The following is a 113,508-nucleotide window of genomic DNA, read 5'->3' as shown; positions in this document are numbered from 1 at the left end:
CACCTGACCTTCTGCGCCGTCGACCGTGATGATCTCACCTTTTTTCACTTCGCGACCACCGACGCGGAAAATACCGCCGGCTTCGTCGATCTGCATGGAACCGGCACCACAGACGCATGGGCGGCCCATGCCGCGCGCAACAACCGCTGCGTGGCTGGTCATACCGCCACGTGCTGTGACAATTGCCTGAGCAGCGTGCATGCCGTGAATGTCTTCCGGGCTCGTTTCAAGACGAACCAGAATGACTTTCTCACCAGCCGCAGCCATTTCAGCCGCTTCATCAGAGCTGAAGACAACCTTACCAACAGCAGCGCCCGGGCTCGCAGGCAGGCCCTGAACGAGCAGATCACGCTCTGCTTCCGGCTTGATGGTCGGGTGGAGCAACTGGTCAAGCTGACCCGGCTCGAGGCGCAGCACCGCTTCTTCTTCGGAAATCAGGCCGTCATGGCACATATCCACTGCGATTTTCAGCGCCGCGGCTGCCGTACGCTTACCGTTACGGGTCTGCAGCATGTAGAGCTTGTTGTTCTCGACCGTGAACTCAATGTCCTGCATGTCACGATAGTGCTTTTCGAGCGTCTGTGCGACGTCGACAAGCTGTTCGTAAACCGCTGGCATCTCGACTTCGAGCGGCGTCAGGTCAGAGTTGATGCGCTCAGCGCGTGCTTTGGAGATTGGCGCTGGCGTACGGATACCCGCCACAACGTCCTCACCTTGCGCGTTGACCAGGAACTCACCATAGAACTGGTTTTCACCGGTGGACGGGTCACGCGTAAAGGCAACACCTGTCGCTGACGAGTCGCCCATATTGCCAAAGACCATCGACTGAACATTGACCGCTGTGCCCCACGCCTGCGGAATGTCGTTCAGTTTGCGATAGAGGATCGCACGGTCGTTCATCCACGAACCGAAAACGGCCGTAATGGCGCCCCAAAGCTGTTCCTTCGGATCTTCCGGGAACGGGTTGGAGCTGAGTTTTTTGACCGCAGCTTTGTACTTCTCAATGACATCCATCCAGTTCTCAGCGCTGAGCTCTGTGTCTTCGTGGAAGTCATTCACTTCTTTGTACTGATCGAGAATGTGCTCGAATTCATGGTGCGGAAGCCCCAGCACAACGTTCGAATACATCTGGATAAAGCGGCGATAGCTGTCGAACGCAAAACGACGGTCGCCTGACAATTTCGCCAGACCTTCCGTGGTCGTGTCGTTCAGACCGAGGTTCAGAACGGTGTCCATCATGCCTGGCATAGAAGCGCGTGCACCGGAACGTACGGAAACGAGGAGTGGGTTCGACGCGTCGCCGAACTTCTTGTCTGTCTTTTCTTCCAGCGCCGTCAGCGCTGCTTCGACCTGGCCGCTCAGCGTGTCCGGGTATTTTTCACCCAGCTCATAATATGCCGTGCAGACCTCTGTCGTGATGGTGAATCCTGGAGGCACTGGCAGACCGAGTGTCGCCATTTCTGCCAGGTTCGCACCTTTACCACCGAGCAGATTGCGCATGCTGGCATCACCATCGGAACTCCCCCCACCGAAAGAGTAAACCCAGCGCACATCTGTTCCCGCTGACATGGTCATCCGTTTATCCCCTAACCTTCAATTTTTGAAAAATCTGCGACGCGGTCGAGCACATCTTTGATGCTCGAAAGCAGGTACAATCTGTTTTGACGCACTGCATCATCGTCTGCATTCACTGTTACGCGGTCGAAAAACGCATCGATAGGTCCGCGTAGATTACTCATTGCTGCCATTGCACCCTCGAAATCCTCCGTTTGCAAAGCAGCGGCTGTCTTACTTTCGCCTTCTTTCAGGGCGGCGAACAAGTCCTTTTCTTCTTTTTCTGCGAGAAGAGCTTCATTGACCAGTCCTTGGTAGGATTTGCCGTCTTTTTTCTCTTCTGCTTTGAGAATGTTGGTCGCGCGCTTGTATCCCGCGAGCAGATTGGCGCCATTCTCACTTTCCAGGAAGCCGGACAGTGCCTCAACACGTTTGGTGATGGCAACCAGATCATCTTCGCCCAATGCAAACACGGCATCAATCAGGTCGTGACGCACGCCCTGGTCGCGCATGTGCTGCTTCAGACGATCCGCGAAGAACACAATGAGGCTGGCCCCATAGTCGCTCCAGTCACTTCCGTCGAAACCTACCTTACGGTCTGCAAGCCCCATATCGGCCCGACCACAAACGTCTTCCAAACCGAACCGAACATCGTTCTCCAGCACGATACGCACAACACCCAGGGCAGCGCGGCGGAGTGCGAACGGGTCTTTAGAGCCGGTGGGTTTCTCATCGATCGCCCAGAAGCCCACCAGCGTATCGAGCTTGTCAGCGAGCGCGACGGCGATGCTGACCTGCGCTGTTGGCACGGCATCTGAAGGGCCTTGCGGCTTGTAGTGATCGCGAATGGCGTCGGCGATAGCGACACTCTCCCCCTGTTTCAGAGCGTAATAACGTCCCATGACGCCCTGAAGTTCCGGGAATTCATAAACCATCTCTGAAACGAGATCAGACTTGCACAGACGCGCGGCACGCTCAGCTTCATCCGCATCCGCGCCAACGTTCGGCGCCAGCTCGCGCGCGAGCTTTGCGACGCGCTCCACCTTGTCCGCAATCGTGCCGAGTTCTTTCTTGAAATCGATGGTTGCAAGCTTCTGCCCCATATCTTCAAGAGATGTCGCGAGGTCATTGTCCCAGAAGAAGCGTGCATCGTTCAGACGCGCCGACAGGACCCGCGAATTGCCTTGCGCAATCTTCTGTCCGCCATCCGTCGCAGCAATATTGGCGACCACAACGAAATTCGGCGCCAGGCCGCCGGTTTTCGGATCGCGCACCGCAAAATATTTCTGGTGGACCCGCATGGACAGCTGGATCACCTCTTCGGGCAAATCCAGAAAAGCCGGGTCCATCTCGCCCAGCAAGACGACAGGCCACTCAGCAAGGCCGGTCACCTCTTCCAGCAGACCGATATCCTCAACCAGTTCCAATCCGGCATCTGCGCAGACTTTGCGTGCATTCTGAAGAATCGTCTCGCGACGCTCTTCCCGGTTCAGCATCACATGGCCAACATCTTCCAGCGCCGCGCGATAATCGCGCGCATCAGAAATCGTATATGGGCCGCGACCATGAACACGGTGGCCTTCAATCTCATCACCAGAGGATATGCCATCCACCTCAAACGGGACCACCTTGCCACCGAACAGACAGGTGATGCGCTGCAGCGGGCGAACCCAACGCAGATCGCCCGAGCCCCAGCGCATGCTCTTCGGCCAGTGGAACCCACGGATAATGGCCGGAATGGCTTCGGCGATAATGTCTTCGGCATTGCGGCCAGGCGTTTCGATAATCGCGACGTAGAAATCACCCTTTTTCGGGTCTGACTTGATCTCAGCCTGATCGATCGAGCTAAGACCCGCACCGCGCATGAAGCCCTCTACAGCTTTCTCTGGCGCGCCGACTTTCGGTCCTTTGCGCTCCTCGCGCACATCCTGAGATTTCGGCGCCACGTCTTCAATGATCACGGTCAGTCGACGCGGACCAGAAAGCGTTTCCACCGAACCGAAGGCCAATCCTGCTGACGACAGGGAATCGGTCAGGGCTTTACCGAGATCACTTTCGGCCTTGGCCTGCATACGGGCCGGGATTTCTTCACTAAAGAGTTCAAGCAAAAGCTGAGGCATGACACCGCCGGAAAATTACAGTCTGGATCGGCATAAGCCCTGTGCGCTGTGGGTCAAGTCAGATGTCGCCTGCAAAAGTATACGGGGCAAAAATCTTAGACGATTTTCACCCCGCATACCTATCTCGCTGCAAGCGCCGGTTCAGCTCGCAGAGTCTACCGCTGGCCGGAAAGGCTCAAGGCAGACTTTTTGCCCGAGATATTCGGTCAGACCTCAACATTCCGGATGTCGTCGATCTGATAGGTCAGCGCATCTTCGTCATCCCCATGCGCAATGGTCACATAAGATCCGTGCAGAATCTGGTGGTCCGCAAGCTTGTATAATGGCTCATCTGGACCTTCGCTTTCTTCATCATAATGAAAGTACCAATTGCTGCCGCGATGGGTGAGAAAACCGTCCGCCTTCAGACTGTCATCGGTGTGGAAACGACGAACCGTGCAGTGCTTTTTCACATCCCGCCAGGCTTCCGTGTCCAGCCTGGCATCATTGTCGAGCGGCGCGACAATCACATATCCCTGATCGTGATCACCTTCAGGAAAACCCGGGTTACGCGCCAGCCTCAAAACAATCTGCTTCAGTTGCATTCCTACCTCCAAGCTTGAATTTGCTACGTTAAACGAAGCTATACCCATAATATTGGTAAGGCCATGCAGGGATGAAATGCGACAGATTGGCTGTATCAGGCGGCGCGCAGTTTTTCAGACTGCAGCCAAAGCTGCCCAAGGGTATCTGCGAACTCGAAAGTTTCAGCATGCCGTCGCTGAAATTCGGTCGTGATCCAGCGCGCATGCGCCATCAATCTCGCGGTTGCAGATGGTTCGGCCACCATCAACGCAATGAACGTGAAAAGACTCGATCCTGCGCAAGACATCCATTTCCACATGCTGGCCCTCCACCATCTGCGCGTTTCAGCAATACTGGCAGCACTTGTCTGAACGATGCGCAGGCGATGTTTTCATTTTCCGTTCATTTAAAACCCTGCGTCCGCTTTTCATCCTTGAATGCGTTTGAAAGAATAGATCGAAATGCGGTGTGGGAGCGAACCAATGAAACAGACGATTTACGCGATTTTAGCAGGCCTCGGGCTCGCCGTTGTCGGAACAACAGCATCTGCGAACGAAACCGTACGAACAGCCTGCGAGGCCAATGCATCACTGGACGCGCTCGATTGCGCATGCGTCAGCGATGGCTTTGACGAAAACGCAGCTGATTTGAGCGCCGCGCAGACAGAAACTCTCGCAGATCTGATGGCACAGAGCTTTGGCGACAAAGCCGCCGCCGCCCGCATTGCGTCAGCAGACCCGATGACATTCATGGCGATTTCAGAAGAAATGAGCCTTCTGGGTGACCTCCCCGCCAATTGCGTCTCAAGCGAAAAAGAAGCCGAAATGGAACAGGCGGAAAATGAAGCCACACGTCTGAACGCGGAAGCCGATGCACAGGCCGCTGCCTATGAAGCAGAGATGGCCGCAATTCCCACCGCGCCTGCACCGCCGGAAGTCACCGATCCGGATAACCACCCTGCCCTTGCCGGCTCGGCAGGCGTGGACGCCGCCACCAGGTTTCGCGATGTCGTCATTGCCGAGTGTATGAGCTTTGGAAATTCCGCCGGTTTTTGCGGATGCAGCGCCGACGAAATGGAAAAGCAGCTGAGCCCCAATGTCGCTGAGGCCTATTTCGTCTCACAGAAGGTATGGCGTGAAGCTGAAAGCGGTGAACATGCCTGGGACGACGTGGAAACCGTTCAGGCTCAAAGGCTGGGTGTCTCGGAAAAAGAGCTCAAAGAGCTGATTGGCCGTTACAATCATTTCGTGCAATCAAAGGAACGCGAGCATATCAGCTATGCCTGTCAGGCGTATCGATAGGTAGGCCTTCAGCGCTCAGCGAAACTGCAATTTTGGGTTGATATAGAGTCTTCAACGTGGTCTCAAAGACATGGGTAAATGGAGGACCACGCAATGATGAAAACTGTCATTCCCGCGCTTGTTTGCGCGTTTGCTATTCCGGCATCGGCTCAAGCCGTAAAGGAAGTTGAAAAGACTGAAATTCGAACCGCGCAGAAAATGAAGGTGCACAAACCGGATTGCGACAAACTTGGAAATTTTGAAATTCAGGATTTCAAGAAATGCCAGAAATCCAAGTACAAGAAAGATCCTGTCTGCACCAAACTCGGCAATTTCGAGATTCAGGATTTCAAATCGTGCGAGCGTAAAAAAGCCGATCTTGAACCGAAAGACGATTCGCTTCTTCAGTTCGAAATTCAACGCTAAGCTTATAGCCCCGGCAAGTGGGACGTGCCGGGGCTCTCTGCATGCCTGACGACTACGCTTCACCGGGGTCGACCTTGCCGCGCAGAGACTTGACCTGCCCGCGCTGGGTTTTCTTATCCATACGCTTCCGCTGCGCCGACTTTGACGGCCGGGTTGGAATGCGCCGCTTTGGTGCAATCAAAGCCTTCTCAATCATTTCCGTCAGACGTTCGCGTGCGATCTCCCGATTGCGTGCCTGACTTCGCGTATCCTGTACTTTCAGGATCAGCGCGCCATCGTCGGTCCATTTGCGACCCGCAATGCGTTTGAGACGACGTTTTACGGGATCAGGGAGGCTTGGACTGCGCTCTGCCTCAAACCGCAACTCGACGGCGGTTGCGACCTTATTGACGTTCTGACCGCCAGGCCCGGAGGACGTTGTGAAACTCTCGGTCAGTTCCCAGTCCTGAATTTGGATCGCGTCATTAATGTGCAGCATGTCTGACGCCGCATCTGCTAACCCACACTATTATAGGGGCTAAGCAGCACGCTCCTCTTCCTGCTTTGCCCAGAGTTCCGCGGCACCGCGCGCGAGATCACGCACGCGAGCGATAAAGGCCTGACGCTCAGTCGGGCTGATCGCACCGCGCGCATCAATCAGGTTGAACGTATGTGATGCTTTCAGCGCATAGTCATAGGCTGGCAGAGGTTTGCCCGCTTCACGCAATGAAGTGGACTGGCTTTCACAATCGGCAAACCAGCGCTTCAGCATATCGACATCGGAATGTTCGAAATTGAAGGCAGACTGCTGGCGTTCATTCTCCAGGAACACATCGCCATATGTCAGCGGATATGCACTGTCCGGATCATTGAACGGCAGCTCATACACATTATCAACGCCAAACACATACATGGCGAGGCGTTCCAGGCCATAAGTCAGCTCGCCGGAAACAGGACGCACATCCAGGCCGCCGACCTGTTGGAAATAGGTGTACTGGCTGACTTCCATCCCGTCACACCAGACTTCCCAGCCAAGCCCCCAGGCGCCAACCGTCGGGTTTTCCCAGTCATCTTCAACAAAGCGGATATCGTGCACCATCGGATCAATGCCGATCGCGTAGAGACTTTCCAGATAGAGGTCCTGAAGATTGATCGGATTTGGCTTCAGAATGACCTGAAACTGATAATAATGGCCGAGACGGTTCGGGTTCTCACCATAGCGCGCATCAGCTGGTCGGCGCGATGGTTGAGCGTAAGCGACATTCCACGGCTTTGGGCCAAGTGCGCGCAACACAGTTGCAGGGTGCAGCGTACCAGCGCCGACTTCCATGTCATAAGGCTGCAGGACCGCGCAGCCCTTATCCGCCCAGTAGTTCTGGAGCGTCAGAATGATATCCTGAAAACCTTTGGGTTTGGCAGCTGTCTTGATGGTCATGTCCGGCTTTCCTTAAGTCGCGCGAAACTAGCCAAAGCTGCCCGGCGAAACAAGCGCACATTTCGGCTTCTTTTCTGAACGGATATCTGGCCCGCCACGTCCCCGCACTGATCTGCAATTCTCGCTGCTTGAGAGATTAAGATAACGCCTCAGGAATAAGCACACATGCTGTAAGGATGAACGGTTTTCAGAACTCCGCACGGCGAAAGGTCACTTCCTCTTGCAAAACGCGAGTTTTCGGCAGGCAATACCTCAAGGATGCGGGTTTTCGATTGCACCACCCGCCTGACGCAAGCTGAGGTATACGTGATGTCAGATTCACTTCTTGAGGAACCCCAAAACCTGTCTCGACGCAACTGGCTGAAAATGGCCGGTCTGGGGGCAAGCGCGATGAGCGCTGCCGGTTTTATTTCAGCATGCGCGCAGCAGAGCGCGGAAGCGGCTGATGCGATCGGTGAACCCGACAAAGACGCGCTGGCCATTCTGTCATCCAATGAGAACCCTTTCGGTCCGTCTCCAAAGGCCATTGAGGCAATGAAAGGCGAGCTTGGAAACATTTACCGCTACACCTACCCAAGCCTTGTGAAACTGGGCGAGCAGATTGCGGCGAAGGAAGATGTCTCGCCGGATGAAGTCATCATCGCAAATGGCTCCACTCCTTTGCTGGCGACCTTCTCACTCTGGGCCAAGCAGAATGACAAAACGATCATCACATCGGCGCTGACCTATGAAGGCGTTCCACGCGTCGCTGAGGCCTTTGGCGTTCCGGTTTCCTATACCCCAACCAAGCCTGATCTCGGATATGACCTGGAAGCCATTGCCGCGCAGGTGAAGCCAGGCACTTGTGTTTATCTTTGCAACCCGAACAATCCGACCGGCAAAACCATGGACCCGGCTGAACTCGACGCCTTTATGGACGAATTTTCAGCCAAGGTGCCCGTGTTTGTCGACGAAGCCTATCTCGACATGGCAGACGACTTTCCAGCTGGTGTCATGACGAAATATGTCAGAATGGGACGCCCGGTCATTGTCGCGCGCACCTTCTCAAAAATCTACGCCATGGCGGGGCAACGTGTCGGCTATGCATTACTGCCAACCGACATGCGCAATGAGATGATGGGCTATGGCCACCTTTCAAACGTCAACAAGCTCGGCATTGTTGCAGCGTCAGCAGCGCTAGCTGATACCGCCTATTTTGAAGAAATGCGCCTGAAAACGAAGCTCGGCCGTGAAAAGCTGATTGCGATGGCCAAAGACCTTGGCCGTCCAATCGCGGAAAATCCACAAGGCAGCTTCATCTATATGGATCTGGGCATGAACAACGCCGAATTTGCAGCGAAAATGCTGGAGAAAGGTGTACGCGTCGTGGGGGCGCGTTGGTCGGAGAAACCGGAATGGACACGCATCTGTGTGGGTCTCGATCATGAAATCGAGAAATGCCATGCAGCTGCGAAGGACATTCTGACTTCGATCTAAATAGCCGAAGGGAAGCGGCAAACAGGAAAGGCACGCCTCGGCGTGCCTTTTTCATTGGAAACCCACGAAAGACGCAAATACCTTACCAGTTCAGTGGTCCGCCGTTCAGAATACGCTTGGCTTCATCGGTATATGTCGTCGTTCCGCGGCTGGGATACATGTTCATGCCGTCATGCAAAACAATGTCTCCGCGGCGAAGACCTTTACGCGCGGTGACAATCACCCGTTTTGCGGCTTCTCCCGGTGCAGACCGGATCGGGTAGACTTCAATCTGACCGGTTCGGCTCATCAGATAACTGAGAATATCGCCAAGCGCACCGCCGCGATGTATAATCGTGATCCGCCCCTTGGGTTTAGCAGCATGCAACATGGCCTTCAGCCAGTCTGCGAGCGACACATCCGCCATATAAGCGTGACTGCGTCCTTCATGCGGTGCCTGAATACGTCCCGGTTCAAAATAAGGTGGATTTGAAAACACCTGATCGAAACCGTTCTCCCAGTCCTTCGGCAGCTGGCTGATATCCGCCTCAACCACATTCACCCGGTCCGAGAACCGGTTGGCCTCAATTCCCCGCTTTGCCAGCGCCACCATAAGAGGCACGCGCTCCACCCCGGTAAAACGAGCCTCCAGCAAGCGGTGCGCCGATGGAAACAAAGCGCCGCCTGCCCCGCAGCCCAGTTCGAGGAAATGCTCGCCAGGTCGGCCATCAAGGCTCGCCGCGAGCAAAATGGCATCGAGCCCGGCCCGGTATCCTTTTTTCGGCTGGAAGAGTCGGACCTGTTCGTTCAGCAACCAGTCTTCTGTGACGTCTGAATCACTCAACGGTCGAGCTCCTTGAGGAGGTTACGTGCGCTCATTTCATCAGCTTCATTGATCAGGACCCGCCGCTGGATCGCGCCGATTGAGCCTTCCACAACCGACGTAAACTGGTCGGTGATGACATAGTCGATACCTGCATCGCTCAGGAGTGATTCCAGAAAAGAAAGTTCGATCATATTGTTGGTGCGATACAGCTCAACCATACGGGCCACCTTTAATCAGGATCAATTTTCCTGTGTGAAATGTGGGACAGTCCGTTGCCGACACAAGAAAATTCGCTTCAATTCATCGCATAACCTTGTTTCGGGACTGGACAAATCTCTTTTAAATCTCGAAATGAGGGCAAATGCGGCGCAGTTACGTTGAATGCATGTTCAGCACTTCACTTACGCCCGATTGATCCATATTGAACATATGTGTTTGAAAGGGTGTGACCTTGGAAGCTAATACGAAACCAGCGAAGACCGCCGGTGCATTTCAGACTCTCAGCAATTTGCTGAGTGAAGACGTCGCGGCAGTGGAAGCACTTCTCGAGTCGCGCTCTGCAAGTCCTGTATCTGTCATTCCCAATCTTTCCGGCTACATCGTATCAGCTGGTGGAAAGCGTTTGCGCCCACTCATTACCCTCGCGGTTGCGCGCGCTTGCGGCGCGACTGACATGGAGCCAGTGCATTGTCTGGCGACAGCGGTGGAATTCATCCACACAGCCACGCTGCTCCACGATGACGTTGTCGATGAATCGGATCTGCGCCGCGGCAAGCAGGCCGCAAAGAACATCTGGGGCAACTCCGCCAGCATTCTGGTTGGCGACTTCCTTTTTGCGCGTGCTTTCACGCTGATGGTCGAAACAGGCCGCCTGCCCGTTCTCGATATCCTGTCCAATGCATCCACTGTGATTGCCGAGGGTGAGGTTCACCAACTTGCAGTTCAGGGCCGACTGGATCTGCCAACCGAAGACTATCTCTCCATCATCGAAGCCAAGACCGCCGCACTGTTTGAAGCAGCCGCGCGCTCCGGCGCTGTTTGCGCAGACGCTGACGATGATGCGATTGCCGCCTTCGCAACCTATGGCAAGAACCTCGGCCTCGCCTTTCAGCTGGTCGACGATGCCCTCGACTATGGCGGCACAACAGCCGTAATCGGCAAATCCGTCGGGGACGACTTCCGCGAATGCAAGATCACGCTGCCTGTCGTCATTGCTCGCCGCCGCGGCAATGCCGAAGACAAGGCATTCTGGGATCGCGCGCTGAACCCTGACACGCAAAAAGACGAAGACCTGACACACGCAATCCATCTGATCCGCTCCACAGGCGCCGCTGAGGACACGTTCGCAGAGGCACGCTCCTATATCGCGATCGCCAAGAAAGCGATGAAGGCACTTCCGCCATCAGAATTCATTGATGCGCTGGCTGATCTTGCCGACTTCTGCGTCGAGCGCGCCTACTGATCCTACCGATACTGCTAGGGTACAAGGTAACCGTGCTCGATCGCTGAGCGGCGGATTTTCCGGCTGATAAAATACAAAATTGCCAGCAACAGGAAGAAGCCAACCATCGCCGTCCCACGCGGTAATGCGAAGGAGATGCCCGCGATCAAAATACCGTGCATGGCAATCCAGGCATATATCCAGGCAGTCAGCGCGTGGCTGGTACCCGCTTTTATCATCAGCTGAAAAATATGTTCGCGATGCGGCTGCAGCAGATTGCGCTTGTGCTTATAGCGCCAGATGAGGGTCAGCAGGACATCGCTCAGAAAGCCAATGAAGAGCGCCGGCGCAATCCACACCGATGTTTCAAGTCGGCTAACCCAGATGAGCGTAAGCGCGGCGAGATAGAACCCGACAAAAAGCGCCCCTGTATCTCCTGCGAACAGTTTGCCTCGTCCGTTCCAGAAGAGAAGTCCCAACAGCCCGCCACACAAAATCATGGCCAGTGTTGCCACATCCCAGATGCCTGTCAGACTGGCCAGCAGAGCCAATCCTGCGGAAATCATGGCGCAGGACCCCATCGCCAGGCCGTCAGATCCATCCATGAAATTGACGGCATTCGTGACGACAACGAGCCAGGCGGCCGAGCCAAGCACCCCGGCGATGACGCCAAGCTCGATATAATGCCGACCAAGATCAATAAACTCGACCCGTATTCCGACCATCGTAATGCCGAGGGCAATAATGAGCTGAGCCGCCAGTTTCGGCAGTGCCGGCAGAGTCGCAAGATCGTCCCAAAGCCCCATCACCAGCATGTAAATACAGGATGCAAACAGCGCGATATAGGTGAAGGAAAGCCAATCATCCGAGATCAGCAACATAACCAGACTTAGCGGCAAAACCGCAAAGAAAACAGCCAGTCCGCCCGATGTCGGCATGGCCTGAGCCTGTGATTTGCGCCCGCCATCCGGATGGTCTCTCGGTCCCTTCCAGAGCAAGAACCGGCCAATGAGCGCAGCAACGCAGCATGCAAGAACAGCAAGTCCCAATGCTGGCCACAGTTCACTCATGCTTTGTCTCTCCCGATTAATACAATCGATTAAAGTGAGAACCCTTCAGGGTCAAACCCCGCAGCGCCAAGCTGTGTGATGAAAGCGCGTCCAGCCGGAAAACGCCGCTCCATTTCGAAAGCAGCCGACCGCGCCGACATTTCCGTGTCGTAGATCGCAAAACAGGTCGCACCGGACCCGGAAAGCGCCGTCATGCTCTGGCCTTCAGTTGCTCGGAGCGCTGACAACACATCTGAAATCTCGGGAATGAGCGCACAGGCCGGCGCTTCAAGGTCGTTCTGATAATATGCTGAAAGCTGCGCAGCATAAGTCATTGGATCAAGAAATTCGGGCGGCGCCGTCTCAGCGAAATCCGCACGTGGCCCCATCGCGTCATACTTGCGGAAAACAGGCCCGGTCGGACAGGCAAGCCCCGGCCAGAAAATGAGCGCAGGCAGGACGGGATGCGGTGCCTTTAATGGCTCGACCCGATCGCCATCGCCTCGCATCAGCACCGGCTCACCAGCCACGCAAGCGGGCACATCACCCCCCAACGGAACAGCTATCTCCATCAGCTGCTTGCGATCAAATCCGAGCGACAGACCGGCATTCAACATCAACAGAACAGCGGCTGCATCAGCAGAGCCCCCGCCAATCCCCGCAGCTATCGGGAGGTGCTTTTCCAATGTCAGCGTGCCTGATACCCTCACACCGCTTGCTGCCTCGAGTGCCCGGACAGCGCGGAGAACCAGATTGCTCTCATCCGGCTCAAGCACTTCATTCGACCCGTTCGAAATCTGAAATGTGAGAGAGGGTTCGGAAGACGGCGCAAAAACAATGCGGTCTGCTGCACGTGCGTCGGCAAAAACGACCAGACTATCCAGCGGATGACGCCCGTCATCCCCTGGCGGCCCAACATGGAGATACAGGTTCACCTTCGCCGGTGCATGAATCGCAAACATGTCGACCTCTATGGCGTCTACTGAACACTGGTCTCAGCGTTGACGTCCGTTTCAACGAGCTTCTGTGCTTTATCGCTCAGCGGATCCAGACCATGTTCAAGTTTCAGCCGGATTTTCTCTGCATCTTCATCCGTCGGGTTGAGATTGAGCGCGTGTTCCCATTGGAAACGTGCCTGAAGCTCTTTTCCGGCCCGCCAGTATGCATCGCCCAGGTGATCATTTAGGATCGGATCATTGGCAGCCAGACCGACAGCGCGCTCCAGATACGTCACTGCCTCGTCATATTGGCCCATCTTGTAGTGTGCCCAGCCAAGACTATCGACGATGAAGCCAGATTGCGGGCTAAGCGCGACGGCTTGCTGGATGAGATTGAACGCCTCTTCGAGGTTTTCGCCGCGATCAACCCAGGAATAGCCAAGATAGTTCAGCACTTGCGGCTGATCCGGCTTGATATCGAGCGAACGCCGCAAGTCACGCTCGGCATCCGGCCACCGATCGAGTGCATCATGAGCGAGCCCACGTGCGTAATATGCACGCCAATCTTCTCGTCCGGCCTGCTCGTCCTCGGTTACAACCTTGTTGAACCAGCGATATGCCGCGTCATAGTTTTCCTGTGCCCTATTCAGGTCGCCAATCTGAATTGCGAGGTCACGATCACCGGTTTTGTCGAAGGCCTCCTGCGCGGTTTCGATCGCCTCAGCGTCACGATCAAGGCGCATGAGCACCCAGGCGAGCTGCCCTCTCGATGTCGCATAGAAAGGCGAGCTTGGCTTGATATCGTCCAGCACATAGACCGCTTCTTCGCGGCGACCGGCCTGATCAAGCGTATTGCCAAGCATGGTCCGGGCAAGATCGAGATCCGGATTGATGAAAAGTGCCAGCTCGAAATATGCGCTCGCAATGTCGTCTTCGCGCGTTTCGGCTGCCAGCGCTGCCGCGAGCGCATAGATGGAAAGACTTGCGCCCGTCCGCGCAGATACCGGTTTGGCCTTGATTGTCTTGCCTGCAAGGATGTCCTCACGAAGGCTGTCGATGGCCGGGTTCGGGCCGATTTCATTTCGAAACTGCTCGGTCAGAACAAGCGCCGCTTCGGTGTCGCCATTTGCAGCCAGCGTGCGCGCGAATTGCTCACACGCAATCGCGAGGCGCATCCGTTCATTCCAGACCGTCCAGAAGGTTTCGATCGCGTCCTCTTCCTCTCCCATGGATTGCTGAATAAACGCCAGCATGAAGAGGTTCACGCCGTCCAGAACGTCATCACCGATCAATGCCTCAATGACATGCGTCCGAGCAGCCTCACTCTCATCCATACCGACCGCAGCCCATGCGGACATAGAGCGGGAAACAACGCGGTTATAAAGATCGAAATTGTCGGTGGAGAGGATCTCCCGCGCGTCTTCATATCGTTCGCGACGGAAATAATCGGAGGCGAGAGTCAGCCTCGTGACCGCCTGAAGCTTATCGGCTTTGGACTGGCCTGTTTTGGCCAGACGCACAGCATCATTGGTTTCACCGGCAAGCAGCGAAAACAGAACCGCGCGCTCCAGCAGAAAACCATCCTCAGGATCGCGCTTGGCAGCACGTGATGCGGTCTCGGCTGCAAGCGCTGGATTTTGGTTCAGATAGGCATATCGCCCGATCAGAAAGTCAGAATACTGCTTTGCTTCCGGCGGCGGCGGTAAAAAGACTTCGCCTGGAGCTGTCGCTGACGGTGTCATGCAACCGGCGACAAAGGCACAGGCCGCCCCGGCAATACTGAACGCAAGAAATTTCTTCATCATGGAAGTCTGGAAGTATTGAACCAAAATTACAAACGTATTTTCGTCACGCTTCATCACAAACTGCAGTTTAGTCCGGCGCACGCCGGAAGACTGCAAAGAATATCGCGTTGATTGCGCAACTTATACGTTCAGGATGTCGCCACATTCAGAAAAGGCGGCTCAAACAAGCCGCCTTCCCATTCAGTCTGCGCTGCAGATCAGGTGTTCGGATATGCCGGACCGCCGCCACCTTCCGGTGTTTCCCAGTTGATGTTCTGGTTCGGGTCCTTGATATCGCAGGTCTTGCAGTGAATGCAGTTCTGCGAGTTGATCTGGAATTTCTTCTCACCATTCGTGTCTTCGACCCACTCATACACGCCCGCCGGGCAGTAACGCGCAGATGGACCATCAAAGACACCAAGCTCTGATGCTTTCTGGAGATCCATGTCTTTCACCTTCAGGTGACATGGCTGATCTTCAGCGTGGTAAGTGTTGGTGAACGACACGTTCGTCAGCTTGTCGAAGCTGATCACACCATCGGGCTTTGGATAATCGATCGGCTTGAACTTGGACGCTGGCTTCAGAGATGCAGCGTCGGTCTTGTCGTGAGACATCGTACCGAAAGGCGACCAGCCAATGATCTGGTTGAGCCACATCTCAACACCGCCGAGACCGGTACCGATAATGGTGCCGAATTTCGACAGCAATGGCTTCACGTTTCGAACCAGCTTCAGCTCGTTATAAACGCTCGATTCCTTGTAAGCTTCTTCGTATTCGAAGAGCTGGTCGCCTGAACGACCTTCCTGAAGGGCGTTGAACGCAGCTTCGGCGCCCATCATGCCGGTCAGGATCGCATTGTGAGAGCCTTTGATCCGAGGCACGTTCACAAAACCTGCAGAACAGCCAATCAGCGCGCCGCCCGGGAAAGTGAGCTTCGGCACAGACTGCCAGCCACCTTCGGTGATCGCACGTGCGCCATAAGCAACGCGCTTGCCACCTTCGATATATTTCAGAACTTCCGGGTGGTGCTTCCAGCGCTGGAATTCCTGATAAGGCGCAAGATAAGGGTTCTGATAGTTCAGGTGAACCACGAAACCGAGCGACACGAATGGCTCGCCATTGTCACGGAAGTGATAGAGGAAGCTGCCGCCGCCCGTCTTGTCATCGAGTGGCCAGCCCAGCGTGTGCTGAACATAACCTTCGTCGAAATTCTCTTCCGGAACCGACCAGACTTCCTTGAGACCAATACCGTATTTCTGCGGATCGCTGTCTTTATCAAGTTCGAACTGGCGGATGAGCTGTTTGGTCAGAGAGCCGCGCGTACCTTCTGCGAACAGAACATACTTGCCGAGCAGTTCCATGCCTGGCTCAAAATCCGGCTTTTGATTGCCCTCTGCATCCAGTCCCTGAACACCGGCAACGACGCCTTTGACTTCACCATTCTCGCCGTAAACAAGCTCGGAAGCCGCAAAGCCCGGGAAGATCTCAACGCCCATCTCTTCAGCTTGCGCACCAAGCCAGCGGCAGACATTTGCCAGAGAGCCGGTGAAATTGCCGTGGTTCTTCATGAAGCCAGGCATTGGCAGCCAGGAGATGTCGAACACACCGCTTGGACCAAGATATTTGAACTTGTCGCCCGTAACCTCAGTTTTCAGAGGACGATCATCGCTCGTACGCCAATCTGGAATCAGCGTGTCCAGACCGACCGGGTCCATAACGACACCAGACAGAATGTGAGCGCCGATCTCGCCGCCTTTTTCAATCAGGATTACAGAAAGTTCCTCGCCCTTTTCCTGAGCGAGCTGCATCAAGCGGATCGCAGCCGACAGACCAGCTGGTCCGCCGCCAATGATCAGCACATCGACTTCCATGGATTCGCGTTCGACAGCGTCTGACGCCATGCTTTTATCTCCCCGAGGTGCAAAATTACAGGTACCTGACAGTCACTTAGCGTGACTTGACGAAAGTCTAAAGGACCTTTCGACGCATAAGCACGTGAAAGTAGAGCCAACTACACTATTTTCGGCAAAAAAATGCGCGAATATTCAAAATTCTTGCCTTCAGCGCACAAGTCAGCCCCGAAATCAGAGAAATAGAAAGAATGACGATTTCGGAGATTTTCTTTCTCTGGCGTTGCACTCAGGGACCGCAAAACAGCCCAAGACTGACAACACGTCGTTACTGCCCTCGCCTTCGTGAACAACCACGCGACATTCGCTTTCATATTGCGAACGATCCATATAGGCTCTGCGCGCAATGCCAATGATCACATCTGACCACAAAACAGCGCTCGACGCCCTCACCGACTGGTGGGAAGGCGCAGGCGTGCATGTGGATCGCAAAGAGATCGAAAAGCTGATCCGCAATGCGAATCAGGCTGCACCGGTTACGCAGCTGCACGGTGGCGGCACGACCGCCAGAAAGAAGGCGGAACCCGATCACGTCGCAAAGGCAAAAGCGCTTGCTGGCGCTGCCGATACACTCGAAGCGCTGCAGGATGCTTTGACGCGGTTTGACGGATGCGAATTGAAAATGCTCGCTCAACACACCGTCTTCGCGGATGGCGCTGTTGATGCAGATGTCATGGTCATTGGCGAAGGTCCGGGCCGGGATGAGGACGAGCAAGGCATTCCGTTTGTGGGCAAAGCAGGCCATTTGCTGGATCGCATGCTGGCAAGCATCGGACTGTCTCGTGAGACCAACGCTTACATCACCAATGTGAATTTCTGGCGCCCGCCGGGCAACCGAAACCCAACGGACGATGAGCTGGCCATGTGCCGCCCGTTTGTGGATCGGCATATCGCGCTGAAGAAGCCAAAGCTGATCATTGTGACAGGCGCAGTCCCGGCAAAAGCGCTGCTGGATGTCAATGACGGCATCATGAAGCTACGCGGCAAGAAATACGATTTCATGCTTCCCGATAGCGCACAGAAGGTTCCGCTATTCCCCATCTTTCATCCAGCCTATCTGTTACGCCGCCCCGCAGAGAAAGCGCGGGCCTGGCAGGATTTGCAACAGATTTTGCTTGAGATGAAAAAACTGGGAATCGCGCCAGACAAACGACCATAACGTTTTCTGTATCCCGAGCGATCACACACATGCCTGCGCCGCTATCCATTATCATCCCGACGCTCAACGCCGAGGCCGAAATCCAGGCCTGCATGGCATCACTCGGCGCGGGGCTGACCGCCTCGCTGATCCGGGAAGTCATCATTGCGGATGGAGACTCGACGGATCAGACAATCCTTCCCGCTTTTGAAGCCGGTGCACGTATTCTCAAAAGTCCGGTCGGACGGGGCCGTCAGCTTCGAACCGGTGCGCGAAATGCAAAAGGCGACTGGTTCCTGTTCCTCCATGCGGACACACAGTTAGAGAGCAATTGGCCGGATGTGGTCTGGTCCCACATACAGAGCGCGCCGGATTGCGCGGGCGCTTTCCAGCTGGCCTATCGCAGCGATGCAGCGGAAGCGCGCTGGCTGGAAAAACGCGCCAATAAACGAGCACGCATGCTCGGCCTCCCCTATGGTGATCAGGGACTTCTGATTTCCAGAAAGCTCTATCAAGAACTCGGTGGATATTCGGACCAACCGTTGATGGAGGATGTCGATCTGGTTCGCAGGATCGGCAAGAATCAGCTGAAACACTTATCGGCACGCGCTTTCACATCCGCACACAAATATGAGCGCGATGGCTGGCGTAAGCGCGCTTACAAGAACGCATTCCTGCTTTTGCGTTACTATCTCGGCGCATCGCCGGAGAAACTGGCAAAGGCGTATCGATAGAGTCTTACTGCCACCATCGATTCCCAGCACGAATTCCCTTGTAAATATTTTTCAATCCATTCATCATTCATTTTTAGAAAAGGAAATGGAATGATCTGGTTGCGCCTGGAAGGCCTGTTTGTGCTGGCAATATCGACGCTGTCGTACTGGCAATCAGGCGGAAACTGGATCTGGTTCGCAGCCCTCTTCCTTGTGCCGGACCTGTCATTGCTGGGCTATCTCATGGGCCCACGGACTGGCGCCGTTTTCTACAATCTTGCACATAGTTATGTCGGACCAATATGTGCGCTTATCGGCCTCTGGCTATCAGGACAGACCGCACTTCTGCCCCTTGTACTGATCTGGTTCGCCCATATCGGCTTTGACCGCGCCCTCGGCTATGGGCTGAAGTATATGACGGGCTTTCGCCATACACATCTCGGTGAAATCGGACGCGAGCACGCACGCCAGCCTTGATCTTCCAGGGCAAACCAGCGCAGCTGCATGAATGCCTTCGAACACGCTCTTCATTTTCGCAAAGCCAAATCGCATGGGACAAGCCAAAACGCGCCTTGCCCGCGATATTGGGCGCGTCGAAGCGCAAAGGCTGAACGCCATGGCCACGTCACGCGTGTTGCGAAATGCAAAGTCTCCACGATGGCATACCGTTTTGATGGTTGCTCCAGACCTTGCCGTCTGGAGCCGTCAGCCTGCCTGGCCCAATTCAATAGACCGACTCCCTCAAGGCTCCGGCAATCTCGGCGACCGAATGACCCGTGCATTCGACGCGGCACCCCTGGGAAAGGTGATATTCCTTGGCACCGATCAACCCGACCTGAAGAAGATTGACCTTCTGGAGACGTTGAAAGCCCTTCAGACGCATCACGCAGTCTTCGGGCCGGCAGACGATGGTGGTTTCTGGTTATTCGGAATGCGCAAAGGCATTTCGACCTCAGCCCCTTTTCAGAATGTACGCTGGTCAACAGAACACGCGCTTGCCGACGTCAGAGCCAATCTGCACAGACAGTCGATTGCCTATCTTGAGCAACGCATTGATCTGGATGATGCAAAAGCCGTCAAAAACTGGAGATCCCGGACAAAAGCCTGAACTTGCTTGCCTTCCCCAGCGTCGTCTCTGTTTTCGTCGAAAAAAATATATCGGGAGGACACAATGCAATTCTATAATTCGATGGGACCGAACCCACAGGTCGTACGCATGTTCATGGCGGAGCGCGACATTGAAATCCCGACGGTCGAAGTTGACCTTCAGGGCGGCGAGAACCGTCGTGAACCCTATAAGCAAATCAATCCCGCCGGGCAGATGCCTGCCCTGGAACTCGACGACGGGTCGGTCATCACAGAAGTCACGGTCATCTGCGAATTCCTCGATGAGACCACACATGGTCACAGCCTCTTCGGCGACACAGCGAAAGAGCGCGCTCAGGTTCGGCGCTGGACCCGCTGGTGTGATCTCAACATTGTCGAGCCAATGATCAATGGCTTTCGCTATGCTGAGGGCCTGCCATTGTTTGAACCACGCATTCGCGTCATCCCTGAAGCCGCTGACGGGCTGAAAGCGGTTGCTCAGGATAATATTGCCTTTCTGGATAAGCAGCTTGAAGGCAAGGAATATATCGTTGGCAACCAATTCTCTTTCGCTGATCTGTTCGCCTATTGCTTCCTCGCCTTTGGCAGCATGATTGGTCAGCCGCCCAATCCGGAATGCAAGAACATCGCCGCCTTCATGGAACGCATCGGCGCGCGCGAAAGTGCAAAAGCCTAGTCCTTGAAACAGGCGCCAGATGAGAGTCGTGGATAAACCCCGTCTCAAATCCAATTGTTCTTGTTTTGTTCTTTTTCGCGTGCGAAAGTCAGCTCATGGCTTTCTCGCAAAAACTTCCCCGCGCCGGACGCATAACCTCCAATGACCTTTCTCCGCTCACCCCAGAAGCAGTGGAGAAAGGTCTGGGAGCCGTCAGCAATCCTGCCGGGCGGTTCGAGAAATACAACACAGAACGCGTCGATGACGGCTGGTATCAGGATGAAGACGAGCTTGCGCCTGATCTGAATATCGCATGGCACCGCGAAAAAGCCCGCTCCATCATCACGCACAATCAGTCACCAGACATCTCATTTGACCGATCGATCAACCCGTATCGTGGGTGCGAACATGGCTGCATCTATTGTTTCGCGCGGCCCTCTCATGCCTATCTTGGCCACTCAGCCGGCATCGACTTTGAGCGTCAGCTTTATTTCAAGACGAATGCGGTTGAGCGCCTTCGCCAGGAACTTGCGGCTCGGGCTTATACCCCTGCTCCGCTCGCGCTCGGCGTAAACACCGACGCCTACCAGCCAGAAGAGAGACGCCTTCGCCTGACGCGCGCCATTCTGGAGGTTCTGGCCGAGCACAATCACCCGGTCACGATTGTCACGAAATCCGGCCTGATCCGGCGCGATATCGACCTGCTCGCCCCTATGGCAGAAAAGAACATCGCACGCGTCGCCATCTCCCTGACCACGCTCGACAAGGATCTTGCGCGCAAGATGGAGCCAAGAGCCGCCTCCCCTCAATTGCGACTTAAAACGATAAAAGCGCTCTCGGACGCTGGTATTCCTGTGACCGTCATGACGGCACCGATCATCCCGTGCATTAACGAAGCCGAAATCGAAGACCTGCTGCAGGCGGCCTATGACCATGGCGCCAGAAATGCGGGCTATGTGCTGTTGCGCCTGCCATATGAATTGAAGGATATTTTCCACGAATGGCTGGTGGCCCATTTCCCGGATCGGGCCTTACGCGTGATCAACACGATGCGCGCCATGCGAGGTGGGCTCGATTATGATGCCGACTGGTCAAAGCGACAGCGTGGAGAGGGTGTCCAGGCGCGCATGATCGGTTCGCGCTTCCACAAATCCGCCGCACGGATTGGCCTGAACTCGAAACGTCAGCATTTGCGGACCGATCTGTTTCGAAAACCACCTCAGAACAAGGACCAGCTCAGCTTCGACCTCTGATCGCCAGGTTAACCAAAATATGTTAATGCACACCTTGGTAAGACATTTTTCATGAAATCACCGCGGATTGGACGAATCGGATCTATTCAAACGGAAATCGAGTTATGGACGCTCTGGAAAATGTCATCATCGAAGGCGACTGCGTCGATGTCATGAATCGCCTGCCCGAATCGTCAGTCGATCTCATCTTCGCGGACCCACCTTATAATCTGCAGCTGGGCGGCGACCTGACACGGCCGGACAATTCAGAGGTCGATGGCGTTAAGGATGACTGGGATCAGTTTGACAGCTTTGATTCCTATGACCTGTTTACCCATGAATGGCTTGCAGCCTGCCGCCGCGTCCTCAAGGACACAGGCGCAATATGGGTGATTGGCAGCTATCACAACATTTTCCGCGTTGGCGCCATTCTTCAGGATGCCGGCTTCTGGATCATGAATGATGTGATCTGGCGCAAGACGAACCCAATGCCGAACTTCAAGGGTACGCGTTTCCAGAATGCGCATGAGACCCTGATCTGGGCCACCAAGCACCCAAATCAGAAGCCTTACACATTCAATTATGATGCGCTGAAGGCTTTCAATGACGACCTGCAGATGCGGTCTGACTGGACCATCCCGATCTGCACAGGACAGGAGCGCCTGAAAAAGCCGGATGGCAAAAAGGTTCACCCGACACAAAAGCCTGAAGGTCTTCTGCACCGCGTCCTGCTGGCAACCAGCAAGCCGGGCGACATGATCCTTGATCCGTTCAGTGGCACAGGAACGACCGCAGCCGTCTCCAAGGCACTTGGGCGTCGCTTCATTGGTATCGAGCAGGATGCCAGCTATGCGCGCTATTCGCGTGAACGTCTGTCCCGCGTCGAACCTTATGATGATGCCGACCTCAAGACCGTCACCGGCAAGAAAGCCGAGCCACGCGTACCGTTTGGCGCGCTCGTGGAAAGCGGTTATCTGCGCCCGGGCGACCGACTTTTCTCTGCGTCACGTCGTCACGAAGCGCGTGTAAGAATTGACGGGAGCCTTACGAACGGTGATACGGTCGGCTCCATTCACCGCCTGGGTGCTTTTGTGCAGCGTGCACCATCTTGCAATGGCTGGACGTTCTGGCATTTTGAGGATCGGAATGGCCTCATGCCAATCGACATGCTGCGTAGAAAGTTCCGAACCCAGATGGGACTCGGTTGATATTCGCCCTCTCCGTGCTTACCATTTCTTATAGCTGGAAGGGCAATACCGATTCGGGTAGACACGGAGGGCCCATGACACGGCTTATTAATATGTATTCGTTGGACTACTGGTACGAGTCTGACGAGGAAGACCCAGATAGTGCCTATACGCTGATCGGCGACGACAAGGGCGACTATGTTATCGCGGCAGACGGCACGCTGACTTACGAAGAAATCTGGGAACTTGCTGAAACACACAATGAGCAGGTGAAAGCCGAACTTCAGAACGGCTGATCATTTCGCTTTCAGGTTACGAGCAAGTTCGCAGCCTTTGCAAAGACACTCGGCAATCCCGCCTCTCCAAGAGATGATAATGGGGTTGTCAGACCATCGAGTGGCGCCGTTCGCTGTTCTTCATACACATCGAGGAACAGCTTGAAGTGCGTAAAAACATGCTCGACGCGGCCGAGATACTTTCCCTGATCTGTTGAGTCAGGCTCAGGGATCGGCTCGCCCTCTCCAATCACGTTCCAATCAGACGTCGGAAGACCATTCATCCCGGCAAGCAAGCCTTTGTCTGGGCGGCGCTCAATCGCCATATGCTTGCCATTATGGATGAGCTTCACAATCCCATGTCGCACAGGCTTCGGCTTCTTTGGCGCCTTGACGGGAAACGCCTCTTCTCGTCCCGCCGCATGCGCCGCACAGTCATCGGATAATGGACATGTCAGACAGGCAGGCCCGCGCGGCGTACAAATGGTCGCCCCCAAATCCATCAAAGCCTGCGTGAAATCTCCAAACCGGTGATCCGGCAAACGAGGCTCCAGCGCTTCGGCAACAACCTGCTTCGCTTTCGGTAATGGCGTGTCGATGGCCAGAAACCGGGTCATGACCCGTTCCACATTTCCATCCACGGCGGCGACGCGCTCATCAAATGCAATCGAAGCGATTGCGCCAGCGGTATAGGGGCCAATTCCGGGTAGTTTCTTCAGTTCAGACGCGACACGCGGAAAACCACCCTGTGAACTGACGAGTTGCGCGCATGCATAGAGGTTTCGAGCCCGCGCATAATAGCCAAGCCCCGCCCATTCGCGCATCACGTCTTCTCGGTCAGCCCGAGCAAGATCCTCAACCGTTGGCCAGAGTTCCGTAAAGCGAAGAAAATACCGGATACCATGCGGAATGGTGGTCTGCTGAAGCATCACTTCAGATAACCATACGCGGTAAGGGTCCGGCATCACGCCGCGACGGCGCGCCTGCGGTGACACCCGCCAGGGCAATTGGCGCGCATGTGCGTCATACCAGTCCAGAATACGCGTCGAAAATTCACTCATCAGCCCGATATAGACCAAACCACTGTTGAAAATAGCCCTCTCAATATTGCGCAGTTTCAACGCCCGTGAGACTTTCCCTTATGGCAAGCAATCCGGACATCGAAAAACTGGTTCCCCGAAACCCGATCGACGAGGCAGAAGCGCTTGCCCGGCTATCTCGCCATCGCGCCAAACCTGCAACGCCGGGCACGCCGAGCTTTGCCAATCGGCTGCATAAAATAACGCGCCCCATTCTCAAGGATGAAGGTCCGGGGATCGGCCAGATCCGTGCGCGCTGGAAAGACCTTGTGGGTGAGCGGCTCGCCAAAATATCCAAACCGATCAAACTGACAGGCAAACAGGGTGAACTGGTCCTGACGCTTGAAATCCTGCCGGCAGCCGCCCCCATGTTTCAGCACCAGGGCGATGCGTTACGCCAGAAACTATCGGTTCTCACCGGCGGCGGCCTCAAATCCATCAAATATGTGCATTCCAGTCAGGCAAAAACGGCGAGCAAATCGCCCAAATGGACGGCACCCTTGCCAATGAAAGATGAGGAAGCCCTCAAAGCAGGCTTGCAGGGCATTAAAAATCCGCAACTAACGCAAGTCTTGCTGGCCTTCGGAAAGGCCGTCTATACACAGGAAAAAAAATGACGCCATTGGCGAAACCCTCGAATCTGTTGACGGAAATAAGATTATGAAACTTACCACCTGGATGATGTCTGCTTTCGCATGCGCAACGCTCGCAGCTTGCGGCGGTGCGAGCGACGCAAACGATGGCAAGCCGACAACGGGCAGCCTGCCGTCGACCACTTTCGAAATTCAAAGCCTCGGCAATGAAGATGCACCTGTCGTGATGGTTGAGTACGCCTCCGTCACCTGCGTCCACTGTGCACATTTCCACAACGAGATTCTGCCAGACCTGAAGCCACGTATCGAGGCCGGCGAACTGCGTCTTGAGTTCCGTGAGTTCCTGACAGCGCCGGGTGACATCGCCATGGCCGGCTTTCAGATCGCGCGTTGCGCAGGCGACGACAAATATTTTGAGGTTCTTGAGGACCTGTTCTCCAACCAGACTGGCATCATGACCGCTGCGCGCAACCGTGCAGGTCGCGGCGCTCTGCTCGCCGTCGCTCAACGCCATGGCCTGAACGAAGAGCAGTTCAATGTCTGCGTACGTGACCAGAAACTGTTCGACTTCATCGACAGCACGATGAACACCGGTATTGAACTGGGTGTGAACTCGACACCGACGCTGATCATTGACGGTGAATTCGTCGATCGCACAGCCTACACAGCAGAAGGTCTCAACGCACTCATCGATCAAAAGCTGGGTATCGAGCCAGCCGTCGAAGAAGAAGCGGCTGAGGTCGTTGAAGAAACAGAAGCGGAAACACCAACACCCGAAGAGACCGCGACTGAAGAATAAGGGGTCTTGATTGCAGATTACCGAAATCAAAATTGCCGGGTTCAAATCCTTCGTAGATCCAGTCACGTTCTACGTTGAACCCGGCCTTACGGGTATTGTTGGCCCGAATGGTTGCGGTAAATCCAATCTGCTCGAATCCCTGCGCTGGGTCATGGGCGCGAGTTCCGCTCGCGCCATGCGTGGCGGAGAGATGGATGACCTCATCTTCTCCGGCACTGAAAAGCGCCCGGCACGCGAAACGGCTGAAGTGACGCTGGTCCTCGACAATACGGATCGACGCGCACCGCCCGAATTCAATGATATGGAACGCCTTGAGGTCCTGCGAAAGCTGAGACGCGGCGTTGGCTCCACCTACAAGATCAATGGCAAGACCGTTCGCGGCAAGGACATTCAGCTCCTGTTCGCTGATGCCTCAACCGGCGCGAACTCCCCTGCCCTTGTGCGCCAGGGACAGATCAGCGAACTGATCGGCTCCAAGCCACAGAACCGCCGTCGCCTGCTTGAGGAAGCTGCTGGCATTGCCGGTCTGAACACCCGCCGTCATGAAGCAGAACTGAAGCTGCGCGGTGCGGAGAACAATCTCGAACGCCTCTCAGAAGTATCTTCTGAAGTGGAACGTCAGCTCGGCTCGCTCAAACGTCAGGCCAGCAAGGCCCGCAAACACAAGGCCATATCCGAGCGTGTGAATAGCCTTGAAGCGCTGATCGCACACCGCCGCTGGTCCAATGCACAGCGCGTGCTAGAAGACGCAAAAGCCGCGCTCGCCAAATCCCGCGAGGATGTTGAAAAACTCACCCTCGAAGACGCGATCACAGAACGTAAAGCCCTCGAGGCAAGAGAAAAGATCGAACCGCTTCGCGCAGCTGAAGCAGAAGCGGCTGCACGCGTTGGCCAGGCCAAGGTGCGCCTGACCCAGCTTCAGGGCGAAAAGCGAGAAGCTGACAGCGCCGTCACGCGCTATACCAGCGACCTTGAACGTATCGTTTCAGATGTTTCGCGCGAACAAGGGCTGACCGAAGACGCCGAAGCGCGCCTTGAAGAAGCACAATATGCGCTTTCAAATCTGCCGAGCCTCGATCCGGAGGCTTTTGAGCGGGACCAGCAGGAGGCAATGGCGCGCCTGCAAATGATCCAGAAGGATCTGAAAGACGCCGAACAGATCGCACAGTCCCACACCGAAACACTGGCGCGTATCCGCGCGGAACGCGAAGCCACCGAACGCCAGCGTCGTGATCTGGAACAGCGTCTGAACGCTGCGCAAAATCGCCTGAACCAGCTCGACGCGGAGATGGCCCGTTTGCCTGACACCACGGCGCTGGAGGCAGAAGCCGAACAGGCCAAAGCCGCACTGGAGCGCGCCGAAACGAAACTTGAAGAAAGCGCAGCCGCGATAACGGCCCGAGAAGACGAACTGGGTGATCTGCGCAAAGCGGAGGACGCCGCCAATCAGCCCCTGCAGGAAGCAGACAGCAAACTTCGGACGCTGAAAGCAGAAATCACAGGCCTTGAACGTCTCCTTCGCAAAGCCGAATCGTCATCGGCGCCGCCTGTTCTGGATGCCCTGTCGCCAGCCCCCGGATATGAGCGCGCGCTTGCTGCTGCGCTTGGCGATGATCTGAACGCGCCTCTGGACCCATCAGCTCCGGCATTCTGGGGCGGTGCAACGACGCTTTCCGACCCGGCTTTGCCGTCCGGATGCCAGTCGCTCGCCGACGTCTGCGAGGCCCCCGCTGAGCTATCTAGGCGACTGGCACAGTGCGGTGTGGTCGAAACTGATGGCGATGCGGCCGCCCTGGTCAGTGCGCTGCAAGTTGGACAACGCATTATCTCCAAGGCAGGCGGTCTGTGGCGCTGGGACGGCTATGTCCGCAAGAGTGACGCGCCATTGTCTCAGGCCGAACAGCTTGAGCAACGCAATCGTCTGGACGCCGCCCGGAAAGCCGTGCCCGAACTGGAAGCAGAACTGAGCGCGGCCCAGGCTCGCAAGACCGAATGCCAGTCTGCTCGTCAGACCGCTGAAACAGACCTCCGACAGCTTCGCCAACAAGCGCCTCTCCTGCAAAAAGCTCGCAATGAAGCAAACAATCAGGTCTTCCGCACCGAGCAGGCGCTCGAACGTGCAAGCCTGAAGCGCGACTCGCTTTCGGAAACCGTTGAAACAGCTCGCTCGCAACGCGACGAGGCCAAAACTGCTTTTGACGCCCTACCCGGCGCAGACGAGGCGGATGATACTGATCGTATCGCAGGTGAGTTGGCAGAGATTCGAAATCGGATCTCCGGACTGCGAAGCGATGAAACAAATGCCCGCTCCGCCCTGAGCGACCTTCAGCGCAACCGTGAACGGCTGGAAGGTCGTCGTCGCGGCCTGGAACGGGATATTCGCGACTGGTCCAAACGTCTGGAACAATCGCGCCAGCGCATCGGTGAGCTGCACGCCAATCGCACATCGACCCGCGACGCGCTCGAAGCATCAAAGGATCAGCCGGAAAAAATTCAGGACCAGATCGATGCGCTCGCCTTCGATCTGAAATCGCTGGAAGCAAAACGCCAGGAAGCCGCAGACACACATGCAGCAGCAGAAGGCGAATCCCGGGCCGCCGAAGCACAGGCAAGAGCCGCGAAAGATGCCGCCAGCAAAGCGCGCGAAGATGGCGCCATGGCATCGGCGCAACTGGAAACCGCCAAGGAACGCCTGCGCGACGCCGAAGAGCTTGCAAGCTCTCAGTTTCAGCGCCAGCCTCAGGGGCTGCTGACACTGGCAGAAAGTTTTCTGGAAGAAGACTGGCTGGAAGCGAACACCAAAGCCGTTGATCAGGAACTGGCTATCCAGAAAAACGAACTGATGTCTCTCGGCGCTGTAAACCAGGATGCCGAACGGGAAGCAGAAGAACTGGCAGAACGTCTCGGCGCGCAGCACACGGAAAAAGCAGACCTCACGGCAGCCATCGCGAAACTCCGCGAAGGCGTCGATGCCCTGAACGAAGAAGGCAGAGACCGACTTCTCGCGGCCTTCGAAACCGTCAATGAGCATTTCCAGAGCCTGTTCACCGCGCTGTTCAATGGCGGCCAGGCCGAACTCAAGCTGGTGGATGCCGATGACCCGCTTATGGCCGGTCTCGAAATATTCGCTCAGCCGCCTGGCAAGAAAGTGACCTCCCTCAATCTGATGTCCGGCGGCGAGCAGGCGCTGACAGCGACGGCGCTTATTTTTGCGGTCTTTCTTTCCAATCCGGCGCCGATCTGTGTGCTGGATGAGGTCGATGCGCCGCTCGATGATGTCAACGTGGATCGCTTCTGTCGTCTTCTGGATGAAATGCGCCGTCGTACGTCCACTCGATTCGTCGCAATCACACACAATCCAGTGACGATGTCTCGTATGGACCGATTGTTCGGTGTGACCATGCAGGAGCGCGGCGTTTCCCGCATCGTTTCGGTCGATTTGGGCACGGCTGAGCAATTGGTCGCAGCTGAATAGTCAACTTTTCGACACGACTCTAATAAAAACAAGGATGTAGCAAAAACATCCTTGCTTGACTTCATGCACCGGCATGGATAGCTTCCGCGCGACTTCGGTCACAGCAATTAGAAAGCCATGGTGGCTCTATGGGCCCTTCCCCGTCTGACAAAGATGACTTGAGTGCGCGGATCGCCGCGGCTCAGGCTAAGCAGGCGGCGAAAACGCCCAAACGGAAAAACCAGTCCAGCGCGTCAGGCTATGGCGTCGGGATGAAAATGGTGCTCGACCTCGTTGGGGGTGCTGTGGTTGGATTGGTTTTCGGGCTGGCGCTCGACCGGACTTTGGGTACAGAACCCTGGGGGGTATTGATCCTCTTAAGTCTCGGAATGATCGCCGGGTTCAGATTGATGTTGCGGTCGGCGAGCCAGTATGCCAACAGCAGCGCAAAAGTTGATGACGCCGAAGCGGGTGATTCCGGTTCGACGAATAAGGGGCAAGACAACTGATGATGTTTCGTATGGCACTCGACCCCATGCACCAGTTTGTGGTTTCTGAGTGGATTTCACTTCCAGAGATCGCTGGTTTTGACATCTCTTTCACGAACGCCAGCTTTTTCATGCTGCTGGCAGTCGCACTGATCGTAGGTTTCTTCCTGATCGCGACCTCTAAAGCCCAGATCGTTCCAAGCCGTATCCAGTCTGTTGGTGAGCTTGGCTATGAATTCATCGCGAATATGATCCGCGATACCATTGGCGAAGAAGGCTTCAAATTCTTCCCACTCGTTTTCACCATCTTCATGTTCGTCTTCGCGGCCAACATGCTCGGCATGGTACCGTATTTCTTCACGACAACGTCTCAGGTTGTTGTGACTGCAGCTCTCGCGCTGCTCGTTTTCATCACTGTGATTGTTTATGGTGTGATGAAGAACGGCCTGAAATTCTTCAAACTTTTCGCGCCGTCTGGTGTTCCTTGGCCACTACTGATCCTGCTTGTGCCACTGGAAATCATCTCTTTCTTCGTTCGCCCGGTCACACTGTCTCTGCGTCTGTTCGGTAACATTCTCGCAGGACACATCGTTCTCAAGCTTTTCGTCGGATTTGGTGCAGCCATGCTTGGCACGTTCAGTGCCGTATCGCTCCTGGCGCCCTTCCCGGTTCTTCTTGCAATCGCGATTACAGCTCTGGAATTCCTGGTGGCATTCCTGCAGGCGTACATCTTTGCAATTCTAACCTGCATCTATCTCAACGATGCATTCCATCCGGCACACTAAGGGTTCTAAGTAAGAACAAAGTCCAATTGAGACTTGACCAATTGGACTGAGTAGGTTTCACGAGCACAGTTTTCCATTTAGGGGAGTTACTACCATGGAAGAAGGTCTGAAGTACGTTGGCGCGGGTCTCGCAACTCTCGCTATGTTTGGCGCTGCACTCGGCGTTGGCAACATTTTCTCTAGCTACCTGGACGCTGCTATGCGCAACCCATCAGCTGCTCCACAACAACAGGGTAACCTGTTCCTGGGCTTCGCCCTCGTTGAGGCGCTCGGCATCTTCGGGTTCCTGATTGCCCTGATCCTGCTGTTCGTGGTCTAATTTAAACCCACGTCGGAAGCGGGCCTCGCTTGGGGCCCGCAAATACAAGATCAAGGTCACCACCCATGGCATCAGAAACCCTCGGTGCTGATCACCCGGCAGACGCTGCTGCGCACGGAGCGGACCACGCTGGCGCCGCATTCCCGCCGTTTGATTTCAGCACATTCCCATCACAGCTCTTTTGGCTGGCGATCTCGTTTGTTCTTCTTTACGTCCTCCTGTCTCGGCTCGTTCTGCCGAAACTCGGTGGGATTATTGAACAACGTAAGGGCCGCATTGCCGCTGACCTCGACGAAGCCGCACGCATGAAAACCGAAGCCGATGAGGCTCTGGTTGAGATGGACAAGCAACTCTCTGTCGCTCGTTCAGATGCACGCGCCAAAGCTGAGCAGGCTCGTTCTGAAATTGATGCGAAGATCTCCGAGATCACCGCAACAAAGACTGCAGAACTGGATGCAAAGCTTTCAGAAGCTGAATCGCGTATCGATGGAATGAAGAGCGCGGCTATGGCGAATGTTTCAGACATTGCCTCAGCCACCACTGCAGCCATTCTGGCTCAGCTGGGCACTTCAGCATCCGATGCTGAGATTGAAGCGACTGTTCGTAAATCAGTTGATGAGGTGGCAGCATGAAACTCGGTACGGGACTTCTAGCGACTGCTATCGGTACGATGACACTCGCCCCTGCTGCATTTGCAGCACCGGGTGAACCATTCTACCTGAACTCCACGCACTGGGCATTCGCAACGCTGGTCATCTTTCTGATCGCGGTCTGGCGTATGGGCGCGTTCAAAGCTGTCGGCAATATGCTCGACTCTCGTGCAAGCGAGATCGAACGCGAACTGGCTCAGGCTCAGGCGCTCCGTGAAGAGGCTTCCGAGAAGCTGAAAGAAGCAGAGCGTCGCCAGGAAGAGGCTGCTGAACAGGCCGAAGCTATTATGCGCCAGGCTGAAGCAGACGCGAAAGCACTCATGGCTCAGGCCGATAAGGACCTGACAGACATGGTTGCGCGTCGCGAAGCGCAGGTCGAAGTGCGGATTGCACGTGCTGAAGAAGAAGCAACGCTGGCTGTGAAGAAAGTGGCTGCTGATGCAGCGACGCGCGCAGCTGCGGAACTCATTCGCAGCAATGCCGAAAAGTCTTCTGGCTCAGAGGCATTCCAGTCGGCACTGTCTCAGGTCAAATCAGCTCTGTAAGACAGATAAAATTCAAGAAAAAAGGCCGCGATTTTCGCGGCCTTTTTTTATGTCTGTTTTTGCTCTTCGATTTCCGGCTTGTCATGAACCTCGCCAAAAATCAGCCTGAGTAACCAATCGGGTGCAAACCGTTCAAGGCGAGGATACTTTGCCAGAATGGCCTGAAACATCCGACGTCCCCAGCTCGCATTACGTGCGACCAGCACGACACCAAGAATGACAATCGGCAAACCGATTGGCAGGATTGGCGTCATCATAGCAACGACAACGCCCGTTGGCACGAGAACTACACCAATGCCTGCCAATGATGCACGCGTCAGCGCCATGGCGCTGCGCAGGACAAAACTTCCACCTTGCGGTCTTGAAGATGCCCTTTTTGCATTATCGTTTCTTGGAGGATCAGGCTTATGCAACATTTGGTTTGATATGGTCTGTTACCGATTGAAAAACAATCGGCAATTTTGGCTTAACGCACCTAATGTTCGGCAATATACCAGCCGGGTGAAAAGATTGTTTTGGGTTGGGTAGAGTATGCGGCTGGATATCATTCAGGTCTTGAGGGGATTGGCCGCTTATCTGGTCCTCTTCTACCACATACGCTCGATGGAAGTCGCACAGGCCAAAGCGCTTCAGTCAGGTGATCTGCCCCTTTTCGACGGCGTTTTCCGCAACGGTTATGCAGGCGTTGACCTGTTCTTCGTGATCTCCGGATTCATCATGGTCTATGTGACCTTTCACCAGCCGCCCAGCCTTACATCCCTCAAGGATTTCGTGATTGCCCGGGTCTCCCGTATCTATCCGGTCTGGTGGCTGTTTGCGACGCTCATCGCCATCTACTTCTTCGTGGCACATGGTGCCCCCTGGGATGCTGGCGCACTCGCAGAAAAAGGCAATTCGGGCTTTAATCACCTTGTGCGGTCTTACCTGTTGCTACCGCAAGCTAACTTTCCTGTGTTGGGGCCTGGTTGGACCCTTGTGCATGAGATGTATTTCTACGTGGCCTTTGCCGTCATTCTGATGCTGCCCAGAGCACTGATGCTGCCTTCATTGATCCTTTGGGGCGCAGCAGTCCTCATCGGTGCTCTGAACGGTCTCAGCGCGATTTTCGCGGAAGATTTCATCGACCTCTTTTTCTATCCGATGACGCTCGAGTTTATTGCCGGTGCTTTTGTCGGGTGGTTGTTCATGAAGGGCTATGTTTTTCGCCCCGGCCTGTTTCTGATACTTGGCGCGATTGGCTTCATCATATCGCTGACGATCGTTGATCCAAAAAGCGGTGCCTTCCTGTTCTTCGGCCGGGTCGTATTCTTCACCCTGCCCTGCGCAATGATGGTCTATGGCGCAGCCGGGCTCACATCACAGCTCCCTACTGGCCTTCGCTGGCTGACACGGCTCGGCGACTGGTCATTCTCTCTCTATCTCTGCCATATGCTTGTCATCGCGGGCTGGAGAGTGGTCATGCCGAAAGTAGCGGACGCGCTGCAGGCGTCTGAGGCCGCGCCCGATCTCGTGGTCGCAGCCTTTGACTTCGGTGCGCCGGGCGTGCTCGACAACATTGTCTTCACCCTGCTGTGTGTCAGCGCAGCAACTGCGCTTGCTGCCATCACATTCTATGGCTTTGAGCGCCCGCTTCTGAAGAAGGTCAAAGCCTTCAGAACGCGTAAAACGGATCTCGAAAAAGCCTGGTAGCGAACCAGCGTGACATCCGCCCTCATTTGATAAGGAAAAGGCGCAGTCGGCATGCCAACTGCGCCTTGAAGTGGCCCCCGAAAGCGAGGGCATTGGGGAAACGAACGCTACTCTGCCGCGATTTGCTCGGGGCTCGGCGGCGTCCATTTCAAGACAGGTTTACGCGCAGCCTGCGTTTCATCCAGGCGACGCATTGGGGCATGATATGGTGCGCCCTTCAGGCTCTCATCACCGGCAGCGGCCTTGGCCGCAATCGCCTGCAGCGCGTCGCAGAAACGATCCAGCTCGGCTTTGCTCTCGGTCTCGGTCGGCTCGATCAGCAAGGCACCATGAACGACCAGCGGGAAATACATGGTCATCGGGTGATAGCCCTCATCGATCAGCGCCTTGGCGATATCGATGGTCTCAATGCCGTCTGCCGTGAACTTGTCCGAGAACAGCGCCTCGTGCATGCAATAGCCATCAAAGGCCGGCGTCATAACGGATTTCAGACGCGCCTGAATGTAGTTGGCGTTCAGAACGGCGTCCTCTGCCACCTGTTTCAGACCATCAGCGCCATGGCTCAGCATATAGGTCAGAGCGCGCACAAACATGCCCATCTGACCGTGGAATGCCGTCATGCGGCCAAAGCTTTCGCTCGCTTCTTCCTCAGTCTCTTCGACCAGTCGGAAACCGTTTTCATCCTTCAGGATAAAGGGAACGGGCGCGTAAGGTGCCAGCGCATCTGACAGCACCGTTGGGCCAGACCCCGGACCACCACCGCCATGCGGCGTAGAGAAGGTTTTGTGCAGGTTGATGTGCATGGCGTCCACACCAAGGTCACCCGGGCGTACCCGGCCGACAATCGCGTTGAAGTTCGCACCGTCGCAATAGAAATAGCCACCTGCCTCATGGATCAGATCAGCGATTTCCTTGATGTCAGTTTCAAACAATCCGCACGTATTCGGATTGGTCAGCATGATACCGGCGATGTCGTCAGTCTTCTCAAGCTTCTCGCGCAGATGGCTCATATGCACACGCCCGCGCTTGTCAGCATCAATCTCGTCGACGATGAAGCCACACTGCGCCGCTGTTGCCGGGTTGGTCCCGTGCGCAGAGGCGGGCACAAGCACGCGTTTGCGGGTATCGGCCTCGCCACGCGCCAGCAGAGCCTGACGAATGGCCAGCATACCGCATAGCTCGCCATGTGCCCCTGCTTTCGGGCTCATGGACACCGCAGGCATGCCGGTCAGCGTTTTCAGCCAGTCGGCCAGCTCTTCGATCAGCCCCAGAGCGCCCTGCACCGTTGCCTGTGGCTGCATGGGGTGAATGTCCGAGAAGCCCGGCAGACGCGCCATCTTTTCGTTCAGGCGCGGATTGTGCTTCATCGTGCATGAGCCGAGCGGAAACAGCCCCAGATCAATGGCGTAATTGCGCTGCGACAGACGCACATAATGGCGAATGGTTTCAGGTTCAGACAGACCCGGCAGATCAACCTTTGCCTTGCGCTCAACTCCGCCCATACGCGACGCTTTGCGTTTGGCTTTCGGCAGGTCCACACCGGTTTTACCCCAGCGATCTGTTTCAAAGATCAGCGGTTCAAACTGATAAAGCCCCTTGGAACCGGAAACCGTTTCCGCTTCGTGAGGTTGAGTGCCCGATACAGGCGTCGTTGGCCGGCCTTGAGTATTCATGGTCATGGGGTCGTCTCCGATTGGGTGGAGGAAGCTGAAAAACACGATGAACCACGGGGCTGTGCCCAGTATTCATCGAGGAATGTCCAGACAGCCTTTTCATAAAGGCCGTCACGTACCAGCGTTGAATGTTCTGACTGCTCAAAGCTGGCATAGATTTTGGGGTCATTCGCGAGCTCGAAGAGCCGACGAGACTGTTTCTGCGGGATCACGCTGTCACCGGTGCCGTGCACCATCAGTACGGGGCTATGCACATCCTGGATCCATTGATCTGACCTGAACGTCGATTTCAGGATCACTCCAATGGGAAGCATGGGCGCCTTTTTCCCAACCAGATCCAACATTGAAAAATACGGCGCTTCCAGAATCAGCGCGCCGAAATCACCCGTGCTGGCGAGCCGGGTCGCTGGCCCCGTTCCGATGGAATTGCCATGAATAATCGTATCGCCCGGCGCAACACCTTCCGCCTTCAGCCAAACTGCAGACGCATCCGCGGCCGAATAAAAAGGTGCTTCACCCGGCTTTCCGGTTGAACCTGCATAACCTGGCCAGGCAACGGCCAGCACACCTGCGCCAGTCGTCAGGACCCGGTCATAGCGCCAAATATCCTTTGCAATATGACTGGCATTGCCGTGGAAGAAGATGAATGTCGGACATCCCTGTTGAGCCGCGCCATACCAGGCTGCAATATCGTTGCCGTCAGCCGCCGTGAAGGATACCGCCTGCATGCGATCATCCTTCGGATCGCCGGCAGGCGTAGGATCGGGATAATAGATCAGCTTGTCCTGAAGTGCCCATGCGCCCGTCGCAACGGCGATATAGCCGAAAACGAGCGCAAACAGCACCTTGGGAAGCAAACCGGACAGGCTCATCAGCCGAGCACCTCTTTCAGAGCCTTGGCATAGAGCTGGATATCCTCAGGCGAGCAGCATTCTGTCGCCGCTGCGATGATCACCGTGTCCATATCGTCATGTGGATAGAGCCGTGAGGCCCGAACGCCACCGATCACACCGCGCTCATGCAGAGCCTCCAGGACATCGAAAGCAGGCTTTGGCGTCTTGAACGCAAACTCGTTGAAGAAACGCGGCGTCAGAATTTCAACACCGTCAATCGCTTCCAGACCGTCTGCCAGGTCGCTGGCAGCCTCATGGTTCAGAACGGCCAGATCATGCAGCCCCTTGCCACCGAGCAGCGTCATGTGCGCTGTGAACGCCAGTGCGCAAAGCCCTGAATTCGTACAGATATTCGACGTCGCTTTGTCACGGCGAATATGCTGCTCGCGCGTTGAGAGCGTCAGCACATATCCACGCTTGCCGTCTGCGTCGACGGTTTCGCCACACAGCCGACCCGGCATCTGCCGCATCAGTTTGCTGGTTGCCGCGAAAAGACCGACATAAGGCCCGCCGAAATTGAGCGCATTGCCAATCGACTGTCCCTCACCCACGGCAATATCAGCGCCCATCTCGCCCGGAGGTGGCACGAGCCCCATGGACACCACTTCTGTGAAAACAGACACCATCAGCGCTTTTTTCTCATGCGCTGCTTGAGAGACCGGGGAAAGATCCGTCACCGTGCCAAAAACGTTCGGGCTCTGACCTATGACACAGGCTGTCTGATCATCGACCGCGTCAATCAGTGCGAGCTCACCATCGACCGCAGCAGGCAACTGAACCACTTCAATGCCCTGCGCCTCGCAAACGGTTTTCGTCACGGCCGCATAGTGCGGATGCAGACCGCCCGAGAGAACAACCTTTTTGCGACGTGTCGCACGACACGCCATCAGCGCAGCCTCACCACACGCTGTGGACCCGTCATACATGCTGGCATTTGCCACATCCATTGCGAGCAGCTCAGCAACCTGGGTCTGGAATTCAAACAGCGTCTGCAGTGTGCCCTGAGCGATTTCAGGCTGGTAAGGCGTGTAGGTGGTCAGAAATTCAGATCGCTGAATGATGTGATCAACGCTGGCCGGAACGTGGTGCTTATAGGCGCCGCAACCAACGAAAAACGCCGTATCAGACGCAGTCATATTCTGCGCAGCCAGCTTGCTCAGATGACGCTCAACAGCAAATTCACCCTGATGATCCGGCAGGCCGGGAATGGTGCCACCCAAACGGGCGCTCTCCGGCACATCGGTGTAAAACGCATCAATGCCGGGGGCACCGATGGTTTTGAGCATGTCTGCGCGGTCCTCGGCAGTCAGTGGGAGATAACGCATTACGATCTTTCTATCTTTTGCCGGAGCTTACGCTCCGGTCAGGTCGCAAGTGCAGGCCTAGAGCCCTTCGCAAAATGTCTTGTAAGCCGCCTCATCCATCAGAGCGTCGAGCTCTGAAGTGTTTGACAGTTTGAGCTTGGCGAACCAGCCCTCGCCTTCTGGTGCTTCATTCACGGTCTCCGGGGCATCCGCCAGCTTGTCATTGGCTTCCACGCATTCGCCAGACACAGGCGCGTAGACGTCAGAAGCCGCTTTCACGCTCTCGACAACCGCCATGTCATCGCCTTTGCCATAGGCTTTGCCGACTTCAGGAAGCTCGACAAACACCACATCGCCCAGCTGCTCAGCGGCGTATTTTGTGATGCCAACGGTCGCTGTCTCGCCGTCGATTTTCACCCATTCATGTTCTTCTGTATATTTGACGCTCATGTCACTCACCCCGGTTAGCGCTTGTAATTGTGTGGAACGAAAGGAAGCTTGGCGACCTTGGCTGCGCGTGGTTTTCCGCGCACCATCAAGGTCAATTCTGTGCCGGCTTTGGCGTGCTCTCTGGCGACATAGCCCATCGCGACAGGTGTTTCCGTGGTCGGTCCGAAGCCACCTGATGTGATCTCGCCAACCTTTTCATCACCGACAAAAATCTCCGTGCCTTCACGTGCAGGCGCGCGGTCAAGCGGCTGAATGCCGACCCGTTTGACCGGCGCGCCATTGGCGATCTGGTCCAGAATGATCTCAGCGCCTGGAAAATCCGCGCGCTCGCGGCGGTTCTTCTGAATGACCCAGGTCAGCGAAGCCTCGACTGGTGTTCTGCTCGCATCCATGTCATGGCCATAGAGACAAAGCCCTGCTTCCAGGCGCAGACTGTCACGCGCGCCAAGGCCGATTGGCTTTACACGCTCATCAGCGAGCAGCTCCGCAACAAAGGCGACGCCATCGGAAGGCAGCAAAAGCTCATAGCCATCCTCACCCGTATAGCCGCAGCGGGAAACCATGACTGGCGCGTCGTTGAGAAACATACGCTGGCCTTCCATGAAGCCCAGCTCAGCTGCTTTCGGGAAATGGTCTGAAATAACGGCCTCGGCCTTCGGTCCCTGAACCGCGATCAGGATACGATCATCAGCGCGTTCGAGCTCAGCATGCGGGCTCAACTTTTCGCGCATGATATCCCAGTCCTGCGCCTTCATCGCACCGTTCACAACGATGTAGAGACGCCCCTGCTCGTCACCTTCAGCAGGCCGCGTGATGATCAGGTCGTCAAGAATACCGCCTTCATCGTTCAGGAGAACGGTCAGACGCGCCTGTCCTGGCTTCAGGCCCTGAATATCGCTGGGCACCAGCATTTCGATCAGCTTGGCGATCTCGATATGCGCATCCGGGTCGTTGCGCGGTCCGCCCGCCAGCGTCAGGAAGCATGGCCCCATATGAGAGACATCAAACAGTCCGCAGGACTCACGAGTCCAGAGGTGTTCGGCTTTAACGCCCTCAAACTGGATCGGCATGTCATAGCCAGCAAAGCCAACCATTTTTGCGCCGAGTGTCTGATGCAGCTCAAACAAGGGTGTCTTATGGAGAGGGCCGTTCGGTTCGGTCACGCAGGAACTCCAGCTTCTCCGTCCAGGCACATCCTGAGACGGTCAAAGCCCCCGCTGTCTTGGCGCCTGAGAGATTCCGACCGCCACCCTCCTGGTGAACGTGTCTTGCTCCTTCGGCGAGGCTATAGGCCTCTTTCCAGCGTTTAGTCCTACTCTTGCGGTCCTTTTGCCTGAGCGTTTCCGGGGCGGTTGCGCCTTCGGCCCTGGCTCCTGGCCAGTGTCTCCCGCATGTTCGCAATTAACTCGACTCAACGAGAACGACAAGCAGGAGTCTCTCACTTCATGACAGATTTGTCCGAATGATAGCGTTCTGTGCATCCGTGACCGATGAAAGGCGCTCGAATGCGTCCGGCGCAAACATCTCGTAGGATTTCCAGTGGGGCACCTGTCGTGCGGAAATCGGTTTGCGCACCTGCCGGGAGGAAAAGGTCTGCACAGGCTCTGGCCGCGCATTCGGGTTCAGATAGGCCTCATTCCAGTCAAGCTCTGCCAGCCTGAACAGGCGTTTGCCTTCAGCTTCGGGCGCGTGCGTAAAGCCATCATAGGAAAAAACCGAAATCGGAAGGCCTGCATCAACCCAGCGCTGACGGGCTTCCAACCGGAACGACAGCACATCGGCCATTGTATGAAGGCCTGTGGCCTCGGGAAACGCAGTTGAAAACGGGCGCAAGAACATGGAAAGACCAACATCGCCAGCGTCACGCAGCACCTGAATAAAGCGGGCACCCGGATTGATCCGCTCCAGCAGTCCAGCGACATAGAGATGATGCGGCGTCTTATCGACGAGCGTTCGCCCCGTGACGCCCTGTCTTGCCAGACCGGCCTGATCAGCTGCGGCAAGCTTTGCGCGATAGCTTGCAAATCCAGCTTCCGACATACCGTGTTCCACCGCTTCCCAGAGATATGGAAAGAGCGATGTTCGTTCACCAACCGATTCCACCCCCTCAGGTCCCGCCAGAATGGACTGGATCAGAGAACTGCCGGTGCGCGGCGCACCAATGAGATAGATAAACCCTGCCTTCTCGGCAGATCGCGCCTCACCAGCATCTGCCTCAAACAGACGGAGTGCCGTTTCAAGCCGGCCTTGATCCGCCTTCTGACGCGCGCGCCGGGTCTCCTCTGTCTGCAGAAGTCCGCGATGCTCTGCCCATCGCTGATTGGTATCCTGAGCAACCGACCAGGCTTGATCAAAGCGTTTCTCGCGATCGAGCCGGAGCGCATAGGCAAGCCCCAGACTGGCAAACTCATCTCCGGGTGCAAGTTGCGCCTTCAGGGCAGCTTCAACCCGCCCTGCCAGAGCGGGTGTAAACTCTCTCGCATGTTCGATGACCAGGGTCAGCGCATCGAACCGGTCACCCCCGTTCTTCGAGAGCCAGTCACACTGTTCAGCAAGCCTGTCGGGCTGGTCCAGCCAATCGGCGAGCCGGAGCGCAGACACACGTGCTTCAACTGACCGCGGTTCAATACGCAGAATGTCGTCGATCAACGCCTGAGCTGCTGGATAGTCACGCAGCGCCATGCAGATGCGCGCAAGCTGAAGTTTCTCTTCGACAGTTTGCGGACCAGTCGCTCCATAAAGCTGATCAAACACATCCTTCGCGCCGTAAATATCGCCTGAGTGAAAGCGTGCTTCTGCAAAGAGCTTGATCATTCCAGCCGTTGCACGGCCAGCTTCAACGGAAGGCCCAAGCACCTGAACCGCCTGAAAGGCTTTTCCGTTCTGGATCAGACAACGTCCGAGAAGATTGGCGACCACCGGCTTGCCCCGGCTGAGCTGAAACGCCTGAAACAACGGCGCTTCGGCCTCCTGCGTACGACCATGCGCAAACAGGGCCTGTCCAAGCGCCATATGAAATTGCGGCTCTTTCGGATCAAGCGCAATGGACTGCCGCAAATCGTCGAACCCGCTGAGATCGCGCTGGGATGACTTGGCTGTTCCGCGCAGGCTCAGCGCTTCAGGCACCCGCGAATCGCCACGCTGCAAAAGCGCTAATGCCTGATCTGACAGGGCAATGCTCAGCGCTGCCTTACCGTTCTGAAGCGCATCCACGGCCAGATTGAGAAGCTGTTCGGCCTGATCTGACAAATGCTGATCCTTCCTGCCGGGTGCAGCACGCAATGGCCTACATGCGTTCCGGTGTTATGATCCCCAGAATATCAAGCCCGGTTTCAAGTTGCTTCAGCACCGCTTCACAGATTGCCAGACGCGACGCCCGCAAAGCCTCATCTTTCTCTGCCGCGATCGGATGTGCTGCGTAGAATGCCGAAAACGCCTGAGCCAGATTGTAGACATGCTCACACAGGAAATGCGGCATACGCTTGGCGAAGGATTGCTCAAGCGCCGTGTTGAACCCATCAAGCTGCAATGCAAGCTCGCGTTCGGTCGGGCTCTGGATCAGGATCTCACCCGCCGCATTGCCTTCCGAGGCGGCACGGCGAAGGAGCGCTTTGATACGCACGGCCGCGTAGAGCAGATATGGTCCTGTCTTGCCTTCGAAGCTCGTGAACCGTTCCAGATCGAATTTGTAATCTGTCGTCCGCGTGTTCTGCAGATCAGAAAAACGGGTCGCGGCAAGCGCAACTTTCAGACCAATATCGCGAACTTCTGCTTCGGAAAGGTCAGATGACAGATTGGCTTCGCCAATGCGTTTCTCGGCTTCTTCGAGCGCCATCTGATTAAGATCTGAGAGACGAACCGTTCCGCCGTCGCGGGTCTTGAACGGTTTGCCGTCATCGCCATTCACCGTACCAAAGCCGATATGTTCCAGCTTGTCTTCTGCGAAATAGCCAGCTTTTTCGGACGCCCGAAACACCTGCTGGAAATGCAGCGCCTGGCGCTGATCCACCACATAGAGCATCAGGTCTGGTTTGATGGTTTCGACACGATCCACAATCGTCGCCAGATCCGTCGCATGATAGCCAACACCACCGCGAGAGTTCAGCAGAATGAACGGAGGCATCTCCGTCTTGCCCTTATCGGTATCACGCGCAACACGCACGATCCAGGCACCGTCAGATTCCTCTGCAATGCCGCGGCTTTTCAGGTCTTCGACCATGTCTGGAATGAGTGGGTCTGCGTCGCTTTCGCCTTTCCAGAGGTCAAACGACACATTCAAACGCTCATAGTCGACTTTGAGCGCCGCAATGGAGACATTGATGAAGTGACGGATCAGCGCGCGATATCCTGCACGTCCGGCCTGTAGTTCAGCCGTCGCAAGCTGGCAGCGCTCACGGTAGGACTCGTCCGATTTGGATTTGGCTGACGCTTTTGGATAGAGCCGCGCCAGATCATCCATCGTGACCGGCGCCTCATCTGGATAAGTGCCGTCGAACTTTTCATCAAAATAGATGAGGTCCGGCTGTTCTTCGGAGAGGCCGACAATCAGCTGTCCCATTTGCAGGCCCCAGTCGCCCAGATGGGCATCACCAATCACGGTGTGACCGAGAAAACGGCAGAGACGTTTCAGCGTGTCGCCAATAACGGCCGAGCGCAAATGACCGACATGCATTGGCTTTGCGACGTTGGGACCGCCAAAATCAATGACAATGGTCTGCGTATCATGCGCTGCATCGGCGCCAGCACGTTCGGAGACCCCAATGTCGGTTACGTGTTGCGCCAGAAGCTCTGGCGTCACTTTCATATTCAGAAAGCCAGGCCCTGCGACCGTCAGGTCTGCAATCGCCGGATGATCTTTCAGCTTGTCAGCAATTTCGCCTGCGATCTCACGAGGATTGCGTCGCGCCTGTTTGGCTGCGGCCATCGCGCCATTGCACTGGAAATCAGACAGGTCTGGACGATCTGAGCGGCGAACCTGCCCCAGCTTTGCATCCAGCCCCAATGCTTCAAAGGCGGCACCACATGCCACCGACAACTCGGACGCAATGTCCGCCATACGCTTTGTCCTTCAGATTAAATCAGTCTTTGGTCTGCAGCAGGTATCTACGGCCAGCTTCGTTGAATGCAAGCTGTTCCGGCGTCAGATCAAATCCAATGAGCACTTCGAAGTTCGCACCCGAGATCGACGAATCAGCGCGCGGGATCACGATGCGACCAATGGTTTCGCGCTGCGTGGTAACGTCTTCGCCTTTTGGAAACTTCACACGAACCGGGAAAATTTCCTTGTCGATAACGGCGCGGTTGGTACGGGTCACCGCAACGAAGAACTCATACTCATGGGTATCGCTCATCGCGGCCTGGCCACGACCGAAAGCAAAATCAACGTCAATCTGAGCTTCAATCGGGTTGTCATCAATGTAGCGACAATAGAGCTTCACACCCGTAATTTCGCCCGTATAGGCGATATTTGTGTACTGCTCGCCCTCGCTGGCGAACTCAACAATGCGCTGGGCTTCATAAACAGACCCGACCGCAGGGCATGGTCCCTGGTTCGGTGTCGACTCTGCAAGGTTTGAAAGGCCGGAAAAGCTGGAACAGGCAGAGAGCGTAAGCGCGGAACTTGCCAGCGCAGCAATTACAGTAAGACGCACGAAAGAGCACTCCTTGGCCATTTTCTTGAGAGATACCATCTGATAGCGGTGATAACGGGGCAAACGCAAAGTGGCAATGACCAGTGCGTAGCGTGAACAAGAGGTAATGACCAAATGCGGCCTTTGACGATCAGACTATCTGCACCGAGAGGGTTTTGCGCAGGTGTCGACCGCGCCATCCAGATTGTAGAAGAGGCGCTGAAAAAATGGGGCCCGCCGGTCTATGTCCGCCATGAGATCGTTCACAACGCCCATGTGGTCGAAAGCCTGAAAGCCAAAGGCGCCATTTTTGTCGAAGAGCTATCCGAATGCCCGGATGACCGGCCTGTTGTCTTTTCTGCGCATGGTGTCCCGAAATCCGTTCCGGCCGAGGCGCAGAATCGCCAGATGCTGTTCGTTGATGCGACCTGCCCGCTCGTTTCGAAAGTTCACGTCGAAGCGCAAAAGCATTTTGAAGCCGGCCGGGACATCCTTCTGATCGGTCATGCCGGACACCCGGAAGTGATTGGCACAATGGGGCAATTGCCCGAGGGCGTCATCCGTCTCATCGAAACGCCAGAGGACGCAGCCACGATCAACGTGGAAAACCCGGAAAACCTCGCCTTTGTCACACAGACCACGCTCTCTGTTGATGATACCGCAGAGATGATCAACATTCTGCGCGGGCGATTTCCGGCTGTCAGCGCACCGCATAAAGAAGACATCTGCTATGCGACGACCAACCGCCAGGATGCTGTCAAAGCCCTCGCAGATGGCGCAGATCTCGTACTTGTCATCGGAGCCGAGAACTCATCGAACTCCAAACGCCTGGTCGATGTGGCTCTGCGCTCCGGCGCGAAGGCATCGAAACTCATCGCATCCGCTGATTTTGTGAACTGGGACTGGTTTGATGGAGTTCAAACCCTCGGCATCACGGCGGGGGCCAGTGCACCGGAAATCCTTGTCCAGGACCTGATAGACGCGTGCCGGGAGCACTTTGACATCGAACTCGAAGAAGTCCGCGTCACGGATGAAAACATCACATTCAAACTACCGCGCGTTCTGAACCCCGAACCGGCATAAAAAAGGCGCTCATGCCGAGCGCCTTTTTGGGAAGTTCAAACAAGTTTTTGAGCCTATTCCGGCTGAACGGCTTCAACAGAAATCTGCTTCACGATCAGCTCAGAACCAGCATCAGGCGCAACGCCGATATAGCTGGTGTTTTCACTGTCTCCGTATGGAATGGTGAAATCGAAAGAGAAGGTCTCGAAGTCTTGACCGGCTTCATAGAAATACCAGCCGCTATTGCCCTTCTTATTGGTTGAATACGCGGCACCGAACGAGCCTGGCGCTCCGCCCGCAGCTTTCGCTTCAACAGAGACGCGCAGCGTGAAACCGGACAGGTTTTTCGTTTCAGACAGTGCGTAAGGCACGTGAGCGCCACCGGTCAGCCCCGTTGAAGGTGCATCAGCCTCATCCAGACGGGTTAGAAGCGCACCTTCCTCTGTCATTTCAACGCCGACGAAGTCGGACGCGACCAGATCGGCCCCTTCCCATGTCGTTGCGATTTCAGCCTCTGACGCCGTTGGCTGGCTTGTCGAAGCCTCCGTTGGTGCCGTTGTCGTCGGCTCTTCACCTGGCATCGCAACGTCCATGGAAGGTGTTTCCTCCTCGGATCCACCACATGCTGTCAGGACGAGCGCGGTGCCCAATAGAATTTTGCGTAACATAAATATCCCCTTACCTGTTCGAGTACGACTTACTACCTAATTGGGAAACAAGGCAAATTCTTGAAAGTTCAAAGAATTTAGAAATTTCAGAGTCATGGCCAGTGCCGGAGCGGACAGCCACGCGCAAAAGAACACGCGGTTACTTACCCAAAGCCCCCATAATATCAGGATACCCAAGTGGGAAATCGCTTGTTTCTGCGAGATTCCCACATATGGTCCGCGCATGGCTGTTTATACTGAAGTAGATGACGAAGCGCTCGCAGACTTTCTTCTGCGATACGACATTGGCGAAGCGATTGCCTTCAAGGGCATTGCCGAGGGTGTCGAGAACTCCAATTATCTTCTGGAGACCACGAAAGCGCGTTTCATTCTGACCCTGTATGAAAAGCGTGTGAACGCGGACGATCTTCCCTTCTTCATGGGGGTGATGGAAGCGCTTGCAGACGCTGGTTTTCCAGCGCCTCTTCCCGTCAAAGCCAGAGACGGTTCAGCGCTTCAGGAACTGAATGACCGCCCGGCCGCAATTGTCACCTTTCTCAATGGCATGTCGCCGCGCAAGCCAAATGCCAGCCAATGCCAGCAGATTGGCACCGCCATGGCACGCATGCACAATGCACTCGCCTCCACGACGCTCTCTCGCCCAAATGATCTCTCCGTGGATGCCTGGCCAGATCTGTTTGAAGGCCGAGAAGCCACCGCTGCGACACTCGCCCCAAACCTCGCCACACTGATTGCAGGCGATCTCGACCGCTTGCTGGATCAGTGGCCGGATCCTGAAGATCTTCCGCAAGGCATCATTCATGCCGACCTGTTTCCAGACAACGCCTTCTTTCTCGGCGAAAACTTCTCCGGTGTGATCGACTTCTATTTTGCCTGCACGGACATGCTGGCTTACGATATCGCCATCGCCCTGAATGCCTGGTGTTTCGAAGCGCGCGGTGAGTTCAACATGACGAAGGGCCGAGCGCTCCTTGCGGGATACACCAGTGTGCGTGACTTCACAGACGCAGAAGTCAAAGCCCTGCCAGCCCTGATTCACGGCGCAGCCATGCGCTTCTTCCTGACCCGTCTGGTGGACTGGACCGACACACCAGCCGACGCGCTTGTTCGTCCAAAAGACCCAACTGAGTATGCTGAAAAGCTCGGCTTCCACCGTATGGCGCGCAAGCTTGAAGATTATGGCTATATGCCCGCATCCTCCTAGCGCTCAGGACTGCCGCGACCACGGATATCTGATTTTCGCCGCACCTGCTTCCAATCGAGACCATAAACGACGATCATCTTCGCCGTGCGGAACATATTTCGCACGGTAGGGACGAGAACAATGGTTCAGGATGCCTCCGGCACGAAATTGCAATCGATTGGCACAGACATGTTCGGGCGCCCTCGCCTATCCATCAGGCGCAACAAACTGGCCTGTTTCGTTAGTGGCATCTTCTCTGTTTTTGCTGTGACTCTCGTCGCAATTTGTCTCTTTTTCCTGCTGAACCTGTTGCACATCGCGATCACAGGGCACGAACTGGATGGGATGGGGCGTTTTCCGGCTGAGAACAGCTTTCTGACTGGCGTAACCACCGCGCTCATCGTCTCTATGTTCAACGTCTTTGTGTGTTTCATCACGGTGCCGCTGGTCTGGATTTTGCTCGGGCAGTCGCTTGGTCGATTTCCACATCGTGGATTTGCCACCCGGCTTCCCTATTTTATCGCCTGCCTGTTGTCTGGCGCTTGCCTTGTCGGACTGGCTTCAATCATTCCGTACCAGCACTTTTTCACAGACACATATACTGGAAGCCGTTCTGTCGCTCTTCAAACGATCGCAGGCAGTGTTCTTTGTGGTTTGCTTATTGGAAGTCTTGCCGGCGCCCTGACGGCGACCGTTCACCTGCTTATTTTGCGCCCTGCCACTCAACTGAGACGCCTTGATACCAGCACCATCCATGTCTTCTGATTGACCTTCTCTGCAAAGCTCTGTTTCTACAGCTCATGGCGAAGACAGTTGAAATCTGGACAGATGGTGCGTGCTCGGGAAATCCGGGCCCGGGTGGCTGGGGCGTGCTTTTACGCAGCGGCTCACACGAAAAAGAACTCTATGGTGGTGAGACCGAAACCACCAATAATCGCATGGAGCTCATGGCAGCCATTCAGGCGCTGGAAACCGTGAAGCTGGGTCATGACGTCATTCTCCATACCGATTCCACTTATGTGAAAGATGGTCTGACGAAATGGATCCATGGCTGGAAACGCAATGGATGGAAGACGGCAGCGAAAAAGCCGGTCAAAAATGAAGACCTCTGGAAGCGGCTAGATGATGCCGCCCGCAAGCACAAGAATCTGACCTGGAAATGGGTCAAAGGACATGCTGGCGATGAGGGCAATGAACGTGCGGACGAACTCGCTCGCAAAGGTGCCACCGAAGCAAAGAGCGGCTGAAAAGAAAAGGCCTCGCAAATCCTGCAAGGCCTTTTGATGTCGATATCAGAGGCTGACCTTCAGGACCGTTCCTTCGGTGTCCTGAACCGTGACCTCCATGCCCTGGGTGATCACAGCAGCCTGATCGGCCAACGCCATCCAAGTGGTATCACCGAGCTTTACGCGTCCTTCACCTGCAGCAAAATCCGTGACCGCGACAGCTTTCTTGCCAACCAGGCTCCGCCCGCGTTGATTGAGCGACGGTCGGTCACTCACAGCGGAACGAAGGTTCGAAAACACGGTTCGCCCCAATACCAGCAAGACCAGCGCCGCAATACAGAAGACGATTGCTTCGGCCTGCCAGCTCGATAATCCGGCGGGCAGCGGCAATGCGGCCCACAAGGTGGCTCCGAATGCGGCAGCCGATATCCAGAGCAAATCGTATGTGCCGAGCATCATTTCGATGCCGAGCAGAACAAGGGCGAGCCCCAGCCAATGCCAGGGCGTAATCACCTCAAAAGCAGAAGCCAGAATCTCCATTACTGGCTGTCTCCCCATGGGCCGCTATTGCCCGAAGAAGAAGAACCACCGGAGTTGGACTTCTTCGCAGATTCCGTCAGCGTGCGAATGCCTTCAATCGCGCCGACCAGAGACCCGAACTCAGCTGGCACAATGACCGTCTTCTGCTGGTTTGATGACGCAAGCTTCTCAAAGGCTTCAACATAACGCTGACCAAGGAAGTAGTTAATGGCGTTCACGTCACCCTTGGCGATCGCCTCAGAAACAAAGGCCGTTGCACGCGCTTCGGCTTCACCTTCGCGTTCACGCGCTTCAGCATCCTTGAACGCAGCTTCCCGGCGACCTTCAGCCTGGAGAATCGCAGATTGCTTCTCACCTTCAGCCCGCAGAATCTGGCTTTGTTTCTTGCCTTCCGCTTCCAGAATTTCAGCACGCTTCATCCGCTCTGCCTTCATCTGACGCGCCATGGCTTCGGTAATGTCGGCAGGCGGGGTCAGGTCAGCGATCTCTATACGCGTTACCTTCACGCCCCATGGATTGGTTGCCGCATCAATGACTGTCAGAAGACGCGCATTGATATCGTCGCGGTTGGACAGGACTTCATCCAGATCCATAGAGCCAACCACCGTCCGGATATTCGTGAGCGACAGGTTGGTGATCGCGCGCTCAAGATCATTCACCTCATAAGCGGCAGCAACGGCATCAACGACCTGAATGAACACAACCGCATCACAGGAAACCATCGCGTTATCACGGGTAATCACTTCCTGTTGCGGGACGTCCAGCACCGTCTCCATCATGTTCATCTTCTTGCCGATACCATCCATGACCGGAATGATGACATGCATGCCTGGGCCGAGTGTTGTCGTGTAGCGACCGAAACGCTCCACAGTCCAGTTGTAGCCCTGCGGCACGAATTTCAGGGCGCTTTTAAGAAAGATAAGCACCACAACAACCAGAATGATAACGACAATCAGATTTTCCATATGCAACTCCCCTTCATGTATAACATGAACTATATGTAAGGTTTTCTTATTGCTTTTCAATAAGTGCAGATTGCAAAACGGAAAACCCACCCGACAAGGGCGCATAATGGCGCCACTTTGTTACAATCTCTTATGCGCCAGTTTCAGTCTGGCAGGAAGTGACAAAGAAAAACCCGACCAGCGGGTGCTGACCGGGTTTCATGTTTCATATGTGTCGGGCTTTTAGAGCTTGCCGAGCATGTAGTCAGCGCTGGAAACCTCAAAGCTTGGGCCTTCCTCAACATTCAGCTGAGTGATCTCGCCATCATCCACAATCATGGAATAGCGGCGCGAACGTGTGCCCATGCCAAAACCGGACCCGTCCATGTCGAGACCGAGCTGTTTTGCAAAACCACCATTGCCGTCTGCGAGCATGACAATGTCGTCACCGACGGACTGATCCTTGCCCCAGGCGTCCATGACGAAAACATCGTTCACGGATGTGCAGGCGATGGTATCCACGCCCTTCGCTTTCAGGTCACCAGCCTTCTCCTTGAAACCTGGCAGGTGCTTGGCAGAACAGGTCGGCGTGAAGGCACCTGGTACTGCGAACAATGCAACCTTCTTTCCCGCGAAGAAGTCAGACGACTTCACAGGCTCCGGGCCGGATTCACCCATGGTCATAAACACTGCGTCCGGCAGTTTATCTCCAACAGAAATCGTCATTTCAAACCTCCCAATTCCGAATTTCCCAATAACGAGCTATAGTCAGCGAAGCCAAGTCACAATCGGGTTACCCCACTAAAGGGCTTTATTCTGCTGCAAACAAGTCTTGCGTTCGACAGCCGAGCACGAGACCATGTCAGACAAAGGGGCAGCTGCATGCATGAGTTCGAAAATGAAGAAGGCCTGGCGGGCAAGATTCTGATTGCCATGCCCGGAATTGATGACGACCGCTTTTCGCGTACCGTGATCCTGTTGTGCGCGCATAATGACGAACATGCGATGGGCATTGTTCTGAACCGGACAATGATGGACCTCACCCTCCCCGAACTGCTCGATCAGCTGAATGTGCCGATTCAGGCAAATCCACCGACAGACCCGATCCTTCTGGGCGGTCCGGTTGGAAAGGATCGGGGCTTCGTCCTCCACTCCGAGGATTTCGAGAGCATTGGCGCCACCATTCCCGTAGCCGATGGCATCCGGCTGACCGCGACCAAGGAAGTGCTCCACGCAATTGCCTCTGAGGAGTGCCCGAAAAAGTGTCGGCTGGCGCTTGGCTATTCAGGCTGGGGGCCGCATCAGCTGGAAGCCGAGCTGAAAGAAAATATCTGGCTCGTCACAGATGCAGATGATGAGATCATCTTTGACTGTGACTTCGACAACAAATGGGAAAAAGCGCTTCAGAAGCTTGGCATTTCCTCAACCCAGATTCAGATCGGGACAGCCGGAAGCGCCTGATCAGTCTTCCGTCGTGGTGAGGTTGCCAAGCGTCGACTGGCTGACCAGAAAACGATCTGCCGCCTCAACCTCCATAGGCCGCGCATACGCAAAGCCCTGCACATAGTCGCAGCCGATTTTCCGCAGAAACTCGACGCGCTCGAAATCCTCTATGCCTTCTGCGGTGATGCTCAGGTCCAGCTTGCGCGCCAGTTTCGCGATGCCTGCCAGCACCAGATCAATGCGCTTGCCACGCATCTGGGTCAGCTGCGGATCAAGCTTGATACCAGCGGCAGGAATTGCGGCCAGCCAGGCAAGTGAGGAATGCCCGGACCCGAAATCATCGAGAATCAGACTGGCACCGGACGCCTGCAGCGCAGAAGCCGCGGCGATCCCCGCATCGAACTCGCGCAACGCCATCTGTTCAGTCAGTTCCAGCTTGATCGCTGAGGCTGGAAACGCATCGGATTGGCAGATCTCTCCCACCTTTTCCAGCACGTCTCCACGATAGAGATCGGCACCGGACAGATTGACCTGAATGAACAGATCAAGCTCAGGAAAGCGCCCACGCCAGCGTGCGAGCGCCTCAGACGCCTGTTCCAGCATGGACAGCGCAAGGTCGTGCCCGGAGAGCAAACTACCTGCGCCCTCTAACTCACCTGCCGATTTCAACGTGCCGTCAGGTGCGCGCCAGCGCGCCAGGGCTTCAAACCCTGCAATCGCACCATCTTCGAGTCGAATGATGGGCTGAAAAACCGCTTCAACACGCGCGTCATGTTCAACGGTCTTTCTGTGATCGAGCGCATAGATCAATCCACGTGCGCGACCATCGGCCAGATACCCGCCAAGCACCTGAAGCTTCTTGCCATCGGCCAGCGTCAGGACGGTTTTGATATCCGGTTTCTCGTGAGGCGGATTGGTCAGAAGCTCTGTCAGCTCTCCGGCAGACAAACCGTCCAGAACCGACAGAAAGTCCGCCAGCTTCCAGTCACCCGTCAGTTCCGGCAACACGTTTCCGCGCGCGCGCAGAGACAGGCGCGCGCCCTGTTGCTTCCACTCCCAAACGCATACGCCAGCCGCTTCCAGGGCTTTGTCGAATCTGATCTGAGGCGATTGGGGTTGATTCATTCCCCGGATGCTATCGCCTCAGAACAGGAAAATCACCTGCAAACTCAGTTTCAGGGTTCTCGAGCCAGCTTATCTTGGATTTTGGCCATCATCTGCGCGGATGACGGTTCCGGTGACCGCCTCTGACGCTGATGAACACAGGAACAGCAAGGAACTGTCTAGCAGTGCCGGGTCGCAAATCCGCTTGCGCGGCATGCCCTTCGAAATGTCACCAACGCGTTCCAGCATACCGTCCATCATCTCGGACTGGAAGGCACCCGGCGCAATCGCATTCACATTGATGTTGAAGCGCGCCCACTCGACGGCCAGCGCTTCGGTCATGCGGACAATGCCCGCTTTCGTCACCGAATACAGCGCCGCTCCTTCTCCGGAATAGAGGAAAGCAGCCGCACTCGAAATGTTCACCATGCGCCCAGGCTTCTTCGCATCCATCAGACGGCGCGCGACTTCTGTTGCCAGCACAAATGGGCCGCGCAGGTTGGTGTCAAACACACGATCAATCAGATCGATCGGCATCTTCGTCGCCCGCTGCGCATCTGGAATTCCGGCATTGTTCACAAGAATGGTTGGGGTCCCGAACGCCTTGTCACCTGCTTCGACGAAACCGATAATGCTCTCACTATCGGTCATATCCACGGTCGCCGCAGCGGCTTCACCGCCATTTTTCTGAATCAGGGCAACAAGCTCATCCAGACGCTCTTTGCGACGCCCCCCGACAACAACTTTCGCGCCCGCATTTGCCAGCACCTGAGAAAAGCGCCAGCCAAGGCCGGACGTTGCGCCCGTCACGAGTGCGACCTGTCCTGTCAGATCCTGAGATGCGTAAGGTAGTGGATAGTCCGTCATGTTTCCCGCCTGTTTCTGTCGGTTCGGCATGTCTCCTCCGAACCTTTGTTATCTGACGTGGAATGTAGAGAGACTGCCGTTAAGGAAGACCAGAGCTATCGTCGCGGCAGGTTCTTTAAAATCTGAAGGTCGATACGTCCTGCATGGGCATATCATCTGGCCGCAGAATGGCAAACAGACGGTGGTCACGCCAGCTTCCGTTTATCCGCAGATAGGCTTTGGCGAAGCCTTCCTCCTCAAACCCGTTTCCAAGCAATATGGCCGCAGACGCTTTGTTCTCCGGCACACAGGCGGCTTCAATCCGGTGAAGATTATAGTCTTCAAAGCCGAACTGCACGAGGCGCCCGACCGCACGCTTCATGCGCCCTGCGCCGCCATATTCTGAGCTCATCCAATAGCCGAGCGTGCCCATTTGCGCAGAACTCCGGCGGATATTGCGCAGATTGATTCCGCCAATCACCTCGCCGCCATCTTTCTCGATCAAGAACAGGCTTGCCCCGCGATCAATCAGAAGCTCATTCTGCGCGCGGCGAACATGGTTGCGAAAGCTCGTTCGCGAATGCGCTGTCGCAGACCAGGTTGGTTCAAAAGGCTGTAAATGATCGGTATTGCGCAGCCGACAGGAACGCCAGGACTCGAAATCTTCCATAAGGGGCAGCCTGATGTAAAAATCAGCGTCCGGCAGATCCAGCCGGAAACTCTGTCGCCCTATGAAACGTGTCAGCATGGCATGGCGCTCAGGAAACGCGCTCGCGAATGGCTTCACGAACCGCGTTGAGGTCAGATGGAAGACGCTCAAACACTTCGTCACGCGCAAGCCAGGATTCGCTTCGTTCCGGCAGCGCCGGTGTATGCCCGGTAATGGCCTCAACCGTTTCCGGGAACTTCGCAGCATGAGCCGTGGACAGGATCACATCAACGCTGTCAGCAGACGCATCCCGCGTTGCCCGCGCCGCCGCTGTTCCGACCGCCGTATGCGGGCACTGCAGCGTTCCGGTTTCCTGATAGAGACGTTTCATCTCCGCTTCGGTCTCGCCATCATCAATGCTGACCGCTTTGACGCCTACACAGCCCAGCGCGCCGCGCGCCTGATCACTCAGTTCTGCTGCACCGGATTGAGCGAACTGGTTGTAAAAGTTGCGAAGCTGATCGGTATCGCGCTGCATCACCTCAAAGAGCAGACGTTCGGCATTGCTTGGCAAGGCAATATCCATAGCCGGGCTATGGGTTGCATGCGCCGCACGCTTACTGAGCTTTCCAGTCTCCATCAGATCAACCATGGTGCGGTTCGCATTGACGGCCGAGACGATTTCCAGCCCATTCAGCAGACCACAGCGCGCAGCGACATAGGCCGCCAGCGCATCGCCGAAATTCCCGGTCGGTACGACAAAACGCAGTTTGCGCTCGCTTCCCAAGGCCGCCTGCGCCGTTGCAAAATAAACAGACTGAGCCGCAATCCGAGTCCAGTTGATGGAGTTCACACCCGAAAGGCGCACATCCTGACGGAATGTCTGATCAGCAAACAGCGCTTTCACAATCGCCTGTGATTCGTCGAAATCACCATCGAGCGCGAAATTGTGCACATTGCTTGCGCCCGTCGATGTCATGAAGCGACGCTGGATCGGCGAAATGCGTTCATGCGGATGCAGAATGAAAACATCCACAGATTCCAGCCCGGCAAAAGCCGCAGCCGCCGCGCCGCCCGTATCACCTGACGTGGCACACAACACCGTTAGTCGCTGTCCGCGCTCTGCCAGCAAGTGATCATAGAATTGCGCGATGATCTGCATCGCGACATCCTTGAAGGCCAGCGTTGGACCATGATGCAGTTCCAGCAGCCACTGGTCCGGACCGATTTCTGAAAGCGGCGTCACGGACTGATGGGCAAAGCTCGCATAGGCTTTTGCGACAAGCGTCTGCACATCTGCTTCCGAGATCGAATCGCCTGCAAAGGCCGAGAGCACACGGGTCGCAATATCGGTATAGCTTTCCTTACCGGATGCTGGCGCAAGCTTTGGGTACTCAACTGGCGTGTAGAGCCCGCCATCGGGTGCGAGCCCCGCCAGACATGCATCTGCGAAACTTACCGTCTTCGTATCACCACGTGTGGACATATACTGCATGGTGTCAGGCCCTACCCTTTGTATTTCTAGCGCTTGCGGCCAAAACCCAGCCGCCCCGTTGATATATGAAAGGCGAGATACACGCCAATCAGCGTCATCGCCAGCCCAAACCACGTCAGAGCATAGCCCAGATGACGCGCAGGCGGCAGATCATCCACCTTTGCCGGATTGGCAAAAGGGTTCTCAACGCTCGTCGCAGGGCGAAAACCTGTCTCACTCTGACGGAATATCTCGATACGTTCCGGCTCGAGCAGAACCGCCTGTTCTGCACCTGCCAGTCCCAGAGCGGATGCCATGGCCGGCGCGCTCGCCTTGTACCAGATCCCGGCGTCCGGTTCGTCCGACGCACCAAACAAACCGCCTCGGCCTTCACTGGCAATGACATAGTCGGCGCCATTTGGTGACACGGCTTCCGGTTCGAACGCTTCTTCTTCCGGACGCAGCGTGCTCAGAAAACCGATATCGACAAACAGAGGCGCGTCGCACACCTCATCTGCTCCGTCGCCCTGATAGCACCCATCGACGGCCTGAAAGACCCGCCACAGAGCCTCGCCACTGAATGTGGTGTAGACATACTGAAGTTGCGCGCCCTGCGCCTCACCCCTGACCTGCACAAACGCGCTTTCAGCCAGCTGTTCGGGCATGTTCAGCTTTTCCTGATAGCGCACCCATTGCCAGGAGCCGAGCCAGATCAGGATCGCAAGGCCGAGTACCGCAAGGACAGACATGATCGGCATGGGACGGAAGGTCATGAAACGCCTCTTTCAAACTTCGGCCCTGAATACAGAAAAGGCCTGTCCGAGGACAGGCCTTTTGCAGAAAACTTGTCAGCGCGAACGTTAAGCGCCGAGCACCAGCTTCGGTGTCACATAGACGAACGCGAACAGGAACAGCCAGACCACGTCGACAAAGTGCCAGTACCAGGCTGCAGCTTCGAGACCGAAATGCTTCTTCGGTGTCATCTGTCCAGCCATCAGGCGGATGAGACACACAGCCAGGAAGATCGTACCGATCAGAACGTGCGCGCCGTGGAAGCCGGTCGCCATGAAGAAGCTCGCGCCATACAGCGAACCGTCAAAGGAGAACGGTGCCATCGAATACTCATACGCCTGAACGAATGAGAAGATAACGCCGAGGATCACAGTGAGGAACAGGCCGTTACGAGCGCCGGAGCGGTCATCATGCTGAAGCGCGTGGTGCGCCCATGTTACCGTTGTACCAGACAGCAGCAGGATCAGTGTGTTGATCAGCGGCAGGTGGAATGGGTCGAATGTTTCGATGCCAGGAGGCGGCCAGTTGGCCCAACCGGTCAGACCTTCAAACAATGGGTTCGCAGAATCCCATGTGCCACCAGCACGCGATGTGTGGAAGATCGCCATTTCAAAGAAAGACCAGAACCAGGCCACGAAGAACATGACTTCTGAAGCAATGAACAGAACCATGCCATAACGCAGACCAATCTGAACCACAGGCGTGTGATCGCCAGCGCGGCTTTCCTTGATCACGTCACCCCACCAGCCAAACATGACCCAGAGAATGACAACGAAACCGAGCAGCAGGATCCACGGCTTTCCAACCGAGAAGAAAACGCTGCCCATGTAAGAGAAGAAGCTCAGGTCCGAGCCGTCAGCAACCGGCGCGAGACCTTTCATGAAGACCACGCCGCCAAGCGCCAAGAGAAAAACGCCAAGTGACGCAAGCAATGGCCATGGTGACGGATCGACCAGGTGATAATCGTGTTTGACTTCGGCGTGCGCCATGGAATTCCCCTAGTATCTTTCGCACGAACGCTTGAAACGTTTGCTAGTGTTCAGAGCCCAAATCGCCAAAAGATGCAAGCTCCTGTTTGTCATCTTTTGCCCTGTAGAAGGTATAAGATAGCGTAATTGTCTGCACATCGTCCAACTGCCGCTCTTCATCAATCAGAGGATTTACAAAGAAGATAACGGGCAGCTTGACGGTTTCACCAGGTGCAAACTCCTGTTCGGTGAAACAGAAACATTCGAGTTTTGTGAAATAAGGTCCTGTCTTGAACGGCGCGACATTGTAGGACGCAATCGCTTTGACAGGCTTGTCGGACGTGTTTGTCAGCTCATAAAGAACGAGATTGCTCTCACCCACCTTGGTGGTGACCATTCGTTCGACCGGGCGAAACTGGAAGGGCACATCGGTGACATTCGCGTCGAAACGAACATTGATTTCACGATCGAGCACTTTGTCCGGACGCTCGGTTGCTTCGCGGGTCGTTCCGCCGAACCCCGTCACCCGGCAAAAGGTATCGTAAAGCGGCTTGGACGCGAATGCGAGGCCAAGCATTCCAACAGCAATCGTTGCGAATCCGCCTGCGATCCATGACTTTCTCATGATTCCGGTGCCTCCGCCGCCGAATCGCCCTGCCCGGTTTCAGCTGGCGCAGTGGCAGCCTGTTCGGCGCCGGCCTGACCATCCCAGTCCTGATTGCGTGCAACGCCGGATTTCAGACGCGTCATCGTAATCAGCATCACAATGGCCATAAAGGCGACCAGGGCCAAGGCGAGGATGACATTACGCTTGCTGCGTGCCTTCGCCTCTTCGGGCGTCATCTGGCGTGGAAACTCAGGCTCGTTAGACATCATTATGCTCCGATCCCGATGGCTTTGAGCGGTCCGTCAAAATAGAGACCAAAACCATGCTCAACGATTAGCGCAGCAAAGACCGCCGCCAGATAGAAAATGGAAAAGGCGAACACGCCGAGCGCCTGTTTGCGCTCTTTGGCACCGGCTTCCGCCTCACCGGCCTGACTACGGAACAATCCGATCGACAGCACGATGAAGGCAAGGCCAAGCACGCCAGCCAGCGCCGCATAAATCACACCGCCCGTACCGAGGAAAACAGGAACGAAGGAAACCAGTACCAGAAGGAAGGTATAGAGAAGTACCTGCAGGCGAGTGTTCGCAGCGCCTTTGACGACTGGCAGCATCGGAACGCCGGCTTTGGCGTAATCCTTGTTGGCGACCAGAGACAGCGCCCAGAAATGCGGCGGCGTCCAGACAAAGATGATGGCGAACAACGCCCAGGCTTCGAGCGGCATTGTGCCTGTCACAGCCGCCCAGCCGATCACAGGCGGGAAAGCGCCCGCTGCGCCGCCAATCACAATGTTCTGCGATGTCGAACGCTTCAGCCACATTGTGTAGATGACGGCATAATAGAATATGGAAACGGCCAGCATGGCGGCTGCGACCGGATTGGTCGAAATCGCCATCAGCGTCACAGAGACAAACGACATCAGCGTGCCGAGTGCCAGTGCATCATCGCGATTGACGCGGCCAGATGGCAGCGGGCGTGTCGATGTGCGGGTCATGATCGCGTCGATATCGTAATCATACCACATATTGATCGCGCCTGCGGCGCCAGAGCCCAGCGCGACCGCCAGCAATGTGGTGATCGCGGTGACGACAGGAATATTGCCAGGTGCTGCAATCAGGCCCGCCGCAGCTGTAAACACCACAAGCATCATGATGCGTGGCTTCATCAGCTCGATATAGTCGCGAACCGTCGGAATCGGCTTCGCTGGCGTCACAGCTTCATCTGCAGTCTGGTCAGTCATACCTGTTTTCTTCCCGATATCGTCTGGGCGCTATCTTAAGCAGCGTCCCGGGACGCAGTGCCTGAAATCCATTTCGTTCGAAACAGAGATCTGTGGTCCGGACCCATACAACGATCTGACATGTATAGTCTACATATCGTCGCAAGGCTGTCAGCGTAAACGCCCGGACATGCGGCAAATCGCCTAGCGGATGAGTCGGCTTTTGTGTCCTCAACCGGTCTCCCGAACGCGAAACGGGCCTCGAAAGGCCCGCTTCTTTGTCTCAGTCTTCAGATCAACCTTAGTGGTGATCGTCAGCCTTGATCTTTGGCAGTTCATTGAACTGGTGGAACGGTGGTGGCGAAGACAGCGTCCACTCGAGCGTGGTTGCATACTCACCCCATGGGTTCGCTTCGGCTTTGCGACGACGAACGACGCTTTCAATGATCACTGCGAAGAAGAAGAACAGTGACGCCAGGATGAAGAGATAGCCCATGGAAGACACGTGGTTCCAAAGTGCGAAGGCATCCGGATAGTCGATATAGCGACGTGGCATACCGTTCAGACCCAGGAAGTGCTGCGGGAAGAACACAACGTTAGCACCGATGAACATCAGCCAGAACTGAATGCCAGCGAGCATGCCGTTGTATTTGATGCCGAACATCTTCTCGTACCAGTAATACCAGCCTGCGAACAGCGTGAAGACAGCACCCAGCGACAGCACGTAGTGGAAGTGAGCAACCACGTAATATGTGTCGTGCAGAGCATGGTCGACGCCAGCGTTCGCGAGGACAACACCTGTCACACCACCAACGGTGAAGAGGAAGATGAAGCCAATCGCCCACAGCATTGGAACCTTGAACTCGATGGAACCGCCCCACATGGTCGCGATCCAGGAGAAGATCTTGATGCCGGTCGGAACCGCAATGATCATCGTCGCTGCAACGAAGTAGGCTTTCAGGTCAACATTCATGCCGACTGTGTACATGTGGTGCGCCCACACGATGAAGCCGATGAAGCCGATGGAAGCCATCGCGTATGCCATGCCGAGATAGCCGAAGACAGGCTTTTTCGAGAAGGTCGAAACGATGTGCGAGATGATGCCGAAGCCCGGCAGGATCATGATGTAAACTTCAGGGTGACCGAAGAACCAGAACAGGTGCTGGAACATGACCGGGTCGCCGCCGCCAGCTGGATCAAAGAAGGTCGTACCGAAGTTACGGTCTGTGATCAGCATGGTCAGAGCGCCAGCCAGAACCGGCAGAGACAGAACCAGCAGGAATGCCGTGATGAGCATCGCCCATACAAAGAGCGGCATTTTGTGGATCGTCATGCCAGGGGCACGCATGTTCAGAATGGTCACGATGAAGTTGATCGCGCCGAGGATCGAGCTGATACCCGCAATGTGAAGCGAGAAGATCAGAAGATCGAAAGCAGGACCCGGGTGACCAACGGTCGAAGACAATGGCGGATACATCACCCAGCCACCGGCAAAACCATTCCCGGATGGTCCACCTGGAACCAGCATGGAAATGACAGCCAGAAGGAAGGAGAATGGCATCAGCCAGAAGGAGATGTTGTTCATCCGAGGGAACGCCATGTCCGGCGCACCAATCATCAGAGGAACGAACCAGTTACCAAAGCCACCAATCAGCGCTGGCATGACCATGAAGAAGATCATGATCAGACCGTGATAGGAGATGACCATATTATAGAAGTGTTTCGCCGCTTCGATCTTGTCGGCCTGCGTCGCACCTTCAACACCCCAGAGCACGAAGTGTGTGAGTGGACCGATTCCTGGCTGAGCCAGCTCGAGACGGATCAGGCCGGAGAGGAATGTACCAACCAGGCCCATAATGATGGCGCCAACGAGATAGAGCGTACCGATATCCTTGTGGTTGGTTGAGAAGAACCAACGCGCAATGAAACCAGGCTTGTGCTCTGCGTGGAGCTCATCGTGTGGAGTTACAGCGTCCATAGGCATCTTGTTTAAATCTCCAAGTCCTTAGCGCGCAGAAGCGAGTTGAGTTTCGGTTTCACCGGAAAGGCTCGCCAGATACTGGCGCGCATCATCCAGGTTCGACTGAGCTCGTTCGATCCAGGCGTCATATTCTGTACGGCTAACAACGTGAACTTCGATCGGCATGAAGGCGTGATCCTTGCCGCAAAGCTCTGAACACTGGCCGAAATAGACACCAGGTTCCGCAACTTCGACCCAAAGCTCATTGAGCTTGCCAGGGATGGCGTCAGTCTTGATGCCGAACGCCGGAACAGCGAATGAGTGAATGACATCAGAAGCTGCCGTCTGGATACGAACAACCGTGTCCTCAGGAATCACCATCGGGTAATCAACAGCCAGGTTGCGCGGTGCGGCAGTCGTTCCAGCAGGCTCGCCGCCTTCTGCACCAAAGCCTTTGTGCAGCGGGTTGGAAACGAACTCCAGTGGATAGCCATCAACGTCAACGTCTGTGTAGCTGTAGGTCCAGTTCCACTGGTTACCCTGCACCTTGACGTTCACAACCTGTGACTCGTCAACGTCCGGGAAGACGTCTTCCATGTACAGCAGGCGGAAGCTGAAAAAGGCAATGAACAGAAGGATCAGAACCGGCACCAGCGTCCAGACAACCTCAATCATGGTGTTGTGGCTGAACTTGCTCGGCTCAGGATTGGCCTTCTTGTTAAAGCGGAACATCACATACACCAGCAGCGCAGCAACTGCGATGGTGATGATCGTGATGATCGGCAACAAAACTCCGTTATGGAAAAACGTAATCTTTTCCATGATCGGCGTAGCAGCGGGCTGCATACCCAGCGCGCCATTCTCTGGCTGAGCGGCGTGTGCGCTCAACGACAACAAACTCATCAAAGCAACGGCGATCCAGCGCACGCTCTTCTCCCTGTCTACTTGTGAGGAACGAACTTAGCACGATGTGACCATATGTCCGGCCCAAGATAGGCCAAATGACCAATTTGTCGCACTCATTCCCCAGAACCACGAAGTCCGGTATCATCTCGAAACAGGTTTGAACACTGGTTCGATAAATTTTTCGACAGGTGTGGCGCAAAAATATCGGCCTGCGGCTATGCCCGAGCGCGAAAATAGGTCTTTCCCCTGCTCCGCCTCCCCCGTCCTGCCAGACGGACCACAAAGTCGCAGTCGTCTGAAAACTCGAATCAATTCGCGCGCAGCAGTCGCGCGACGGCCCGGCAGAGGCTCATTCTTCCGAAATTTCAATTTCTGTTGTATTATTACCGGAAGCGGCAGCGCGACTGACCGCATATATAAAGGGAGCGAAACATGCTTAGACTTATGACGGCGGCAAGCCTCCTGCTCATCGGAACGCCAGCCTTTGCTCAGATCACCGTGCTCGGAAATGGCCTCGCAAAATCCTGCTTTGAATCGGCCCTGATTCCACAGGCATCCAGCAATTCTGCGATCCAGACCTGTACCCGCGCTCTGAATGAACAGCCCATCACGGCGACGAACAAACTCGCGACTTTGGTCAATCGCGGCATTCTTTATATGCGGGCTGAGAAATTCGACGCCGCCCTGGCCGATTACGACAAGGCTTTGGCGATGGCGCCGGACAATGGAACGGTCCTTTTGAACAAGGGCGCCGCACTTCTGTCTATGGGCGACTATGACCGCGCTCTGGAAACACTGACAGAAGCGATCGAAATGAACCCGGCAGATGTTCACTCGGCCTACTACAATCGGGCGCTGGTCAGGGAACAGCTTGGGGACCTCAACGGTGCCTATTTTGATCTGAAGAAAAGTCTTGAGTTCAAGCCCGACTTCGATCTCGCCCTGCGCCAGCTCGACAGATTTGTCGTGACCGAAAACAGCTGACCGCGCGAGCGCTCGCCTCACAGCCCTGACCGTATCAGGCCGCCCGCAAGGTGCGGCCTTTTCCGTTTTCGGCTCAGATGACGAGAATATATAGAGAAATCAGCTTCCCCGCTTTCGAAGTCCGCCAAGCTCCCTTACATTGATCTCAGCAAGTGATTTTAAACAGAACGAGTTCGCATGACCCTGCCTTTCAATCTCGACCACGCCCGAACCACACTTTCTGATGCCGTCACCGGCGCAGACGATGGTGAGCTCTATGTGGAACAGACACGCAGTGAGAGTTTTGTCTTCGACGATGGGCGCCTGAAATCGGCAGCCTTTGATACGGGGCAAGGCTTCGGCCTCCGCGTCGTCGCAGGTGAAGCGACCGGTTACGCACATGGCAGCGAGATGACGGACGATGCCATCAAGCGCGCCGCGAAGACGGCCTCTGCCGCGAAAGAGGGATATTCGGGAACGCTCGCAGAGAGCCCCCGTCCGATCAATCGTCGGCTTTATGATCCGATCGACCCAACCGACGAGCCGGACTTTCTGAGCAAATCGAATCTGCTTGCCGAGATTGATGCCTATGCACGTGCGCGCGATCCGCGTGTGGTGCAGGTGTCCTGCTCCATGGCCGGTTCCCACAAACACGTGACGATTCTGCGTCCGGACGGCGCCCTGTTTGAGGATGTCCGCCCGCTTGTTCGCGTCAATGTTTCCATCACCATGGAGAGCGAAGGTCGACGCGAAACGGGCTCAGCCGGTGCCGGCGGCCGCGCCGCTTATGAAGAATGGATCCAGCCGGATCGCTGGAAAGGTCTTGTCGAACGGGCGCTCAAGAAAGCCGAGACCAATCTGGAAAGCGTTCCAGCGCCAGCTGGCGAGATGGAAGTTGTGCTCGGCCCTGGCTGGCCTGCTGTTCTGCTGCATGAAGCAGTTGGCCACGGCCTTGAAGGCGACTTCAATCGCAAGGGCGCGTCGGTCTACTCCGGCAAGATCGGTGAGCAGGTTGCCGCCAAAGGCGTCACCGTCATTGATGACGGTACAATCGAGCGTCGCCGTGGCTCTCTCAGCGTTGATGATGAAGGCACCGAAACGCAAAAAACCGTGCTGATCGAGGACGGTAAGCTGGTCGGCTATATGCAGGATCGCCAGAACGCACGTCTGATGGGCATGAAGGCGACCGGCAATGGACGCCGTGAATCCTATGCGGCCCTGCCAATGCCACGGATGACAAACACATACATGACCGGCGGTCAGGATGATCCCGAAGAGATGGTGAAATCCATCAAGCGTGGCATCTGGGCGGTCGATTTCGGTGGCGGCCAGGTCGATATCACCTCCGGCAATTTCGTCTTCCAGTGCACCGAAGCTTATATGGTCGAGAACGGTAAAATCGGCGCGCCCGTCAAGAACGCGACCCTGATCGGGCATGGCCCGACCGCCCTCACCCGTGTGTCCATGATCGGCAATGACTTTGCCATGGATGATGGCGTCGGAACCTGCGGTAAAGCCGGACAATCTGTTCCGGTCGGCGTGGGTCAGCCGAGCCTGAAGATCGATGCCATCACCGTTGGTGGCGCGGGATAGATGAGAGGGTTAAGCGCAGCGCTGATTTTGGGCTTTCTTGCCAGTGCGATCTCAGCACCTGCCGCTCTCGCTTGGTCTTGCGCCACACCAACACTGCAGGAAAGGCTCAACAGAGCCGAGGTGGTTTTCGAAGGTATTATGATCACCTCAAAAGTAGCACCCGACAATGCAATGTCGCGTTACAGGATCGATAACTTTCAGCAATACCGAAACTATCGATCACTCAACGAGATATGGGCCGAAATCTATGTCACGGAAAATTTCAAAGGCAAAACGAACAAGGTTGAGAATCTCTGGATCGTCCATGGGGGTGAAATACAAGGGTATTACCCACCCGGTACACGCGCCGTCTTTTTCGCTCACTACTCAGAAGACCATAAAAGACTCGAGGCAGATTTTTGCTTGGCCACGATGAGCGTTTATCGTGGCGCTGAGTGGTCTCTTATGAATGCCGAGGACTTCTGGAAACATCTTGGCAGGTTCGAACTCGACTAACCCCCGAACACCATCTGCCTGAGCCCCGGCGAGTGTAAAACGCCGCTCATGGCACCTCATGTCAGAAAATACATGACAGCCGAATGCAACGCCTCGCTTCCATCGAACGTTGCTAGCAGTATGACCGACACGACATCCTGCGCAAATCACACAAAACACAGCGGCGCATTGCGCGCATGGCTCTCAAGATTTCTTGATGGCCCTTACGCGCTCCCAATGCTGGCCTTTGTGGGGTTTCTGGAAAACACCATCATCATCTTTGCGCTGGAGCCTATTTTCCTGCCCGCCATGGCCAGCCGTGGTCGCGAAGCCTGGAAAGTGGCCGCAGCGCTGCTCGTCGGTAATGTGATTGCCGGGATGGCCATGTACGCCCTGGGCGTCTGGGCCGCCGACGCTTTCCTGGAATCGGCCATGCAGAACATCGGCGCGCTCGATACCTATCAGAATGTCACAGAGCAGATAGCCAATGATGGCTTCTGGGCATTGTTCATGGTGGGCGTAACGCCGATCCCGTTCCAGTTCGGAGCAGCCGCTGCGGGCGCCGCCGGTTATTCTATCATCTGGTTTGCCATCGCCGTCACCATTTCCCGCGCAATCCGGTATTTCTTTGAAGCTGGCATCATCATGGCGATGGGCAAGCGTGGTCAGGAATGGCTAGAATGCCACGAGCTTGAAATCTTCCTTGTCGGTATCGGCGTTTTCGTCGGCATGGTCGTGATGTATTTCCTCATCTGACGCACCAAAAACTCAGAGCTGCCGCAGCGTCGGCGGCTCTTGCAGTCGTAAGATCGACATGGCTCCCAAGCCGCTCTAAACCTAACTTTAATGTCAATTAAAGGATGGATTTATGGCTGGGCTGAACCTTCTCGATATGATTTCGCAAACCAATAATGGTCAGGGCATCTCCCAGATCGCGCAACAGTTTGGCCTGAGTGAAGATCAGGCTCAGTCTGCGGTCGCTGCACTGCTTCCTGCCCTCTCTTCGGGGCTGAAACGCAATGTGGGTCAGGAAGGTGGCCTTCAGTCGCTGATGGGGGCCCTGCAAAACGGCAGCCACGCCAAGTTTCTTGATCAGCCAGAACGTCTGTCTGAACCTGACACGCTGATGGAAGGTAACGCCATTCTCGGCCATCTGCTGGGCTCAAAGGATGTCAGTCGGGCCGCTGTATCGCGCGCCGCGGAAAAGACAGGGCTGACAGAAGGCCTGCTCAAACAAATCCTGCCCATCGTCGCGACCATGGTTATGTCTGCGCTCTCCAAGCAAAGCCAGGATTCGGGCATTGGTGGCATGATTGCCGGCGCCCTCGCAGGGAATGCACCCCAGGGCGGCGCGTCCACGGGTGGCGGATTGCTGGGCGGCCTGATGAAATCAGCGCTTGGTGGCAGTAGCGCCTCTTCGAACTCACCCCTGGGTGGCCTCGGAAACCTTCTCGATGCTGATGGCGACGGCTCCGGCATGGATGATATTTTCGACATGCTCAGCAAACGCTGATCCAGCGACACTCCGAAACAAAAAAAAGCCCGCCATCCGGCGGGCTTTTCTCTTTGAATTGCAGGGCCGCGCTAGTCGACCAGCTTGTCCGCCTTACCCTGATAGTCTGACGGATCAGCGCCCTCTTTATCGACCTCTGCTGCCACATCCATATGCATTAGACGTTTGATCAGAGGCGAGATCAGCAACATGACCAGAGCGATTCCCATCGCCACATAGGCAACGTTTGAATAGACACTGGCATAGCCGGCTTTCGCAGCAGCGACGTCTGTCAGCTGACCGCCAATCGTCTCGGCACCGGTCGCACGGGCGATCACGCCCGCCAGATAGTTAGAGAGACCGGAGAACAGGAACCAGGCGCCCATACTCATGCCAACAACGCGCGCAGGTGCGAGCTTCGTAACCGATGACAGGCCCACAGGAGAGACCATCAGCTCACCCATTGTATGGATCCAGTAGATCAGGAACACGAAATAAACCGCGGTCAGCCCGGTAGCGCCGGATGTTTTCATACCCGCCACAATCGCGAGGAAGCCCAGACCGGCAAGGAAGACGCCGATAGCGAACTTGACCGGCGTCGATGGCTCAAGACGCTTTTTCGCGAGCGTCACCCACAACCATGCCAGCATTGGCGCAAAAATGACGATATAGCCCGCATTCAGGAACTGGAACACAGGCGCAGGAACCGACCAGCCGAAAATGGTACGATCCACAAGACGGTCTGTGAAAAGGTTCAGCGACGATCCAGCCTGCTCAAACAGGGCCCAGAACGGAATTTGCGCCATGATGAAGTAGATCGCAGAGAACATGCGGTCGCGCTCAATGCCCTGCAATTTGGTGATTGTGTAGATAATCAGGAAGGCAAAGATCGCGATGCCCAGACCACCGACAAACCAGTCAGGAATGATCGCAGCATTCATGACAACGAGCATGGCAACGGCGATGATCAGAATACCCGTCAGATAGCAGGCAAGTTCGATATTGATCGGACCAAGCACTTTTTCCTTGAGCTTTTCATAGCTCGGAGGATCGGCCTTCCCGTCCAGCCATTTCTGGCCCCAGAGGAAGACAACGAGGCCGAGCCCCATGCCGATACCAGCAAGACCAAAGCCCCATGCCCAGCCATATACAATGCCCAGAATACCGCATGAGATCGACGACAGGAAAGAACCGAGGTTGATCCCCATATAGAAGAGCGTGAAACCGGAATCGCGGCGTTTGTCTTCAATGCCGTAAAGTGCACCAACAATGGTGGAGATGTTGGCTTTCAGATAACCAACGCCTGCAATGATCAGCGCCAGAGAGAGATAGAGGATATAGACGAACAGCTCTTCGCGTTCGATGCGTGTGGTGTAGTCACTGCGAGGCACTTCACCTGGAAGCCCAACCGCGGCCGGGTCTTCGACGATCATCGCCGTCGCACCTTCATTGAATGAAATGAAGGACTGACCGGTCTCGGAAATCACCAGCTGATTGGCGTCTCCCCCACGCCCGTCGAGCGCAAGTTCATACTCCACGCCCTGATAGGTCATGATCTCTTTCGAACCGGATCCTTCGAAGGCCATACCGAAATGGCCAAGGACGAGAAGGATCGCGCCGAAGGTCACCGCCTTACGTTGTCCAAGATACCGGTCGGCAAGCGAACCGCCCACAATGGTCATGATATAAACCAGCGCGGTATAAGCGCCGTACATCAGGGATGAGCGCTCGTCTGAAAACAGGAAGTGCTGTGTCAGATAGAGGATGAGCAGGCCGCGCATCCCGTAATATGAGAACCGCTCCCACATTTCGGTAAGGAACAAAATGACCAGACCTCGTGGGTGTCCGAGGATGGTTTTTTCACCAGCTGGCCCAGCGCTGGAAGCGATATCCGACATTATACCCCGCTCGCAGATTGATCTGCTTCATAAAACTTTTACGGGCGCAATCTTCACCAGCGCGGGGCAAAGCTCAAGGGCGAAAACAAAGAAGGCCGTATGCTGATGCAGCATAGCCACGACGAATGGCTGGAAATTCGTCCTGTTCGGGGGCGTCTAGCTCAGAATCTCGACCAGAGCACTGGTCTCCACGCCGCTGCGCTGTTTCGCGCCGCCAATGGCGTAGATCTGATTCTCAAAGGTTACACCGCCGAGCCCGTGCCGGGGCGTCCTCATGGGGGGACCCGCCTCCCAGTGATCGCGTGACGTGTCATACACCCATGTTTCCGCATAGACGCCGCCCTCGCCTTCAAAGAACTCCCCGCCAAACGCATAGAGCCTGCCATCGATCACGCCGCTCGCAAGTCCCGCCTGAGCCTGGGGAAGCGGCGCGGCAGAGCGCCAGCGATCTTCGCGCAGATCATAAACCTCATGCGCCTGCTGGTTACCTGCCTCGACCGTTCGCCCGCCGACCACATGCCAGCCATCGCTCAGCATTTCAGCGGTCGCACTGTTGCGCGGGGTTGGCAGCGGCGCAGCCGTTTGCCAGCGTTCGCCATCGAACACATAGTGATGGCCCGTGTCTGTCTGATCATTCCAGGTCCTGTTCGAGGGCCCGGCCGGTGTGCGACCACCGACGACATGCAGACCGCTCGCAAGGCTCGCCGTCACCGCCTCACCGACAGGCATCGGCAAATCGGGCATGACATTCCAGCCATCGGTATCCAGCCGCCAACCGCTTTTTTGCATGTTCCACATGGCATCTGCCGAGAGCGCTTCAAAACCGCCAAACGCGTAGAGCTTGCCCGCATGACTTTGCAGATGCGGGTGATGGCGCGGTGTCGGAATGCCCGGGCCATCCCGCCATGTGCCGGACGCCGGATTGAGGACGACCGTCTCGTTTGTCGGTCCAACAATCCGCCCATCTCTGGCGACAAAGCCTCCGGCCAGCCAGATTTCACCGTCATGCAGCGCCGGATAGATTTCCTGAGCGGGCCGCGGCAGGTCTGGCCCGGCCTCCCAGGCAGGTGTGCGAACCAGCGCCTCGACAGAACGCGGCGCAGCGCAGGCCGCAGCGAAACTCGCTGCGCCAAGCAGTGTAAATTGACGACGGGAAAACATGATTTGCGCCTCCGTTCAGAACCTCAGCGCAATCATTGGATCAGAATGCGCACTCGTCAAACGCAGGTCGGACGTCGCCGTTCCAGTTTTCGCGATACCGGTTCAGCAAGCGCTCAGCAGGCGTCATCCCGCTTTCCGCAATCTGGTCCAGTTCAGACAGGAAGCCCGTCTCATCATCGCCGGACGACGACAGTCGACCGCGCGCTTTCAGACCATAACGGGAGATCTTCAGCACTTCCTGAGCCAGTGTCTGAAGTGTGCCCTTGCCATTCGGAAGCGGTGTCTTCAGCCCCAGGACCGGCGCGGTACGGCGCATCATTTCACGCTGTTCGGCCGTCCAGTGCTTGACGAGATCCCAGGCGCCATCAAGCGCGTGATCGTCATAAAGAATGCCAACCCAGAAAGCTGGCAAGGCGCAAAGACGGTCCCACGGACCTGAATCTGCGCCGCGCATTTCAAGGAATGTTTTCAGGCGCACTTCAGGGAAGATGGTCGACAAATGGTCCATGAAGTCATCAATCGTCGGTCGATCACCCGGACGCGCAGGCAGTTTGCCATCCATGAAGTCTCGGAAAGACATGCCTGCACAGTTTAGATAGGTGCCGTCACGGCGGATAAAATACATCGGAACATCAAGCGCGTAATCAACATAGCGCTCAAAACCAAAGCCGTCTTCGAAAACGAACGGCAACATGCCTGTGCGGTCCGGGTCCGTATCGGTCCAGACATGGCCGCGATAGGACAGGAAGCCATTGGTACGACCTTCTGCGAAGGGTGAATTCGCAAACAGCGCCGTCGCCAGCGGCTGGAGCGCCAGACTGACACGATATTTCTTCACCATGTCGGCTTCCGACGAGAAGTCGAGATTCGTTTGCACCGTACAGGACCGGAACATCATCTGATGCCCGAGACGCCCGACCTTCTGCATATAGTCACGCATGATCTTGTAGCGCCCTTTGGGCATGATCGGCGTTTCCTGCAGAGACCAGAGCGGTGAAAACCCTAATCCGAGGAAGGCAACACCCAGACGATCGGAAATCGTTTTGACTTCCGAGAGGTGCTGACCCACTTCATTGCAGGTCTGGTGGATATGCTCGAGCGGCGCACCGGACAGTTCAAACTGACCGCCGGGCTCAAGGCTGACGCTTGCGCCATCGCGCTTCAGCCCGATCAGATAGCCGCCCTCTTCAATTGGCTCCCAGCCATAATCCGTAGCCAATGACTTCAGAACCGCATGCACGGACGCTTCACCATCATATGGCAAAGGCTCCAGCGTTTCTTTCAGAAAACCGAATTTCTCGTGCTCGGTACCGATCCGCCACGCATCGCGTGGTTTTTCGCCCTTGGACAAAAACTCGGCGAGCTCCTGAACGTTTTCAATCCGTGGTGCGTTTTCATCGATATCCGCCGTTGGCGTCGTCATTTGGGCCCTCCAACTTCGGTACCAGCCTGTCTGTCGCAAATAGGCATAAAGAGATCGAACCCCAAGTCAAAATTTGTACCGCGACTTTCGTTCAAGGCACACATTTCGGTGAAATCCAGAAATAGCGGCACTGCGCAAGCCGATTGTAATCAGGAAATTTCTGCCAATATGTTGTCAAATTGGCGTGGTTAAGTCCCGCCTCCGCGAAGCTCCCACCGGGTTCGCGCCTTGCGTGTCAGACGATTCGACAGGCAGTTTCTTTGAACGCCAGCACGATTTGAAAGGCCAGACATTTGAACATTTCCGCACTCATCGCGATCCTGTTTTCATCTTTGACCCCACTCAGCACAGTTTTGCCAAAAGAAGCAGACCAGCCCATCACAAAGCCGGCAGGCGATCGGGTCGGCTTTACGGCCTCTATCGATGGTGTGGAAACCGATCTGTCCATCATTTCGACCAGCGTCATGCCGGGCGAGACCGTGTCACTGACAACCAGCGCAGCTCTGACGATTCCAGATGGCACGCCTCTGAAAACGGAAACAGGCTGGCAATGGATCGCGCCGGAAACGCCCGGTCATCATGTGCTCCACCTGCGCAAGGGCGGCGAGATGATGTTGGTCAATGTCTTTGTGCTGACGCCGTTCCGCAATGGCCGGGATGAAAACCTGAATGGCTATCGGGTTGGCCAATACTCCGATCAGCCTTTGCGCGGGCTTCCACAATACCTCCCGCCGACTGGCTTCATCAATATGCAGCCCGGCATGGAAGACATCCAGATCGCACCGAATTTCAAGCTCGGTCAGTTTATCTGCAAACAGCAGCCGGGCCATGACCCAACCTTTCTGCTGGTCCAGGCCCACATGCTCACAAAGCTTGAGCGCCTGCTCGAAGCCGCAAATGACAAAGGCTGGGAGGCCGATACCTTCTATGTGATGTCAGGCTTTCGTACACCGTTCTACAATGCTGCTATTGGCAACACGACGACCTCATCGCGTCATCTCTTCGGCGATGCCGCTGATATCTATATCGATCAGGATGGTGACGGCGTGATGGACGACCTGAATGGCGACGGAAAGATCACGAAAGCAGACGCTGTCGCTTTGGCTGATCTGGCCAAGTCCATTGCGTCCGAAAACAAAAAAGACTGGCCCGCAGGCGGCATTGGAATTTACGATTCCAATGCGGTCCACGGGCCATTCGTTCACATTGATGCCAGAGGTTACCCGGCTCGCTGGGGCTGATCGACTTTCAGATCAGCATATTCAGAACCGGCTTCATCTGAGTTCGTGTCAGCAGGGGCGATATCAAGCGCCTCTGCGACCTGCAGATTGGTCTCGACGGGTGCTTCTTTGTTGTACACGTCCGGCCAGAATTCTGCCTTACCATCATCGCCGATTGTGACCGTGATATAGGTCAGGTTCACCGGCACCTTCTGATCAAAATCAAAACGCTGGCGCTTTCCGGAATTGACGCTTGCCTCAATCTCCTCAGGCGTCACCGCTGTGTCGCCACCTGCCAGCCATGCAGCCATGCTCGTTGGGTCTTCCAGACGGATACAGCCAGATGAATAGGCGCGCTGTGGACGATCAAACAGATATTTCGTCGGCGTGCCATGCAGATAGATGGCGTCCTTGTTCGGGAAAATGATCTTCAGTTTACCGAGCGCGTTCGCAGCGCCAGATCCCTGAACCAGCTGATAGTTCGACGCGGCACTTGCGTCCGTCCAGTCAACACTAGCCGCAGACACACGCTCACCTGTCGCGCGGTCATAAATGTTGAAGCCCTTGCGGCTCGCATAGGATGGATCAGCCGCAAGCTTTGGCAGTTTGTCCTTACGCACGATGCTCACCGGCGCATACCAGCGCGGATTGGTCACCGCATATTCGATCTCGTCAGAGAAAATCGGTGTTTGACGCGAGCGCATGCCGACGACCGTCTTCATTGAGATTTCGCTGACATTATCGTTCCAGCCTTCGGCGCGGTAAGACGGAATGTTCGCCCAGACCATACGGCCTTCGACATTGCCGATTTCGCGCCATTTCTGCAGGCTCGATTTGATGCGAGAGACTTTTGACGTCGCGCTCTCGTTCAGAGCTGCATACGTTCCACGACCAACAACACCATCATCGGCCAGACCATGATGGGCCTGAAACCGCTTCACGGCCGCTTCCAGGCTCTCGTCATAGGTCTTGGCCCATGTCTCAAGCTCCACCTGCATGACGCGCAGGTCTTCAGTCAGCTTGGGATCATCGGTTTCGAGATTGCTGACAGCCATAATGTCGACGAGCTGGTCAAAAGACGGAAGGCTATAATACCCTTCAGCAATCAATCGGCGGCGCAGTTCCGGCACGCGATCATCAACGGCATTGAGTTCGATCGGGTCGCCGCCCGTCGAAATCTCTTTCCATCCGCCCTGCTGCTCCAGCGTCATATAGCTTGAAAGCGTGTTCTTCAGCCCCTGATACTGCTCATGGGCTGGCTCATAACTGGTGAGGAGATCATTCGCGTCTCCAAAACCCGCATTCTGAATGTCGACAATGAGGCTTGAGCGCGCTGGCGCGTCTTCACCGACGGTTGCGACGCCTCCAAAATCAGACAGACCGTCTCGCATCTGTGATGCGTAAGCCAGCCAGACCATGGTCAGCTTCAGATCCGCCTCTGCACGTTCAGACTTCCAGCCCGAAAAGCGCTGCTTCAGAAGCTTTTCAAGGCTTTCATCCGACAAGCCAGGTTCCATGCCATTATCCCGCATGGTCTGTTGCGCCTGACGCAGAGATTCAGCGCCCGGGCCTGTCCAGATTGGTTCGAACAGGTTCTGCGCATATGCAGCGCGCACCGCCACAACGACACTCTCATCAAACATGGATGAGAACTGCTCGTCATATTTACCGGATGCGAAAATGGCCTGGATCTTGTCGGCAAGGCGAGATTCAACCGGGACATCGATATTCTTTTTCGCGAGCTTCACATTGGCCGGGCCAGACGCGAAGTCGTTCAGATGTTGTGCGGAAGCTGTGGCTGCGAAGCCTGCGGACAGTGCCAGTGCACTTGCGCAGACCGTCGTTTGGAAAACTCTACTCAGGCGCTTCATGTCTTATGATGCCTCCGTTTCGTCACGGCGGCGCGTGTTCGCAACACCGGTAATGACGCCGAGACCGACAAGGATGATCGCGCCGACAGCGATCCACTCATAAGGGACACCCATCAATCCTGCGCCAATGGCCAGGCCTGCAATGAGCACCAAAAAACCAATTATATACAATGCAAAGGACGACATAGTTCAGCTCCTGATTTCAACATCAGCAACGGAAAAATGCGCGCAAAAGTTCCGGTTTATATTAGCAGATCAGCATGCAACCCGGCAAAAACCTTTGAAATTTCTGTAGGTTGCAAACTGATTTTTTTATTTCAGCGGACCGCAATTTTGCTCATAGGCCGCAATGGCCGCGGGCATCCACTTTCTGAAATTCTCGGCGCGCCTCGCTGACGCCGGGTGAGTCGACATGAATTCCGGTGGGGCCTGACCTCCGCCGAGTTCTCCCATCCGCTCCCAGAGCTCCGGCGCCTGACGTGGATCATAGCAAGCGCGAACCAGCAGCTCGAGACCGATGCGGTCGGCTTCTGATTCATGCTGACGGGAAAATGGCAACAGGACACCCGTTTGCGCTGCCAGTCCGAACGCCCGCATCACCCGTCCATCGCCAGATGCTGCTCCAACCACAAGCTGACCGATCTGCATAATCCGCCCCTGACTCATCCGCTCGCCGCCATGCCGCGCCAGAGCGTGCGCAATCTCATGGCCCATGACCACGGCAAGCATGGCCGGGTCAGACACATCATCTGCGGTAACCGTGCCGTCGAAATTGCCCGTCACATCCAGAATGCCGGTATAAACGGCGACATAGCCACCCGGCAGACAGAAGGCATTCGGCTGTGAGGATTTGATGACGTTGAATTGCCATTCGAAACCGCGAGCCTTCGGTTCGATGTCATAGCCTTGCTGCAGCAATTCCTCTTCATAGGAAATGGCGGCAATGCGCAGATCATTTCCGATCCGACGCACCGTATCAACAAACACCCGGTTAGCAGTCGTGCAGGCATTGTCCGCGCGGGAACAGGCAACATCGCCGCCCGCTTCGGCCAGCAATTGCACATAGGCCTGTTCGCCGAGCTTGTTCTCCTGCTCGATCGATGTCGTCAGAACCTGCTTGCGGTCCGTGTAGCCAACACTTGCCTGATTTGAAAACCAATACACTGCCAAGCCGATCAAACCGATCAGGATCAGCAATCCTCGTCCTTTGAGCCCGTCAAACACGCCCCGGCACCTCTCGCCCGATTATATACGCTACTACGCGCGTGATCAGGGCATATTTGCCTCCGGTTCACGCCGTCGTTACTAGAGCGATGCGAACCAGGCAGGTCAATACATTGACCTTTCTGACTTCATCCCTATCCCTAATAACGAGGGAGACACGCATGACCGGCCAAAATGAACCAAAACTCGAAATTCGCATCATTCCGGTGACGCCATTTCAGCAGAACTGCTCGCTGATCTGGGACCGTGAGACCATGGATGGCGTCTTTATCGATCCGGGCGGCGACGCGGAGAAACTGATGCAGGCCGCCAAAGAGCTTGGCGTGAACATCAAGGAAGTCTGGCTGACACATGGCCATCTCGACCATGCAGGCGCAGCCGATGAAATCCGCGAAGTCACTGGCGCACCCGTCATCGGGCCGCACAAGGATGACCAATGGCTGATGGATGACATTGTCCAGCAATGGCAGAAATACGGCATCACCGAAGGCCCGCGCAATGTCGTTCCGGACCGCTATCTGAACGATGGTGATACGCTGACGCTATCAGGTGAAACCTTTGGCGTTGTTCACACCCCGGGTCATACGCCTGGCCATGTCGTGATCTATCATGAACCGGGTCGTATTGCTTTTGTCGGTGACGTTCTCTTCCAGGGCTCGATTGGTCGGACCGATTTTCCAAAAGGCGATCACCAGCAATTGATCAAATCCATCACCGGCAAGCTCTGGCCGCTTGGAAACGACATGCGCTTCGTACCTGGCCACGGCCCGATGAGCACATTTGGTCAGGAACGCAAAACCAACGGCTTCGTCTCAGACTATATGCTCAGCTAGTCCTAAGGCTCACCGCCAGACAGGGCCGGATCGTTTTCGGCGGTCTGCACCTCTGGCGGTGCATCCACCACGATATTGGCACCGCTTTGTGACAGGATAGAAAATGGTGGCTGCTCGGGGTCTGGCACATTCTCCGTCAGCACATCATCATATTCACGAATGCGGCGAACATAGCGGACAGGCTCATAGCCGCGTGCGTATCCGTGCGGAACGGTAGTGTAATAGGCTTTCTTGGTCAGCAGCGGCAGCATATCGTCAATGACACGCCATTTGTCCTTGTCCAGACCCTGTCGCGCCGCCAGACGCCTCGCATCCAGCAAGTGACCATACCCGACATTATAAGCCGCCATTGCCATCCAGAGACGGTCATAGCCCGTCACGGATTCCGGCAGGCGATTATACATACGGTCCAGATATTCGGCCCCGCCGCGAATGCTCTGCTCCGGGTCAAGCCGGTTCGCAATGCCCAGTTCGCGCGCAGTCGGACGCGTCAGCATCATCAGCCCTCTCACACCGGTCGGGCTCCGGGCATCCGGGTCCCAGTGGGATTCCTGATAGGCCTGTGAGGCGAGCATGGTCCAGTCGAGATCATTCTGACCGGCCGCGCTTCGGAAGGTTTCTTCATAAGTCGGCAGTCGGGAATCGATCCGCTTTCGGAAAGTCGCGATGTTCAGATAATCAAAGTCGTTGAGATGGCCGTAATAACGCTCGTCGAGATCATAGAGCAGGCCTTCTTGATGAGCTTCATCGAACCACGGCCTCAGATAGGTGTTCAAGTCGGCAGATTGCGGCGCCAGTCTCCAGGCTATCGCGCGATCTTCCGCCCCGACCGTCAGTCGGGTCACAAGATTTGGAAAGCGCCGTTTGGCAATTGCGACCAGATTGGAGTCGAGGATCGCGCAATCGAGCACCCGGTTCTCTACGCGCTTGGCCAGCGGCATGCCCGAGACGGCCTCAATCGGCGTCCATTGCAGGTCGTCATTGTCTTCGGCGCGCACCTGAAGTGTTTCTTCGACGCCCGATCCGGCAACAACGCCAACTTCATATTCGGAAATGTCTGCAAGCGTATCGGGTCTCGCACCGCCTTTCCGGCAGATCAACTCCGGACGCACATTCTTGTAAGCAGGGCCAAAGACAAGCGGGTCGCCAATATCGGCGTTCAGACGCATTTCCCGCTGGCTCATGCCGGGCGCTGCAATATGGCCTCGCCCGGCCTCCAGATCCTTCGTCATGCGATCCAGATTTCGATAAAGCCGATAGCGAACATCAACGCCCAGGGATTCGGCAAGCTCACGCGTCAGGTCGACTTCATAGCCGAACACGTCACTGCCCCGCTTCTGATAGGTCGTGGCCGATGCCACGGTGAGCACCACAAGCTCACCATCTGCTCGAATGCCATCCAGGCCAGATGTCACTTTCGGTGTTTCGGAAAACATCCCTTCAAGAGATGAACCCGGTTCAGATGGTTTCAGGAAGACGTAACTCCCGGCAGCGAGGACAACGGCAAGAGAGGCCGTCACGGCTGCGCCAAGAAGCTTTTTACTGTGCTTTTGCTCAGACATGATATTCTACCAACTGACCACTGGCCGTCATGTTCCAAGATCGCTTGCTGAATATGGCGGCACCCGAGGCGGAGGTGTGAATGGCGCTGGAAATACGCCCGAACTGCGAATACTGCGACCGCGACCTCCCACCGGAAGATACCGCCGCGCGCATCTGTACCTATGAATGCACCTTCTGCGCAGACTGTGTGGATCATCATCTGCAGAATGTCTGCCCGAATTGCGGAGGTGGATTTGTGCCGCGCCCCATTCGTCCTGCGAAAGCCTATCGGGACGGCGTCTCGCGTGACCATCAACCGCCGTCCGACAAACGACGCACGCCCAATTATGAGAAAGATGAGATCGCCGCACTGGTCAGGCGCCTGAAAGACATTCCGCCCGAAGACCGCTGACCGTCACAGCCAAGACAAATCGGCTCTTTCCTGCTTTAATGTTCGAAAACAAAAAATCAGGGAGAGAAACATGTATGACCGAGACGAATGGCTCTCGAGCTATCGCGAAGAGATCATAGATCCGGACCGCGAAATCATTGATCCACACCATCACCTCTGGGCCTGGCGCTCCTTGAAACCGTATCTGCTCGATGAGCTCTGGGCCGATACCATGGACGGGCACAAGGTCAGCCAGACGGTCTATATCGAATGCGGCTGGGGCTATCGCGAAGATGGACCGGAACATCTGAAATCTGTCGGCGAAACCGAGTTCGTCGCAGACATTGCAGCTCAGGCCGCAAAGAAACCGGATCAGCCACAAATCGGCGCCATCGTCTCCCGCGTGGATCTGCGACATCCGGATGTCGATGCCACTTTAGAAGCCCATGAAAAGGCCGGCAACGGGCTGTTTCGCGGCGTGCGCTTCATGGCGGCGTTCGATGATGAACCAACCCTCTCCATCCCGCCCCATGCCCCGGAAGGACTCTTCCAGGACAGTGCCTTCCGGCGCGGCCTGCACCGCCTGGGTGAACTCGGCTTCTCCTTTGAAGCCTGGCAGTATCACCATCAGCTACGCGATGTGCGTGACCTTGCACGTGCCTGTCCTGAAACCACCATCGTGCTCGATCACTTCTCTACGCCTCTGGGCGTCGGCAAGTATGAAGGCAAGCGAGATGACATCTTCAATGCCTGGAAGGTCGATATGAAAGACCTGGCAAGTTGCCGGAATGTCGTCGCAAAGCTCGGCGGCCTCTCCATGGTCGATAATGGCTGGGGCTATCATCTCGGCGAAAAACCGACCTCATCAGATCAGATCGTTGCCGATCAGGCCCGCTATTATCATCATACCATTGATGCCTTCGGCCCTGAGCGTTGCATGTTCGAAAGCAACTTCCCTGTCGACCGGGCATCCGTCAGCTATCATGTGCTCTGGAATGCCTTCAAGAAAATCGCGAACCGATATAACGAGACCGAAAAAGACCAGCTATTCGCCGGGACCGCCCGCAGGGTCTACAAACTGAGCTGAGAGCAGATGAAGATACGAAAGGCCCGTCTGGACGACATTCCAGAGATCGGACATGTGTTTGAACGGGCCATTCTGGAGATTGGCCCGCGCTTTTATTCGCGCGATCAGCTCAACGCGTGGATCAAACGCCGCGCGCGTCTTGAAACGGTCCTGCCCGAAGTCCTCCCCTATCGCGATGGCTGGGTAGCTGTGGAAGCCGACGACAAACCCCTCGCCTATCTCGATCTGGAAAAAGACGGCCATATCGACTTTTTCTACGCGCACCCATCCGTTGCAGGCACGCCGGTGACCGGAGAGATGTATGCCAATCTGGAAGCGCGGGCGCTCGAACTCGGCATCTCCCGGCTTTCCACCGAAGCCAGCGAAGCCGCGCGTCGCTTCTTCGAAAAGCGCGGATTTCAGGTGCTGCGCAAGCAGGATATCGAACTTGGCGGCGTGATGATCCATAATTACGCGATGGAAAAGCAGCTCACACCGGCAACCGCGCTCGCCTGATCCCTGCTTGCCGAATCGATGGTGCCCTCCATGCCCATCGCCCCGAATTTCGAAAAGATGCGGAGATGATCGTCCCGCGATTTTTCCCGTCATCAAGGCGTTCGACGAACGGGCTGAAACCACGGCGCAGCGTCAGAAACCTTCGCAAATATCGCCTTTCGCCCTGTAATTCATGAAGTTATTCTCAAACCGCCTGATCTTCCCTCCCGTTGCAAAGGGGCCGCGACAAGTCCGTTCAGCCATGCGAAGCGGTCCACACGCTTCAGCTCTTCCCCAGGCTTCCGGTTTCATACCCAAAGAAAACCCTGATATTGTCCGCCGACCCTCTTGCGGCCAACTATGCCGAGGTCTATACGCGGGCCGTTTGCCCGTTGCCGGGCATAGCCCAACAAGACGATGACAGTCGGAGAATGACCCATGCCAAAACGCACCGATATCAAATCCATTCTGGTGATTGGTGCCGGTCCCATCGTCATCGGTCAGGCCTGCGAATTCGACTATTCCGGCGTTCAGGCGATCAAGGCGCTCAAAGATGAAGGCTACCGGGTCATTCTGGTAAACTCCAACCCGGCGACGATCATGACCGACCCGGGCCTTGCGGACGCGACCTATATCGAGCCGGTCACACCAGAGTTTGTTGAAAAGATCATTGCCCTTGAAAAGCCGGATGCGCTTCTGCCGACCATGGGCGGCCAGACGGCGCTGAACTGCGCGCTCGAGCTTGAGCGCATGGGCGTTCTCGAAGAACACAATGTCGAGCTGATCGGCGCCAAGGCTGATGCCATCAACATGGCCGAAGACCGCAAACTCTTCCGCGAAGCCATGGACCGGATCGGCCTCGAAAACCCGCGCGCTGTCATCATCGGCGCACCGGAAATCAAGGACGAAAACGGCAAGGTCAAAGGGTATGACCGCCTCGAAGGTCTGAAGCGCGCTTTTGAATCGCTCGACGAAGTCGGCCTGCCAGCCATTATCCGCCCAGCCTTCACGCTTGGCGGTACGGGTGGCGGCATTGCGAACAACCGCGAAGAATTCGAGCGCTATGTCCGCTCAGGTCTCGCTGCCTCTCCGGTGGCGCAGGTTCTGATCGACGAAAGCCTGCTCGGCTGGAAAGAATACGAGATGGAAGTCGTTCGCGACAAAGCGGACAACTGCATCATCATCTGTTCGATCGAAAACATCGATCCGATGGGGGTCCACACCGGTGACTCTGTCACTGTCGCGCCAGCGCTGACCCTCACGGACAAGGAATACCAGGTCATGCGGAACGCCTCGATTGCGGTTCTGCGTGAAATCGGCGTCGAAACGGGCGGTTCAAACGTCCAGTTTGCCGTGAACCCGGATGATGGCCGTATGGTCGTCATCGAGATGAACCCGCGCGTCTCGCGCTCATCTGCGCTGGCGTCCAAGGCGACCGGTTTCCCGATTGCGAAAATCGCGGCCAAGCTGGCCGTGGGTTACACGCTGGATGAGCTCGACAACGACATCACCGGCGTCACGCCAGCGAGCTTCGAGCCGACCATCGACTATGTCGTCACCAAGATTCCGCGCTTTGACTTTGAGAAATACAAAGGCGCAGATGCCAGCCTGACGACCAGCATGAAGTCTGTTGGCGAAGCCATGGCCATCGGCCGGACCTTCCAGGAATCCTTCCAGAAAGCGCTCCGCTCCATGGAGACCGGCATTTCCGGCCTCGACGAGATCGACATCCCAGGCCTCGGTCAGGGCGACGATCACAATGTGCTGAAAGCCGCCGTTTCCAAGCCGACCAAAGACCGTCTGCGCGTCATCGCACAGGCTCTGCGCTCGGGCCTCTCGGTCGAAGATGTCCATGCGACATCGAAATATGATCTCTGGTTCCTCCGCCAGATCGCTGAGCTGATCGAAATCGAAACCAAGCTCATGGCGAATGGCCTGCCGGAAACAGCCGCTGAGTGGCTGACGCTGAAAAGTCAGGGCTTCTCAGACCAGCGCCTCGCCAAGCTGACCAATTCCAGCGAAAGCGAAATCCGCCGTCGTCGCAGCGAGCTGAACGTGCATCCGGTTTACAAGCGCATCGATACCTGCGCGGCCGAATTTGCAGCACAGACCCCTTACCTCTACTCAACCTATGAATTCCCAGCATTCGGCAAAACCGAAGCTGATTGCGAAGCAGGTGTATCTGACCGCCAGAAAGTCATCATTCTGGGCGGTGGTCCAAACCGGATCGGTCAGGGCATTGAGTTCGACTATTGCTGCTGCCACGCTGCTTTCGCGATGGAAGACCTCGGCATTGAGTCCATCATGGTCAACTGTAACCCGGAAACGGTTTCCACCGACTATGACACGTCTGATCGCCTCTATTTCGAGCCGCTCACGGAAGAGACGGTTCTGGAGATCATCCGCAAGGAACAGACACGCGGCGAACTGCTTGGCGTCATCGTTCAGTTCGGTGGTCAGACGCCGCTGAAACTGGCTGGCCGTCTGGCAGAGGAAGGCATTCCTGTCCTCGGCACGACGCCTGAAAGCATCGACCTTGCCGAAGACCGTGAGCGCTTCACCAAAATCCTCGATGATATCGGTCTGAAGCAGGCCCCATCTGCGATTGCGCGCTCTGAAGAAGAAGTGCTCGCTGCCGCGGAACGCATTGGCTTCCCACTCATGCTGCGCCCATCCTACGTTCTGGGTGGCCGCGCAATGGAAGTCGTTCGCGACGAGTCAGACCTGAAAGCCTATGTGCGCGACGCCGTACAGGTGTCCGGTGATCAGCCGCTTCTCTGCGACCGCTATCTGGCCGACGCCACCGAGGTCGACGTCGACGCGCTCTGCGACGGTGTCGATGTGCACATTGCTGGCGTCATGGAACACATCGAAGAAGCCGGCGTCCACTCGGGCGACTCAGCCTGCTCGCTTCCGGCGCACTCTCTGCCGGTGTCTGTGATCAACCAGCTTGAGCGTCAGACAGCCGAGCTTGCCATGGCACTCGAAGTGCGCGGCCTGATCAACATTCAGTTCGCAGTCAAGGATGACGAGATCTTCGTGCTCGAGGCAAACCCGCGAGCATCACGGACCGTCCCGTTCGTTGCCAAGGCGGTGAACGCGCCAATCGCGGCGATTGCTGCCAAAGTCATGGCAGGCCGCCCGCTTTCCAGCTTTGAAGAGCTGAGCCAGGCCAAGCCGCGCCGCATTGCGGTGAAAGAAGCCGTCTTCCCATTCTCTCGCTTCCAGGGCGTCGATCCGATCCTCGGACCTGAAATGCGCTCAACCGGTGAGGTTATGGGCTGGGATGATGATTTCGGTGCTGCCTTCCTCAAAACGCAGATTGCAGCGGGCGTCGACCTGCCAAAATCCGGCAGCGTCTTCATCTCTGTGCGCGATTCCGACAAGGACGGCGTGGTTGATGCAGCCCGTCGCCTGTCTGAGCTTGGCTTTGACATCGTTGCCACGTCCGGCACCGCGACACACCTGTCTTCAAAGGGTATTTCGGTCCGCCGTGCGAACAAGGTTGCCGAAGGCTCACGTCATATCGTGGATGAAATCTCTGATGGTGAGATCCATCTGGTCTTCAATACGACGGAAGGCGCGCAGTCTCTCAAGGACTCCCGCTCCATCCGTGAGAACGTGTTGAAACAGCGTGTCCCATACTTCACCACCCTGGCCGCATCGCGTGCAGCCGTGAAGGCGATTGAAGTGCTTCTTAGCCGACCTCTTGAAGTTCGGCCGCTTCAATCTTAGTCTTGACGAACCAAGAAAAGACATAAACGCTTTCGTCCACCTCAACGTTGGATCTCCTGAATGCAAAGAATACCTATGACCGCTGAGGGCCACGCGGCTCTCGACGCTGAATTGAAGAATCTGAAAACCGTCGAACGCCCAAACATCATCGCTGCGATCTCAGAAGCGCGCGAACATGGCGATCTGTCGGAAAACGCGGAATATCACGCGGCGAAAGAAAAGCAGAGCTTCATCGAGGGCCGCGTTGCGGAACTCGAGGACAAGCTCGCACGTGCTGACGTCATTGATACTTCTAAACTTTCTGGGGATACCGTGAAGTTCGGTGCCACCGTCACCATTATGGACGAAGAAAGCGAAGAAGAATCAACATATAAGATTGTTGGTGAAGACGAAGCAGACGTTGCGTCCGGCAAGGTCTCGATCACGTCTCCGATTGCGCGTGCGCTGATCGGCAAGGAATTAGAAGACGTGGTTGAAGTTGCTGCTCCCGGCGGTGCGAAGTCCTACGAGATACTCAAGGTGGAGTACATCTAGATATGTCGAAGTCCGGTGCACTCGGGCCTTCTGTCTGGGTGGCATCGGATGGCCGGGCGGGACATGCCGCGCAGGCAACAGCGATCGCCCGGGCACTTGGTGAAATGAACCGATGGGTTCAGATCGGCCACATCAATGGTGAGGCCCACAAGGCAAAGCCGATCGAACTCACCCCGAAAGGGCTGCAACCACTCCTGCCCTCGCGCATGTGGTGGTCGCCCCTGTCCTGCCTCCCGAAAGATCAGAAAGAGATCTTCCAGCCGCCCTGGCCAACGCTCTGGCTGGCGGCGGGACGCAAGACCGCGCCATATTCCAGATACATCAAATCGGCCTCAGGCGGCGACACGCTGACGGTTCACATCATGAACCCGCAAATGCCTCTGGATGATTTTGATCTGGTCGTCATTCCTGAACATGACGGCATTGAAGGCGACAATGTCATGCAGCTTGTCGGCTCGCCGACCTATTTTGCACCTGACACGATTGAAGACGCAGAGCTCGCCTTCGGTGACCTGATGGATGAGCGCGGCTTCAAGGTCGTTGTCATTCTGGGCGGCGATTCCAAGACACACAAAATGACCGAAGCGGTTTGCAAGGATCTGGAAGCGCAGCTCACACAGATTTCCGCTGATGGCGCCAAGCTGCGGATTGTGTGCTCACGTCGCACACCGACCCATGCGCGCGTCCGGTTCCGCGCCTTCTCCGAACGCGTCGGTGCCCGCTTCTGGGAAAGCACCGCAGATGGAGCGAACCCTTATCTCGCCTACCTTATGATGTCCGATGCCGCCATTGTGACGGAGGATTCCTCCAACATGCTGTCCGATGCCGCCTATTTCGGACTACCAATCCACATTGCGAAACTGGAAGGGCATAGCGGCAAATTCACGAAGCTGCACAATGCGCTGGTCGAGCGCGGCATGGCCAAATGGTTTGACGGCGAAGTCAGCCGCTGGAAGTACACGCCTTTGCGTGAAATCGACCGGGTTGCGGACGAGATTGTGCGTCGACTGAAAGAGCGCTACCCGCCTCCCGCCTATGAGCGCCCAACCGGTTCGCGCCTTGGCGACTTTGACCGGCGCTAAGGCGATTTCTCAAGCTGTTGATTTCGAAAGAGATTATGCGCAACTGCAATTGAAACTGAGAATGACTATATAACATACTGTTTCAAATGCATTTTTTCTTTCCGCTGCCGGTAAAATAGGCTAGCTTGCAGGCATGTCAGACCTGCACATCCATAACCACGAAGACCATAGTCATTCGATCTCGGGCCATTATGGCGCGCAAAAACGTATTGGTTTTGCGGCGCTGGTGACCTTTGCCTTCATGATCGCGGAAGTCATAGGCGGCCTGGTCTCCGGCTCTCTGGCGCTTCTGGCCGATGCCGCTCACATGCTGACCGACGCCGGCAGCCTGGCCCTCGCCTTTGCCGGCTATATGATCGCCCGCCGTCCGGCAGACCTGCACCGCACATTCGGCTTTGCCCGCTTCAAGGTATTGGCCGCATTTGTGAATGGCCTGTTGCTGGTCGCGCTTGGCGTCTGGATCGTCGTCGAAGCCATTCACCGCATCCTTGAACCCCAGCCTGTCCTTTCCGGCGTATTGTTCGTGGTCGCTGTCCTGGGCCTTTTGATCAATGTCGGCCTGTTCTTCATGCTGCATGCTGACCACAATCATGATGATGTGAATATGAGCGGCGCGATTGCGCACGTGCTGGGCGATCTTATGGGCTCGGTCGCTGCCGTCACAGCTGCGATTGTGATCTGGCTGACCGGCTGGACACTGATCGACCCGATCCTGTCTGTCGCCGTGGCGGGCCTTCTGTTCTGGAGCGCCATTCCGATCATCCGGAAATCCTCGCACATCCTGTTGCAGGGCACGCCGAAAGGCATCGACCTGCCTGCGATTGCTCAGGGTGTCATTGCGCACATTCCGGCCATCCGCGCGGTCCACCACATCCATGCCTGGACGCTGACCGGGGAAGACCGCCTCATCACGCTGCACATCGTGCCACATGAGCGCAAGAATGCTATGGATCTGATCCCGGAAGTCCGCCGCATTCTCGAATCAGAGTTCGATATCGACCACGCCACAATCGAGCTCGACCTCGAACCCCTCGATGAATGTGACTTTCCAAGCGTCGATCGGCTCGCTGCGCACGATCACCACCACTAATACACCGAATTGTGCACAGTCTCAGCGCGCTGACCCTTTAATCACCGGTCGCTCATCCCTATAACTCCACTCTGAAAACGGAGTTTGCTGACATGAGCGATGGAAATCACGAAGAGATCATCATTATCGGTGCAGGACCTGCCGGATACACCGCAGCGGTCTATGCGGCCCGTGCCATGCGCAAACCGCTTGTTCTCGCTGGCTACCAGCCAGGCGGACAGCTGACCATCACCACTGAAGTTGAGAACTGGCCGGGCGAGAAAGAAGTCCAGGGCCCGGATCTCATGATCAAAATGCGTGAACACGCTGAAGCCATGGGCGCACGCGTACAGGAAGAACAGGTCGCTAGCGTCGACTTCTCCGCCACGCCTTTCACCATCACGACCGAAGAAGACAAGGTCTATACCGCTGACAGCGTGATCATCGCGACCGGCGCTCAGGCAAAATGGCTGGGGCTGGAAACAGAAGAGAAGTTCAAGGGCTTCGGCGTGTCTGCCTGCGCGACATGTGACGGTTTCTTCTATCGCGAGAAAGACGTCATCGTGATTGGCGGCGGCAATACGGCTGTCGAAGAAGCGCTCTATCTGACGAACTTTGCGTCCAAGGTCACACTTGTGCACCGCCGTGATGGCCTGCGCGCAGAGAAAATCCTGCAGGATCGCTTCATGAAGCACCCGAAGACGGAAGTCATCTGGAACAGCGTGCTCGATGAAGTCATTGGCGAAGAGAACCCGCTCGGCGTGACCGGCGCGCGTCTGAAGAACATCGTGACCGGCGAGACCACCGAGCTGCCCGTCCATGGCGTGTTCGTTGCGATTGGCCACCAGCCATCTACAGAGCTCTTCCAGGGCCAGGTCGACATGAAGCCGAACGGCTATGTCATCACCAAGCCGGGCACGGCAGAAACCAATGTGCCAGGCGTGTTCGCTGCCGGTGATGTGACAGACGAAACCTACCGTCAGGCCGTCACGGCTGCCGGTATGGGCTGCATGGCGGCGCTTGAAGCAGAACGCTATCTCGCAGAAAAAGAGTCAGGTGTTCTCGAAGCAGCTGAATAATCGCTGAATAAAACTCCTCGTGTTCACTGGCTTTGGTGCATAAACTCCACAACTGGAGTTATTCTTTGCTCTGACAGTGACGCGCGGCGACTTTTTAGTTGACGTACTTCTCAAACGACTTAGCCACTTTGCCAATAATACATCGGGCAAAGGGGCTAAGCCGATATGAAAACGAATAATACTTTCGAGCGAAACGCGTCAAAACTTCGAACACTTCTGCTTTGCGGATCGGCCTTCACGGCAGCGACTCTCGCAGGCATCTCCGCCTTTGCGCAGGAGACCGAGACAGAAGCCGCTGATGCAGACCGCCGTCTGCAGATCGTCACCGTCACGGCGACGAAGAAGGAACAAACCCTTCAGGAAACGCCGGTCGCCGTCTCTGTCATTGACGACAGCGTCATTGATCAGGCTGAAATTCTGGACCTTCAGGACCTGCAGACGCTCGTTCCATCTCTGAAGGTCGACCAGTACCAGACCTCCGCCAATACCAGCTTCTTCATTCGCGGCTTTGGTAATGGCGCGAACAATGCCGGTGTCGAGCCATCCGTTGGTGTCTTCATCGATGGCGTCTATCGCTCCCGCTCCGCAGCTCAGGTTGGCGACCTGCCAAACCTCCAGCGCGTCGAAGTCCTTCGCGGCCCGCAATCGACCCTGTTTGGCAAGAACGCCTCTGCCGGTGTGATCTCCATCATCACGGCCGAGCCTGCTTTTGAACAAAGCGGCAGCATTGAAGGCTCGCTAGGCAATGACAATCTGATGCGCGCCTCAGGCGACATCACAGGCCCGATCACAGACAAGATCGCCTACAGCCTTGCTGCCAACATCAACAAGCGCGACGGCTATGCCGATGATCTCGGCACGGGCGAAGACATGAATGATCGCAATCGCTGGGGCGTTCGCGGTCAGCTGCTCTTCCTGCCGACGGACGATCTGAAAATCCGCGTCATTGCGGACTATAACGAGATCGACGAGACCTGCTGTGTTGCAGCCAACATCACCAATGGCCCGACAGGAGCTGCGATTTTCGCGCTTGGCGGCGCGCTCGATCCTGAAGACCCGTTCTCCTACGAGATCTACAGCAACTACGCCCCAACCAACGAAATCGAAAACTACGGCGTATCCGCGCAAATTGATTATGACTTTAACGGCATGACGCTGACCTCGATCACGTCTGCGCGGGGCCTCGACTATCTTCAGAACGCCGATGCCGATTTCACCAGCGCCGATCTGATTGGCACCTATTTCAACGACACATCCATCGAGACCTTCACACAGGAGCTACGCCTCGCGGGTAGCCATGAAGACGCGTTCGACTGGATGATTGGCGGTTTCTATTTCGACGAAACGGTCGAGATCGAGAACGAAATCTATTATGGCACCGATCTGCGCGGCTATGCCGACATTCTCTCCGGCGGCGGCTATGCGCAGGTCGAAGCTCTGCTTGGACTGCCGGTCGGCACGACATTCGGCCAGCCAGGTCAGGGCCTTGTTGAGTCCTATGGTCAGGACAACCAGTCCTGGTCGGTCTTTGCGACCGTCGACGCCTATGTCACAGACCGCCTGACCGCGACCGTTGGCTTCAACTACACCGAAGATGAGAAAGACGCGTTTGCACAGGTCGCAAACTCCGATCCATTCTCTGCGCTCGACTTCGTCAGCATTGGCAATAGCGTGCTTTATCAGACCGCTGTCGCACAAACGCTGGCAGGCTATGGCATTGACGCAACCGATCCGGCACAGCTCGCTGCCTTTGCCATGGCCAATCCTGCTGCACTCGCGCAAATCCAGTCCGGCGCTCAGGCCTTTGCCGATGCGAATGATGACAACGCCGCCGTGAACCCATTGCTAGGCCTGCAGGCGCTGCAATTCTTCCCACCATTTGTGAACTATCCAAATGCGGTTGAGAGCGGCTCCAGCGACGACGAGAAGCTCACCTACGCTTTCCGTGTCACATACGAAATGTCAGACAATTTTGATGTGTATGGCTCGATCGCGACAGGCTTCAAGGCAACCTCCTGGAACTTGTCGCGTGACAGCCGGCCTTTTGCCGGTGATATTCCGTCTCTGTTCGCTCAGGGCCTTGGCGTGACCAATCTCTCGGCTGGTACGCGCTATGCCGGACCGGAAGAAGCCACCGTCTATGAAGTCGGCATGAAAGCCGCTTTCGACAATCTGGCTTTCAATATCGCCATCTTTGATCAGGAGATCAAAGGCTTCCAGTCAAACGTCTTCCTTGGCACCGGCTACGCCTTGTCGAACGCAGGCATTCAGTCGACCAAAGGTATCGAAGCCGACGTCACCTGGAGCCCGATGGACGGCCTGACCCTGTTCGCAGCAGGCACCTTCCTGGATCCTCTCTATGATGAGTTTGAAAACTCCGGTGCGGGTGACATTTCCGGACAGACACCTGCTGGCATCTCGGAGACCGCGCTATCGCTTGCTGCATCCTACGACTTTACCCTGCCAAATGGCTGGGACGCCTTCGTGCGTGGTGACTGGCAGTATGAGTCTCCGACAGCTCTGACGGACGATCCGGACGAAGTCATTCTGCTGAAGGGTCTGGAGCGCGAAGTCAGCGTCTTCAACGCGGCAGCGGGCTTCGATGTTGGCAATGGCGTGGACGTCTCCATCTGGGGCCGCAACATCTTCAATGATGAGTATATTGCAGAGGCCTTCCCGGCAGTTGCTCAGGCTGGCTCCATGACGGGTTATCCGAACGCACCACGCGCCTTTGGCATCACGGTCGGCTACGAATTCTGATCGCCTGTCAAACCTGTTTAAAATGAACGGGGAATGGTTTGCCGCCATTCCCCGATTTGTCTTGCTGTTGCGCTCAAACCCCCGCATCATTTCGCCATGGACTGGGACAAACTAAGATCATTTCACGCCGCCGCTGAAACAGGCAGTCTTACCGCTGCTGGTGAGCGGCTCCGTATCAGCCAGTCTGCCGTCTCCAGGCAGATTGCAGCGCTCGAAGAAAGCGTTGGCGTCCCTCTGTTCCAGCGCCATGCCCGTGGCCTCGTTCTGACCGAGGCTGGCACCAAACTGCATGAAGCCACATCCGAAATGGCGCATGCGGCTTTTGTCGCTCAGACCATTATTCGTGATGCCAAGGACAGCCCGCAGGGCGAGCTTGTTGTCACCGCGCCGATTGCCTTTGGCTCAACCTGGCTGATGGACCGCCTGCACATCTTCACAGAGCGTTATCCGGACGTCCATTTGCGCCTGCTGCTCGATGACCGCCAGGCTGACCTCCTCAAGCTTGAAGCAGAATGCGCCATCACGCTATGGGCCGCGAACAAGGCCGACCTGATCCAGCGCTATCTGATGCCTGTGAAAACCAGCCTTTATGCCTCGCGTGCGTATCTGGAACGCCATGGCGCCCCGGAAGCCCCTTCCGACCTCGATCACCACCGCGTCATTGTCTATGGCGAAGAACACCAACACATGCAGGAAGCGAACTGGGCACAACGCGTCGGACGCGATGATCAGCCCCCTCGCCGCCCCAGCATGACCATCAACAATGTCCTTGCCATGGTGCGCGCAGCAGAAGCCGGTCTCGGCGTTGCCGACCTGCCGGACTACATGATTTCCGCAGATACCAATCTCGTGAAGATTTTGCCGGATATCAGCATGCCGTCTTTCGAGCTCTACTTCATTTATCCGCGCGATATGCGCCGCTCTACTCGCATTGCAGCATTCCGGAATTTCCTCACCGAAGAGATCAACCGGTTCAAATCTGCCCATAAAGACGGGTAATTCGCGAGGTATGCGTTTGCGCATATCTTCATTACTGCATCGTCTGTTGTGCCATGCAAAAATAAAAGTACATTCAACTCGTGCATGACGTCTCAACATGCAGCCTGATCCTCAATGATTGGGCGTTTCCTCCCCGAGACACACCTTATGCCGGGCGCTTTTTAGCAGCCCGGCTTTCTTTTTCCCTGAACATGATCACAACCGTTGTGCGTTGCAAAAATGAAAAGCGCGCGACCATTGTGGACGCGCGCTTCCTGTTTCTTGTCTGTCAGATCTGACTTAGATGCTCGAACGCAGCATCCAGGCCGTTTTCTGGCTGACATTCATGCGCTGAGTGAACAGATCCACCGTCACATCATCGCCCACCTCGTCAGCTGCATCCAACGCCTCTTTCAGCGTTGCAGACAGCGTGTCATGGCCGGTTGCGAGATTTTCGATCATGGACTCAGCGTCCGGCACGGAGTTGTCCGGCTTGATGGTCGCATATTCGAGAATGGCTTCGGTGTTTCCCGGCGCATACTCACCAATCGCGCGCAGACGCTCCGCAATCTCATCAAGTGCCGTCCAGAGCTCTGTGTACTGCTCCATGAACAGCTCATGCAGTGATTTGAAGCGTGGGCCCGTGACGTTCCAGTGATAGCCATGGGTCTTTACGTAAAGCGCATAGATGTCGCCGAGAACGGCGCGCAGACCTTTTGCGAGTTTCGCTTTTTGATCGTCTGTCAGTGCTGTTGCGTTTTTCATATCGGTGTCCCTTCTGAGGTATCTACCTACCTAATGTAGGGATGCTTCCGCAGAATAAAAATCGATAACACCTATTTTTCATATCAATTTTTTTTATGCATTTGACAAACTTCAGAAAGCGTTGAAATTTGACGTATGGCGCTGTTGTCACTGTGTTTTTTTGTTTCGAGTTTTCCGCCACATGAGCCGCCCCATCAATGATCTGTCCGACTTCCTGACAGCGCTCTATGGTTTGTCAGACGCGCAGCTCCCGGCGGCGGACCGGATGCAGACCGCCAAGCAACTCTATTTTGATTTCGTCCAGCGCGTCGGCATTGAGTTCTGCAACTTTGGTGCCTTCGAACTTCGTGAGGGTGTCGGCCAGTTCAACGAATTCAGCGGTGCCAACCTGTCCGCAGCCTTTCTCGACGAATATGTCGGCGAAGCCATGTATGAGGAAGACGCGATCCTTCTTCGTGGCCAGCAGCTCACGGCCGCCCGCCAGACCGATATATTCGAAATTGGCCGCGATGCGCTGGCAGGTCTGCCCGATGCCCCGTCCCGTCAGAGAGAGGTGATGAGCCGAAGCGCTGACGCCGGCATGGCACATGGGCTGGCCATTGTCGGCAAATCGCAAGTCGCACCGGATGAACGCGATGAACGTTTTTTCGGCTTTGTCTTCGGGGGGGATCGCTCCGCGCTTACAGCGGCCAGAACGCATTTCAGCGAGCTTCACATCGCCACCTTTGCGCTCCTGCAGGCATTAAAGCCGGAATTCGAAGCCATGCGGGAAGGCTTCGCCTTCAATCTTACAGACCGTGAACGTCAAATGCTGGGAGACCTGGCACTTGGAAAGACCCGCGACCAGATGGCGTTCGACAGCAATCTGTCCATCGCGACCGTCGACATGCACCTTCGCAACCTGCGGCGTAAACTGAAAGCACAGACGCTTGCCGAAGCCGTCGCAAAAGGCTTTCGATTCGGCCTGCTCTGAAATGAGGACCAAACACGGTCAATCTATAACTTATTGTAGCTAGTCTGGGAAAAACACTGGGGCCAAATTACGCCGAATTGATTTCAAGGGCTGCGGGGGCAACACGTCATGATGAGAACTTTTCGTACACTCGGATTGGCGGCGTTGCTTATGGGGAGCGGGCTTTCAGCAACTGCGGCGCACAATGACAGTGTAGATAGCCGCGGTTGCTGGGACGGCCTCGATAACTGGGGCGGAGACTGCATGTCCGTCTCCGAGAGTTACTGGCGCGACACCACATTCTACGTGAAATACAAGAACAGCTGCAGCTACCGCATCTATGCGCGTTTCTGTAACGAGAAATCCGATGGCGGAGAGGATTGCGGCGCGGATGGCATTCGGCCCGGCGCCATCAAGACCTGGTACACCTACAACGCCAATGGCCGGTATAATTACAACTGGATCGGCTCTGACAATCCGGGACAGGACTGGAACTGTTCCAACTGGTAATTTTGAAATACCCAACCCATGAACTTACAAAAAAGCCCGGCCAGTGCCGGGCTTTCTTTTATACTGGATTTGGCCGCGCCTATTTCAGCGACGCACAGAAACCCTGAATGCGCTTCACCGCTTCTTCCAGAACATCCGTTGAGGTCGCATAGGACACGCGGAATGCCGGAGACAGGCCAAAGGCGGCGCCAAACACAACCGCGACATTCGCATCCTGAAGAAGCTCTGTTGCGAAAATCTCGTCATTCTCAATGAGAACGCCCTTCGGTGTCGTCTTTCCGATCGCACCTGCACAGGATGGGTAGACATAGAACGCGCCTTCCGGCGTTGGGCAATGGAGCCCCTCAGCCGCGTTCAGACCAGCCACGACGAGGTCACGGCGCTGTTTGAACGCTTCAGCCCGCTCCTTCAGGAAATCCTGAGGACCGTTCAGCGCTTCAACAGATGCCCATTGCGCAATCGAGCACGGGTTCGATGTGGATTGGCTCATCACCTTGCGCATGGCACCGATCAGCTTTTCCGGGCCAGCTGCATAACCGATCCGCCAGCCTGTCATCGCATAGGCTTTGGACACACCATTCATGGTCAGCGTGCGGTCATAAAGACCCGGCTCGACCTGAGCGATCGTGTAATACTCAAAGCCATCATAAACGAGGTGCTCATACATATCGTCTGTCAGCACCCAGACATGCGGGTGACGCAGCAGCACGTCTGCCAGACCGCGCAGTTCCGCCTTGGAATAGGCCGCACCCGTCGGGTTGGATGGTGAGTTGAGAATCAGCCATTTCGTGTTCGGCGTGATCGCAGCCTCAAGCGCATCCGGCGTCAGCTTGTAATTCTGGTTTGGACCACAGGCGACAGACACAGGTGTCGCGCCGCAAATGATCGCCATTTCAGGATAGCTCACCCAGTAAGGCGCCGGGATGATGACTTCATCGCCCGGGTTCAGCGTCGCCAGAAAAGCGTTAAAAATCACCGGCTTGCCGCCCGGAGACACGTTCACCTGGCTCGGCTTGTAGGACAGACCGTTCTCGCGCTCGAACTTTGCGCAAATGGCTTCTTTCAGCTCCGGGATACCATCGACTGGCGTGTATTTTGTCTTGCCATCCTGGATCGCCTTGATGGCCGCTTCCTTGATGTTGTCTGGCGTATCGAAATCGGGCTCGCCAGCGCCCAGACCAATCACATCAATACCCTGACGTTTGAGTTCCATAGCCTTATTGCTGACTGCGATCGTGGCCGATGGCTGAACGCGGTTAACTGCTTCACTCAATTGCAGGACAGACATAATTGTTCCCCGTGGTTACTAATCGCGCGCACTATACGGAGAAGTCGCCAAACGCCAACGCAAATCTTGCGTTTTCACCAGGCAAACGGGTCAGTTTTTGGAAAAAAATTGCTGTACGAACCCGGAATAAAGATAATCATCCGCAAACAGCGTTGCTGCGACCACGAAAAACGACGCGGCCGCCCATTTCAGCCCGACTTTCCATTCGGTATCTGCCACCCGTACGCAGGCAAACGCCGCAATTCCGAGAAAGCAGAAAATGGGAGCAAACTGGCTCATGGCAGCACCTGTCTCGTTATGACATCGTCAGATCAATCACGCGAGACATTGCAACTCTCATACCGGAATGCCCTGCTGCGCTTTAGACAAAATCACCCGTCACTCTGCGTTCTTGACCGACTCAATCTTTGGTCGCACCATCACGGCGCAATATAAGTGAACCCGGGGATGGATTGGGCATGTTTCGTATTTCACTCGGCGCCATAGGGTTTGGCCTGATATCGCTTTTCGCACCGACACCGCTCGCACTGGCGCAGGAATACACGCTGGATACCGTCGTCGTATCGGCGCAGAGACGCGCTGAAATGCCGGGTGTCGTGTTGAAACGCCAGGGCGACTTTCTGTTGATGGATCTGCTCATCGAAAGCGATTCACGAGATCTCGAAACCCGCAAACAGGAGATCGAAAAAACCGTCCAGGACCTGCTGTCACTTGCCGGAAAAGAAAACAATATCAGCGTGAGTCTGGACGCCAATGGAATGGTCTACCCGCTTCAGTCGGCTCAGAACCTGCCCTTAACAGGCGGAAGCCGACCGGACACATCGCTCGCCCAGCTCGTGCTGCGAACGCCAATCCCCGCCAACACGGATGATGTTCAGAGTCTGGCGACGCGTCTCAAGGTCTTTGCAGGAAAAATAAAAGGCATTGGCCGCGCAACGGCGACCATCAGTGGCTCGACGACGATCAGCATCGTCGATCCGGACCAGTACCGGATGGACCTCATCAACCTGATCCTCAGTGAAGTCAAAAGCGTCACCGATCAGCTCGGCCCGGATTACCGCGTCATGATCGATGACCTGGATGACCGGCTGCGCTGGGTAAATGCCGATGGGATAAGCGTCCTGTTCTATATTCCCTATAACTATCGCATTGTCCCGACCAGCATGACATCCATTATGGAAGCCTACTGACCGGCACGGCCCCATGCAAAAACCTGTCAGTATGTGCCGCAACTTGCGCAGCGAAGCGCGTGACGCCGCCCCCGAAGCAAGATAAAAGCGCGTATGGCGTACAATAACACCGTTCCCATGACGCCTCAGGGCGTCGAGGTCATCAAGGACAATCTCAGCCGTCTTCCCGGCAAGCCCGGCGTCTACCGCATGTTCGGTACGGACGGCGAGGTGCTGTATGTCGGAAAGGCGAAGAATCTCAAAAACCGGGTCAGCAATTACGCCAAGCTGGGCGGTCACACCCAGCGCATTGCGCTGATGATCGCGCTGACGGTCAGCATGGAGTTCGTGGTCACAGAGACAGAGACCGAAGCCCTGCTGCTGGAGGCCAATCTCATCAAGCGGCTGAAGCCTCGCTTCAACATCCTCCTGCGCGATGACAAGAGCTTCCCCTATATCCTGATCCGGCGCGACCACCCTGCCCCGCAAATCGTGAAATATCGCGGCAAGAAGAAGCTGAAAGGCGATTATTTCGGCCCATTCGCCAGCGCGGGATCGGTCACACGCACGCTGGATACGCTCCAGAAAGCCTTCCTCCTGCGCACCTGTGAAGACAGCGTCTTCGACAGCCGGTCGCGCCCGTGCATGCTGCACCAGATCAAGCGCTGCTCGGCGCCCTGCGTCGACCTGATCTCGCCGGAGAAATACCGCAAGCTTGCCGATCAGGCCGCAGACTTCCTGCGTGGCAAGGTGGTGAAGCTGCACAAGCAGCTGGCCGAGGAAATGGACGCCGCCGCCGAGGCGCTGGAGTTCGAACAGGCCGCCCGTTTGCGAGACCGCATCCGCGCCATTGCGGCGGTCCGCGCCAGCCAGGATATCAACCCGGAAGGCGTGGAAGAGGCCGACGTGTTCGCGCTGGCTGCCGATGGCGGACAGTCCTGCGTACAAGTCTTTTTCTATCGATCCGGCCAGAACTGGGGCACCAAGGCCTATTATCCCCGCCATGAGAAAGACTCCACGCCCGGCGATATTTTGGCCGCCTTCCTCGTGCAGTTCTATGATGACCGCCCGCCGCCGCGCCTCATTCTCACATCGCATGAGCCGGAACAGGCCGAGCTGATCTGCGAAGCGCTCTCGCTACAGGTCGACCGCAAGGTCGAGCTGCGCACGCCGTCGCGCGGTGGCAAGCGTGAACTGGTCATGCAGGCGCTGAACAATGCCCGCGAAGCGCTCAGCCGCAAGCTTGCCGAAACCGCCAGCCAGACACGTCTTCTGGAAGAGGTGAAGAAGGTCTTCGACCTGCCTGAACCGCCAAAACGCATTGAGGTGTATGACAACTCCCACATTCAGGGCTCGAATGCGGTTGGCGGCATGGTGGTTGCGGGCCCGGAAGGGTTTGAGAAAAACCAGTACCGCAAATTCAACATCAAGGATGCCGATCTCGAACCCGGTGATGACTATGGCATGATGCGCGAAGTCATGCGCCGCCGCTTCTCCCGCCTGATGAAAGAGGCCGGGATTACAGCCGACGGTGCACCGGAGGACACCACAAGCGGCCGCGCAGGCACAGCCGAAGCGGGCGGTCAAACAACAAACAACAGCTCAGACGCCAGCTCACCTTCCCCCACAAGCGACCGCGAAGGCGCAACCAGCCCGAACAGCGAAGTTGGAGGAAACGCTGGTGAGCAGAATGAAAGAAAAAACCTCCTCAAAAAATCGCCGAATTATCCGGATCTGGTGCTGATTGATGGCGGCATGGGCCAGCTCAATGCGGTGATTGAAACGCTGCGCGAGCTTGGCCTGACCACGGACGACATCACGCTGGTCTCCATTGCCAAAGGGCCGGACCGGAATGCGGGCCGGGAGAAATTCTTCCGACCGAACAAGGCCCCTTTTCAGCTGCCGGAGACGGCACCTGTGCTCTATTATCTGCAGCGCCTGCGCGATGAAGCGCACCGCTGGGCGATTGGCGCGCACCGCACGCGGCGCTCTGCGGATATCAAGAAGAACCCGCTCGACGAGATTGAAGGCATTGGTCCGGCGCGCAAGAAGGCGCTGTTGCACCGCTTCGGGTCTGCCAAGGGCGTGGCACTTGCCAAACTCGCTGATCTGGAAACCGTCGAAGGTGTCAGCCAGGCCCTCGCCGAGCGGATTTACGGCCACTTCCACGGTGGATGAAACAGTAAACTACAGTTGACAGATTTGCGTGTGTCCACTACAGTTGACACATGATAAAAGTCGAGCAAACCCAGGTCTTTTCGGATTGGCTCACCAATCTCAAAGACGTGTCAGCTCGCGCCAGGATCATTACCCGAATTCAACGCATCGCCGCTTCTGGAAGCTTTGGTGATGTGGAGCCCGTAGGTGAAGGCGTCTCGGAACTCCGTTTTCACATCGGGCCCGGATACCGGGTCTACTTTATTCAAAGAGGTTCTGAACTTGTCCTGCTTCTGGCCGGTGGGACCAAGAAAAGCCAGAGACGAGATATCAGGAAGGCCAAAGAGCTTGCCGCAGAGCTCTGAACTTGCGGCAAAAGGAGAAGAGAGATGAATCGCCCGACGACTGACTTCAATGCGTCTGACTATATGCAGACCAAGGAAGACGTGATCGCATATATTGATGCCCTACTCGAGGAAAATGACCCTGCCTTTTTCATGGCCTGCCTGAGAGATATTGCGAAGTCTCACGGCATGACCGCACTCGCGCAGGAAGCCGGTTTGTCACGGCAAGGCCTCTACAAAGCGCTGTCTGAAAACGGTCAGCCGCTATTTTCAACGGTTACCGAAATTCTGAGAGCCCTGGGGTTTCGCTTGTCTGTAAAACCATTGGAGACCGCCTGAGTTTATCAACAATTCGCGACTGGTGCGCACTGCACGCGGCGCTCTGGCAAGAGCGTGACACTTGCCAAACTTGCTGATCAGGAAACCGTCGAGCGTGTCAGCCAGGCCCTCGCCGAGCGGATTTACGGCCACTTCCACGGCGGGTAAGCGGGAAAGACGCATAACCACAACCAAAGCCCCCCCTGTTTCATTGCTTGTGCTAATCCAAAAGCTAAAAAGCGATATCTATATGGTTGTGTTTTCTCTACACTTCTTCTCAAATGCGAATCTAACTTGTAATCCTACGCCCTAAAAATTAAGTTATATATTAAATTACGGATTGACACTTGCCTGATATGGTCCTTGGTAGCTGGAAAAAGATCTATGACGGACCTCACGGTGAGGTATGGATGCACGAGCGATGTGTGAAGGAGTTAGGAAAGATAAAAGAAACCAGAATGGAAGCTGGCATTAGAAGCGTCATGAAGAACAAATTCTGCCAATTCGAAGATTTGGGCGATCTTCACAACGAAGAGTTCAGACGTGAGGGAAACAAGCAACGAAATGGTCGCCAACTTCGTTTACATGCATTCAAACGTTACCAACTCAGGGTGTATGGTTCGATCGGTAATGTAGCAAACAACAGAGCGTTTTTTGCTGCAGTTGCCGTACAAAAAAAGGAAAAGAAGCTTGACGGAAATCACGCAGATACTTGTGCTGATCGCTTACAAACCGTCGAGACAGAGATAAAAAATGCAAAACTCTAAGGAGAGCGTCATGGAAGAGAACTTTGAAGCGATCATGGCCGAGGAAGACGCCATTGCTTACGTTCAAAGCATGGCCCTGCGCATACTTCGAGAAAAAAAAATGAAAAAGACTGAACTCGCGAAACGAATGGGGGTATCTCCTGCTTATATTACGCAAATTCTGACCGAAGCAGAACCACAAAACCTTTCGATCAGAAAAGTTGTGAATCTCTTTTTCGCTCTCGGAGAGCCAATCGAATTTTCTTGTGAGCTCATTCGCAGAATGGATGCCAAAGGGTACGAGAAGAAACTTCGCAACAAGGCGATGTTCGAGAGAAATGAAGGTTTTGGAGCGTGGTGCCCAGCGAACGCTGACGATGTTATGTCCGGATTGGTTGCAGCATAGACAATGGCTAGTGATCTAAACGAACTTGTCGGAAAAGCCGAGCTTACACAAGTTTTTCAAGTAAGTTCAAAAACTTGGCGTAGTCCATCCCTTTCACCAAACGTGAGTGACGTCGCCAAGTTCATGAGCAATGAACTCATTGGTTCACCGGAATTCGATGAAGACAGTAATGTCCTTGTAGGCCAAATTCGCTGCCGAATTTGGGTGTCACCTGAAGAGAATGATGACGCATCACAAGAGGAATCTTTTAAATCGGCTCAAATGGCAATCGAGGCTGTTTATGCTCTCATCTTTCAAGTCGAACCGATAGGAGAGTTAGAAGACCCATGTCTTATAGCCTTTTTGAAATCGATTGGAAGAATGACAGTCTGGCCGTATTTTAGAAACTTCTGTGCGAGTTCCGCTAATGAAACCCATATGCACCTCCCTCCACTACCGCTTATGAAGACAAAGTTTCCAATCTCAAATGCTGAGTACAAATCACTCGCACCATAATTTTAGAGTAAATGGTTCGCTACTTTCAAATCCTTCGCAAGATTTGATGAGTGATAGCAGCTAAGCTTCGATTCTCCGTTGCCAAGCTCTTGGGGGACATACCCCCTCCCAACGCCACTCACCGCAGGTTCCAGCGCAGGCTGGAACCCATGCCTGAGCGTTTGAACCGGGCATTTGTCTCACGCTCTGGCATGGATACCAGATCAAGTCTGGTATCGCCGGATTGAGGAGGAAAACCCCCGAAAACCCTCCGCTGTCATCCCGGACCTGATCCGGGATCCAACACAAAAACCAAAAAACTAATCCCACCCCGGCGCGGCACCCCACATACTGGCACGCATGTCAGAGCCCGCATCCAAACCTGTTGATCTGCGCCTCGTTTTCACGGAGATCGCCGCGCGCCTGGCGGGCTTCATGGCCAGGATCGCGGGCTATGCAGAAGATGCTCTGGAGCCGGAGGAAGACCCGGCAAGACGCCCCTCGCACATGATGCTCGGCGCGAAAAATACCCTGATCCTGCAGGTCCGGCGCATGGAATACACGCTGCGATGTTTTATCCTGTGGCTTGCCGCAGAGCTGTTACAGCGCGCAAGAGACGAGCCCGGTTTTGCAGACGGCCTCACCCTCACGCCGCGTGTGTCGCGCCCGGCGCACCCGGATGATCCGCCGCCTAATACCTGGATGATCGAACAGGATCAGGCGCTGCGTGATGCTCTGTCAGACCGCGTGCGCCTGAACAGTTTTTCCATCGCCACGCCTTGCCCGAATGACGCGGCGGGTCGCAAGCCGCGTCGCTGGCGCGCGCGTTACAAATATCTGCCCGATGCGCGCGAAATTGTGGATGCAGGCGCCGTGCTTGCCCGGCTGGCACGCTTGCCAAAACTGCTTCAGCGCGCCGACAAAATGGCCGAACGCCTCGCCGCCCGTGTGCTTCATATGGATGGTTCTGGATCCCGGGTCTTCGCCCGGGATGACAATTTCTCTTCGACGCTTCCTTGTCATCCCGGAAGCCCGAACAGCCCTGAGCCCGCTCTATGCGAACCATTGGGTTCGCGAGAGCAAAACAAGACTCCCCTTCCGCAGCTCTATTTCGAGCCGCTGATACATTGGCTGCCACCCGATGAGCTCTGGCGAAACTGCGCCGATGCAGCCGAACGAGACGACCTGAATACGCTGCATTATCGGGCAAGGTCTGCGCTGGTGGCACTGGGTGTTTTCCCGGAAGCCGAGCCGCCGGACTTGCCCGGTTTCGACCGCTTCAAGCCCCCCGATCCCCCTCAGATCCGATCCTTTGCCTGACACCGCCCCCGCAAAACCGCGTGGGGCGATAGTGGCGCATCCTCTCCACCGCAGATACCAGCGAAGGCTGGTATCCATGCCAGAGTTTTCTCAATTGCCTTGTTTTTTGCGTTTGCTCGCACCTGCGCCGCGTCTTCGACTTGGCGGTGCTGCGCCTTCGCCTTGCTCGTGAGTTCGTCCCTCACGAAACGCGCTCAGGGCTGTGTTTTATTGTGCTCTCGCGAACCTGATGGTTCGCATAGAGCCCGCTCAGGGCTGTTTCCCCAACAGCCCGACCGGGCTGGGCGCAGAGCGGCCGAGCCGCAGGCGAGGAACAAGCTCGAGCAAAACAATACACTCAACTGTTTTGTTTTTTGTGTTTGTTCTCGCGAGCCTGGCGGCTCGCATAGAACGCGCTCAGGGCTGTGTTTTATTTTGTTCCCGTGCGCGAACGCGCACATGGAACAGGCTCAAGGCTGTTGACCGGGTTGGGCGCAGAGCGACCGAGCCGCAGGCGAGGCACCAGCTCGGGCAAAACACCATCCCCCACCAGACACATCTGCTACACCCCGGAACAAAATATAAAAAAGACCAATTACACTATGTTCGAAAGGCGCTTTCACCCCTAACTAGGTCCCATGCAAAGACACCCGCTTTACTGGCTTCCCAACGCTCTGACTTGCCTTCGCTGCTTTATGGCAGGCTTCGTCGCATGGTCGATTATCGCCATTGCACGCCAGGAAGCGCATATGCTGGCCTTTACCTCCGAAGCGGACCTGCCGCTGGCGGCCAAGGAAGCCCATGCCGCCGTGATTGTGGAGTTCCGCCGTTTCTGGGGCATGATCGGTTTTGTCGTCTTTGCCCTGTCGGCCATTACCGACTGGCTGGACGGGTTTCTGGCGCGCGAATGGGATGCCACATCGCGGTTTGGCCGCCTGCTCGACCCGATTGCCGACAAGATGATTGTCGGTCTGCCGCTGCTTGCCATTGCTGCCTCGTCGGACTGGTCCTTTGCCATTACGCTGCCTGCGGCCATCATCGTCTTCCGTGATGTGCTGATTACCGTGCTGCGCTTTTCCGGCTTTGATGCCAGTGCCATGACCGTCACCTTTCTCGCCAAGATCAAAACCTTTGCAGAGATGATCGTCATTGCGATCTTCTTTGTGCTGCTGGCCATGCTGGGGCCGGATTATGTGCTGCGTGATGAGCTGACAGCCTTCTGGCTGATCACGCTCTGGCTGGTCGCGGCGCTCTCGGCCTATACCGGCATCAAATATCTGATCGCGATTGCGAACCCGCCGAAACCGGTGGCCGAAGAGGCTTGAACCCGGCTGCAAACGACCACTTCAAACAAACTGAAAACTGCTCCATATTACGCCCATGCTGAACAAAACCCCACGCCTGCCCGGCGAAGCTCACCTGCTCTATCTCGACAATGACTTCGATGTGCTCGAACCGGGCGACTTCGTTATCTGCGCGACGACGGGCAAGAAAATCCCGCTTCATGCGCTCACCTATTGGAGCATTGAAAAGCAGGAAGCCTATATTGATGCGAAAGCCTGCGCTGAGCGGATGGGGCCTCCTTATGCGGAAAAGTAAGTCTGGCCTGTTTCACTTCGCAGCCGCTGCGCTTCCGGCAGCGATCCTGTCCCTTGGCAGCGCCGCGCTGGCCGAAAGCGCTGCGCCGAGCTGTGACGCCGGTGCGCGCCAGCAGGGCGGGCTTCTCTATTGTACAGGCATTGCCGGCACCATCGTGAAAATGGATGGCAAACCGGTCGCCAAACTGAACCCGGCCGGTCAGGCCACTATCGGGCTTGAGCGCGATGCGCCGTCCAGCGTTTCCATTACGCTTGAAGATGCGAACGGGCAAAGCACCACCGAAACCATCGAGATCGCGACCCGCAAGGATGATTATCGCGAAATCACCGGTCTGGATTGTGACAAGGTCGATGCCCGCACGCAGGAACAGAAAGATCATGCCGGTCGCTCCTGGGTGAAGAAGGTCGCGGCTTTCAAGCGCTTCAATGAAGGCGCAGGTTTTACCCAAGGCACAATCCGTCCGGCCGAAGGTGTGATGTCTTCGCCATTCGGCCCGACGCGCAAATATATCGGCGTATCTGCTGTCACGGGCGAGCCATGCGACAGCGTTTCCGTGCATCGCGGCTATGATATCGCAACCCCTGTGGGCACGCCGCTTCTGGCCCCGGCTGACGGCGTTGTCATCCTGGGCGATCCCGATCTTTATTATGAAGGCGGCTCGATCTTCCTCGATCATGGACAGGGACTCGTCTCTGTCTTCATGCATCTGAGCGAGGTGGATGTCGAAGCGGGCGATGTCGTCAAAGCAGGCGATGTGATCGGCAAGACAGGCAATACGGGGCGCACAACCGGTCCGCATCTCCACTGGTCTGTCAAATGGCGAAACACCGCCAGCGATGAGCGTGACGGTGATTTCTACATTGATCCGGCGCTGATCCTCGCGCTCGACGAAGGCAACTGAGACTAGGGCACCAGAATGGTCGATCCGACCGTTTTGCGGCCTTCCAGCGCCTTATGGGCTTCGGCCACGTCGGACAGTTTGAAGCGCTGGCCGATATCGGCCTGAATCGCGCCGACTTTCAGCGCGCCGAACACAGCCATGGCCGCGCGATCAAGGTCTTCCTTGGTCGAGATGAAGTGAAACAGGCCGGGCCGGGTCATCATCAGCGATCCGCGCTGGTTCAGCATGACAGGCGCAATCGGGTCCACCGGACCGGAGGCATTGCCATAGGTGACGAACAGGCCGCGGGGCTTCAGGGAGTCGAGGCTCGCCATGGCACTGTCCTTGCCGACGCCATCGAAGGAAATATCAACGCCTTTGCCGCCGGTGATCTTCTTCACTTCGGCTGGAATATCAGCGTCTGACAACAGAACATGGTCGGCGCCATTCGTCAGAGCGCGCTGCGCCTTGCCTTCGGTGGATACTACGCCGATCACCTCTGCGCCGAGCGCTTTCGCCCAGCGCACCAGAACGGAGCCAACACCGCCGGCAGCGGCCCAGACCAGAAGACAATCGCCCGGTTTGACGGGCCGGATCTCGAACAACAGCATCCAGGCCGTCATGCCTTTCATCATCAGGGCAGCGGCATCTTCATCGGTGACGCCTTCGGGGATTTTCACCATCCGGTCAGCCGGCCCAACCAGATGGCTGGCATAGGTCGCTTTCAGCGCCGGATAGGCGACGCGGTCGCCAACAGCCAGATCGCTCACGCCCTCGCCGACGGCTTCAACAACGCCCGCGCCTTCAAAGCCCGGAATGGTCGGCAATCTGGAGGGATAGAGCCCGGTGCGAATATATGTGTCGATGAAGTTCAGCCCGATTGCCGTCTGGCGGACCAGAACCTCTCCGGTCCCCGGCGCATTCAGCGTGATCGCTTCCTCTGTCAGAACGTCAGGACCACCATGCTCATGAATACGAATTGCGCGGCCTTCAACCATTTGAATCACTCCCAGACTCACTGTTCTTTGTTGCCATGACGAAACCATACCTTCTCTGCGGTGTCGATGAGGCGGGGCGTGGCCCCTGGGCCGGGCCGGTCTGCGCCGGCGCTGTCATTCTGCATCCGGATCACCCGATTGCGGGGCTGAATGACTCAAAGAAACTGACAGAGAAGAAGCGGCTCAGACTGGAAACCGAGATCCAGGAGAAAGCTCTCGCCTGGGGGCTTGGCTGGGCCAGTCCGGAAGAAATTGATCAGCTCAACATCCGGCAGGCGACACATCTGGCCATGCGCCGCGCCATTGCGGCAATGAAGGTTTCTCCGGATGAGATCCAGATTGACGGCAATGATGTCCCGCTTGATCTGCCATGCCGCGCCAGCGCTATCATCAAGGGCGATGGCAGTGTGGCCGAAATCTCTGCTGCATCCATTCTGGCAAAGACCGCGCGTGACCGGCTGATGGTGGAACTGGATGAAACCTATCCCGGCTATGGGTTTTCCGGCCACAAGGGATATGGCGTGAAACTGCATGCAGAAGCGCTCGCAACGCTTGGCCCCTGCCCGGTGCATCGGATGAGCTTCAAGCCCGTTGCTCTGGCCGCGCAGCGCACTGCCTGAACAGCAAAATCAGTCCCCTCCCCATTTCGGGTGATAAGTTTTCTGAATTTCCCACTATGATGCACTTGAGTGTATACTTCGGGGAGTTTTGACATGCGTCTATTGGCTGGGATTTGCGCGCTGGCTGCGCTGACAACACCTTCTGCTCTGGCAGAAGACGCGACACCATCCTATTCCGATCCGTTTATCGGAGAATGGCAGATCGCATTCCCGGACGAGCCGGGCGTCATCGTCAATGTACCGGACGCAACCTGCGAGGCGCCTGCGGTGATTTCGGCCTCTGACACCAGCGAGAACCCGAACGCCGTCGACATCTCAACACCAGGCGGCAGCTGGGGAGAATGGCACGTCCGGTCTTTCGACGGTCGCTTTCCATGGTGGCAGTTCGATCCGGAGAAGAATGATTATACGGATATCACCTTCGTGGCGGACTGGACCTCGGAAGACACATTCCTGCTCGCCGGCAAGGATTCCTCAGGCTGGCGCACAGACTGGACCACAGCCAAAGAGTGGACACGCTGCCCGACTGAAGCGGACTAATATCCGTCTAATGTGATTATTTCCTCAGCATTGGTTTAGACCAAAGCATTGCCTACCATTTGGAAATGGTGCCTTTCCGAGAATGGGAGGTCACGAACGCATCGCATCGCCCTATATGAGGCTCGGAACACAAATGACAGGAGCTCACAATGTCAGAGCCTTATGAAATCGCGATCCTTGTTGGCAGCCTGCGCAAAGGGTCTTTCTCCCGCCGTCTCGGCGATGCCCTGGTCAAACTCGCCCCGGACACGCTGACCTTCAAATATGTCGAAATCGGCGATCTGCCTTACTATAACGAGGATCTGGAAACCGAAACGCCACCGGCTGCATGGACGACCTTCCGTGACGCCATCGCGCCAGTTGACGGTGTGCTCTTCATCACACCTGAATATAACCGCTCCATCCCGGCTGTTCTGAAGAACGCGGTCGATGTCGGCTCACGCCCATATGCCGCTGGCGTGCTCAACGGCAAGCCTGCCGCGATTGCGGCGCAGACACCGGGCACAATGGGTGCATTCGGCGCGGCGCATCATCTGCGTCAGATGCTGGTCGCCCTCGGCATGCCAACCATGGCGCATCCGGAGCTGTACATTGCCAAAACGCATGAGCTGGTCACCGAAGACGGCAATGTCACGAATGAAGGCACTGAAGCCTTCCTGAAATCCTTTGTCGATGCCCTGGCTGTCTGGGTCGGCAAACACAAGCAAAGCTAAGCTGATTTGCTAATCAGGATTGCAAAGCCTCCTGCCCTGCGGGAGGCTTTCTTCCGGTTCGAATACTGACCGGAAAACCACGAAGTCCAGTTCAGGACTGATTGTTCACTGAAGAAGTAGCGATCGAATATTTGCAATACTCCCCGCAGGAAACTCGACGTCCTGACCTGCGGAGCATGCAGAACAGCCAAACACTAGAACACTGTTTTATATTATAATTTCTTCGTTAATTTCGCGATTATGCGCATTAAAACCGCGAGTAGATATACACGTTCAGGAGCTGCGTGATATATTCAACACAAATGAGTGACCGTTCGATCCCTTCTGATCCTGCACGAGATCCGCTTCGCCATGCCGATCATGTTCGCGCAATTGTCGCGTCCAAACGCGCGGCAGCGACGTCGCCTCTGGCTGCCTCCTGGGTCCGCTCACTCACCACGTTCGGGCTGGATCCGGAACAGACACGCAGCACCGACCGTCTCGAGAACCGCAAGCTCCGCGAACACCGCGAAGCCGCAGGCGATATGCTGAACATTTCCCAGCCGGTCATGGATCGCTTGTTCTCCAGTATCGGTCTGGCAGGCTGCAGCGTCTTTCTGACCGATTCCGATGGCGTGGTGCTGGATCAGCGAACCCCTGCCAGCGAAGACAAGGTCTTTGAACGTGCCGGTTTATGGGCAGGCGCCGTCTGGTCTGAGTCCGTGCAGGGCACAAACGGCATCGGAACCTGCATCTCTGAAGCGCGCTCTGTCCTCATTTATCGCGATGAGCATTTCCGTGTCGGCAATACACAAATGAGCTGTATGGGCGCACCGATCTTCGATGCCTATGGACGCCTTGCCGCTGTGCTGGATGTCTCCTCCTGTCGCGAAGACGTCAATCGACCACTCGCCAAACTCATCCATCAAAGCGTCTGCGATGCGGCCCGCCAGATTGAGGCCGATAACTTCCATTCCACCTTTGCCAGCAAACGCATTCTCCGCCATCCGAGCGATGGGCAGAAAGGCGCCGTCCTCTTTGCCATCGATCAGGACGATCTGGTCGTCGGCGCAACACGCGGCGCGCGTCAGGCATATGGTCTGACAGATGAGAGCTTCCAGGCCCCTCGTCCGGCTGGTGACCTGTTCGGAGACAATGAGGCCCGCGGGGTTGGTCTGGAAAGTGCAGAACGCCGCGAATTACGCCGCGCCCTTGCCCGCTCCAACGGCAATATGACGGCCACGGCGAAACGACTCGGCATCAGCCGTGCAACGCTTTACCGGCGTCTCGAAAAGCACGGTCTGACCGACTAGCGTAATTTTACTCTGCGAAATTCGAGTTTTTGATCGAAAGTGTCTCACCGCTGAGACACTTCCCCTGTTCGACCTGTTCCCGCCCCGCTGACAAGCACAGCTGAGGCATATCAGATGACCCTCAAGAAACTTCGCGCCCCAAAGCCGAAGGATAACTGGAGGAAAATATGGCTGATACCCAAACGCTTTCAAATTCCGGCATGCGTTCACCTTTTCGCGGACGCTATGACAACTTCATTGGCGGCATGTTCATTGAACCTGCGGCTGGACGTTATTTCGACAATACGTCTCCAATTACCGGCAAGGTGATCTGTTCGATTGCCCGCTCAGACGCCACGGATGTGGAGCGCGCACTGGATGCCGCGCACGCAGCAAAAGACGCCTGGGGCCATACCTCGACAACGGACCGGGCCAATCTTCTGAACAAGATTGCCGACGTCATGGAAGACAATCTCGAACTTCTGGCGACCGCTGAGACCTGGGACAATGGTAAGCCGATCCGCGAGACCATGGCCGCTGACCTGCCATTGGCGATCGACCATTTCCGCTATTTCGCTGGCTGCATTCGCGCGCAGGAAGGCTCAATCTCGGAAATTGATCAGGACACCGTCGCCTATCACTTCCATGAACCGCTGGGTGTCGTCGGACAGATCATTCCGTGGAACTTCCCGCTCCTCATGGCCGCATGGAAACTGGCGCCAGCTCTGGCTGCAGGGAACTGCGTCGTCATGAAACCGGCTGAACAGACACCTGCGTCAATCATGGTGTTTGCAGAACTGATCGCTGACATTCTGCCAGCTGGCGTTCTGAATATCGTCAATGGTTTCGGGCTGGAAGCTGGCAAACCGCTCGCCTCTTCCCCGCGTATCGCGAAAATCGCGTTCACAGGTGAAACGACGACGGGTCGCCTGATCATGCAATATGCATCGGAAAACCTGATCCCGGTGACACTGGAGCTTGGTGGCAAATCACCGAACATTTTCTTCAAGGATGTCTGCCGCGAAGACGACGATTATCTGGACAAGGCGATTGAAGGCTTTGTTCTGTTCGCGCTGAACCAGGGCGAGGTTTGCACCTGCCCATCCCGCGCGCTCATCCATGAAGATATCTATGATGAGTTCATGGAACGTGCGCTGAAGCGCGTTGCGGCGATCAAACAGGGCAATCCGCTCGACCCGACGACCATGATTGGTGCTCAGGCCTCATCGGAACAGCAGGAGAAGATCCTCTCCTATATCGACATTGGTCGTCAGGAAGGCGCCGAACTTCTGATTGGCGGCGAAGCGGCCAGGCTGGAAGGTGATCTGGCGGGTGGATATTATGTGCAGCCAACGGTCTTCAAGGGCCACAACAAGATGCGCATTTTCCAGGAAGAGATTTTCGGACCTGTCGTCTCGGTCACGACCTTCAAGGATGATGCAGAAGCCCTCGAGATCGCCAATGACACGCTCTATGGTCTTGGTGCTGGTGTCTGGTCGCGTGATGCGAACACCTGTTACCGCTTTGGCCGCGCCATTCAGGCGGGACGCGTCTGGACGAACTGCTATCACGCTTATCCGGCGCACGCGGCGTTTGGTGGCTACAAGCAGTCTGGTATCGGCCGCGAGAACCACTCGAAAATGCTGGATCACTATCAGCAGACCAAGAATATGCTGGTGAGCTACGCACCACAGAAACTGGGCTTCTTTTAAGGCGCCGCCTGGCAGCAGGCTGTGTTCTGGATTGCGGATGTCTCCTCCCTGATTGCTCACAATCCGGTCACATCTTTCGGTCTGCTGCCCTTTGGCAAACTTGCCTTCCTTTGACGTGAGGGTCTTCGCACACCTTCCATCCCCTCACGTCAAAGGGTCTTTTTTGAAACGCTGGAATAGCCTCATGCCCGAAACGCCGCCCCGCGTTAGCGCAACGCCTGCTGCCCGAGACCTGATCGCAGAAATCTGCCGGGACGTGCCGGATATTCTGTTCCATCAGTCCGGCGGTTGCTGTGATGGCTCAAGCCCGATGTGCTATCCGGCTGATGACTTCAAGGTCGGGGAACGCGATGTAAAACTCGGCACCATTGATGGCGTACCGGTCTATATCTCGGCCAGCCAGTTCGAAGTGTGGAAACACACGCAACTCATTCTGGATGTCGTGCCAGGTCGCGGCGGTATGTTCTCACTCGACAATGGACGGGAGAAGCGATTTCTCACCCGCTCACGTGTGTTTACTGAGGACGAACTGAAGTCTCTGGGCGACTGACTATCGGACGGGAAAGTCGAAATAGGTGTCCGGATAGGGCTCATCATTGAGCGTAAAATGCCACCATTCTTCTTTCAGACCGCGAAATCCGTGTTTGGTCATGACAGACTGCAGAAGCGCGCGATTGGCTCTCTGCTGCGCGGTCGGTCGTGGATCAGATGGCCAGGAAAACGTGTCAAACAGGTCGAACGCCGATCCCATATCCAGCGCTTCACCGGTGTTCAGATCCATGATGGTCAGATCGACCGTGCTGCCTCGGGAATGGCCGGATCGTTCAGCGATATAGCCAAGCCTGAACAGGTCTGACTTTGGAACATTGGGGTAATATTCCGGCTTTGTTGCCTGATCATCCAGATCCTTTGCCCATCGTGCAAAGTGCGCCACCGATGTTGCCGGACGATAGCAATCAAAGACTTTCAGCCCGAGGCCGAATGTCTTCAGTTCCGCCTGAACCAGCGCCAGCGCCTGTGTGGCGGGTTCTGTCAGAAGACAATTAGGGGCCTCATAGGCATCAATCGGTGCGCCAACAAAATTCTGGTCGGTCGTATAGCGCATGTCGACAAGGAGATCAGGGATCGTCGCGCCCGCATTTGCAAATCCGGGCTCGCCCGTTTTCGCGGCCTCTGGCGGCTCCTCAGCATGGGCACAGGCCGATAGCCCAATGGCTGCGATGATCGTCAGAAAAGCTTTCATGATCTCTCCCCGAGTTCCACTCCATGGCAGATCAGCACAGCTTTCCGGCGATCCAAACAGCTTCCCTCAAAAAGAGAGGTATTCAACGATGATCAGCTATTCTTTTTGCCCTTCAACTCATCGAGTGAAGGATTGCGGAGCAAAGCCTCGATTTCATGTGGCTTGAGTTCTTTCCAGCGTCCTTCGGGCAAACCACCAAGCTTCAGCGCACCAATGCGCACCCGGACGAGATCGATGACACGCAATTCCACCAGATCGCACATGCGCCGGATTTGCCGGTTGCGGCCCTCACGCAGCACAAATCGCAAGGTCTGATCTGCAACGCCTGTCACGCGCGCAGGCTTCAATTCGCGGCCATCAAGTTCCAGCCCGTGGCGAAGCAGCTTCATCTTGGTGCCTGTGATCTTGCCACGAATGCGGACAATGTATTCCTTTTCGAGATCGGCTTCCGGACCGATCACGCCTTTGGCGACGCGTCCGTCATCCGACATGATCAACAGTCCGCGCGAATCCATATCAAGGCGGCCAACCGGCGCGAGACTATCGCTTCCTTTCACAGGCGCAGCTTTGCCGACCATATTGTCCCGGGTGAGCAGGCGAACGGCAGGAATTTGCTCCTCTTCCGGCGTGCCGGACACAAAACCAACCGGCTTGTTGAGCATGATAGTACGCTTTGACGCCAGTTCGCCGGTTCCGGCTTCTGAGAGCTTCAGCGTCTGACCGGGAAGAATTTTGCGCCCTGCATCCTCGACCTTTTCATCGTCGATGAACACGGTCCCGGACAGGATCAGCGCTTCGGCCTCACGGCGCGAGCAAACACCGGATTGCGCAAGCCATTTATTGACGCGCACGGGCTCATCACCGGAATAGGTTTTCTCAAAACTCGTCATGCTTTCTCGCTACGCGCCTCAGCAGACCAGATCAAGCAAAACAAGGGAGGTCGCGGACCAATCACGACGTGTTTCAAGGGGCATCCCAGCGCCAGACAATATCGTGCCCAATGCAACGGAGGAAGCCTGAAGAATGAAGCCGCGAACGGGCCTCTCAACGCACCGGGTCCGGACAGTATCAGCCCGGATCACATTATTTGTAACAATCGAAAATCCCTTTGTAGCCCATTGTTATCTGGTGTATTTTACAAGGGTTGAAGCGAGGTGCTTCAGCGCTTCGCGAGCCAGTCACGTGCTCGCATCAGGGCGACTTCAATGTCCAAACCTAAAGCTGGCAAACCGTCTAAACCAGGTACGCCATCTGTAAAACCAGCTCAAACCCCAGCAGCTGGTAAGCCTAAGGCGAAAAAAGGCCGCTAACGGTCTTTTCAGCCCAACACCGTCTCGACACATATAATATCTTCGGGGTGCGTGAGGCTTCATGCACCCTTTTTCTCGTGATTAACGGCGGCCGAACAGGCGCTCAATATCCGCCAGTTTCAGCTCAACATAAGTTGGGCGGCCATGGTTACACTGGCCCGAATACGGCGTCGCTTCCATCTGGCGAAGCAGCGCATTCATTTCCTCGGATGTCAGTCTGCGTCCGGCGCGAACCGAACCACGACAGGCCATATTGCCCATCACGTCCTCAAACCGCTCCTTCAGGCTGAGCCCTGCATCATATTCGGCAAAGTCATCCGCCAGATCCTTGAGCAGGCCCTGAACATTCATATTGCCGAACAGCGCAGGCGTCGCCCGCACGCAGACAGCACCGCCGCCAAAAGGTTCAATCTCCAAACCCATTTGCGCAAGTTCCTCCGAGCGCTCCAGAACGCGCGCTGATTCATCTTCGGTGAGCTCGACAATTTCCGGGATCAGCAAGGCCTGGCGACGAACGCCAGACTGAGCCATTTCGCCCTTCATGCGCTCATAGACGAGCCGCTCATGCGCAGCGTGCTGGTCGACAATGACAATGCCATCCTGCGTCTGCGCGATCACATAGGTTTCGTGCAGCTGCGCCTTGGCCAGCCCCAGTGGCAGAGCTTCCACATCCGGGCGTGAGGAATCTGCTTCCACACGCACAGACCAGGGTTCAGACGAGGTCCGCTCGGGCATGGGTGATTGCGGCGCAGACTGTTCTTCAAAGCCGGACGGGCGCGACACGCCCGTTTCGGGCAGATCATTTGCCTGATACTCGGCTGCCCAGCCCGGAGAGTGCCGGGGCGGCATTGGGCGCCCCGATGGCTCGGCATGAAAGCTCGAAGCCTGCCAGAGGCTTGGACCTTTGCGCTCCTGCTCGACCTGCGCCTTGTTGAGCGCAGCGCCTGCAACGGTGGTGGAAGCGCGGTGTCCGGCATCTGCCAGTGCATGGCGGAGCGACCCGATCAGCAGTCCACGCACCAGTTGGGCATCACGGAAGCGAACTTCTGTCTTGGCCGGGTGGACGTTCACATCAACCGCTTCAGGTTCGAGATCGACAAAGAGGGCCGCCATTGGATGACGGTCGCGCGCCAGGAAATCCTGATAAGCCGCGCGGATCACGCCCGTCAGAAGCTTGTCCTTTACCGGACGGCCATTCACGAAGAGATACTGATGCTGCGCATTCCCGCGATTGAGTGTCGGCAAGCCTGCAAAACCGGTGATCCGAACGCCTTCTTTCTCAGCCTGGATCGCCATAGCGTTCTCATGAAACTCACGCCCCATGATCGCACCCAGGCGTGCCAGACGGGCCGTTTCCGGGTCGCCGCGCTCTGCCTTCAGGCGGAACACACTTCGTCCATTCTGGATCAACTCGAACCCGACATCAGCCCGCGACATGGCAAGACGGCGACAGGTATCTGAAACAGCGAGCGACTCAGCACGTTCGCTCTTCATGAATTTCAGGCGTGCGGGCGTGGCATAGAACAGGTCTTCGACCGTGATCACCGTACCGTGTGGCTGCAATCCGGTCCAGGCCGCAGGTTTCGGCTCTGATTTTCGCCCGGCATCGACGCGGAGTTCAAAAGCCTCATCGCCGCTTTCAGAGCGGGACTTCAGATTCATCCGGCCGACAGAGCCGATGGATGGCAGCGCCTCGCCGCGAAAGCCCAGTGTGGAAATGTTCAGAAGGTCTACGCGGCCGTCTGCGTCTGACGAGAGCTTGGAGGTCGCATGGCGCTCAACCGCGAGCGACAGCTCGTCCGGGTCCATCCCGCAACCATCATCCGTCACGCGGAAGAAAGAGCGTCCGCCGTTTTCCGCTTCAATCACGATGTGCCGCGCACCCGCATCGAGCGCGTTCTCGACCAGTTCCTTGATTGCGGCAGCAGGTCGCTCGACCACTTCGCCAGCCGCAATGCGGTTCACAGCATCCGGCGGCAACAGACGAATGCCACCTGCCCGGTTGGCACGTGAGGAATCTTGTGTGTGAGGAAACGAATCGTCAGCCATGCGTATGAGTGTAAATCATCACAGCGGCTGACGATATGTTCGCGACTGCAAAGCTAGTCGAATGTCTCCGGCTTCACCTTGTTCTCAGAAACCGGCCATTTTGCGAAAGCCAGATAGATGAATGAGATCAGGTTCGCGATCGGAACGAACATCAGAAGCGACCAGGCACCGCTGAAACCAGCCTTGCTCCAGATGCGCCACCAGCAGACGATCATGAAAATAAAGATGACCAGGTAAAAGATACCAACGCCA

114 protein-coding genes and 1 riboswitch (1 of these 115 running past the window's edge) are annotated in these 113,508 nt (G+C 56.0%); of the genes, 63 read left to right on the top strand and 51 right to left on the bottom strand.

The genetic code is table 11. The annotated features are described in order from the left end of the window. The 3 genes from ppdK to ACFQDM_RS04200 form a co-directional block, all read right to left on the bottom strand. Positions 1-1,575, bottom strand: the 5' portion of a protein-coding gene (gene ppdK, locus ACFQDM_RS04210; RefSeq protein WP_377375905.1) for a pyruvate, phosphate dikinase. 1,113 nt of this gene lie to the left of the window's left edge; the window shows 1,575 of its 2,688 coding nt (coding positions 1-1,575); it begins with the start codon at positions 1,573-1,575; the stop codon falls past the left edge of the window. Between the two features lie 11 nt (positions 1,576-1,586). Beyond that, positions 1,587-3,674 carry a glycine--tRNA ligase subunit beta gene (gene glyS / locus ACFQDM_RS04205; RefSeq protein ID WP_377375902.1) on the bottom strand — a complete coding sequence of 696 codons (2,088 nt, stop codon included), beginning with the start codon at positions 3,672-3,674 and terminating at the stop codon, positions 1,587-1,589. A 206-nt stretch (positions 3,675-3,880) separates the two neighbouring features. Continuing rightward, the gene (locus ACFQDM_RS04200; protein ID WP_377375899.1) at positions 3,881-4,258 is read right to left on the bottom strand and encodes a hypothetical protein; all 378 of its coding nucleotides are present in this window, start codon (positions 4,256-4,258) and stop codon (positions 3,881-3,883) included. Positions 4,259-4,447: 189 nt separating this feature from the next. On the opposite strand from ACFQDM_RS04200, the gene ACFQDM_RS04195 reads away from it, so the two are divergent. The 3 genes from ACFQDM_RS04195 to ACFQDM_RS04185 all read left to right on the top strand — a co-directional run bounded on the left by ACFQDM_RS04195 (position 4,448) and on the right by ACFQDM_RS04185 (position 5,944). Next, positions 4,448-4,609 carry a hypothetical protein gene (locus ACFQDM_RS04195; RefSeq protein WP_377375897.1) on the top strand — a complete coding sequence of 54 codons (162 nt, stop codon included), beginning with the start codon at positions 4,448-4,450 and terminating at the stop codon, positions 4,607-4,609. 111 nt (positions 4,610-4,720) lie between these two features. Then, the gene (locus ACFQDM_RS04190) at positions 4,721-5,539 is read left to right on the top strand and encodes a hypothetical protein (protein ID WP_377375894.1); all 819 of its coding nucleotides are present in this window, start codon (positions 4,721-4,723) and stop codon (positions 5,537-5,539) included. A gap of 93 nt (positions 5,540-5,632) precedes the next feature. Next, complete coding sequence (locus tag ACFQDM_RS04185) at positions 5,633-5,944, top strand: hypothetical protein (protein WP_377375891.1); 312 nt, start codon at positions 5,633-5,635, stop codon at positions 5,942-5,944. Between the two features lie 52 nt (positions 5,945-5,996). Here ACFQDM_RS04185 and arfB read toward each other — a convergent pair whose 3' ends face one another. Both arfB and ACFQDM_RS04175 read right to left on the bottom strand, forming a co-directional pair. Further along, a complete protein-coding gene (gene arfB / locus ACFQDM_RS04180) occupies positions 5,997-6,422 on the bottom strand; it encodes an alternative ribosome rescue aminoacyl-tRNA hydrolase ArfB (RefSeq protein ID WP_377375888.1) in 426 nt (141 codons plus the stop codon). Positions 6,423-6,461: 39 nt separating this feature from the next. Then, on the bottom strand, positions 6,462-7,358 hold the full coding sequence (locus ACFQDM_RS04175; RefSeq protein WP_377375885.1) for a glycine--tRNA ligase subunit alpha: 897 nt from the start codon (positions 7,356-7,358) through the stop codon (positions 6,462-6,464). A gap of 309 nt (positions 7,359-7,667) precedes the next feature. On the opposite strand from ACFQDM_RS04175, the gene ACFQDM_RS04170 reads away from it, so the two are divergent. Further along, complete coding sequence (locus tag ACFQDM_RS04170) at positions 7,668-8,834, top strand: pyridoxal phosphate-dependent aminotransferase (protein WP_377375883.1); 1,167 nt, start codon at positions 7,668-7,670, stop codon at positions 8,832-8,834. Positions 8,835-8,916: 82 nt separating this feature from the next. On the opposite strand, the gene ACFQDM_RS04165 is transcribed toward ACFQDM_RS04170, so the two are convergent. Together ACFQDM_RS04165 and ACFQDM_RS04160 are read right to left on the bottom strand one after the other, a co-directional pair. Beyond that, the gene (locus ACFQDM_RS04165; protein WP_377375880.1) at positions 8,917-9,657 is read right to left on the bottom strand and encodes a tRNA1(Val) (adenine(37)-N6)-methyltransferase; all 741 of its coding nucleotides are present in this window, start codon (positions 9,655-9,657) and stop codon (positions 8,917-8,919) included. Continuing rightward, positions 9,654-9,857 carry a putative signal transducing protein gene (locus tag ACFQDM_RS04160; RefSeq protein ID WP_377375877.1) on the bottom strand — a complete coding sequence of 68 codons (204 nt, stop codon included), beginning with the start codon at positions 9,855-9,857 and terminating at the stop codon, positions 9,654-9,656. The genes ACFQDM_RS04165 and ACFQDM_RS04160 overlap by 4 nt, the downstream gene beginning before the upstream one ends. 227 nt (positions 9,858-10,084) lie before the next feature. Here ACFQDM_RS04160 and ACFQDM_RS04155 point away from each other — a divergent pair, with 227 nt between their 5' ends. After that, complete coding sequence (locus ACFQDM_RS04155) at positions 10,085-11,101, top strand: polyprenyl synthetase family protein (protein WP_377375874.1); 1,017 nt, start codon at positions 10,085-10,087, stop codon at positions 11,099-11,101. Positions 11,102-11,115: 14 nt separating this feature from the next. Here the strand turns inward: ACFQDM_RS04155 and ACFQDM_RS04150 are convergent, their stop codons facing one another. The 4 genes from ACFQDM_RS04150 to ACFQDM_RS04135 form a co-directional block, all read right to left on the bottom strand. Then, on the bottom strand, positions 11,116-12,150 hold the full coding sequence (locus ACFQDM_RS04150; RefSeq protein ID WP_377375872.1) for a glycosyltransferase family 4 protein: 1,035 nt from the start codon (positions 12,148-12,150) through the stop codon (positions 11,116-11,118). A gap of 29 nt (positions 12,151-12,179) precedes the next feature. After that, positions 12,180-13,091: a 4-(cytidine 5'-diphospho)-2-C-methyl-D-erythritol kinase gene (locus ACFQDM_RS04145; protein ID WP_377375869.1), complete on the bottom strand. Its 912-nt coding sequence runs from the start codon at positions 13,089-13,091 to the stop codon at positions 12,180-12,182. 17 nt (positions 13,092-13,108) lie between these two features. After that, positions 13,109-14,872, bottom strand: coding sequence for a tetratricopeptide repeat protein (locus tag ACFQDM_RS04140; RefSeq protein WP_377375866.1), 1,764 nt, complete (start codon positions 14,870-14,872; stop codon positions 13,109-13,111). 197 nt (positions 14,873-15,069) lie between these two features. Beyond that, positions 15,070-16,752, bottom strand: coding sequence for an electron transfer flavoprotein-ubiquinone oxidoreductase (locus ACFQDM_RS04135; RefSeq protein WP_377375863.1), 1,683 nt, complete (start codon positions 16,750-16,752; stop codon positions 15,070-15,072). 361 nt (positions 16,753-17,113) lie between these two features. On the opposite strand from ACFQDM_RS04135, the gene ACFQDM_RS04130 reads away from it, so the two are divergent. From ACFQDM_RS04130 to ACFQDM_RS04095, 8 genes are all read left to right on the top strand, one after another. Further along, entirely contained in the window at positions 17,114-17,920 is an 807-nt protein-coding gene (locus ACFQDM_RS04130; protein ID WP_377375861.1) for a uracil-DNA glycosylase, read from the top strand. 29 nt (positions 17,921-17,949) lie between these two features. Continuing rightward, entirely contained in the window at positions 17,950-18,633 is a 684-nt protein-coding gene (locus ACFQDM_RS04125) for a TIGR04283 family arsenosugar biosynthesis glycosyltransferase (RefSeq protein ID WP_377375858.1), read from the top strand. Between the two features lie 90 nt (positions 18,634-18,723). Further along, positions 18,724-19,089 (top strand): DUF4260 domain-containing protein, encoded by a 366-nt coding sequence (locus ACFQDM_RS04120; RefSeq protein ID WP_377375856.1) that lies wholly within the window; start codon positions 18,724-18,726, stop codon positions 19,087-19,089. Positions 19,090-19,120: 31 nt separating this feature from the next. Beyond that, on the top strand, positions 19,121-19,720 hold the full coding sequence (locus ACFQDM_RS04115; RefSeq protein WP_377375853.1) for a TIGR04282 family arsenosugar biosynthesis glycosyltransferase: 600 nt from the start codon (positions 19,121-19,123) through the stop codon (positions 19,718-19,720). 63 nt (positions 19,721-19,783) lie between these two features. Continuing rightward, positions 19,784-20,395: a glutathione S-transferase family protein gene (locus tag ACFQDM_RS04110; protein WP_377375851.1), complete on the top strand. Its 612-nt coding sequence runs from the start codon at positions 19,784-19,786 to the stop codon at positions 20,393-20,395. Between the two features lie 95 nt (positions 20,396-20,490). Further along, entirely contained in the window at positions 20,491-21,627 is a 1,137-nt protein-coding gene (locus ACFQDM_RS04105; protein WP_377375848.1) for a PA0069 family radical SAM protein, read from the top strand. A gap of 104 nt (positions 21,628-21,731) precedes the next feature. Further along, entirely contained in the window at positions 21,732-22,814 is a 1,083-nt protein-coding gene (locus ACFQDM_RS04100; RefSeq protein WP_377375846.1) for a site-specific DNA-methyltransferase, read from the top strand. 74 nt (positions 22,815-22,888) lie between these two features. After that, the gene (locus ACFQDM_RS04095) at positions 22,889-23,089 is read left to right on the top strand and encodes a hypothetical protein (protein WP_377375845.1); all 201 of its coding nucleotides are present in this window, start codon (positions 22,889-22,891) and stop codon (positions 23,087-23,089) included. Positions 23,090-23,100: 11 nt separating this feature from the next. On the opposite strand, the gene mutY is transcribed toward ACFQDM_RS04095, so the two are convergent. Continuing rightward, a complete protein-coding gene (mutY, locus tag ACFQDM_RS04090; RefSeq protein WP_377375842.1) occupies positions 23,101-24,129 on the bottom strand; it encodes an A/G-specific adenine glycosylase in 1,029 nt (342 codons plus the stop codon). Between the two features lie 65 nt (positions 24,130-24,194). Between mutY and ACFQDM_RS04085 the strand changes: the two genes are divergently transcribed. From ACFQDM_RS04085 to ACFQDM_RS04050, 8 genes are all read left to right on the top strand, one after another. Then, positions 24,195-24,764, top strand: coding sequence for a hypothetical protein (locus tag ACFQDM_RS04085; RefSeq protein ID WP_377375840.1), 570 nt, complete (start codon positions 24,195-24,197; stop codon positions 24,762-24,764). 43 nt (positions 24,765-24,807) lie between these two features. After that, positions 24,808-25,539 (top strand): DsbA family protein, encoded by a 732-nt coding sequence (locus tag ACFQDM_RS04080; RefSeq protein WP_377375838.1) that lies wholly within the window; start codon positions 24,808-24,810, stop codon positions 25,537-25,539. A 10-nt stretch (positions 25,540-25,549) separates the two neighbouring features. Further along, complete coding sequence (gene smc / locus ACFQDM_RS04075) at positions 25,550-29,014, top strand: chromosome segregation protein SMC (RefSeq protein ID WP_377375835.1); 3,465 nt, start codon at positions 25,550-25,552, stop codon at positions 29,012-29,014. Between the two features lie 158 nt (positions 29,015-29,172). Beyond that, positions 29,173-29,502 (top strand): AtpZ/AtpI family protein, encoded by a 330-nt coding sequence (locus ACFQDM_RS04070; RefSeq protein ID WP_377375832.1) that lies wholly within the window; start codon positions 29,173-29,175, stop codon positions 29,500-29,502. A gap of 11 nt (positions 29,503-29,513) precedes the next feature. Further along, positions 29,514-30,266: a F0F1 ATP synthase subunit A gene (locus tag ACFQDM_RS04065; RefSeq protein ID WP_377376343.1), complete on the top strand. Its 753-nt coding sequence runs from the start codon at positions 29,514-29,516 to the stop codon at positions 30,264-30,266. A gap of 94 nt (positions 30,267-30,360) precedes the next feature. Continuing rightward, on the top strand, positions 30,361-30,585 hold the full coding sequence (locus ACFQDM_RS04060; RefSeq protein ID WP_022694948.1) for a F0F1 ATP synthase subunit C: 225 nt from the start codon (positions 30,361-30,363) through the stop codon (positions 30,583-30,585). Between the two features lie 65 nt (positions 30,586-30,650). Further along, on the top strand, positions 30,651-31,217 hold the full coding sequence (locus ACFQDM_RS04055; protein WP_377375829.1) for a F0F1 ATP synthase subunit B family protein: 567 nt from the start codon (positions 30,651-30,653) through the stop codon (positions 31,215-31,217). Continuing rightward, positions 31,214-31,780 (top strand): F0F1 ATP synthase subunit B family protein, encoded by a 567-nt coding sequence (locus ACFQDM_RS04050; protein ID WP_377375826.1) that lies wholly within the window; start codon positions 31,214-31,216, stop codon positions 31,778-31,780. Before ACFQDM_RS04055 ends, ACFQDM_RS04050 begins: the two co-directional genes overlap by 4 nt. A gap of 47 nt (positions 31,781-31,827) precedes the next feature. On the opposite strand, the gene ACFQDM_RS04045 is transcribed toward ACFQDM_RS04050, so the two are convergent. Then, positions 31,828-32,106, bottom strand: a complete 279-nt coding sequence (locus tag ACFQDM_RS04045; RefSeq protein ID WP_377375824.1) for a hypothetical protein — start codon at positions 32,104-32,106, stop codon at positions 31,828-31,830. 205 nt (positions 32,107-32,311) lie between these two features. Here ACFQDM_RS04045 and ACFQDM_RS04040 point away from each other — a divergent pair, with 205 nt between their 5' ends. Continuing rightward, positions 32,312-33,469, top strand: coding sequence for an acyltransferase family protein (locus ACFQDM_RS04040; protein ID WP_377375821.1), 1,158 nt, complete (start codon positions 32,312-32,314; stop codon positions 33,467-33,469). Between the two features lie 107 nt (positions 33,470-33,576). On the opposite strand, the gene gcvPB is transcribed toward ACFQDM_RS04040, so the two are convergent. The 8 genes from gcvPB to ACFQDM_RS04000 form a co-directional block, all read right to left on the bottom strand. Continuing rightward, positions 33,577-35,148, bottom strand: coding sequence for an aminomethyl-transferring glycine dehydrogenase subunit GcvPB (gene gcvPB, locus ACFQDM_RS04035; protein ID WP_377375818.1), 1,572 nt, complete (start codon positions 35,146-35,148; stop codon positions 33,577-33,579). Beyond that, complete coding sequence (locus ACFQDM_RS04030; protein WP_377375815.1) at positions 35,145-36,014, bottom strand: alpha/beta hydrolase; 870 nt, start codon at positions 36,012-36,014, stop codon at positions 35,145-35,147. Before ACFQDM_RS04030 ends, gcvPB begins: the two co-directional genes overlap by 4 nt. After that, the gene (gcvPA, locus tag ACFQDM_RS04025) at positions 36,014-37,360 is read right to left on the bottom strand and encodes an aminomethyl-transferring glycine dehydrogenase subunit GcvPA (protein WP_377375813.1); all 1,347 of its coding nucleotides are present in this window, start codon (positions 37,358-37,360) and stop codon (positions 36,014-36,016) included. The genes ACFQDM_RS04030 and gcvPA overlap by 1 nt, the downstream gene beginning before the upstream one ends. 57 nt (positions 37,361-37,417) lie before the next feature. Continuing rightward, positions 37,418-37,789 (bottom strand): glycine cleavage system protein GcvH, encoded by a 372-nt coding sequence (gcvH, locus tag ACFQDM_RS04020; protein WP_377375810.1) that lies wholly within the window; start codon positions 37,787-37,789, stop codon positions 37,418-37,420. Between the two features lie 14 nt (positions 37,790-37,803). Beyond that, complete coding sequence (gene gcvT, locus ACFQDM_RS04015) at positions 37,804-38,952, bottom strand: glycine cleavage system aminomethyltransferase GcvT (RefSeq protein WP_377375808.1); 1,149 nt, start codon at positions 38,950-38,952, stop codon at positions 37,804-37,806. Positions 38,953-39,100: 148 nt separating this feature from the next. Further along, a riboswitch (glycine riboswitch) is annotated at positions 39,101-39,189 on the bottom strand. A gap of 43 nt (positions 39,190-39,232) precedes the next feature. Beyond that, a complete protein-coding gene (locus ACFQDM_RS04010; RefSeq protein WP_377375805.1) occupies positions 39,233-41,038 on the bottom strand; it encodes a tetratricopeptide repeat-containing sulfotransferase family protein in 1,806 nt (601 codons plus the stop codon). Positions 41,039-41,075: 37 nt separating this feature from the next. Continuing rightward, complete coding sequence (gene argS, locus ACFQDM_RS04005; RefSeq protein WP_377375802.1) at positions 41,076-42,845, bottom strand: arginine--tRNA ligase; 1,770 nt, start codon at positions 42,843-42,845, stop codon at positions 41,076-41,078. A gap of 22 nt (positions 42,846-42,867) precedes the next feature. After that, a complete protein-coding gene (locus tag ACFQDM_RS04000) occupies positions 42,868-43,440 on the bottom strand; it encodes a hypothetical protein (protein WP_377375799.1) in 573 nt (190 codons plus the stop codon). A 114-nt stretch (positions 43,441-43,554) separates the two neighbouring features. On the opposite strand from ACFQDM_RS04000, the gene ispH reads away from it, so the two are divergent. Further along, positions 43,555-44,502, top strand: a complete 948-nt coding sequence (gene ispH / locus ACFQDM_RS03995) for a 4-hydroxy-3-methylbut-2-enyl diphosphate reductase (RefSeq protein ID WP_377375797.1) — start codon at positions 43,555-43,557, stop codon at positions 44,500-44,502. 53 nt (positions 44,503-44,555) lie between these two features. Here the strand turns inward: ispH and ACFQDM_RS03990 are convergent, their stop codons facing one another. After that, on the bottom strand, positions 44,556-45,149 hold the full coding sequence (locus ACFQDM_RS03990) for a hypothetical protein (protein WP_377375794.1): 594 nt from the start codon (positions 45,147-45,149) through the stop codon (positions 44,556-44,558). 223 nt (positions 45,150-45,372) lie between these two features. Between ACFQDM_RS03990 and ACFQDM_RS03985 the strand changes: the two genes are divergently transcribed. The 3 genes from ACFQDM_RS03985 to rnhA all read left to right on the top strand — a co-directional run bounded on the left by ACFQDM_RS03985 (position 45,373) and on the right by rnhA (position 47,579). Next, the gene (locus tag ACFQDM_RS03985; protein ID WP_377375791.1) at positions 45,373-46,353 is read left to right on the top strand and encodes a homoserine kinase; all 981 of its coding nucleotides are present in this window, start codon (positions 45,373-45,375) and stop codon (positions 46,351-46,353) included. A gap of 120 nt (positions 46,354-46,473) precedes the next feature. Next, complete coding sequence (locus ACFQDM_RS03980; protein ID WP_377375789.1) at positions 46,474-47,097, top strand: hypothetical protein; 624 nt, start codon at positions 46,474-46,476, stop codon at positions 47,095-47,097. Positions 47,098-47,132: 35 nt separating this feature from the next. Then, complete coding sequence (rnhA, locus tag ACFQDM_RS03975) at positions 47,133-47,579, top strand: ribonuclease HI (RefSeq protein WP_377375787.1); 447 nt, start codon at positions 47,133-47,135, stop codon at positions 47,577-47,579. A gap of 45 nt (positions 47,580-47,624) precedes the next feature. Here rnhA and ACFQDM_RS03970 read toward each other — a convergent pair whose 3' ends face one another. From ACFQDM_RS03970 to ACFQDM_RS03960, 3 genes are all read right to left on the bottom strand, one after another. Beyond that, positions 47,625-48,098, bottom strand: a complete 474-nt coding sequence (locus tag ACFQDM_RS03970; RefSeq protein WP_377375785.1) for an NfeD family protein — start codon at positions 48,096-48,098, stop codon at positions 47,625-47,627. Beyond that, complete coding sequence (locus ACFQDM_RS03965) at positions 48,098-49,063, bottom strand: SPFH domain-containing protein (protein WP_377375783.1); 966 nt, start codon at positions 49,061-49,063, stop codon at positions 48,098-48,100. The genes ACFQDM_RS03970 and ACFQDM_RS03965 overlap by 1 nt, the downstream gene beginning before the upstream one ends. Before the next feature lie 222 nt (positions 49,064-49,285). Beyond that, positions 49,286-49,768, bottom strand: coding sequence for a peroxiredoxin (locus ACFQDM_RS03960; protein ID WP_377375780.1), 483 nt, complete (start codon positions 49,766-49,768; stop codon positions 49,286-49,288). 156 nt (positions 49,769-49,924) lie between these two features. Between ACFQDM_RS03960 and ACFQDM_RS03955 the strand changes: the two genes are divergently transcribed. Continuing rightward, complete coding sequence (locus ACFQDM_RS03955) at positions 49,925-50,503, top strand: YqgE/AlgH family protein (RefSeq protein WP_377375777.1); 579 nt, start codon at positions 49,925-49,927, stop codon at positions 50,501-50,503. Here the strand turns inward: ACFQDM_RS03955 and ACFQDM_RS03950 are convergent, their stop codons facing one another. The 11 genes from ACFQDM_RS03950 to coxB all read right to left on the bottom strand — a co-directional run bounded on the left by ACFQDM_RS03950 (position 50,504) and on the right by coxB (position 61,031). Then, entirely contained in the window at positions 50,504-51,610 is a 1,107-nt protein-coding gene (locus ACFQDM_RS03950) for an EAL domain-containing protein (RefSeq protein WP_377375775.1), read from the bottom strand. Positions 51,611-51,679: 69 nt separating this feature from the next. Further along, complete coding sequence (locus ACFQDM_RS03945) at positions 51,680-52,456, bottom strand: SDR family NAD(P)-dependent oxidoreductase (RefSeq protein WP_377375772.1); 777 nt, start codon at positions 52,454-52,456, stop codon at positions 51,680-51,682. A gap of 115 nt (positions 52,457-52,571) precedes the next feature. Continuing rightward, on the bottom strand, positions 52,572-53,183 hold the full coding sequence (locus ACFQDM_RS03940; RefSeq protein ID WP_377375770.1) for a GNAT family N-acetyltransferase: 612 nt from the start codon (positions 53,181-53,183) through the stop codon (positions 52,572-52,574). A 10-nt stretch (positions 53,184-53,193) separates the two neighbouring features. Next, entirely contained in the window at positions 53,194-54,570 is a 1,377-nt protein-coding gene (gene thrC / locus ACFQDM_RS03935; protein ID WP_377375767.1) for a threonine synthase, read from the bottom strand. Positions 54,571-54,605: 35 nt separating this feature from the next. After that, positions 54,606-55,331 (bottom strand): SURF1 family cytochrome oxidase biogenesis protein, encoded by a 726-nt coding sequence (locus tag ACFQDM_RS03930; protein ID WP_377375765.1) that lies wholly within the window; start codon positions 55,329-55,331, stop codon positions 54,606-54,608. An 87-nt stretch (positions 55,332-55,418) separates the two neighbouring features. Beyond that, positions 55,419-56,339, bottom strand: coding sequence for a cytochrome c oxidase subunit 3 (locus ACFQDM_RS03925; protein ID WP_377375762.1), 921 nt, complete (start codon positions 56,337-56,339; stop codon positions 55,419-55,421). Positions 56,340-56,382: 43 nt separating this feature from the next. Continuing rightward, positions 56,383-56,943 (bottom strand): cytochrome c oxidase assembly protein, encoded by a 561-nt coding sequence (locus tag ACFQDM_RS03920; RefSeq protein WP_377375759.1) that lies wholly within the window; start codon positions 56,941-56,943, stop codon positions 56,383-56,385. Then, positions 56,940-57,191, bottom strand: coding sequence for a hypothetical protein (locus ACFQDM_RS03915; protein ID WP_377375756.1), 252 nt, complete (start codon positions 57,189-57,191; stop codon positions 56,940-56,942). Before ACFQDM_RS03915 ends, ACFQDM_RS03920 begins: the two co-directional genes overlap by 4 nt. A gap of 2 nt (positions 57,192-57,193) precedes the next feature. Then, positions 57,194-58,165: a heme o synthase gene (locus ACFQDM_RS03910; protein ID WP_377375753.1), complete on the bottom strand. Its 972-nt coding sequence runs from the start codon at positions 58,163-58,165 to the stop codon at positions 57,194-57,196. Between the two features lie 280 nt (positions 58,166-58,445). Continuing rightward, a complete protein-coding gene (gene ctaD / locus ACFQDM_RS03905; RefSeq protein ID WP_377376342.1) occupies positions 58,446-60,122 on the bottom strand; it encodes a cytochrome c oxidase subunit I in 1,677 nt (558 codons plus the stop codon). A gap of 27 nt (positions 60,123-60,149) precedes the next feature. Next, positions 60,150-61,031, bottom strand: a complete 882-nt coding sequence (gene coxB, locus ACFQDM_RS03900; protein ID WP_377375750.1) for a cytochrome c oxidase subunit II — start codon at positions 61,029-61,031, stop codon at positions 60,150-60,152. A 411-nt stretch (positions 61,032-61,442) separates the two neighbouring features. On the opposite strand from coxB, the gene ACFQDM_RS03895 reads away from it, so the two are divergent. The 5 genes from ACFQDM_RS03895 to ACFQDM_RS03875 all read left to right on the top strand — a co-directional run bounded on the left by ACFQDM_RS03895 (position 61,443) and on the right by ACFQDM_RS03875 (position 65,553). Continuing rightward, entirely contained in the window at positions 61,443-61,994 is a 552-nt protein-coding gene (locus tag ACFQDM_RS03895; protein WP_377375748.1) for a tetratricopeptide repeat protein, read from the top strand. 177 nt (positions 61,995-62,171) lie between these two features. Then, the gene (gene tldD, locus ACFQDM_RS03890; RefSeq protein ID WP_377375745.1) at positions 62,172-63,566 is read left to right on the top strand and encodes a metalloprotease TldD; all 1,395 of its coding nucleotides are present in this window, start codon (positions 62,172-62,174) and stop codon (positions 63,564-63,566) included. A 138-nt stretch (positions 63,567-63,704) separates the two neighbouring features. Next, positions 63,705-64,061 (top strand): hypothetical protein, encoded by a 357-nt coding sequence (locus ACFQDM_RS03885; protein ID WP_377375743.1) that lies wholly within the window; start codon positions 63,705-63,707, stop codon positions 64,059-64,061. Positions 64,062-64,181: 120 nt separating this feature from the next. Beyond that, positions 64,182-64,796, top strand: a complete 615-nt coding sequence (locus ACFQDM_RS03880; protein ID WP_377375740.1) for a YqaA family protein — start codon at positions 64,182-64,184, stop codon at positions 64,794-64,796. A gap of 112 nt (positions 64,797-64,908) precedes the next feature. Further along, positions 64,909-65,553 carry a DUF937 domain-containing protein gene (locus tag ACFQDM_RS03875; protein WP_377375737.1) on the top strand — a complete coding sequence of 215 codons (645 nt, stop codon included), beginning with the start codon at positions 64,909-64,911 and terminating at the stop codon, positions 65,551-65,553. Positions 65,554-65,624: 71 nt separating this feature from the next. Here the strand turns inward: ACFQDM_RS03875 and ACFQDM_RS03870 are convergent, their stop codons facing one another. The 3 genes from ACFQDM_RS03870 to ACFQDM_RS03860 all read right to left on the bottom strand — a co-directional run bounded on the left by ACFQDM_RS03870 (position 65,625) and on the right by ACFQDM_RS03860 (position 70,014). Continuing rightward, on the bottom strand, positions 65,625-67,430 hold the full coding sequence (locus ACFQDM_RS03870; protein ID WP_377375735.1) for a peptide MFS transporter: 1,806 nt from the start codon (positions 67,428-67,430) through the stop codon (positions 65,625-65,627). A gap of 156 nt (positions 67,431-67,586) precedes the next feature. Further along, a complete protein-coding gene (locus ACFQDM_RS03865) occupies positions 67,587-68,591 on the bottom strand; it encodes a Kelch repeat-containing protein (protein WP_377375732.1) in 1,005 nt (334 codons plus the stop codon). A gap of 40 nt (positions 68,592-68,631) precedes the next feature. Then, a complete protein-coding gene (locus ACFQDM_RS03860; RefSeq protein ID WP_377375730.1) occupies positions 68,632-70,014 on the bottom strand; it encodes a glutamate--cysteine ligase in 1,383 nt (460 codons plus the stop codon). Positions 70,015-70,307: 293 nt separating this feature from the next. Here ACFQDM_RS03860 and ACFQDM_RS03855 point away from each other — a divergent pair, with 293 nt between their 5' ends. After that, positions 70,308-71,255 carry a hypothetical protein gene (locus ACFQDM_RS03855; RefSeq protein ID WP_377375728.1) on the top strand — a complete coding sequence of 316 codons (948 nt, stop codon included), beginning with the start codon at positions 70,308-70,310 and terminating at the stop codon, positions 71,253-71,255. Here the strand turns inward: ACFQDM_RS03855 and ACFQDM_RS03850 are convergent. The 3 genes from ACFQDM_RS03850 to ACFQDM_RS03840 form a co-directional block, all read right to left on the bottom strand. Further along, positions 71,234-73,105: a L,D-transpeptidase family protein gene (locus ACFQDM_RS03850; protein WP_377375725.1), complete on the bottom strand. Its 1,872-nt coding sequence runs from the start codon at positions 73,103-73,105 to the stop codon at positions 71,234-71,236. The two genes, ACFQDM_RS03855 and ACFQDM_RS03850, sit on opposite strands and share 22 nt — an antisense overlap. Positions 73,106-73,108: 3 nt before the next feature. Continuing rightward, positions 73,109-73,291 carry a hypothetical protein gene (locus tag ACFQDM_RS03845; RefSeq protein ID WP_377375722.1) on the bottom strand — a complete coding sequence of 61 codons (183 nt, stop codon included), beginning with the start codon at positions 73,289-73,291 and terminating at the stop codon, positions 73,109-73,111. Between the two features lie 126 nt (positions 73,292-73,417). Next, positions 73,418-74,329 carry a M48 family metallopeptidase gene (locus ACFQDM_RS03840; protein WP_377375719.1) on the bottom strand — a complete coding sequence of 304 codons (912 nt, stop codon included), beginning with the start codon at positions 74,327-74,329 and terminating at the stop codon, positions 73,418-73,420. Positions 74,330-74,490: 161 nt separating this feature from the next. Here ACFQDM_RS03840 and ACFQDM_RS03835 point away from each other — a divergent pair, with 161 nt between their 5' ends. Continuing rightward, on the top strand, positions 74,491-75,162 hold the full coding sequence (locus ACFQDM_RS03835; protein WP_377375716.1) for an MBL fold metallo-hydrolase: 672 nt from the start codon (positions 74,491-74,493) through the stop codon (positions 75,160-75,162). Positions 75,163-75,164: 2 nt separating this feature from the next. Here the strand turns inward: ACFQDM_RS03835 and mltF are convergent, their stop codons facing one another. Then, on the bottom strand, positions 75,165-76,724 hold the full coding sequence (gene mltF / locus ACFQDM_RS03830) for a membrane-bound lytic murein transglycosylase MltF (protein ID WP_377375713.1): 1,560 nt from the start codon (positions 76,722-76,724) through the stop codon (positions 75,165-75,167). An 80-nt stretch (positions 76,725-76,804) separates the two neighbouring features. Here mltF and ACFQDM_RS03825 point away from each other — a divergent pair, with 80 nt between their 5' ends. From ACFQDM_RS03825 to ACFQDM_RS03780, 10 genes are all read left to right on the top strand, one after another. Continuing rightward, positions 76,805-77,116, top strand: coding sequence for a DUF1272 domain-containing protein (locus ACFQDM_RS03825; RefSeq protein WP_377375710.1), 312 nt, complete (start codon positions 76,805-76,807; stop codon positions 77,114-77,116). A 70-nt stretch (positions 77,117-77,186) separates the two neighbouring features. Continuing rightward, positions 77,187-78,182, top strand: a complete 996-nt coding sequence (locus tag ACFQDM_RS03820) for an amidohydrolase family protein (RefSeq protein WP_377375708.1) — start codon at positions 77,187-77,189, stop codon at positions 78,180-78,182. 6 nt (positions 78,183-78,188) lie between these two features. Further along, positions 78,189-78,677, top strand: a complete 489-nt coding sequence (locus tag ACFQDM_RS03815; RefSeq protein ID WP_377375705.1) for a GNAT family N-acetyltransferase — start codon at positions 78,189-78,191, stop codon at positions 78,675-78,677. Between the two features lie 417 nt (positions 78,678-79,094). Then, positions 79,095-82,391, top strand: coding sequence for a carbamoyl-phosphate synthase large subunit (gene carB, locus ACFQDM_RS03810; RefSeq protein ID WP_377375703.1), 3,297 nt, complete (start codon positions 79,095-79,097; stop codon positions 82,389-82,391). A 60-nt stretch (positions 82,392-82,451) separates the two neighbouring features. Next, positions 82,452-82,925, top strand: coding sequence for a transcription elongation factor GreA (gene greA, locus ACFQDM_RS03805; protein ID WP_377375700.1), 474 nt, complete (start codon positions 82,452-82,454; stop codon positions 82,923-82,925). A 2-nt stretch (positions 82,926-82,927) separates the two neighbouring features. Then, positions 82,928-84,007 (top strand): mitochondrial fission ELM1 family protein, encoded by a 1,080-nt coding sequence (locus tag ACFQDM_RS03800; RefSeq protein ID WP_377375698.1) that lies wholly within the window; start codon positions 82,928-82,930, stop codon positions 84,005-84,007. A gap of 133 nt (positions 84,008-84,140) precedes the next feature. Then, a complete protein-coding gene (locus tag ACFQDM_RS03795) occupies positions 84,141-85,097 on the top strand; it encodes a cation diffusion facilitator family transporter (protein WP_377375695.1) in 957 nt (318 codons plus the stop codon). Positions 85,098-85,189: 92 nt separating this feature from the next. Further along, a complete protein-coding gene (gene trxB / locus ACFQDM_RS03790; protein WP_377375693.1) occupies positions 85,190-86,155 on the top strand; it encodes a thioredoxin-disulfide reductase in 966 nt (321 codons plus the stop codon). Positions 86,156-86,320: 165 nt separating this feature from the next. Beyond that, a complete protein-coding gene (locus ACFQDM_RS03785; RefSeq protein ID WP_377375690.1) occupies positions 86,321-88,915 on the top strand; it encodes a TonB-dependent receptor in 2,595 nt (864 codons plus the stop codon). 96 nt (positions 88,916-89,011) lie between these two features. Next, positions 89,012-89,914 carry a LysR family transcriptional regulator gene (locus ACFQDM_RS03780; protein WP_377375687.1) on the top strand — a complete coding sequence of 301 codons (903 nt, stop codon included), beginning with the start codon at positions 89,012-89,014 and terminating at the stop codon, positions 89,912-89,914. 279 nt (positions 89,915-90,193) lie between these two features. Here ACFQDM_RS03780 and ACFQDM_RS03775 read toward each other — a convergent pair whose 3' ends face one another. After that, a complete protein-coding gene (locus ACFQDM_RS03775) occupies positions 90,194-90,658 on the bottom strand; it encodes a Dps family protein (protein WP_377375684.1) in 465 nt (154 codons plus the stop codon). A gap of 181 nt (positions 90,659-90,839) precedes the next feature. Here ACFQDM_RS03775 and ACFQDM_RS03770 point away from each other — a divergent pair, with 181 nt between their 5' ends. Both ACFQDM_RS03770 and ACFQDM_RS03765 read left to right on the top strand, forming a co-directional pair. Then, positions 90,840-91,631 carry a helix-turn-helix transcriptional regulator gene (locus ACFQDM_RS03770; protein ID WP_377375681.1) on the top strand — a complete coding sequence of 264 codons (792 nt, stop codon included), beginning with the start codon at positions 90,840-90,842 and terminating at the stop codon, positions 91,629-91,631. 108 nt (positions 91,632-91,739) lie between these two features. Further along, complete coding sequence (locus ACFQDM_RS03765; protein WP_377375679.1) at positions 91,740-92,120, top strand: hypothetical protein; 381 nt, start codon at positions 91,740-91,742, stop codon at positions 92,118-92,120. 79 nt (positions 92,121-92,199) lie between these two features. Here the strand turns inward: ACFQDM_RS03765 and ACFQDM_RS03760 are convergent, their stop codons facing one another. Both ACFQDM_RS03760 and ACFQDM_RS03755 read right to left on the bottom strand, forming a co-directional pair. Next, positions 92,200-93,408, bottom strand: a complete 1,209-nt coding sequence (locus ACFQDM_RS03760) for a pyridoxal phosphate-dependent aminotransferase (protein ID WP_377375676.1) — start codon at positions 93,406-93,408, stop codon at positions 92,200-92,202. Between the two features lie 90 nt (positions 93,409-93,498). Continuing rightward, positions 93,499-93,687 carry a hypothetical protein gene (locus ACFQDM_RS03755; protein WP_377375673.1) on the bottom strand — a complete coding sequence of 63 codons (189 nt, stop codon included), beginning with the start codon at positions 93,685-93,687 and terminating at the stop codon, positions 93,499-93,501. A gap of 179 nt (positions 93,688-93,866) precedes the next feature. Here ACFQDM_RS03755 and ACFQDM_RS03750 point away from each other — a divergent pair, with 179 nt between their 5' ends. From ACFQDM_RS03750 to ACFQDM_RS03700, 11 genes are all read left to right on the top strand, one after another. Next, complete coding sequence (locus ACFQDM_RS03750) at positions 93,867-94,598, top strand: hypothetical protein (RefSeq protein WP_377375670.1); 732 nt, start codon at positions 93,867-93,869, stop codon at positions 94,596-94,598. A gap of 93 nt (positions 94,599-94,691) precedes the next feature. Next, entirely contained in the window at positions 94,692-96,755 is a 2,064-nt protein-coding gene (gene uvrC, locus ACFQDM_RS03745) for an excinuclease ABC subunit UvrC (RefSeq protein WP_377375668.1), read from the top strand. Positions 96,756-96,805: 50 nt separating this feature from the next. After that, positions 96,806-97,099: a type II toxin-antitoxin system RelE/ParE family toxin gene (locus tag ACFQDM_RS03740; RefSeq protein ID WP_377375666.1), complete on the top strand. Its 294-nt coding sequence runs from the start codon at positions 96,806-96,808 to the stop codon at positions 97,097-97,099. Positions 97,100-97,123: 24 nt separating this feature from the next. After that, entirely contained in the window at positions 97,124-97,417 is a 294-nt protein-coding gene (locus ACFQDM_RS03735) for an addiction module antidote protein (RefSeq protein ID WP_377375664.1), read from the top strand. A 326-nt stretch (positions 97,418-97,743) separates the two neighbouring features. Beyond that, positions 97,744-98,163, top strand: coding sequence for a hypothetical protein (locus tag ACFQDM_RS03730; RefSeq protein ID WP_377375662.1), 420 nt, complete (start codon positions 97,744-97,746; stop codon positions 98,161-98,163). A 10-nt stretch (positions 98,164-98,173) separates the two neighbouring features. Beyond that, on the top strand, positions 98,174-98,548 hold the full coding sequence (locus ACFQDM_RS03725; protein WP_377375660.1) for a helix-turn-helix domain-containing protein: 375 nt from the start codon (positions 98,174-98,176) through the stop codon (positions 98,546-98,548). A gap of 3 nt (positions 98,549-98,551) precedes the next feature. After that, positions 98,552-99,043: a hypothetical protein gene (locus ACFQDM_RS03720; RefSeq protein WP_377375658.1), complete on the top strand. Its 492-nt coding sequence runs from the start codon at positions 98,552-98,554 to the stop codon at positions 99,041-99,043. Positions 99,044-99,382: 339 nt separating this feature from the next. Continuing rightward, complete coding sequence (locus ACFQDM_RS03715) at positions 99,383-100,342, top strand: hypothetical protein (protein WP_377375656.1); 960 nt, start codon at positions 99,383-99,385, stop codon at positions 100,340-100,342. 617 nt (positions 100,343-100,959) lie between these two features. Beyond that, positions 100,960-101,646, top strand: coding sequence for a CDP-alcohol phosphatidyltransferase family protein (locus ACFQDM_RS03710; protein WP_377375654.1), 687 nt, complete (start codon positions 100,960-100,962; stop codon positions 101,644-101,646). 55 nt (positions 101,647-101,701) lie between these two features. Continuing rightward, positions 101,702-101,920: a DUF2093 domain-containing protein gene (locus ACFQDM_RS03705; protein WP_377375652.1), complete on the top strand. Its 219-nt coding sequence runs from the start codon at positions 101,702-101,704 to the stop codon at positions 101,918-101,920. Next, on the top strand, positions 101,907-102,821 hold the full coding sequence (locus ACFQDM_RS03700; protein ID WP_377375650.1) for a M23 family metallopeptidase: 915 nt from the start codon (positions 101,907-101,909) through the stop codon (positions 102,819-102,821). The genes ACFQDM_RS03705 and ACFQDM_RS03700 overlap by 14 nt, the downstream gene beginning before the upstream one ends. A 2-nt stretch (positions 102,822-102,823) precedes the next feature. Here the strand turns inward: ACFQDM_RS03700 and ACFQDM_RS03695 are convergent, their stop codons facing one another. Continuing rightward, entirely contained in the window at positions 102,824-103,798 is a 975-nt protein-coding gene (locus ACFQDM_RS03695) for a quinone oxidoreductase family protein (RefSeq protein ID WP_377375647.1), read from the bottom strand. Between the two features lie 35 nt (positions 103,799-103,833). Between ACFQDM_RS03695 and rnhB the strand changes: the two genes are divergently transcribed. The 6 genes from rnhB (at position 103,834) to ACFQDM_RS03665 (ending at position 109,204) form a co-directional block, all read left to right on the top strand. Further along, complete coding sequence (gene rnhB, locus ACFQDM_RS03690) at positions 103,834-104,418, top strand: ribonuclease HII (protein ID WP_377375645.1); 585 nt, start codon at positions 103,834-103,836, stop codon at positions 104,416-104,418. 93 nt (positions 104,419-104,511) lie between these two features. Continuing rightward, positions 104,512-104,958 (top strand): hypothetical protein, encoded by a 447-nt coding sequence (locus ACFQDM_RS03685; protein ID WP_377375642.1) that lies wholly within the window; start codon positions 104,512-104,514, stop codon positions 104,956-104,958. Between the two features lie 149 nt (positions 104,959-105,107). Then, the gene (locus tag ACFQDM_RS03680; protein WP_377375640.1) at positions 105,108-105,671 is read left to right on the top strand and encodes an NADPH-dependent FMN reductase; all 564 of its coding nucleotides are present in this window, start codon (positions 105,108-105,110) and stop codon (positions 105,669-105,671) included. A gap of 302 nt (positions 105,672-105,973) precedes the next feature. After that, positions 105,974-106,963 carry a GAF domain-containing protein gene (locus ACFQDM_RS03675; RefSeq protein ID WP_377375637.1) on the top strand — a complete coding sequence of 330 codons (990 nt, stop codon included), beginning with the start codon at positions 105,974-105,976 and terminating at the stop codon, positions 106,961-106,963. Between the two features lie 167 nt (positions 106,964-107,130). Then, positions 107,131-108,654 (top strand): aldehyde dehydrogenase, encoded by a 1,524-nt coding sequence (gene adh, locus ACFQDM_RS03670; RefSeq protein ID WP_377375634.1) that lies wholly within the window; start codon positions 107,131-107,133, stop codon positions 108,652-108,654. A 184-nt stretch (positions 108,655-108,838) separates the two neighbouring features. Next, positions 108,839-109,204, top strand: a complete 366-nt coding sequence (locus ACFQDM_RS03665) for a DUF779 domain-containing protein (protein ID WP_377375633.1) — start codon at positions 108,839-108,841, stop codon at positions 109,202-109,204. Here the strand turns inward: ACFQDM_RS03665 and ACFQDM_RS03660 are convergent, their stop codons facing one another. From ACFQDM_RS03660 to ACFQDM_RS03645, 4 genes are all read right to left on the bottom strand, one after another. Then, positions 109,205-109,897 (bottom strand): M15 family metallopeptidase, encoded by a 693-nt coding sequence (locus ACFQDM_RS03660; protein WP_377375630.1) that lies wholly within the window; start codon positions 109,895-109,897, stop codon positions 109,205-109,207. Between the two features lie 92 nt (positions 109,898-109,989). Then, positions 109,990-110,787 carry a pseudouridine synthase gene (locus ACFQDM_RS03655; RefSeq protein WP_377375628.1) on the bottom strand — a complete coding sequence of 266 codons (798 nt, stop codon included), beginning with the start codon at positions 110,785-110,787 and terminating at the stop codon, positions 109,990-109,992. A 501-nt stretch (positions 110,788-111,288) separates the two neighbouring features. Further along, a complete protein-coding gene (gene mutL, locus ACFQDM_RS03650; RefSeq protein ID WP_377375625.1) occupies positions 111,289-113,256 on the bottom strand; it encodes a DNA mismatch repair endonuclease MutL in 1,968 nt (655 codons plus the stop codon). A 53-nt stretch (positions 113,257-113,309) separates the two neighbouring features. After that, positions 113,310-113,508, bottom strand: a 199-nt coding sequence (locus tag ACFQDM_RS03645; RefSeq protein WP_377375622.1) for a hypothetical protein, incomplete at its 5' end; no start/stop codon positions are given.

Source organism: Ponticaulis profundi (genome assembly GCF_042659465.1).
GTDB lineage: Bacteria > Pseudomonadota > Alphaproteobacteria > Caulobacterales > Hyphomonadaceae > Ponticaulis > Ponticaulis profundi.
Note: the sequence above shows the minus strand (reverse complement) of the source record. Positions and strands in the feature narration are given on the sequence as shown.

Excerpts from the sequence above, each read along its gene's own strand:
- glyS (WP_377375902.1), bottom strand. The coding sequence starts at position 3,674 with ATGCCTCAGCTTTTGCTTGAACTCTTTAGTGAAGAAATCCCGGCCCGT.
- ACFQDM_RS04200 (WP_377375899.1), bottom strand. The coding sequence starts at position 4,258 with ATGCAACTGAAGCAGATTGTTTTGAGGCTGGCGCGTAACCCGGGTTTT.
- ACFQDM_RS04190 (WP_377375894.1), top strand. The coding sequence starts at position 4,721 with ATGAAACAGACGATTTACGCGATTTTAGCAGGCCTCGGGCTCGCCGTT.
- ACFQDM_RS04185 (WP_377375891.1), top strand. The coding sequence starts at position 5,633 with ATGATGAAAACTGTCATTCCCGCGCTTGTTTGCGCGTTTGCTATTCCG.
- arfB (WP_377375888.1), bottom strand. The coding sequence starts at position 6,422 with ATGCTGCACATTAATGACGCGATCCAAATTCAGGACTGGGAACTGACC.
- ACFQDM_RS04175 (WP_377375885.1), bottom strand. The coding sequence starts at position 7,358 with ATGACCATCAAGACAGCTGCCAAACCCAAAGGTTTTCAGGATATCATT.
- ACFQDM_RS04170 (WP_377375883.1), top strand. The coding sequence starts at position 7,668 with ATGTCAGATTCACTTCTTGAGGAACCCCAAAACCTGTCTCGACGCAAC.
- ACFQDM_RS04160 (WP_377375877.1), bottom strand. The coding sequence starts at position 9,857 with ATGGTTGAGCTGTATCGCACCAACAATATGATCGAACTTTCTTTTCTG.
- ACFQDM_RS04150 (WP_377375872.1), bottom strand. The coding sequence starts at position 12,150 with ATGAGTGAACTGTGGCCAGCATTGGGACTTGCTGTTCTTGCATGCTGC.
- ACFQDM_RS04145 (WP_377375869.1), bottom strand. The coding sequence starts at position 13,091 with ATGTTTGCGATTCATGCACCGGCGAAGGTGAACCTGTATCTCCATGTT.
- ACFQDM_RS04140 (WP_377375866.1), bottom strand. The coding sequence starts at position 14,872 with ATGATGAAGAAATTTCTTGCGTTCAGTATTGCCGGGGCGGCCTGTGCC.
- ACFQDM_RS04135 (WP_377375863.1), bottom strand. The coding sequence starts at position 16,752 with ATGGCGTCAGACGCTGTCGAACGCGAATCCATGGAAGTCGATGTGCTG.
- ACFQDM_RS04130 (WP_377375861.1), top strand. The coding sequence starts at position 17,114 with ATGATCACATCTGACCACAAAACAGCGCTCGACGCCCTCACCGACTGG.
- ACFQDM_RS04125 (WP_377375858.1), top strand. The coding sequence starts at position 17,950 with ATGCCTGCGCCGCTATCCATTATCATCCCGACGCTCAACGCCGAGGCC.
- ACFQDM_RS04120 (WP_377375856.1), top strand. The coding sequence starts at position 18,724 with ATGATCTGGTTGCGCCTGGAAGGCCTGTTTGTGCTGGCAATATCGACG.
- ACFQDM_RS04115 (WP_377375853.1), top strand. The coding sequence starts at position 19,121 with ATGCCTTCGAACACGCTCTTCATTTTCGCAAAGCCAAATCGCATGGGA.
- ACFQDM_RS04110 (WP_377375851.1), top strand. The coding sequence starts at position 19,784 with ATGCAATTCTATAATTCGATGGGACCGAACCCACAGGTCGTACGCATG.
- ACFQDM_RS04105 (WP_377375848.1), top strand. The coding sequence starts at position 20,491 with ATGGCTTTCTCGCAAAAACTTCCCCGCGCCGGACGCATAACCTCCAAT.
- ACFQDM_RS04100 (WP_377375846.1), top strand. The coding sequence starts at position 21,732 with ATGGACGCTCTGGAAAATGTCATCATCGAAGGCGACTGCGTCGATGTC.
- ACFQDM_RS04095 (WP_377375845.1), top strand. The coding sequence starts at position 22,889 with ATGACACGGCTTATTAATATGTATTCGTTGGACTACTGGTACGAGTCT.
- mutY (WP_377375842.1), bottom strand. The coding sequence starts at position 24,129 with ATGAGTGAATTTTCGACGCGTATTCTGGACTGGTATGACGCACATGCG.
- ACFQDM_RS04080 (WP_377375838.1), top strand. The coding sequence starts at position 24,808 with ATGAAACTTACCACCTGGATGATGTCTGCTTTCGCATGCGCAACGCTC.
- ACFQDM_RS04065 (WP_377376343.1), top strand. The coding sequence starts at position 29,514 with ATGGCACTCGACCCCATGCACCAGTTTGTGGTTTCTGAGTGGATTTCA.
- ACFQDM_RS04060 (WP_022694948.1), top strand. The coding sequence starts at position 30,361 with ATGGAAGAAGGTCTGAAGTACGTTGGCGCGGGTCTCGCAACTCTCGCT.
- ACFQDM_RS04055 (WP_377375829.1), top strand. The coding sequence starts at position 30,651 with ATGGCATCAGAAACCCTCGGTGCTGATCACCCGGCAGACGCTGCTGCG.
- ACFQDM_RS04050 (WP_377375826.1), top strand. The coding sequence starts at position 31,214 with ATGAAACTCGGTACGGGACTTCTAGCGACTGCTATCGGTACGATGACA.
- ACFQDM_RS04045 (WP_377375824.1), bottom strand. The coding sequence starts at position 32,106 with ATGGCGCTGACGCGTGCATCATTGGCAGGCATTGGTGTAGTTCTCGTG.
- ACFQDM_RS04040 (WP_377375821.1), top strand. The coding sequence starts at position 32,312 with ATGCGGCTGGATATCATTCAGGTCTTGAGGGGATTGGCCGCTTATCTG.
- gcvPB (WP_377375818.1), bottom strand. The coding sequence starts at position 35,148 with ATGACCATGAATACTCAAGGCCGGCCAACGACGCCTGTATCGGGCACT.
- ACFQDM_RS04030 (WP_377375815.1), bottom strand. The coding sequence starts at position 36,014 with ATGAGCCTGTCCGGTTTGCTTCCCAAGGTGCTGTTTGCGCTCGTTTTC.
- gcvPA (WP_377375813.1), bottom strand. The coding sequence starts at position 37,360 with ATGCGTTATCTCCCACTGACTGCCGAGGACCGCGCAGACATGCTCAAA.
- gcvH (WP_377375810.1), bottom strand. The coding sequence starts at position 37,789 with ATGAGCGTCAAATATACAGAAGAACATGAATGGGTGAAAATCGACGGC.
- argS (WP_377375802.1), bottom strand. The coding sequence starts at position 42,845 with ATGGCGGACATTGCGTCCGAGTTGTCGGTGGCATGTGGTGCCGCCTTT.
- ispH (WP_377375797.1), top strand. The coding sequence starts at position 43,555 with ATGCGGCCTTTGACGATCAGACTATCTGCACCGAGAGGGTTTTGCGCA.
- ACFQDM_RS03990 (WP_377375794.1), bottom strand. The coding sequence starts at position 45,149 with ATGTTACGCAAAATTCTATTGGGCACCGCGCTCGTCCTGACAGCATGT.
- ACFQDM_RS03985 (WP_377375791.1), top strand. The coding sequence starts at position 45,373 with ATGGCTGTTTATACTGAAGTAGATGACGAAGCGCTCGCAGACTTTCTT.
- ACFQDM_RS03980 (WP_377375789.1), top strand. The coding sequence starts at position 46,474 with ATGGTTCAGGATGCCTCCGGCACGAAATTGCAATCGATTGGCACAGAC.
- rnhA (WP_377375787.1), top strand. The coding sequence starts at position 47,133 with ATGGCGAAGACAGTTGAAATCTGGACAGATGGTGCGTGCTCGGGAAAT.
- ACFQDM_RS03970 (WP_377375785.1), bottom strand. The coding sequence starts at position 48,098 with ATGGAGATTCTGGCTTCTGCTTTTGAGGTGATTACGCCCTGGCATTGG.
- ACFQDM_RS03965 (WP_377375783.1), bottom strand. The coding sequence starts at position 49,063 with ATGGAAAATCTGATTGTCGTTATCATTCTGGTTGTTGTGGTGCTTATC.
- ACFQDM_RS03960 (WP_377375780.1), bottom strand. The coding sequence starts at position 49,768 with ATGACGATTTCTGTTGGAGATAAACTGCCGGACGCAGTGTTTATGACC.
- ACFQDM_RS03955 (WP_377375777.1), top strand. The coding sequence starts at position 49,925 with ATGCATGAGTTCGAAAATGAAGAAGGCCTGGCGGGCAAGATTCTGATT.
- ACFQDM_RS03950 (WP_377375775.1), bottom strand. The coding sequence starts at position 51,610 with ATGAATCAACCCCAATCGCCTCAGATCAGATTCGACAAAGCCCTGGAA.
- ACFQDM_RS03945 (WP_377375772.1), bottom strand. The coding sequence starts at position 52,456 with ATGACGGACTATCCACTACCTTACGCATCTCAGGATCTGACAGGACAG.
- ACFQDM_RS03940 (WP_377375770.1), bottom strand. The coding sequence starts at position 53,183 with ATGCTGACACGTTTCATAGGGCGACAGAGTTTCCGGCTGGATCTGCCG.
- thrC (WP_377375767.1), bottom strand. The coding sequence starts at position 54,570 with ATGTCCACACGTGGTGATACGAAGACGGTAAGTTTCGCAGATGCATGT.
- ACFQDM_RS03930 (WP_377375765.1), bottom strand. The coding sequence starts at position 55,331 with ATGACCTTCCGTCCCATGCCGATCATGTCTGTCCTTGCGGTACTCGGC.
- ACFQDM_RS03925 (WP_377375762.1), bottom strand. The coding sequence starts at position 56,339 with ATGGCGCACGCCGAAGTCAAACACGATTATCACCTGGTCGATCCGTCA.
- ACFQDM_RS03920 (WP_377375759.1), bottom strand. The coding sequence starts at position 56,943 with ATGAGAAAGTCATGGATCGCAGGCGGATTCGCAACGATTGCTGTTGGA.
- ACFQDM_RS03915 (WP_377375756.1), bottom strand. The coding sequence starts at position 57,191 with ATGTCTAACGAGCCTGAGTTTCCACGCCAGATGACGCCCGAAGAGGCG.
- ACFQDM_RS03910 (WP_377375753.1), bottom strand. The coding sequence starts at position 58,165 with ATGACTGACCAGACTGCAGATGAAGCTGTGACGCCAGCGAAGCCGATT.
- ctaD (WP_377376342.1), bottom strand. The coding sequence starts at position 60,122 with ATGGACGCTGTAACTCCACACGATGAGCTCCACGCAGAGCACAAGCCT.
- ACFQDM_RS03895 (WP_377375748.1), top strand. The coding sequence starts at position 61,443 with ATGCTTAGACTTATGACGGCGGCAAGCCTCCTGCTCATCGGAACGCCA.
- tldD (WP_377375745.1), top strand. The coding sequence starts at position 62,172 with ATGACCCTGCCTTTCAATCTCGACCACGCCCGAACCACACTTTCTGAT.
- ACFQDM_RS03885 (WP_377375743.1), top strand. The coding sequence starts at position 63,705 with ATGATCACCTCAAAAGTAGCACCCGACAATGCAATGTCGCGTTACAGG.
- ACFQDM_RS03880 (WP_377375740.1), top strand. The coding sequence starts at position 64,182 with ATGACCGACACGACATCCTGCGCAAATCACACAAAACACAGCGGCGCA.
- ACFQDM_RS03875 (WP_377375737.1), top strand. The coding sequence starts at position 64,909 with ATGGCTGGGCTGAACCTTCTCGATATGATTTCGCAAACCAATAATGGT.
- ACFQDM_RS03870 (WP_377375735.1), bottom strand. The coding sequence starts at position 67,430 with ATGTCGGATATCGCTTCCAGCGCTGGGCCAGCTGGTGAAAAAACCATC.
- ACFQDM_RS03865 (WP_377375732.1), bottom strand. The coding sequence starts at position 68,591 with ATGTTTTCCCGTCGTCAATTTACACTGCTTGGCGCAGCGAGTTTCGCT.
- ACFQDM_RS03860 (WP_377375730.1), bottom strand. The coding sequence starts at position 70,014 with ATGACGACGCCAACGGCGGATATCGATGAAAACGCACCACGGATTGAA.
- ACFQDM_RS03850 (WP_377375725.1), bottom strand. The coding sequence starts at position 73,105 with ATGAAGCGCCTGAGTAGAGTTTTCCAAACGACGGTCTGCGCAAGTGCA.
- ACFQDM_RS03845 (WP_377375722.1), bottom strand. The coding sequence starts at position 73,291 with ATGTCGTCCTTTGCATTGTATATAATTGGTTTTTTGGTGCTCATTGCA.
- ACFQDM_RS03835 (WP_377375716.1), top strand. The coding sequence starts at position 74,491 with ATGACCGGCCAAAATGAACCAAAACTCGAAATTCGCATCATTCCGGTG.
- mltF (WP_377375713.1), bottom strand. The coding sequence starts at position 76,724 with ATGTCTGAGCAAAAGCACAGTAAAAAGCTTCTTGGCGCAGCCGTGACG.
- ACFQDM_RS03825 (WP_377375710.1), top strand. The coding sequence starts at position 76,805 with ATGGCGCTGGAAATACGCCCGAACTGCGAATACTGCGACCGCGACCTC.
- ACFQDM_RS03820 (WP_377375708.1), top strand. The coding sequence starts at position 77,187 with ATGTATGACCGAGACGAATGGCTCTCGAGCTATCGCGAAGAGATCATA.
- ACFQDM_RS03815 (WP_377375705.1), top strand. The coding sequence starts at position 78,189 with ATGAAGATACGAAAGGCCCGTCTGGACGACATTCCAGAGATCGGACAT.
- carB (WP_377375703.1), top strand. The coding sequence starts at position 79,095 with ATGCCAAAACGCACCGATATCAAATCCATTCTGGTGATTGGTGCCGGT.
- greA (WP_377375700.1), top strand. The coding sequence starts at position 82,452 with ATGCAAAGAATACCTATGACCGCTGAGGGCCACGCGGCTCTCGACGCT.
- ACFQDM_RS03800 (WP_377375698.1), top strand. The coding sequence starts at position 82,928 with ATGTCGAAGTCCGGTGCACTCGGGCCTTCTGTCTGGGTGGCATCGGAT.
- ACFQDM_RS03795 (WP_377375695.1), top strand. The coding sequence starts at position 84,141 with ATGTCAGACCTGCACATCCATAACCACGAAGACCATAGTCATTCGATC.
- trxB (WP_377375693.1), top strand. The coding sequence starts at position 85,190 with ATGAGCGATGGAAATCACGAAGAGATCATCATTATCGGTGCAGGACCT.
- ACFQDM_RS03785 (WP_377375690.1), top strand. The coding sequence starts at position 86,321 with ATGAAAACGAATAATACTTTCGAGCGAAACGCGTCAAAACTTCGAACA.
- ACFQDM_RS03780 (WP_377375687.1), top strand. The coding sequence starts at position 89,012 with ATGGACTGGGACAAACTAAGATCATTTCACGCCGCCGCTGAAACAGGC.
- ACFQDM_RS03775 (WP_377375684.1), bottom strand. The coding sequence starts at position 90,658 with ATGAAAAACGCAACAGCACTGACAGACGATCAAAAAGCGAAACTCGCA.
- ACFQDM_RS03770 (WP_377375681.1), top strand. The coding sequence starts at position 90,840 with ATGAGCCGCCCCATCAATGATCTGTCCGACTTCCTGACAGCGCTCTAT.
- ACFQDM_RS03765 (WP_377375679.1), top strand. The coding sequence starts at position 91,740 with ATGATGAGAACTTTTCGTACACTCGGATTGGCGGCGTTGCTTATGGGG.
- ACFQDM_RS03760 (WP_377375676.1), bottom strand. The coding sequence starts at position 93,408 with ATGTCTGTCCTGCAATTGAGTGAAGCAGTTAACCGCGTTCAGCCATCG.
- ACFQDM_RS03755 (WP_377375673.1), bottom strand. The coding sequence starts at position 93,687 with ATGAGCCAGTTTGCTCCCATTTTCTGCTTTCTCGGAATTGCGGCGTTT.
- ACFQDM_RS03750 (WP_377375670.1), top strand. The coding sequence starts at position 93,867 with ATGTTTCGTATTTCACTCGGCGCCATAGGGTTTGGCCTGATATCGCTT.
- uvrC (WP_377375668.1), top strand. The coding sequence starts at position 94,692 with ATGGCGTACAATAACACCGTTCCCATGACGCCTCAGGGCGTCGAGGTC.
- ACFQDM_RS03740 (WP_377375666.1), top strand. The coding sequence starts at position 96,806 with ATGATAAAAGTCGAGCAAACCCAGGTCTTTTCGGATTGGCTCACCAAT.
- ACFQDM_RS03735 (WP_377375664.1), top strand. The coding sequence starts at position 97,124 with ATGAATCGCCCGACGACTGACTTCAATGCGTCTGACTATATGCAGACC.
- ACFQDM_RS03725 (WP_377375660.1), top strand. The coding sequence starts at position 98,174 with ATGGAAGAGAACTTTGAAGCGATCATGGCCGAGGAAGACGCCATTGCT.
- ACFQDM_RS03720 (WP_377375658.1), top strand. The coding sequence starts at position 98,552 with ATGGCTAGTGATCTAAACGAACTTGTCGGAAAAGCCGAGCTTACACAA.
- ACFQDM_RS03715 (WP_377375656.1), top strand. The coding sequence starts at position 99,383 with ATGTCAGAGCCCGCATCCAAACCTGTTGATCTGCGCCTCGTTTTCACG.
- ACFQDM_RS03710 (WP_377375654.1), top strand. The coding sequence starts at position 100,960 with ATGCAAAGACACCCGCTTTACTGGCTTCCCAACGCTCTGACTTGCCTT.
- ACFQDM_RS03705 (WP_377375652.1), top strand. The coding sequence starts at position 101,702 with ATGCTGAACAAAACCCCACGCCTGCCCGGCGAAGCTCACCTGCTCTAT.
- ACFQDM_RS03700 (WP_377375650.1), top strand. The coding sequence starts at position 101,907 with ATGCGGAAAAGTAAGTCTGGCCTGTTTCACTTCGCAGCCGCTGCGCTT.
- ACFQDM_RS03695 (WP_377375647.1), bottom strand. The coding sequence starts at position 103,798 with ATGGTTGAAGGCCGCGCAATTCGTATTCATGAGCATGGTGGTCCTGAC.
- rnhB (WP_377375645.1), top strand. The coding sequence starts at position 103,834 with ATGACGAAACCATACCTTCTCTGCGGTGTCGATGAGGCGGGGCGTGGC.
- ACFQDM_RS03685 (WP_377375642.1), top strand. The coding sequence starts at position 104,512 with ATGCGTCTATTGGCTGGGATTTGCGCGCTGGCTGCGCTGACAACACCT.
- ACFQDM_RS03680 (WP_377375640.1), top strand. The coding sequence starts at position 105,108 with ATGTCAGAGCCTTATGAAATCGCGATCCTTGTTGGCAGCCTGCGCAAA.
- ACFQDM_RS03675 (WP_377375637.1), top strand. The coding sequence starts at position 105,974 with ATGAGTGACCGTTCGATCCCTTCTGATCCTGCACGAGATCCGCTTCGC.
- adh (WP_377375634.1), top strand. The coding sequence starts at position 107,131 with ATGGCTGATACCCAAACGCTTTCAAATTCCGGCATGCGTTCACCTTTT.
- ACFQDM_RS03665 (WP_377375633.1), top strand. The coding sequence starts at position 108,839 with ATGCCCGAAACGCCGCCCCGCGTTAGCGCAACGCCTGCTGCCCGAGAC.
- ACFQDM_RS03660 (WP_377375630.1), bottom strand. The coding sequence starts at position 109,897 with ATGAAAGCTTTTCTGACGATCATCGCAGCCATTGGGCTATCGGCCTGT.
- ACFQDM_RS03655 (WP_377375628.1), bottom strand. The coding sequence starts at position 110,787 with ATGACGAGTTTTGAGAAAACCTATTCCGGTGATGAGCCCGTGCGCGTC.
- mutL (WP_377375625.1), bottom strand. The coding sequence starts at position 113,256 with ATGGCTGACGATTCGTTTCCTCACACACAAGATTCCTCACGTGCCAAC.